We start from the raw sequence: 110254 nt of genomic DNA on the forward strand, positions 1-110254 counted from the left end.
GGTCTTCGTGGTGATAAGCGTCGATCACTGGCTGATCGTTCATCGCCGAGTGAATCGTGGTGATCGACACGTAATCGAGGCCGATGGCCTTGTCGAGCAGGCGCAACAGCGGCACGCCGCAGTTGGTGGTGCAGGAGGCGTTGGACACCAGCAGTTCGTCGCCGGTCAGGCAATCCTGATTGACGCCGTAAACGATGGTGGCGTCGACATCCGCCTCGCTGGCCATCGGCTGCGAGAACAATACGCGTGGCGCGCCAGCGTCGAGAAAGCGCTGGCCGTCTTCGCGGGTGTTGTAGGCACCGGAACACTCAAGCACCAGATCGACGCCAAGCGACGCCCAATCAATACCTTCGGGGGTGGCACTGCGCAGAACCTTCACGCAGTCGCCATTAATGTAGAGACAATCGCCTTCTACTCGCACTTCGCCGGGAAAACGGCCGTGGGTGGAGTCGAAGCGTGTCAGGTATTCGATGCTGGCCATGTCCGCCAGATCGTTGATCGCGACAATTTCAAACCCGGCTTTCTCGCCTCGCTCAAACAACGCACGCAAGACGCAACGACCAATCCGGCCGTAGCCGTTGAGTGCAACTTTGTAAGGACGCGGTTGAGGCATGGGGTTCTCGATTACCGTTTGAATCCGTTATTGCAGTGGTGTCTGAACCACCGATTTCGCGAGCAAGCCCGCTCCCACATTGGATCAGGGTTGTGAACACTGTTTGTGTCACACAACAAATCCCCCTGTGGGAGCGGGCTTGCTCGCGAAGGCGTCCGTCCAGACGACGCGACTCCTGGATCAGTCTTCCAGCAGTTCTTCAGCCTGACCCAGGATGTTTTCCAGGGTGAAGCCGAACTCTTCGAACAGTGCCGAAGCCGGAGCCGATTCGCCGTAAGTGGTCATGCCGATCACGCGACCTTCCAGACCCACGTACTTGAACCAGAAGTCGGCGTGCGCCGCTTCGATCGCGATCCGTGCTCCAACCTGCAACGGCAGCACGTCCTGCTTGTAGCCAGCGTCCTGAGCGTCGAACACGCTGGTGCACGGCATCGAAACAACGCGCACTTTGCGGCCCTGCTCGGTCAGCTTGTCGTAAGCCTGAACCGCCAGACCCACTTCCGAACCGGTCGAAATCAGGATCAGCTCAGGCTCGCCTGCGCAGTCCTTCAATACATAACCGCCACGGTTGATGTCGGCAATCTGGCCGGCATCGCGTTCCTGGTGTTGCAGGTTCTGACGCGAGAAGATCAGCGCCGAAGGGCCGTCCTTGCGCTCCAGCGCATTTTTCCAGGCCACGGCCGATTCAACGGCATCGGCTGGACGCCAGGTGTCGAGGTTCGGTGTGGTACGCAGGCTGGTCAGTTGCTCGATCGGCTGGTGCGTCGGGCCGTCTTCGCCCAGACCGATGGAGTCGTGGGTGTAGACGTGGATGACTTGCTTCTTCATCAGCGCGGACATGCGCACGGCGTTGCGGGCGTATTCCATGAACATCAGGAAGGTCGCGCCGTAAGGCACCAGGCCGCCGTGCAGGGTCACGCCGTTCATGATTGCGGTCATGCCGAATTCGCGCACGCCGTAGTACATGTAGTTGCCGCTGGCATCTTCAGCGCTGACGCCCTTGCAACCTTTCCACAGGGTCAGATTGGAACCGGCGAGGTCAGCGGAGCCGCCAAGCAGTTCCGGCAGCAGCGGGCCGAAGGCGTTCAAGGTGTTCTGGCTGGCTTTACGGCTGGCGATGGTTTCGCCTTTGGCCGCGACTTCAGCGATGTAGGCCGAGGCTTTTTCGGAGAAGTCAGCCGGCAGCTCACCGCTCAAGCGGCGGATCAGTTCGTTGGCTTCGGTCGGGAACGCGGCGGAGTAAGCAGCGAAACGCTGATCCCACTCGGCTTCGGCCGCGCGACCTTTTTCCTTGGCATCCCACTCGGCATAGATGTCGGCCGGGATTTCGAACGGGCCGTAGTTCCAGTTCAGCGCCTTGCGGGTCAGAGCGATTTCCGCGTCACCCAATGGGGCGCCGTGGCAGTCTTCTTTGCCCTGCTTGTTCGGCGAACCGAAACCGATGGTGGTCTTGCAGCAGATCAGGGTCGGCTGCGCGCTCTTGCGCGCGGTTTCGATGGCAGTCTTGATCTCTTCCGGGTCGTGACCGTCAACGTTGCGGATCACCTGCCAGTTGTAGGCTTCGAAACGCTTCGGGGTGTCATCGGTGAACCAGCCTTCGACTTCGCCGTCGATGGAGATGCCGTTGTCATCGTAGAAAGCGATCAGCTTGCCCAGACCCAACGTACCGGCCAGGGAAGCGACTTCGTGGGAAATGCCTTCCATCATGCAGCCATCACCCAGGAACACATAGGTGTGGTGGTCGACGATGTCGTGGCCAGGGCGGTTGAACTGCGCGCCCAAAACTTTTTCTGCCAGGGCGAAGCCCACAGCGTTGGCCAGACCCTGACCCAACGGGCCAGTGGTGGTTTCAACGCCCGGGGTGTAACCGAATTCCGGGTGGCCCGGGGTGCGGCTGTGCAATTGACGGAACTGCTTGAGGTCGTCGATCGACAGGTCGTAACCGGTCAGGTGCAGCAGCGAGTAGATCAACATCGAGCCGTGGCCGTTGGACAGCACGAAGCGGTCACGGTCGGCGAACGATGGATTGCTCGGGTTGTGCTTGAGGTAGTCGCGCCAAAGCACTTCGGCGATATCTGCCATACCCATAGGTGCACCGGGATGGCCGCTGTTGGCTTTTTGCACGGCATCCATGCTGAGGGCACGAATGGCGTTGGCACGCTCACGACGGCTAGGCATCGCTGATCTCCTGGGGTTCTGAAACTAAGGGTGAATAATCGGAACGGAAAAAAGGCGAGCATTTTCCCTCACCGGGACGCCTCGGGGCAATGATAGATAGTCATCGGCAGGCGTTTTTCCCATGCTTAACGGCGGTTTCGGCTGGTGAAACCTTTCCGCTGTTGGTTTGTAGAGTGAACCGCTTGGTTAGAAGTGCAATAAAAAGCGCCATTGATCGAGCAATATCAAAACTTTTTGATATTGCCCTTGCGAGGAATTCTCACCGTCACTAGACTGCGCCCCTATGAATTTACGCGTGCCTTCCATTCGCCATGACGATTGCGACGAGCTGGCGGCCCTGTGCAAGGCCGGCGGCGATCCGTTGCGGCTGAATGTATTGCGCGCGCTGGCCAACGACTCGTTTGGTGTATTGGAGCTGGCGCAGATTTTCGGCATCGGTCAGTCCGGCATGAGTCATCACCTTAAAGTGTTGGCGCAGGCTGATCTGGTGGCAACGCGCCGCGAAGGCAACGCGATTTTTTATCGCCGCGCCCTGCCCCACACCGAATTGCTTGGCGGCAAATTGCACGCGGCATTGTTAGAAGAAGTCGACAACCTCGACCTGCCTGACGACGTGCAAGCGCGCATCGAACAGGTTCACGGCCAACGTGCCGCCGCCAGTCAGGACTTTTTCGCTCGGGTCGCGGAGAAATTTCGCGCCCAGCAAGACTTGATCGCCGGCCTGCCGCAGTACCGCGACAGCGTGCTGGCCCTGCTCGACAAACTGAACTTCAATGGTGCGGCCACGGCCATTGAAGTCGGCCCCGGCGATGGTGCTTTTCTGCCGGAACTGGCGCGTCGCTTCGGCACTGTAACCGCGCTGGACAACAGCCCGGCGATGCTCGAACTGGCGCGTCAGGTTTGCGAACGTGAAAAGCTGGCTAACGTCAGCCTGCAATTGGCCGATGCATTGAACGGCACAAGCCTTCAAGCCGATTGCGTTGTACTGAATATGGTCTTGCACCATTTCGCCGCGCCGGCCGATGCGCTCAAGCACATGGCCGACCTGCTGCAACCGGGCGGTAGTCTGCTCGTGACAGAGTTATGTAGCCACAACCAGAGTTGGGCCAGGGAGGCCTGCGGTGATCTATGGTTGGGGTTTGAACAGGACGATTTGGCCCGTTGGGCCACCGCTGCGGGAATCGTTCCCGGGGTAATCCTCTATTTTGGCTTACGTAATGGTTTCAAGATCCAGGTTCGCCATTTTCAGCGACCGGCTGGCGACACTCACCATCGGTAAATTCAGGAAAACATCGAGATGAGCGAATACTCCCTCTTCACCTCCGAGTCCGTGTCTGAAGGACATCCGGACAAAATCGCCGACCAGATTTCCGATGCGGTGCTGGACGCCATCATTACCCAGGACAAACACGCACGCGTTGCCGTGGAAACTCTGGTCAAGACTGGCGTGGCCATCGTTGCTGGTGAAGTGACCACCAGCGCCTGGGTCGATCTGGAAGAGATCGTGCGTAACGTGATTCTCGACATCGGCTATGACAGCTCCGACGTCGGCTTCGACGGCGCGACCTGCGGCGTGATGAACATCATCGGCAAGCAGTCCCCAGACATCAACCAGGGTGTTGACCGTGCCAAGCCTGAAGATCAGGGTGCCGGCGACCAGGGCCTGATGTTCGGCTACGCCAGCAACGAAACCGACGTTTTGATGCCAGCACCGATCACCTTCTCGCACCAGTTGGTACAGCGCCAGGCTGAAGCCCGTAAATCGGGTCTGCTGCCTTGGCTGCGCCCGGACGCCAAGTCGCAAGTGACTTGCCGTTACGAAGGCGGCAAGGTTGTCGGTATCGACGCGGTTGTTCTGTCGACCCAGCATAACCCTGAAGTGTCGTACAAAGACCTGCGCGAAGGCGTGATGGAGCTGATCGTCAAGCACGTGCTGCCTGCCGAACTGCTGAGCAAAGACACCCAGTTCCACATCAACCCGACCGGCCAGTTCATCATTGGCGGCCCGGTAGGTGACTGCGGTCTGACCGGTCGCTAGATCATCGTAGACAGCTACGGCGGCATGGCCCGTCACGGCGGCGGCGCGTTCTCCGGTAAAGATCCATCGAAGGTTGACCGTTCGGCTGCCTACGCTGGCCGTTACGTTGCCAAGAACATCGTCGCTGCCGGCCTGGCCGAGCGTTGCGAGATTCAGGTGTCCTACGCGATCGGCGTGGCTCAGCCTACTTCGATCTCGCTGAACACCTTCGGTACCGGCAAGATCAGCGACGACAAGATCGTCAAACTGGTGCGTGAAGTGTTCGACCTGCGTCCATACGCAATCACCACCATGCTCGACCTGCTGCACCCGATGTACCAGGAAACTGCAGCGTACGGCCACTTCGGTCGCACGCCAGAGACCAAGACCGTTGGCGAAGACACCTTCACCACGTTCACCTGGGAAAAAACCGACCGCGCCGACGCCCTGCGCGCTGCTGCTGGTCTGTAAGACTTTCCCCGGCGGCACAAAAGCCCCGCACGGTTCGCGCCGTGCGGGGCTTTTTTATGGCTGCAAGATCAAAAGATCGCAGCCTTCGGCAGCTCCTACCCTGATCAATGTAGGAGCTGCCGAAGGCTGCGATCTGTTGATTTTCCACTGTTGAAACACCCCGATAAACACCCGCCCGACCTTGCTCAAAATCCTGACTAATCTTCAGAAACCCCCATGAGCAAGGACGCTAACGATGCATTGGTTTTTGTTTGTTTTGCTGCAGCTCATAGGCCTGACTGGCTACGCGTCTCAATGCCCGGACTGGGCGCCTACCCAAGCTCAACGCGAAATCACCACCCTGCAAAAACAGATCAACCAATGGGACGACGCCTACCACCGCGAAGGCCGTTCACTGATTGCCGACGAACTCTACGACCAATCCGTTGCGCAACTGAACGAATGGCGGGCGTGTTTCAACCTGCCCTCGCCGCCCGATCCCTTGCGCACAGCCTCAGGCTCGGTTGCACACCCCATCGCCCATACCGGTCTGGATAAAATCCACAAAGATGAGGGCGTGGGTGCGTGGCTACATGATCGCAAGGATGTCTGGGTTCAACCCAAAGTCGACGGTGTCGCCGTGACGCTGATTTATCGCGCGGGCGTTTTGCAACAAGCCATCAGCCGTGGCGACGGGATTACCGGGCAGGACTGGACAGCCTCAGCACAAAAAATCGACGCCATCCCACAACGCCTGTCACAACCTTTGGATTTGCTGGTGCAGGGCGAACTCTACTGGCGCTTGAACGAACACGTGCAAGCTCGATCCGGCAGCGTTAACGCGCGCGCCACCGTCGCCGGCCTGATGGGGCGAAAATCTTTGGATGCCGAGCAAGCTTCCGGGATTGGATTGTTCGTTTGGGACTGGCCCCAAGGCCCAGCGCAATTGCCCGAGCGAATCGCCACGTTGGCGACGCTGGGTTTCGCCACAATTGAACCGTACAGCCACCCCGTCACCGATTTTGCTGCAGCGCAGAAATGGCGCGATCACTGGTATCGCTCGCCCCTGCCCTTTGCCACTGACGGCGTGGTATTGCGCCAGAGCCAACGACCACCCGCCGAGCGCTGGCAGGTGCGCGCTCCCTATTGGGCAATTGCCTGGAAGTATCCTTTTGCTCAAGCGCTGGCCGAAGTACGCAAGGTCAACTTCAAGATCGGGCGCACCGGGCGCATCACGCCGGTGCTCGAACTCAAACCCGTCATGCTCGATGACCGCGAAATCAAACGGGTCAGCGCCAGCTCGTTCAAACGCTGGCAAGACCTGGACATTCGCCCCGGCGATCAAGTGGCAATCAGCCTCGCCGGCCTGACCATTCCACGGCTCGATAGCGTTGTGCTGCGCGCCACCGAACGCACAGCCCTCAACATCCCCAACGCCGACGACTTCCACGCGCTGAGCTGCTGGCAGCCCACCCCCGGTTGCGAGAGCCAGTTTCTTGCGCGCTTGACCTGGCTCAGTGGCAAGCAAGGATTGGCGATGCAGAATGTCGGGCGCGGCACTTGGGAGAAACTTCTCGAAACACGCCGCGTGAACAACCTGCTGGATTGGTTAACCCTCGACGCGCCAGAGCTTGCTAACATTACCGGCTTCGGCGAGCGCAGCAGCGCGCGTTTGCTCAACAGTTTTAACAGCGCGCGCCAACGGCCGTTCACTCAATGGCTGAAAGCTTTGGGCATGCCGCCAACCGGTCAGGCACAACTGCCTGACTCGTGGCAGGCGCTGGCACAACGTGACACCGAACAATGGCAGGCAGAAGCCGGTATCGGCCCGGGACGCGCGGCGCAATTGAGCGCATTCTTTCGCGACCCGCAAGTGCTGGCTCTGAGTAAAACCTTACAGGCCGCCGCAATCGACGGTTTCTGAACACGCAACCCCCGCAAGCCGGGAACCCAACGGCCGGCAAAGCGCTCCAACAGCGCAGTGCCCTACCGACCCGATTGCCTTTGCACATGGAGCTTTTATGAAATTTCTCGCACCGCTCGCCCTGCTGACCCTTTGCGGCGTAATGGCCGCCCCCGTGATGGCTGACGAAGACGCCCCGGGCCTGACCGGTTGCGCTGCTAAAAAGCAGGGCATCATGAACCAGATCGAACAAGCCAAATCCCGTGGCAATGCCGATCAACAGGCTGGTCTGGAAACTGCACTGAATGAAGTGACCAAGAACTGCACCGACGCTGGCCTGAAAAAAGAGCGCGAAAATAAAGTGCTCGAAGCCAAACACGAAGTGAGCCAGCGCCAGGCTGATCTCGACAAGGCGATGAAGAAAGGCGATCCGGAAAAGATCAACAAGCGCAAAGACAAACTCGCCGAGTCGCGCAAAGAACTGCAAGACGCGCTGGATGAAATCGATAAGTAATTGATGGCCTTGTGGCGAGGGGATTTATCCCCGTTCGGCGGCGAAGCCGTCGCAAATCCGGCTGGCCGGGTCTGCCTGAAAAAACTCGGCTGTATGGTTTTGGGGCTGCTTCGCAGCCCAACGGGGATAAATCCCCTCGCCACAAAAGTATTCAGCGGCCTCAGGAATCAATGATCCCGAAACTGTTTATGGCAAGCGCTGCAGGCGTCTTCAACCTTCTGCACCGCAGGCCCGAGGTTGCTGGCCTTATACGGCTGAACCTGGCTGGCGATCACCAATTCACCGGTGGCCGCTTCCAGCTTGCGGGCCATGTCCTGAAACTGCGCCTGTTTTTGCCAGACATCGTCCTTGGCGCTGGTGTGATCTTCTTCGCGCACCTGCGGGAAATGCTTCCACGGCTCATGGGACAGCGCATCGAGTTTGACCGCGCCTTCGGCAAATTTCGGCCCGTCGAACGGAATGCGTCCGCGCAACATGCCACCGAGGTCTTCGCCGGTTTTGAGCATTTGTTTGAAGATTGCCTTGCGTTGACCCAGTGGAGAGTTCGGATCGACACCGCCACAGGCGGACAAGGTCAGACAGGCCAGCAATACAACAGAAAGTCTTTTAAGAGTCATGGTGGCTTCAGGTCACGGAATCGGCGGCCAGTATCCCCGCGTCACCGACAAACACCAATAGCCCTATTAAAATTAAGGGTTGTCTGAACGCATGGAGCATTCGGGCAACCGGCACAGGAATTACTCCATGAACAGCCGCTTCAAGGCCTGGCGTCACCCACTGATCGCAACCCTTCCGCTGCTGGCGATCCTCGCCGGCTGCACTGGTGGCGAGACTGCCAAGCCGAAAACCCACGCACTGGCCACTTACTCCAGCGCCACGTGGGAAGCACTGCCGGTTGTGTCCGACAGCGATCTGGTGGCAGGTTTCGGTTCGTGGCGCAGCGCCTGCACCCGACTCAAGGCTGATACGGTCTGGGGCCCGACCTGCGCAGCAGCGGCCACTGTGCCGCAGAGCGCCGACGAGATTCGCGCCTTTCTCAAACAGAACCTCGATGTCTTCGGCCTGCGTGCTGAAAACGACAATCCCAACGGCTTGATCACCGGTTACTACGAACCGGTCTACCCCGGCAGCCTGACTCCAACCGACGTAGCGAATGTCCCGGTGTACGGCGTGCCCGAAGACATGATCATCGTCTCGCTCGACAGCATCTATCCGGAATTGAAGGGCAAACGCCTGCGCGGTCGTCTCGAAGGTCGCGTGCTCAAACCTTACGACGACGCCGCGACCATCGAAGCCAAAGGTGTGAAAGCCCCAGTGGTGGCTTACCTGACCGATCCGATGAACCTGCAATTCCTGCAAATTCAGGGTTCCGGGCGCATCCAGACTCAGGACGGCAAACAGCTGCGCATTGCTTACGCCGATCAGAACGGTCATCCGTACCGGCCAATTGGTCGTTGGCTGGTCGAGCAAGGCGAGTTGAAGAAAGAAGACGTGACCATGAGCGCGATCAGCAATTGGGCCAAGGCCAACCCGTCGCGCATCCCGGAACTGCTGGGCAGCAACCCGAGCTATGTGTTTTTCACGCGCAACCCGGACAGCAACGAAGGCCCGCGCGGTTCGCTGAACGTACCGCTGACGGCTGGCTATAGCGCGGCGGTGGATCGCAAGGTGATTCCATTGGGCAGTCTGTTGTGGCTGTCGACCACGCGCCCGGATGGCACCGCATTGATTCGCCCGGTCGCGGCGCAGGACACCGGCGGCGCGATTGCTGGCGAGGTGCGTGCGGATTTGTTCTGGGGCACAGGCGATGCGGCCGGGCAACTGGCCGGGGACATGAAACAGCAGGGGCAAATCTGGATGCTCTGGCCAAAAGGCGCGCCGCTGCCGCAAGTGCCGCAGGTGGCGGACAAACCTTAAAAGCAAAAGATCGCAGCCTTCGGCAGCTCCTACAGGGCTAAACACATAACCTGTGTAGGAGCTGCCGCAGGCTCGGGCCGCGTTCGGACGATCCTTTGATCTTGCTTTGACTAAACCGACACAAAGAAGAACGAAGCAATCAACCCCATCCCCACAAACCACACCAGCGAACGCAAGATCGCCCAGTCGGCCAGATAGCAAATGATGTACAGCAGGCGACTGGTGATAAACATCACCGCCAGCACATTCACCGTCACCAACTGCGCCGTCCCCACCAGATGCGCGACGAGCACCGCCGCGGCAAACGCCGGCATCACTTCAAAGCTGTTCAATTGCGCCGCATGCGCCCGCCGAGCCACACCATTCAGGCTTTCGAGAAAGTCGCGCGGATCATGATTGTCACTCAGCCGATAGCCGCCAACAGCCTTGGCCACACCGGTGCAGACATACGGCAAAAATATCGCGATCAACACACACCACAGAGCCACCGTCATAACGCCGTCCTTTTTTCGAGTTATAGAATTCGCGGGCTGTCAGAACTTCATGATCAGCATGCCAATCAGCACCAGCCCACAGGCTAAGAGCCGCGGTCGGCCGAAAGGTTCTTTGAGGTAGCGCATACCGAACAGCACCACCAGGATCACGCTGATCTCACGCAACGCCGCCGCTTCGGCAATCGAGCCCAATTGCATTGCCCACAGCACCAGAGCGTAGCTGGCCAACACGCAGAAGCCCACCGCCAGACCGAGCTTCCATTGCTCGCGCCAGAACAGCATGAACGCCGGACGCTTGGCGACCCACGCCAGCAACGGAAACGGCCAGGCGCTGAGCAACGTGACCCAGACCAGATAATCCAGCGGATGCGACCAGCGCCGCAGCGCCTGGCCATCGATGTAGGTGTAGCAACCGATGCACAGGCCGATCAGCGCCACCACGGGCAGCATCGACCACGGCAAGTGCTTGCCACCACCGCCCTGCCAAAGCAGGCAGGCCATGCCCACCGGAATCAGCATGATCCCGAAGATCTGCTGGGTGGTGAGCACCTCACCGGCGAAGATCAGGGTCAGCGCCAGCACCACCAGCGGCGACAGTCCGCGCATCAGTGGATAGACCAGCCCCAGATCCCCCACCCGATACGCTTGAATCAACAAATAGCGATAGAGCAGTTCAAACGCCGCCGACGCCAGAATCCATGGCCAGATTTCCATGGGCGGCAGGCTCACAAACGGAAACGCGATGGCGACGACCAGCAGCGCCACGGTGTCCATGCACGCCACCACCAGCAGCCGCTCGGCGCTGAATTTGATCAACGTATTCCACGTCGCATGCAACAGCGCCGCCATCAATACCAAACCCGTCGCCAGCACCTTTCACCTCTTATTTTTATGAATCCCCGTGTAGGAGCTGCCGCAGGCTGCGATCTTTTGATCCTGATTTTTAAGAGCAAGATCAAAAGATCGCAGCCTTCGGCAGCTCCTACAGTGAAAATCGATAATTCGAATAGTCAGATTATTGATTCGCGATGTGTCAGCAGCTGTTTATACTGCAAGCGACCACGCCGCACTCAGTTGCGCACAGAAAAATTCCAATAATTCCCGCCTGCACCGCCTCTCTCCGAGAACGGTCGATGGCCTGCGTACGCCTGATCACAGCGTCAAGACTACCGACAGAGACCTTGCGCATGCCACTCGCTTTGCTTGCCCTCGCTGTTGCCGCATTCGGCATCGGCACCACTGAATTCGTCATCATGGGCCTGCTGCCCGACGTCGCCCGCGACCTCGCCGTGAGCATTCCCCACGCTGGTTTGTTGATCACCGGGTACGCGCTGGGCGTGGTTTTCGGCGCGCCGATCCTGGCGATCGGCACCGCCAACATGCCGCGCAAAGCGACGCTGCTGGGCATGACACTGATGTTCATCCTCGGCAACATCCTCTGCGCCCTCGCCCCGAACTACGCGACGCTGATGGCTGCACGCGTGGTCACGGCGCTGTGCCACGGTGCGTTTTTCGGCATCGGCTCGGTGGTTGCCGCCGGGCTCGTTGCGCCGAACAAACGTGCGCAAGCGATTGCGATGATGTTCACCGGCCTGACTTTGGCCAACGTCCTCGGCGTGCCATTGGGCACAGCGCTCGGCCAGTACGCCGGGTGGCGATCGACGTTCTGGGCGGTGTCGGTAATCGGCGTCATCGCCGCCCTCGCGCAGTGGTTCTGGCTGCCGAAACACATCCCGATGGACAAGGCCAACCTCGCCAGCGAGTTCAAAGTGCTGGGCAAGGTCAATGTGCTGCTGGCGCTGGGCATGAGCGTGCTGGCGTCGACCAGTCTGTTCAGCGTGTTCACCTACATCGCGCCGATCCTGCAGGACATCACCGGCGTCAGCCCGCACGGCGTGACCGTGATGTTGCTGCTGTTTGGCGTGGGATTGACCGGCGGCAGCATGCTCGGTGGACGTCTGGCGGACAGCCGTTTGCTGCCTTCACTGGTCGGTGTGGCGCTGGCGGTTGTGGTGATTCTGGCGGCGTTCAGTCAGACCAGCCGTTCGGTGGTACCCGCCGCAATCACGCTGGTGCTGTGGGGGATTTTTGCCTTTGCGCTGTGCCCGATTTTGCAGTTGCTGATTATTGATCAGACGCATGAAGCACCGAATCTGGGTTCGACGCTGAACCAGAGTGCTTTCAACCTGGGTAACGCAGCGGGCGCGTGGATCGGCGGGCTGGTGGTTGCCAGCGGTGCGGATCTGGCGGATCTGCCGTGGACGGGGGCGCTGGTCGGCGGGCTGACGGTGCTGACGGCGCTTTTGTTTATTTATCTGCAACGTCGGGGGGCGGTTGCGGTCAATGTGTCCGGCTAGCCCTCACCCTGACCCTCTCCCAGAGAGAGAGGGGACTGACCGACGTGAATGTGCGAGCTACGCCGACCTGAAACTTCGAGTCGAACTCAGGAGTTGAACTCGACCAAGATCGGCTCCCTCTCCCTCCGAGAGAGGGCTGGGGTGAGGGAAGCTTGTGCCCTCAGCCTCTGTCACCCCATCAAACCCTTGCGCCCAAGCATGGCCGCACCTCAAAAACCCCTCCATCCAAAGGACCCCGGATGCTTGAACTTGTCGCCGCTTTCATCTGCCTCACCACCCTCCTCACCTTCGTCAACTTCCGCTTCATCGGACTGCCGCCGACCATCGGCGTGATGGTCACCGCGCTGCTGTTCTCGCTGATCCTCCAGGGCCTGAGCGTACTCGGCTACCCCGGTCTTGAAGAACGCGTGCAGCAACTGATCGGCCAGATCGACTTCGGCGATCTGCTGATGAACTGGATGCTCTCGTTCCTGCTGTTCGCCGGCGCCTTGCACGTCAACCTCAACGACTTGCGCAGCTACCGCTGGCCGATTGGCCTGCTGGCGACCTTCGGTGTGTTGATCGCCACCACGGTGATCGGCAGCCTCGCCTTTTACATCTTTGCCCTGTTCGGCTGGCACGTGAGTTTTCTTTACTGCCTGCTGTTCGGCGCGCTGATTTCGCCGACCGACCCGATCGCGGTGCTCGGCGTGTTGCGTACTGCCAACGCCTCGAAACCACTGAAAACCACCATCGTCGGCGAGTCGCTGTTCAACGACGGCACGGCGGTTGTGGTGTTCACCGTGTTGCTCGGCATCGCCCAACTCGGCGAAACCCCGACCGTCAGCGCCACGGCCATGCTGTTCGTTCACGAAGCGATTGGCGGTGTGCTGTTCGGCGGGCTGATCGGTTACCTGGTCTATCGGATGATCAAAAGCATCGAGCAGCATCAGATCACTGTGATGCTGACGCTGGCGCTGGTCATCGGCGGTTCGGCGATGGCCACCGAGATTCATGTGTCAGCGCCGATCGCGATGGTGGTCGCCGGTCTGATCATCGGCAACGTCGGGCGCAATCTGGCGATGAACGAAATGACTCGTCGTTACCTCGACGGTTTCTGGGAATTGCTCGATGACATGCTCAACGCGCTGCTGTTCGCGCTGATCGGCATGGAGCTGTTGCTGCTGCCGTTCAACTGGCTGCACATGGCCGCGGCCGGTGTGTTGGCAGTGGCGATTCTGTTGTCGCGTCTGCTCACCGTCGCTCCGGCGATTCTGCTGCTACGGCGCTGGCGCACAGTGCCCGCCGGCACCATCCGCATTCTGACCTGGGGTGGTTTGCGCGGCGGTGTTTCGGTGGCACTGGCGCTGGCCCTGCCGCTGGGGCCGGAGCGCGATTTGCTGCTGAGCATCACCTACATCGTGGTGCTGTCGTCGATCCTGCTGCAGGGCCTGACCATCGGCAAACTGGTCAAGCATGCGACGCGCAATGAGCCGAAAGCCGCGACTGAATCTGCGCACTGACGCATCACTGTGGCGCCGTCTCGCGGGCAGTGCTCAGCACCGCCTCAACCTGCCCGGCAGCGTGTAACAGATGACTGTCAGCTCTGAACGCGCCAATCATTTGCAGGCCAATGGGCAACGCCCCGGTCTTGCGGACGAGCGGAAGGTTGATTTGCGGCAAGCCAAACGCCATCCAGAACTTGCTGAAATCGGATGGCCCCGTCGCGCCAAGCCCCAACGGCGCGACGATACCGCAGCTCGCACCCAGCACGGCGTCAAAAGGTTGGAATATCGGCTCCAGCACCGCGGCTAACGTTGCCAGGCGCTTCTTCGCCGCTGACTCTTGCGCCCACGTCGTCAGACGGGCGCGCTCGATCATCGCCAGTAATTCCTCACTGAGTTGGTCAGGGTGCGCTCGCAGCTCTTTGGCCAGTGATCGGGCGCCCTCGCAATCGTTGATCAATAGATGATCATCGAATACCGACGCAAACGCCTCAGGCAGCACTACCTCAATGACTTGATGGCCCGCCAGTCGCAAATCCTCAAGCGCGGCTTCCAATGCTGTGGCTACCTCTTTATCAACCTGATCCCAACGCGCCGTACGACAGAAGCCGAACGTGCAAACGCTCTGTTGATGAGCAAGCGTCGGGAGACCGGGGATCAAGACTTGCGCCATCAGCTCGAGATCGCGCACCGAGCGGCCATACCAACCCACCGTGTCGAAACTCGGCGCCAATGGCTTTACCCCTTCCAGCGAAACCAGCCCGTACGAAGGTTTGAACGCATACAAACCGCAGTAGGATGCCGGCTTGATCAACGACCCGGCGGTCTGCGTGCCCAACGCGAGCGGAAAAAATCCGGCCGCCATCCCCGCTGCCGAGCCGGCACTGGAGCTTCCGGGCGTTCTGTAAAGATCATGCGGATTGAGAGTTGGCCCGGTGTGCATGTAAGCGAATTCGGTGGTGTGGGTCTTGCCCATGATCACCGCCCCGGCCTGGCGCAGCAGCGCGACGACATGGGCATCACGCGAAGGACGATTGTGCTCGTAGATCGGCGAGTAAAAACGGGTCGGATGATCCACGGTGTCATAGATGTCCTTGACCCCCACCGGCACACCCGCCAGCAAGCCTTTCGCGTGACCGTTCTGCAGTTGAGCCTGGCGGCGTACCTCTTCCGGGTCGAACGAAACAAACGCTTTTATGATGGGCTCGCGCGTATCGACGCATTCAAGAAAATGCTCGGCAACGGTCTCCGCATTCACAACAGCGCAGCGCACGCTTTCGGCAATGGCGGTGGCATCAGCCTGATCAAAATTGCGCATAAACACCCTGCAAGTCAGTGAAGCCCTTTATCTCAATCGGATTTCCGGCAGGATCCAGAAAAAACATCGTGGCTTGCTCGCCGGGCTCTCCGGGAAAGCGAATGTGTGGACGAAGCACAAATTGCACCTGGCCTTCGATCAAGCGCTCCTTCAACGCAACCCAGTCCGCCATTTCGAGGATCACGCCAAGATGGGGCATCGGCACGTCATGCTCGCCGACTTTCCCGGTGTTGCTGACCGCAAAGGGTTCGCCCAAGTGCAACGACAATTGATGGCCAAAAAAATCGAAATCGACCCACGTCTCGGTACTGCGACCTTCTTTACACCCCAGCAAGCCTCCATAAAAATCGCGGGAAACCTGCAAATCGCGGACGTGCATAGCGAGATGAAAAATCGACTGCATATAGAACTCCTGACGATCACCGGACGATGGAAACAGCGGAATGCTTGAAGACTGTGCGGTTTGGATCAAAAGAGATAGCCTGTAATTCTTACTGCCATCGAAAGCATTTCTTATGGATACGCGATATTTAAAGAGCCTGATCACCGTCGTCGAATGCGGCTCGATCGCCCATGCTGCGCGAATTGAAGGACTGACGGCCGCCGCAATCAGTCAGCGCATTCTCGCGCTCGAACGGCAGCTCGGCTTTGAGTTGTTATCCCGCGTCGGGCATGCCGCCAAACCGAGTCAGGCCTGTCTCGGTCTGTTGCCCAGAGCCAGACGTATCGTTCGTGAAGTGGCCTTATTGGCGGGAGACGCTGACGGCGCGGGGCTGACCGGACAGTTGCGAATCGGCGCGATTTCCACGGTTCTGACCGGGCTGATGCCGGAAGCATTGCGCGCGCTGACCGTGTCGGCGCCGGGTTTGACGCCGGTGATCGTGCCGGGAACATCGCGATCGCTGTATCAGGCACTTCTTTCAGGCGAGGTGGACGCGGCGATCCTCGTCGCTCCGCCGTTCGAATTGCCCAAAGCCCTGCAAGCGGTGTCCCTGCGCAAGGAACCGCTGGTGTTTCTGTCGAAAGAAAAGTCCTCGATCAGCATTCCTGCGCAACTCATGAGCCAGCCTTACATCCGCTACGACCCGGACGCTTGGGGCGGACGCTACGCCGAGCAATATCTGGCGGATCAAGGATTGAAGCCGACACCGATGGTCGATCTGGATGCACTGGAGACCATTGCCATGCTGGTGACGGGCGGCATGGGTGTGAGCCTCGTGCCCTATTGGTCCGGTTTTGAGCAATGGGGCCATCAATGCGCAGTGAGCCAGATTGGCAATGATCGCTATGACCGCGAGATCGCGCTGATCAGCCCGGCCCAAACCGATCGGCCAAACATGATCAGCGCTTTGTGCGCGGCACTTTCAACGAACACGCCTCATCGCTCGGAATCCTCTTTCGAGTCGCCTTGATCCTCATCAGGGCCGCTGGATTTCGGCGTCCCGCTCTCACTGCGAATCTGCGCGTGGCTGATCAACGCAAAGATAAAACTGCCGCCGATGATATTCCCCGCCAGCGTCGGCCCGGCGAAGACCATCCAGAAATCACTCCACGGCAACTCGCCGGCAAACACCAGGTACGAAACCTCCGCCGAACCGACGACGATGTGGGTGAAGTCGCCGAGCGCCATCAGGTAGGTGATGAGGATGATGATCCACATCTTCGCGCTCTCCATGGACGGGATCATCCAGACCATGGTGGCGATCATCCAGCCGGAGACGATGCCTTTGGCGAACATTTGGCTGGCGTGGTTTTCCATGACCTTGCGGCCGATTTCGAGGAAAGCGTGATCGGTCTTGGTGTCGAAGATCGGCAGTTCGAGCATCACGTACGCCACCAGAATCGTGCCGCAGAGGTTGCCGACCAGCACCACCGTCCACAGACGAATCAGCCGGCCGAAGTTTTGAAGGGTCGGTTTGGTCATGACCGGCAGCACGGCGGTCAGGGTATTTTCGGTGAACAGTTGCTGGCGGGCGAGGATCACCGCGAGGAAACCGGCGCAGTAGCCGAAACTGGCGATCACTTTGAATTCGTCACCGTCGGGCAGGCGCGAGTTGAGCAGGCCCATGCCCATCAGCGACAGGCCCATGGTCAACCCGGCCGCCAGCGCCGACCACCAGAGTGCGGCGATGCTGCGCTCCAGTTCCTGATCGCCTTGCGAGCGGATGATTTCATGCAGAACGGCCGCGCGGGGCGGCTGGTTTTTCTCGACTTCGTGCTGTTCTTTGGCCGAGAGATCGGGGGTCTTGCCGTCGGTAGGGGTGGTCATGGCGTGGGAACCGTGGGGGTGGTGTTTAGCTACGACCCTCGCGGCTTGGAATACGTTCTGTAGGCGCCACGCAAATCCTATGTCGGACATGTAGGAGCTACCGAAGGCTGCGATCTTTTGATTTTGATTTTTTAGAAACAAGATCAAAAGATCGCAGCCTTCGGCAGCTCCTACGGGGCGCGCATTACTCGCTGACTAATTCATCTTCCTGGAACTGGTCTTTCACATATTTGATTTCGGTGCGGCCATGCGGCGCCGGCAAGCCGTCTTCGCCGAGGTTCACAAACACCATCTTCTCAACCGTCAGAATGCTCTTGCGGGTGATCTTGTTGCGCACTTCACAGGTCAGGGTGATCGAGGTGCGGCCAAACTCGGTGGCGGTGATGCCCAGTTCGATGATGTCGCCCTGGCGCGAGGCGCTGACAAAGTTGATTTCGGAAATGTACTTGGTCACCACGCGCTGATTGCCCAACTGCACGATCGCGTAAATCGCCGCTTCTTCGTCGATCCAGCGTAACAGGCTGCCACCGAACAGGGTGCCGTTGGGGTTGAGGTCTTCGGGTTTTACCCATTTGCGGGTGTGGAAATTCATCTTCACTCCTGAGTGTCTTGCCGAATGATGGGCGGTATCTTGGCAGACTGAGCGGTCATGCTCCATGCGGCTTCGACTATGGTCGCCATTAGCGATCTTCATTTGGCCGACAGAAACCCTTTGGAAGATCAGTCTAGACGGCTATAATCGCCACCGTTTCAAAACGGTCATCTTCAATTGATACCGTTTTCCCGCCACCTGTCCGAGGGGCGCTGCAGCAGGTTCAACCTGTCAGGCTCGGATGGGGCGTTGACCGGCCTGAGGCTGGACACTAAACGCACAACGGCGCCCATTCGCATACATTACGAATGGAGGCTCTTCATGAGCGCTGTTATCACGCCTGCAGATTTTAACGATTACAAAGTTGCCGACATGTCCCTGGCTGCCTGGGGCCGTCGCGAAACCATCATCGCCGAATCGGAAATGCCGGCTCTGATGGGTCTGCGTCGCAAGTACTCCGGCGAACAGCCGTTGAAAGGCGCCAAGATCCTCGGCTGCATCCACATGACCATTCAGACTGCCGTGCTGATCGAAACCCTGGTTGCCCTGGGTGCCGAAGTACGCTGGTCGTCGTGCAACATTTTCTCGACTCAGGATCAGGCTGCTGCCGCTATCGCTGCTGCCGGCATCCCGGTTTTCGCCTGGAAAGGCGAAACTGAAGAAGAGTACGAGTGGTGCCTGGAACAAACCATCCTGAAGGATGGCGCGCCATGGGACGCCAACATGATCCTCGACGACGGCGGCGACCTGACTCAGCTGCTGCACGACAAGTACCCACAAGTACTGGATCGCGTACACGGCGTGACCGAAGAAACCACCACCGGCGTACACCGTCTGCTGGACATGCTGGCCAAGGGCGAACTACGCATCCCGGCCATCAACGTCAACGACTCGGTAACCAAGTCCAAGAACGACAACAAGTACGGCTGCCGTCACAGCCTGAACGACGCGATCAAGCGTGGTACTGACCACCTGCTGTCCGGCAAGCAAGCGCTGGTCATCGGTTACGGTGACGTGGGCAAGGGCTCCGCGCAGTCCCTGCGTCAGGAAGGCATGATCGTCAAGGTTTCCGAAGTTGACCCGATCTGCGCCATGCAAGCGTGCATGGACGGTTTCGAACTGGTTTCGCCGTTCATCGACGGTATCAACGACGGTTCCGAAGCGAGCATCGACAAAGCACTGCTGGGCAAGATCGACCTGATCGTGACCACCACCGGTAACGTCAATGTTTGCGACTCGAACATGCTCAAGGCTCTGAAAAAGCGCGCCGTTGTCTGCAACATCGGTCACTTCGACAACGAAATCGACACCGCTTTCATGCGCAAGAACTGGGCATGGGAAGAAGTGAAGCCACAGGTACACAAGATCCACCGTACCGGCCCGGGCGCTTTCGACGCGCAGAACGACGACTACCTGATCCTGCTGGCCGAAGGCCGTCTGGTTAACCTGGGTAACGCCACTGGCCACCCAAGCCGCATCATGGACGGTTCGTTCGCCAACCAGGTGCTGGCGCAGATCTTCCTGTTCGACCAGAAGTACGCCGACCTGTCGCCAGCCCAGAAAGCCGAGCGTCTGACCGTTGAAGTACTGCCGAAGAAACTCGACGAAGAAGTGGCCCTGGAAATGGTTCGCGGCTTCGGCGGCGTGGTTACTCAACTGACCAAGCAACAGGCTGACTACATCGGCGTGACCGTCGAAGGCCCGTTCAAGCCGCACGCTTACCGCTACTAATTGGCTGAGCGTCGACGCGGTGTGCCTGGCGCACCGCGTTGCCTGACTGGCGCTGCTGACCGCTCTGTGTAGGAGCTGCCGCAGGCTGCGATCTTTTGATCTGCAAAGATCGCAGCCTGCGGCAGCTCCTACAGGGTGCAGCGTCCGGCTTACGTGTTTTCAAGGTAATGACCATGTCCCAAGACCGTCGCTACAGCTTCGAGTTCTTCCCGACCAAGACCGATGCTGGGCATGAAAAACTGCTCGCCACTGCCCGTCAGTTGGCCACTTACAACCCTGATTTCTTTTCCTGCACCTATGGCGCTGGTGGTTCGACCCGTGATCGCACCCTCAACACCGTTCTGCAACTGGAAAGCGAAGTCAAAGTACCGGCCGCACCGCACCTGTCGTGCGTCGGCGACAGCAAGGACGACCTGCGCGGCCTGCTGAACGAGTACAAGGCTGCCGGCATCAAGCGCATCGTTGCCCTGCGCGGTGACCTGCCGTCCGGCATGGGCATGACCAGCGGTGAGCTGCGTCACGCCAATGAACTGGTGGAATTCATTCGTGAAGATACCGGCGATCATTTCCACATCGAAGTCGCCGCTTACCCGGAGATGCATCCGCAAGCGCGCAACTACGAAGACGATCTGGCCAACTTCGTGCGCAAAGCCAAGGCTGGCGCCGACAGCGCGATCACCCAGTACTTCTTCAACGCCGACAGCTACTTCTACTTTGTCGACCGTTTGCAGGCGCAGGGTGTCGATCTGCCAATCGTGCCGGGGATCATGCCGATCACCAACTACAGCAAACTCGCGCGCTTCTCCGATGCCTGCGGTGCGGAAATTCCGCGCTGGATCCGCAAGCAACTGGAAGCCTACGGCGATGACACGCAAAGCATTCAGCGCTTTGGTGAGCAAGTCGTCAGCGAGATGTGCGAACGCCTGTTGCAGGGCGGCGCACCGGGGCTGCACTTCTATTCCATGAACCAGGCTGAACCGAGTCTGGCGATCTGGAATAACCTGAAGTTGCCTCGTTGAAGCAGCTGCAAGCTTCAAGCTGAAAGCGACAAGCAAGATCAAAAGATCGCAGCCTTCGGCAGCTCCTACATTGAGATTTCGTATCCCGTGTAGGAGCTGCCGCAGGCTGCGATCTTTTGCTTTTAAAGCCCCGAAACAGAGCATCTGCTGCCACCTTCTGGCTCTTTCGCGTTTCTCGTCGTAATCTCAAGCCATGCCCTTGATCACACAGTTATTCGCCGTGCTGGTTTTTGCTTGCCTGAGCTTCGCTGCTCGAGGCGAGAAGTTGCGTATTGTCACCGAGCCGTGGGCGCCTTACGTCTACGAAGAGAACGGCAAAAACCTCGGGCTCGACTACGAAACCACCGCCATTGTCTTCAAACGGCTGGGCATCGAAGTCGAATGGCAGTTCCTGCCGTGGAAGCGTTGCCTGTCGATGCTCGAAACCGGTCAGGCCGACGGTGCGCTGGATATCTTTCACAGCGATGAGCGCGACGCCACCCTGCTCTACCCGAGCGAACCGTTGTCGGACGTCGAGTTCGTGATGTTCTACGCCAACGATCGACCGCACCCGTTCAGCACACTCGAAGAACTCAAAGGCCTGACCATCGGCACCTCGCCGGGCTATCTATATAGCCCCGACTTCAGTAATTCGACTCTGTTTACTCGCGAACCGGCACCGACCCACGAAGCCAATTTCGGCAAACTGGTGCGTGGTCGTATCGACTTGCTGATCACCGATCGCCGCGTCGGCCAGCACTTGCTCGATGAACTGGATATCCGCAATCAAATCACTGAAAACCCCACCGTGATTAGCCGCCAGAGCCAGTTTTTGGCGGTTCGGCGCAATGCTGGCATGGATTTACTGGTGCAGCGTTTCGGTGCCGAGCTCAAGCGTTTCAAGCGCGAACCGGCCTACGCCGAGCTAAGCGCGCGCTATGGCGCGGCCCCGTCCGATGTCGCGCCGCTGGGCAATGCCTCGGCCAGCCGCAAAACCGTTGAGCAGCAGGAAAGCAGCGCGCAGTGATTGCTCTGTTATACTCCGGCGTTCCCGCCAGGCTCACGCCCGGACGCCCGGAACCGTAAAAGGCCTCTCGACCCGCTACAGCGCAGCTTCCCAGCCCGCGCGAGCACTCCAGACGTGCCTTCGGAACCGCAGCAGGACCGGACGGGATTGCGTCCTCTTAAACGTGATTCGCGCCAGGCAAGACTCCCATTGGGCCAAGCCCTAACTAAAACAGGATTACTCATGTCCTTTGCTTCCCTCGGTCTCTCCGAGGCTTTAGTCCGCGCCATCGAAGATGCGGGCTATACCGAGCCTACTCCGGTGCAACAGCGGGCCATTCCCGCCGTGTTGCAAGGTCGCGACCTGATGGTGGCGGCTCAGACAGGTACCGGTAAAACCGGCGGTTTCGCCCTTCCGATCCTGGAGCGGTTGTTCCCCAACGGTCACCCGGACAAATCCCAGCGTCATGGCCCGCGCCAACCGCGCGTACTGGTCCTGACCCCGACCCGCGAACTCGCGGCCCAGGTACACGAGAGCTTCAAGATCTACGCCCGTGACCTGAAATTCGTCAGCGCCTGCATCTTCGGCGGCGTCGGCATGAACCCACAGGTTCAGGCCATGTCCCGTGGCGTTGACGTGCTCGTCGCCTGCCCGGGTCGTTTGCTCGACCTCTGCGGCCAAGGCAGCGTTGACCTGTCCCACGTGGAAATCCTCGTCCTCGACGAAGCCGACCGCATGCTCGACATGGGCTTCGTGCACGACGTGAAGAAAGTCCTCGCGCGTCTGCCGTCCAAGCGTCAGAACCTGCTGTTCTCGGCGACGTTCTCCAAGGACATCACCGACCTCGCCGGCAAGCTGCTGCACAACCCGGAACGCATCGAAGTGACGCCGCCGAACACCACGGTCGAGCGCATCGAACAACGCGTCTTCCGTCTGCCGGCCAGCCACAAGCGTGCGCTGCTGGCGCACCTGATCACCGCCGGCGCGTGGGAACAGGTGCTGGTCTTCACCCGCACCAAACACGGCGCCAACCGTCTGGCCGAATACCTGGACAAACACGGCCTGCCGGCTGTGGCGATCCACGGTAACAAGAGCCAGAACGCGCGCACCAAAGCGCTGGCCGACTTCAAGGCCAACCAGGTACGCATTCTGGTAGCCACCGACATCGCCGCACGCGGTCTGGACATCGATCAGTTGCCACACGTGGTCAACTTCGAACTGCCGAACGTCGATGAAGATTACGTTCACCGTATCGGCCGTACTGGCCGTGCCGGTCGTTCGGGCGAGGCGATTTCGCTGGTCGCGCCGGACGAAGAAAAACTGCTGAAAAGCATCGAACGCATGACCAAGCAGAAAATCGCCGACGGCGACCTGATGGGCTTCGATTCGAGCACCATTGAAGCCGAGAAGCCGGAAGTGCGTGAGCGTCCGGACGTGCGTAACCCGCGCAATCCACGTGGCCCACGCGGCGACGGGCCGAATGGCGGCGGCGGTGGCGGCGGTCGTAAAGACAAAGGCAAAGACAAGGGCAAAGAGAAGCCGGCCGGTGAACGTGGCGAGCGTCCTGCCCGCCAGCAGAAACCGCGCGAAGGCACCCCGGCCCGCGAACAGCGTCCAAGCCAGCCGCCGCGTGCGGCAGCTGATCGTGCACCGGACGAGTTCCTCGATGACGATGTGGATAACTTCGGTAACCGCGTTGACTACGTGCCAAAGCCTGCTCCGGCTGGCGGTCGCGGCCGTCGTCCAGGCGCACCGGCTCAAGGTGCAGGCGCAGGTTCGGGCGCACCTCGTGGCGGTCAGCCACAAGGTCGCCAGAACGGCCCGCGCAACAGCAACGGTTCGAGCACCGGCACCCCGCCAGCCAAACGCAGCGGCCCGCGTAACGGCGCACCGCGTGATGGTCAGCCGGCGCGTCGCGATGACGCTTCGTCCTCGCGCAACCGCCGTCCGGCCCGTGACGATCAGCCACGCAGCGAGCCAGCCGTGCAAAACCCGCGCAGCACTGGCCCGAAGATCATGCACAAGGAATCGAAAGCCGACCGCTTCCCGACACCTGAGCAGCTCGATCAACTGCCAAGCCGCCCACGTGGCGAAAAACCAGCCTTGCTGACCCGCAATCGCTGAGTTAACGCTGCACTGAAAAATGCCCCGCCTCGAAAGAGCCGGGGCATTTTTTATGGACGACCCAAACCCGCTTTCTGTAGGAGCTGCCGAAGGCTGCGATCTTTTGATCTTGATCTGCAAAAAAGCCAGGATCAAAAGATCGCAGCCTTCGGCAGCTCCTACAGGGGGGAATTGTGTTTTGACGGGCAATAAAAAAAGCCCCCGGCCTTTCAACCGGGGGCGTTTTTGTGTGGCGGGGGAAAGTTACTTAACTTTCACGCCTTCCAGCGAGATGTCCAGATCCGCAGTTTGCGAGGTAGGACCTGGGCCCTTGATCCCGAAATCGTTCAGGTTCAGGGTGGTGGTGGCGTTGAAACCAGCACGCTCGCCGCCCCATGGATCCTTGCCTTCGCCGTTGAACGTGGCCTTGAAGGTCACAGGCTTGGTCACGCCGTGCAGGGTCAGGTCGCCAGTCACGTCAGCGGTCTTTTCACCGGTCGATTTAACGGCGGTGGAGACGAACTTGGCATCAGCAAACTTGCCAACATCCAGGAAGTCTTTGCTGGCGATGTGCTTGTCACGCTCAGCGTGGTTCGACCACAGGCTGGCGGTTTTCACATCAACGGAGATCTTGCTGGCTTCAGGCTTGGCCGAATCCCACGAGAAGGTACCGTCGAAATCTTTGAAGGTACCGTGGATGAAGCTGTAACCCAGGTGGCTGATTTTCCAGTCAACGAAGGCGTGCTGGCCTTCCTTGTCGATTTTGTAGTCCGCTGCCATGGCCTGAGCCGAGAGCAGTGCAGAACCGATTGCCAGAGCGGCCAGAGTCTTTTTCAACATGCTTTCTTTTCCTTTGAGTCGAGGTTGAATTTCAGGCTTTGCGACCGAGCATTCGCGTCAGGGTCACATCACGATCGATAAAGTGGTGCTTCAAAGCTGCCAACGCATGGAGACCGGAAAAAATTACCAGTATCCACGCCAGCCACAGGTGAATCACCCCAGCGGTATCTGCCTGATCCGGTAGCCCGGAAAGCAGTGCAGGAACTTCAAACAGGCCAAACACCGGGATCCCGACACCGTCTGCGGTGGAAATCAGGTAACCGGCAATCATCACAGCGAACAGCGCGAGATACAGAAACCCGTGGCCGAACTTGGCGCCGAGACGGGTCATGCGGCTGTAGCTTTGCAGCGTCGGCGGCGGTGGGCTGATAAAGCGCCACAGCACCCGTAACACCATCACGGCCAGCAACACCAGGCCGATGCTCTTGTGCAGATCCGGCGCCTCTTTGCGCCAGCTGCTGTAGTAATCCAGCCCGACCATCCACAGACCCAGCGCAAACAATCCGAAGACCACCAGCGCCACGCCCCAGTGCATGAAGATGCTGACCCAACCGTAGCGCGAAGAAGAGTTACGTAGCTGCATTGCCCAAATCCTGTGAGAACTGCGAACCAAGACTAGCGAGTTATCTATCGAATTAAAGCGGAAAATTTCGCTTTGAAATATCGAGAAATACGATCAAGAGTCTGTAAGTGGCGTGTTAAGGAAAGATTAACGGGGAAAGTGTGGCGGGATGTTGTTTCTAAGCAATGGATTTGTGTTGGCAGAGCTGGCCCTATCGCGAGCAGGCTCACTCCTACAGTTGGCCGTATTCCAACTGAAGGAATGCGATCCCCTGTAGGAGTGAGCCTGCTCGCGAAAGCGGTCTTTCAGGCAAAAAAAAAGCGCGGCATAAACGCCGCGCTTCTTCATTCACCGCAAGGCTTACTGCGCCTTGGTCTCGGTCGTTGCAGCAGGCTTGGCCGCTGGCTTCTTCGCCGGTTCAGCCTTCTTCGCTGCCGGTTTCGCCGCAGGCTTTTTCGCTTCGGTTTTAGCCGCCGGCTTCTTCGCCGCAGGCTTGGCCGCCGCTTTCTTCGCTGGCTCAGCCTTCACCGGTGCCGCAGGCTTCGGTGCTTCCACCGGAGCTGGCGCAACTGCAGGAGTCGGCGCAGGTGCTGGTGCGACCGGAGCAGGAGCCGGCTCTGGCGCCTTCACTGGCTCAGGCTTCTTCTCGTCATCCGAACCACCAAACAGGTTGCTGAAGAAGTTGCCCTTCTTCGCCGCCACGGCACCCGCCGCCGCTGCTGCAGCCGGCACCACTTTCACCGGTTCAAACGATTTGCCCGCCGCCAGATCTTCAACCTGACTGGCCGCACGCTGACCGGTGCGCAGTGCGCCTTCCAGCGTGCCCGGGTACAAGGTGTCGGTGTGTTCGCCAGCGAACGCTACGCGTTGCAGCGGACGTTCCCACAGACGCCAGAACTTGCTGATCTGGCCCGGGCCGTAAGCCAGATAAGCGCCGCCCATCGACGGGTCGGTGCTGTAGCGGCGGATTTCATAACCGGTGAACGAGCCACGGGCCTGTGGATAGAACGCGTGCAGACGGATCAGCACCTGATCGACCATCTGCTTGTCGCCGAACGCCTGCATCACGCGGGCATTGTCGCCGGACAGGTTGATCACCACGTTGGCGCCGCCCTTCAGCGCAGGCTCGATCCAGAGCATGCCAAGACCGGTGTTGCTGTAGATCTCGCCGGACATGCGCGCCTTCGGTTCCCATACTGGCGTCTTGAACTTCAGCATGATCTGGTCGCGCCAGCCGTAGTTGGTGCCTTTGATCGCGGCCAGGTGCTGGGCGTCCAGCGACGGCGTCAGGGCAATCTTGTTCAGCGCACGCAGCGGCACGGCCAACACGACGTAGTCAGCCTGATAACCAACGCTGCCGACTTTGACGGTCACGCCGTCCTTGTCCTGAACGATCGCCGATACCGGCGAGTTGGTCTTGATGGTTTTGATCTGTTTGACGAACGCCTGCGCCAGCACCTGGCTGCCGCCGACCAGACGCGAAGCACGCAGGTCACGGTCGGAAACGCCGCGATAAACGCGATTCTGCTGCGCGAAGTACAGCAGCGACAGACGCGAAGGTTCGTCGTAGTGAGTGCGGATGTCCTGGTTGATCAACTGCCGCGCAGTGGCCGGCAGGTTCTGCCGGTCGAGCCAGCTTGCCACGGTGATCTGATCCAGCGCGTGCAGGGTGTTGGTCGCGGCCGGGTTCTGCGGATCATCGATCGAACGCGCCAGGTCATCGACGGTTTTTTCGTAACGCTTGATCGCTTCAGCGGTGGCCGGTTGCTTGGTCGCCAGATCAGCAGCGGAGAAATACTCGCCGTCGATCAGATAACTCGGCGTACGCACGAATTCCGGCGCCGGCGTGGTGCCCAGCTTGAACGTCGACACGTACTTGTTCAGCACCGGCTGCGTCTTGTCGTTGCCGATCCACTCGCTGGTGGCCATGCCCGAGCGCCCGCCCATGCTCGGTTTGGCTTCCAGCAGCGTGACCTGCCAGCCCTTGTTTTGCAGTTCGTAAGCGGCGGTCAGGCCCGACAGGCCGCCGCCGATCACGATTGCAGTTTTATCCTTGGCCAGCGCCGTAACGCTGAACAGCCCCAACATCACCAGCGCACAGGCGCGCAGCCAACCGACAGACATTCAGCGAACTCCGGAAATACCACAGAAAAAAGCAGTTGTGCGGGTCAGACGACCCAAAGAACCGCGAAGAATACGTTAGCCATCAAAACGCCGCCAGCGACGTCTATCGGCTCATACAAAGTAGCTCAATCGACACAATGGGTTGTTCCCGCGCGACGCATTGCATAGGCTTGCGCGATTGTTTGCCCGCGCCTGACGCGAGCCGCCTCGAGGAGACTGTAAATGGGCCTGAATAACCAGTGGATGCAACGCGACCTCGCGGTGTTGTGGCATCCCTGCACCCAGATGAAAGACCACGAACAGCTGCCGCTGATCCCGATCAAGCGCGGTGAAGGCGTGTGGCTCGAAGACTTCGAAGGCAAGCGCTACCTCGATGCTGTCAGCTCGTGGTGGGTCAACGTATTCGGCCACGCCAACCCGCGGATCAACCAGCGCATCAAGGATCAGGTCGATCAACTGGAGCACGTGATTCTCGCCGGCTTCAGCCATCAACCGGTGATCGAGCTGTCCGAGCGTCTGGTGAAGATGACGCCGGAAGGCCTGAACCGGGTGTTCTACGCCGATAACGGTTCGTCCTGCATCGAAGTCGCGCTGAAAATGAGCTTTCACTACTGGCTCAATCGCGGCCAGCCGAACAAAAAGCGCTTCGTCACCCTGACCAACAGCTACCACGGCGAAACCATGGCAGCGATGGCGGTCGGCGACGTGCCGCTGTTCACCGAAACCTACAAAGCGCTGCTGATGGACACCATCAAAGTGCCGAGCCCGGATTGCTATGGGCGTCCCGACGGCATGAGCTGGGAAGAACATTCGCGCAACATGTTTGCGGCCATGGAACAGACCCTGGCAGAAAATCATGACAGCGTCGCGGCAGTGATCGTCGAGCCGTTGATTCAGGGCGCTGGCGGCATGCGCATGTATCACCCGGTGTATCTCAAGCTACTGCGTGAATCCTGCGATCGCTACGGCGTGCATTTGATTCTCGACGAAATCGCCGTTGGTTTCGGTCGCACCGGGACGATGTTTGCCTGCGAGCAGGCCGGCATTCGCCCGGACTTCCTCTGCCTGTCGAAAGCGCTGACCGGCGGCTATCTGCCGCTGGCGGCGTGCCTGACCACCGATGAGGTCTACAGCGCGTTTTACGACGACTATCCAACCTTGCGCGCCTTCCTCCATTCGCACAGCTACACCGGCAACCCGCTGGCGTGCGCGGCGGCACTGGCGACGCTGGATATCTTCGAGCACGACAACGTCATCGAGAACAACAAGGCCCTCGCGCAGCGCATGGCCTCGGCCACGGCGCATCTGGTCGATCACCCGAACGTCTCCGAAGTGCGCCAGACCGGCATGGTGCTGGCCATCGAGATGGTCAAGGATAAAGCCACGAAAGAGGCCTACCCTTGGCAGGAGCGTCGTGGTTTGAAGGTGTTCCAGCATGCGCTGGAGCGTGGCGCGTTGCTGCGTCCGCTGGGCAGCGTGGTGTATTTCCTGCCGCCGTACGTGATCACCCCGGAGCAGATCGACTTCCTCGCCGAAGTCGCCAGCGAAGGCATCGACATTGCCACGCGTGACAGCGTCAGCGTGGCCGTGCCAAAAGACTTCCACCCCGGCTTCCGCGATCCGGGTTGATTGCCATCTAAAGATTTGAAAAGAACCCTGTGGCGAGGGGATTTATCCCCGTTCGGCTGCGCAGCAGTCGTGAAATCAGCACACCCGGTACTCCTGACTCACCGCGTGAGCAGATTTTGGGGCGGCTTCGCCACCCAACGGGGATAAATCCCCTCGCCACAAAAGCTCTTCACTACAGTGACTACGCGTTAATTTTTTAGAGACCCGAAATGAGACTGTCCCGCTTCTTTATCGACGCCCCCCTGAGCACCGGCGAACACGAATTGCCGGAGGCCCAGGCGCATTACATCAGCCGCGTGCTGCGCATGGCCGAGGGCGATGCGGTGCAGATGTTCGACGGTTCCGGCCATGAGTTTCACGGCGTCCTGCTGGACGTCGGCAAGAAGCGCGTGACCGTGCAGATCAACGAGCAGTTCGCCGGTCAGGTTGAATCGCCGCTGCACATCCACCTCGGTCAGGGTCTGTCCCGTGGCGAGCGCATGGATTGGGCGATTCAGAAAGCCACCGAGCTGGGCGTGAATGAAATCACGCCGATCTTCAGCGACCGCTGCGAAGTCCGCCTCAAGGACGAACGCGCCGATAAACGCCTGCTGCACTGGCGTCAGGTGGCGATCAGTGCGTGTGAACAATGTGGTCGTTCGCGAGTGCCGGTGATTCATCCGCCGGTGTTGCTGGCAGACTGGATCAAGCAGACCGAAGCCGAGTTGAAACTGGTGCTGCACCCGGTGGCGGAGCCGTTGGTGAGTCATGCCAAACCGGCGACGCTGGCGTTTCTGATCGGGCCTGAGGGCGGGTTGACGGATGCTGAGGTTGAGCAGGCCAAGGGCAACGGTTTCCATGCGGCCCGGCTTGGGCCGCGGGTATTGCGCACCGAGACTGCGCCGGTGGTTGCATTGGCGGTGGCTCAACAGCTTTGGGGTGATTTTTAGGGCCCCTTCGCGAGCAAGCCCGCTCCCACATGGGTACTTGGGTGGACACATATTTTGTGTTCACTGAAGATCCAATGTGGGAGCGGGCTTGCTCGCGAATGGCCGCACCTCGATCTGAAATTTACTGAACCGGATCACTCACCGGCTTGGCAATAATCGCCTTCAACTCGCTGGTCATCGGAAACTCCAGGTTCAACCCCTTCGGCGGGATCGGCTGTTCAAACCAGCGCTGATAAATCCCGTTGATCTCCCCCGAACGATACAGATCCGCCAACGCGCCATTCACCAGCGCCAGAAACTGCGGATCATCCTTGCGCACCATGCAGCTGTAGATTTCCCGCGACTGCTCCTCCCCCACCACCACCCAGTTATGCGGGTCGCGCGCCTTGGCCCGCTCGCCGTAGAGCAGCGCGTCGTCCATGTAAAACGCCACTGCGCGTCCCGATTCGAGCATCTGGAAGGCCTCACCATGATCCTTGGCGCTGATCACTGACATATCGAGTTTGTGATCGTGGTTGTAGCTCTTCAGGTAGCGCTCGTTGGTCGTGCCCGCCGTGGTCACCACGTTCTTGCCGCGCAGGTCGTCGAAGCTTTTGATACCGCTGTCCTTGGCCGTCAGCAACTGGCCTTTGACGTAGATGAACCCATAGGAAAACGACACCTGTTTCTGCCGCTCGGCGGTGACGCCGGTGGAGCCGCACTCAAGGTCGACCGTGCCGTTCTGCACCAGCGGAATCCGTGTCTGCGAAGTGACAAGGTTGTACTTCACTTTCAAATCCGGCCGCGCCAGTTGCTGCTGAATGCGCTCGACAATCTTGCCCGCCAGATCCACCGAATAACCCATCGGTTTGCCAGTGTTGTCGCCCACGTAAGAGAACGGCACCGAGGCGTCGCGATAGCCCAGGGTGATGCTGTTGGCGCTGGCGATCTTGCCGAGCGTGCCGGTCAGCGGCGCCTCATTGGCGTGGGCCTGACTGCCGATCAGCAGTCCCAACGTACAGGCAAGCAACGTGATTTTTTGCATTGTTATTCTCCGTTGTCGGTGTGGTTGTTTGAACGGTAAAGCGTTGATCAATCAAGCCGCACGGGGATTGAAACCGAGCAGATCAATCGACGTGTGTTGTTGGCCGATCAGCTCGCGGAGCAACTGCCCGCTGCCGCACGCAAGGGTAAAACCGAGCGCACCGTGACCGAGATTCAGCCATAGATTGCGATAGGCCGAGGCGCCCAAAAGAGGCACACCGGTTGGCGTCGCCGGGCGCATACCAGCCCACTCGACAGCGGCGTCGTAGTTTCCGGCCTCGGGAAAAGTGTCGCGGGCCTGACGTTTGATCAGCGCCAATCGCTGCGGATCAACTGCCGGATCGAAGCCGACAATATCCACCATCGCCGCCACGCGCAGCTGTTCGCCGATGCGCGCGTAAACGATTTTGCGGTCGTAGTCGGTGATGCTCACGTCCGGCGCGCGGTGCTCGCTGCCGATCGGCACGGTCAGGCTGTAGCCCTTCAACGGATACAGCGGCAAACGCAAACCGGGCAGCGCCAGCAATGAACTGCGATGGCCGGCGGCGATCACCAGTTGCTCGACGGGCAGCGTTTCACCGCCCAACTCGATAGCGGTGACCGCGCCGTTACTGTGCCGAATCGCGGTCACCGCTTGGCCGAGGCGAAACTCGCAACGCCCGGACGCCTTCAATCGCGCCGCCAGTTGCTGACAAAAACCGTGGCAATCGCCGACCTCTTCGTCCGGCGTATAGATCGCACCCACGAACGGCGTATCGGCCAGCGCCGGTTCCAGTTGCGCGCATTCGCTGGCGGACATCACCTGCTGTTGCTGCGGATCGGCCAGGCCTTTGCGTGCATGCTCAAAACTGCCGGCGTTGCGGAAGGTCACGAGTTTGCCGTTGCGCCGCCAGTAGAATCCGTCCAGCCCATCGTCCTCGCGCCAGCGCTTCAGCGTGCTCTGACTGAACAGCGCCAGACGCAGCAGATGCGCGGCATTTTCACGGTTGACCGAAGTGCGACAGGCGGCAAGAAACGCCGCCATCCAGCGCCACTGCGCCGGATCCAGACGCGGACGCAGCTTGAGCGGTGAGTCGCCGCGCAGCATCCAGCCAATCGCCTGCACCGGCACCCCGGCATCGGCCAGCGGCGCGACGTAGCGATAGGACAACTGGCCGCCGTTGGCAAAACTGGTCTCGCTGCCGAGGGAATCACGCGCCTCGATCACCGTCACCTCAAAACCGTCGCGCACCAGCGCATAGGCCGTTGCCAGACCGATCACGCCACCGCCGATGATGCACACACGCTGAGCCATTGCTGCCTCTGAATCCTGCTAAAGACGGATCCGAGGTTAGAGCCAGGTGACAGCTGCCGGACAATGAATAAAGATGCCTTAACCATAAACAAAGGTTATGGACTCGCCATGCGTCTACGTCACATCGAGATTTTCCAGGCCATTCGTCAGACCGGCTCGGTCAGCGGCGCCGCGCAGTTGCTGCACGTCTCGCAACCGGCGGTGAGCAAAGTGTTGCAGCACGCCGAGCAGCAACTGGGGTTTCCGTTGTTTCTGCGCGTGCGTGGCAAGTTGCAGGCGACCCCGGAAGCGCTGGAGCTGGAGCGCGAAGTCGACAAGGTCACGGAAAGCCTGCAAGGCGTGCGGCGTCTGGCGCAGAGCCTGCGCCGCGAGCCGGGACACAGTTTGCGCATCGGCGCGACGCCGGCGCTGGCCTTGTCGCTGCTGCCGCCGGCGATTCATCAGTGGACAACGCGCTACCCGGACATCGCTTGCGAACTGTCCAGCGCGCACAGCCGCGAGCTGATGCAGAATTTGTTGATGCGTGAAGTGGATGTCGCGCTGACCTTGCAGTTGCCCGATCACCCGGGATTGAAGGCGCAAGCGCTGGCGTCAGGGGTGTTGGTGGCATTGGCGCCGAAAGATTTCTGGCCGGTTGAAGAGGCAGGAAAACCTCTGCCGTTGATGGCGCTGGCGGGGGCGTCGTTGATTGGTTTGTCGAGTGCCGATCCGTTGGCGGCGCGGCTCGACAGTTACCTGGAAGCGGTCGAACCACCGCCGTTGGTGCGGATTGCCGTGCAGACGTATTCACTGGCGCGGGCGATGGTGGAATCGGGTGCGGGGGTGGCGGTGATTGATCCGTTTACTGCGCTGGGGGCTTCATCGGCAACTACCACGATTCGCCCGCTGGCCCCGCCGCTGCCGATCACGCTGTACGCCGTGACCCGCGCCAGCGAACCACCGTCGCATACCCTCAACGATCTGCTGAAAATTTTCAGCGATCGCGCGCAAAAGCAACTGGATGAACTCGTTCCCCTGTAGGAGTGAGCCTGCTCGCGATGGCGGTGGATCAGCCTAAAACTCTGTCGCCTGACCTGACGCTATCGCGAGCAGGCTCACTCCTACAGGGGGATGGTGGCGTGCCTAAAGGACATAAAACATAATCGCCACAAAGTGCAGCAGACTCCCGGCGATCACGAACAAATGCCAAATCCCGTGCGCATGCCGCAAGCGATGATCAAGGGCAAAAAAGATAATCCCCACCGTATACAAAACCCCGCCCGACGCCAGCCAGGCAAACCCGGTCGTGCCCAGCGCCGCAATCAAAGGCTTCACCGCTACCAACACAATCCAGCCCATCACCGCGTAAATCACGATCGACAGAATCCGCGCTTCCGAACGCGGTTTGATCTCTTGCAGAATACCGATCAGCGCCAGCCCCCAGACAATCCCGAACAACGTCCAGCCCCACGGCCCGCGCAGGGTTACCAGGCAGAATGGCGTGTAACTGCCGGCGATCAACAGGTAGATCGAAAAGTGATCGACCTTCTTCATGATCGCTTTCTTGCGACCGCGCACGCTGTGGTAAACCGTCGAGGCGCTGTAGAGCACCAGCAAGGTGAACGCGTAAATCGCCACACTGACAATCTTCCACGGGCTGCCGTCGAGGCAGGCGATCACCAACATCCACACGCCACCCACAAATGCTGCCACCGCCCCGACCAGATGGGTCCAGGCGTTCAATCGTTCTCCGTGATACATGTATTGCTCACCTCACATTCATTACCGCAGCGCGCAAGGCTCGGGCCTTGAGCGTAAAAGCGCAATGTTTCTGTTCAAAGCCAAGATCAAAAGATCGCAGCCTTCGGCAGCTCCTACAGGTGATCGCATTCCAATGTAGGAGCTGCCGAAGGCTGCGATCTTTTGATCTTCCGTGCACAATCGGCCGATACCAAAAAGAGTCCGCGCCATGCTGATCGACGAAGAGTTGACCCTGAAAAAACTCGAGGTGTTCCTCGCTTTCATGCGCACCGGCAACCTCGCCCGTGCTGCGGCCGAGTTGCAGACCAGCAACGTCAGCGTGCACCGCGCGATTCATTCGCTGGAAAGTGCCTTGCGCTGCCCGTTGTTCAAACACGAAGGCCGCAACCTGACGCCGCTGGAAAGCGCTTACGTCCTCGAAGAACGCGCGCAGAAGTTAATCAATGACGTCGTCGAAAGCGTGCGCCTGACCCGCGAAGCTGCCGGGTTCTCTGCCGAACGCTTCAAACTCGGATCCTTGTATTCGCTGACGGTAAAAACCGTACCGCAACTGATCATGGGCCTGAAGATCCGTCGCAGCGAACTCAACATCGACCTGATCCTCGGCTCCAACATCGACCTGCTCTACAAGCTGAAAAACATGGAAGTCGACGCGATTCTGGTGTCGCTGGACGACAGCATCAACGACCCGGACTGCGAGCAGATTGCGCTGTTCTCCGACGACATCTTCCTCGCCACCCCGGCGGATTCAAAGTTTGCTCAGCGCAGTGAAGTCGATCTGGCGGAAGTGCGTGATGAAACGTTCATCACCTTGACCCAGGGCTTTGCCACGCATCAGGACGGTAACCGGGTGTTCAAGCAGGCGGGGTTCGAGCCGAAAGTGGCAATGCAGGTGAATGACATTTTCACGCTGTTAAGCATGGTCAGTTCGGGGGTGGGTTATGCGTTGCTGCCGGGGCGGATTGCGGCGGTGTATGAGAACCGGGTGAAGCTGATTCCGTTGCAGGCGAAGTACCGGTTGCAGCAGCACATCGGGGTGGTGTTTTTGAAGGCCAAGGAGCGCGATCCGAATTTGCTGGCGTTGTTGGCGGAGTGTCGGATGTATGCGAATCGGCAGATCACCCCATGATCGTTCCCATGCTCCGCGTGGGAATGCCTCAATGGACGCTCCGCGTCCGCTTTGGGACGCAGAGCGTCCCGGGCTGCATTCCCACGCAGAGCGTGGGAACGATCAGTTAGAGACTCAGCCCACAATCCCGCGAACAATGAAGAACAACAACGATGGCCCCAGCAAGCACCCCAGCCCGGTATGGAACGTCGCCGTCAACGCGCCATAAGGCACCAACCGCCGATCCGTCGCCGCCAGCCCAGCTGTAACGCCGCTGACAGTCCCGGCCAAGCCACCAAACACCATCGCCGAACGCGGGTTATCCAACCCCATCCAGCGCGCCGCCACCGGCGTACCGACCATCACCAGAATCGCCTTGATCAACCCGGTCGCAATCGACAACGCCATCACATCCGACGTCGCACCAATCGCCGCGCCCGTCACCGGCCCGACAATATAAGTCACCGCGCCCGCACCAATGGTGGTCATGCTCACCGCATCACGATATCCAAATACCCAAGCCATACACGCGCCAACAATGAACGGCAGAATCGTGCCCAGCAACAGCGCGACCACACCGATCAACCCAGCCTTTTTCGCCTCGGTCGCCTGCACTTCAAACGCTGTGGCCACAATCGCAAAATCACGCAGCATTGCCCCGCCCATCAGGCCGATGCCAGAGAACAACGTCAGGTCCGCCAGGCCTTTCTGCCCGCCAGTCATGGTGCCGCCGACCCACGCCAATACCAGGCCGATAACGATGGCAATCGCCGAGCCGTGAATGCGTCCGAACGTCAGGCGTTTGGAGAGCACCACCGACACCCACATGATCACGCCGACGAAGGCGAATGCAGTGACCAGACCGTTGTGTTCCAGACCTTTTTCGATGAGATCCCACATATCAGCGACCCCCTACTGGCGTGCCGACCGGGGAGATTTCCAGCGGTTCGTCAGGCAACGGTTCACCTTTGTGGGTGCGGCTGATCAAGGCAATCGTGCAGCCGCAGACCACCACCGAACCAATCGCCGCCAGTACCGCCACCGTGCCGCCATGCAGCGCAGTGACGACGTTCTGTTGCGCGGCCATCGCCACCACCACCGGAATGTACATGGCGCCCCAGAAGCCGACGCCCATCTCGCAATCCTTGGTCATGCCGCCGCGTTTCTGCATCCACAACCGCGCGCAAATCAGCAGGATCATGGCGATGCCGACCCCGCCGACGTTGGATTTGACGCCCAACAACGCGCCGAGCATGTCACCCATGATCACCCCTGCCAGCGTACAGATCGCGAGCAGCGCCACACCGTAAATAATCATTGTTGTAGTCCTCAAAGTGCATCGTCGAATGTTGTTTTTGTTGTTCGAAGCTTGAGTCGCGGCGGTTTAGGGTTGGCGGCTACCCTCCTCACGCAGCAGCGCTTGCAGGGTGTCGAGACGAGCGCTGTCGAAGGCCGTCACGGTGCCTTGTTCGAACACGCGGCGCGCAAGGCCGGTGAGTACCGCGCCAGGTGGTAATTCGATCTGTAGCCGTACGCCGCGCTCGAAAGCGCTTTGCACGGTGCCGCGCCAATCCACCACGCGGCACATGTTGAAGGCGAGGTCGTCGCGCAGCGCTTCTACTTTGCTCACGGGGCGTGCGCGACTGCCGCTCAGGTAAGCGATCTGCGGTGTCTTCAACTCGACTTTGGCGAAGGCCTCAGCGAGGGTTTGCGCCGGTTTCTCCAGCAGCGGACAGTGCGACGGCACGCTCACCGCCAAACGTTTTGCCAGACCGGCGCCGCGACTGCGCGCCAGATCCGCTACCGTTTTCATCGCCTCGTCACTGCCAGCAATCACCACTTGGTTGTCGGCGTTGATGTTGGCCAGATACACCGGCGAATCCTCGCTGTGCACCTGCGCCAGCAGCGTTTCGACTGTGGATAATTGCAGGCCGATGATCGCGGTCATGCCGTAGCCCTGTGGATAAGCCTGTTGCATCAACTCACCGCGCAGGCTGACCAGGTGCAACGCATCGCTGAAGCTCAAAGAACCGGCAACCACCGCTGCCGGGTAAGCGCCGATGGACAGACCGGCGACGTAATCCGCCGTGAGTCCGTCCTGCAACAACTGCCGTGAAGCCGCGACACCAGCGATCAGCAGGCAGAGTTGAACCGCTCTTGTCGTGCGCAGTGCCTGAGCAGAATCGAGCAGCAAAACATCTTCACCAAGCACATCACTGGCCTCGACCAGCGTTCCCCGAGGGAAGCGCTGAAGCATGCCTGCCTGCTGCGCACCCTGACCGGGAAACACCAGCAGACTGCTCACGCTGCCTGCTCCTGCGGGTTCCACGGATCAATCACCAGACAGGCCTGATGAGCGTTTTTCAGCAGCACGCGCGCCGAGCCGCCGGCCCACTCACGCAACGCCACAGCACCGAATGGCGTCTGCAATTGCATGTCGATCCGGCACGCGGCTTGATCGAAAAGCTCAACGAACTTGCTTGCCTGATTACGCGTGATCATCTGCGGTGTCCGCAAAATCAAATCGAGATCGCTGGCCGCGTGCATCGCGGTAAAACCACTGGCCAATTCAAACCCGACACTGCCGCTGACACCCCAGACCCAACCGCAATCATCGAGCATCGGCCGCAGTTGTTTGAGCGCCTGCATGACTGGCAGATCGCGCTCACTGTCGACCTGACACAGCGCTTCCGGGCTGACCCGACAGGCAATCGAATCGACCGCCATAAACGCCGCCAAGCGCTGCTCGCGTAATACGCCGCGCACGCCGACCGCAACAAAACCGTCAGCGCTCAACGCCCGCCGCACGACCACCGGTTGCCCGGCGGCCAGCGACTCGACGGCCCACAACGGCGCATCCGCCGGCAGCTGCGCCGGGGTCATGCCCCAGAGCAGATCGTGGGCCAGAGGGCTGCTCACCACTGCGCCCTCAACAGTTCGCGCACACGGCTGGAGGCAGCACGATTTTTTGCGCCGAGACGATTGCTCAAGTCAGTACCGGTGATATCACCGATGGCTTGTTTAAGGCACTCGTTGACCCTTGATAGATCCTCCGCCGTCGGCTGTTCAATCTGCTGCACCGACAAGGTTTCCCAGAGCAATCCGAGGCTCGCGTAACTGTCGATGTCATAAGCCATCGGCGGCACACTGGCGGCCAGCGCTTCCAGTTCTTCAACACTGCGCAAGGTCACCCGCGCCGCCGACGCCTTGCCCATCGCATGCACCATCACGCCCGGATCACGCAGCGCAATCAAACGATTGGCCTGATAACCGTGAGCGAGAAACGCCCCGGACATCGCTTTCCCCACCAACAACGCAATCACCGGATGCCCGGCCAAACGCGCACGGGCATAACTGTCCGCCGCACCGGCCAGCGCCTGATGAATGCCGAGCGCTTCTTCGCGGCGACCATAAGCCTGGCTCGGCACATCGACGATGGCGATGATCGGGCGCTTCTGCGCTTTATCGCGGTCAGCCGTGATCGCGTCATCCACAGCCTTGGCCAGACCCCAGCCTTCGAGCAAGCCGACTTCGCCATTGCGAGCACGCGGAAAACGATTGTCCGGATCAGCGACCACAGCGATAAAACGCCCCAATTCACCGTCAGCAACCCTCAACGATGGCGGCAGTCCTTCAACCGCCACAGCGCCCGCGCTCAAGGCGTTGAACCAGTTCAAACCGCGCAGTGAATAGCCGCTCATGAGCGCTCTCCTTGATACAGATCGCGAACCACCGACGGTTCGATTTGCGGGTCAGTGTTCAGACTGCTCAGGCGTTGCAGGAACCATTCGGCGCGCTGGCTGCGTGACTGTGCCGGCAAACCCTGCTGCAGTAATTCACCGACCTGCTGACGAATCTTCGCCACGTCATCGGCGACATAACGATCGACCAGACCACTGGCGAAACGCTGCTCGCCACCGGTCAGGCTCCAAATGAACGGCCGGTCGCGCGAGTCGTATTCCTCGATCCCCGCTTCCTGCTCAATCACTTGCGGGCCGTTCAAACCGAGGCGCGCTTCCTGAGTCACCAACAAATAGCTGCACAATGCCGCCGCTATCGACATACCACCGAAGCAACCGACGCTGCCGGCGACCACACCGACCACCGGTTGGTACTGCTGCAAATCGACAATCGCCGCATGAATATCAGCAATCGCCGCCAGCCCGAGATTGGCTTCCTGCAAGCGCACGCCACCGGTTTCCAGCAGCAACACCGCGCGCGTCGGAATGCCTTTGCGGTTGTCATCAGCCGCCAGTTCCAGCGCGCCGGCAATCTTCGCCCCGCCGACTTCGCCGAGGCTGCCGCCCTGAAACGCGCCTTCAATCGCGGCAATCACCACCGGCAACCCGTCGAGGCTGCCCTTGGCGATGACCACGCCGTCATCGGCCTGCGGCACCACGCCCTGACGTTCAAGCCACGGCGACATCACCCGTTGAAACGGATCAAGCAACTCACGAAAGCTGCCAGCATCGAGCAAGGCCTTGGCCCGTTGCCGCGCGCCGAGCTCGACGAAGCTGTGTTTGTTGAGCAACGCGGCGCTGTCAGTCATGGCCGATCTCCTCGAAACCTTGTTCCAGACGCAAACGCACCACCCCCGGCGTCGCGCCGAAATCGTGGATATCGATGGCCATCGCCGGCGGCGTGGTGCCGTCGAACATCCGCGCAAACAGATGCTGCCAGCGCAGTTGCGCGCCGTTGACCGAAGTCTGCACATTGATCGTCAGCTTGCCGGCCAGGCCCGGTTCGATCAGCACTTCCAGATCACCCGAACCGACACAACCGACCAGCGCGCGACCGCGTGGCGGCTGCCCGGCGGGGAATTCAAACGATAGGGTTTCCATCAAAACGCTCCCTGAAGGATGCCGTTGTGCTCGATACGGTCGAGCAGCAGCGTGGCGGCGAGCAAGTCGGCGGCGCCACCGGGCGAGGCATTCAATGCGATGAGTTGTTGATCCAGTTCGTGCAAGCGACGACGACCGCTGAGGCTGGCGCTGCCACCGGCGTCGAGCACCGCTTGCGCGCCGAGTTGCATGGCCTGCAAACCCTCTTCGCCGGCGCGGTAGAGCACGCAGGTGTCGGCCAGATTGGTCATGATTGCGAGCAAGGCGTCGAGCCGGGCGTTCTGTTCGCCGCTGGCTTGGGCACGGCTGCGTTTGAGTTGTGGCAGGCCGCGTTGCAGCACCGAAGGGAAGCCGAGTTGCGCTTCTTCACGGGCACCGCGTGCGCCGTAACGCAGAGCGACTTGGGCGCCGTGGCTTAGGGGTTTGGGTGCGTGGCGATCGTCCAGCAAGGCCAGACGTGCGGCGCGTAGGGTCACCGCATTGGCGCTGGAGGATTGCGGTTCCAGCGCAGCAGCCGTCACCAACAATCCCAGCGCCCAAATAGCCCCACGATGCGTGTTCACGCCGTTGGTGGTGGTGAGCATCGCTTGTTCGCCTTCGCGCCCGATACGGCCAATCGCTACGCGCAACGTTGAATCGACTTCACCGATTGCAACCGCCGCTTCAGCCATTTCCTTGAACGCCGGCCACAACGACAGTGCCGAAGCGTGCATCAGGCCCAAGTGCAGATCGGTGTGCGCGCCGTTGCCGCGACGGTCGACCAGTGCCGGTTTCGGCGACAGATCGGCTTCGTCGATCAGCGCGTCCACCGCCAGATCGGCCAATCGATCAGCCAGGGACAGCGGTTTCGCTTGCAGGTTAAATGCGTGCATTACCAGCTCCTGAATTTCGCGGGCGGGTTGTACAGACCGCCAGACCACTCGACCAGATCGGCCACGCTTTTCGCTGCGAGCAATTCGCGGGTGGCGTCGGTGCGGCGGATGCCGAGGTCTTCGGGCAAGGCGATAAGGCCTTCGCGGCGCATACGTTCGGTGTCTTTCGGGTTGTGGCGCAGGCCGATGGCGGTGACGCCGGCGACCGCGGCGATCATCGACTGGCGCTCTTCCAGCGAACGCGCCTTGTACAGGTAGGCGATGCCTTCTTCGGTGAGCAGGTGGGTGACGTCGTCGCCGTAGATCATGATCGGCGCCAGCGGCATGCCGCTTTTCTTCGCCACTTCGACCGCGTCGAGGGTTTCGACGAAGGTCGGTTTGCCGCCCTCCTGGAACGTCTCGACCATTTGCACCACGAGTTTCTTGCCGCGTTCGAGCATCGGTTGCTGCGAGTCGTCGTGGCGCATGTCCAGCCACGCCGGGGTGCCGTGACGGCGACCGCGCGGGTCGTGGCCCATGTTCGGCGCGCCACCGAAACCGGCGAGGCGGCCACGGGTGACGGTCGAGGAATGGCCATCGCCATCGACCTGCAACGTCGCGCCGATAAACAGATCCACCGCGTATTGCCCGGCGAGTTGGCAGAACATCCGGTTGGAACGCAGCGAGCCGTCGCGACCGGTGAAGAACACGTCGGGGCGCGCGGCGATGTAGTTTTCCATGCCCAGTTCGGTGCCGAAGCAATGCACGCTTTCGACCCAGCCGCTTTCAATCGCCGGGATCAATGTTGGGTGCGGATTGAGCGTCCAGTTGCGGCAGATCTTGCCTTTAAGGCCGAGGGATTCGCCGTAGGTCGGCAGGATCAATTCGATGGCGGCGGTGTTGAAACCGATGCCATGGTTGAGCGACTGCACGTTGTGTTTTTCGTAGATCCCACGAATCGCCATCATCGCCATCAACACATGCACAGGCTTGATGTGACGTGGATCGCGGGTGAACAACGGTTCGATGTAGAACGGCTTGTCGGCCACCACGACGAAATCGACCCATGAAGCGGGGATATCCACGCGCGGCAGTTCGCTGACATCGTCGACCAATTGGTTGACCTGAACGATGACAATGCCGTCGCTGAACGCGGCCGGTTCGATCAGCGCCGGGGTGTCTTCGGTGCTCGGGCCGGTGTAGATGTTGCCGGCGCGGTCGGCCATGAACCCGGCGGAGAGCACGACGTTGGGGATCAGATCCACCACCAGGCGGGCGTAGAGTTCGATGTAGGTGTGAATCGCGCCGACTTCCAACAAGCCGTCTTCGAGCAACTGGCTGATGCGCAGGCTCTGGGTGCCGGCGAAGGAGAAATCGAGCTTGCGGGCAATGCCGCGTTCGAACAGATCCAGATGCTCAGAGCGACCGACGCTGGGCATGATCATGTGCAGATCGTGGAGCTTTTCCGGGTCGGCTTTAGCCAGCGAACGGGAGAGGAAATCCGCCTGCTTCTGGTTGTTGCCCTCCAGCACCACACGGTCGCCGGGATGAATCAGCGCTTCAAGCGCGGCGACGATCTTGTCGGTGGGCAACACCACACCGTCGGCCAGCCCGCGCACCTTGTCGAGGCGGCGCTGCTTCTCATCGCGCCGCCGCGTCCAGCGCGAGTCGGGGGAAATTGTTGTTGTCATGCTCACTCCACGGGGTTCGCTGTCGTGGAGCTAAGGTAGGCGCGTGGGGTGGGGGCATCAATCAAGCACGGTGGTGAATCATTACGCTCAGAGTAATGGTTGAGAAACGCCCTGTAGGAGCTGTCGAGTGAAACGAGGCTGCGATCTTTTGATCTTCAACATCAAAAGATCGCAGCGTGCCGCAGCTCCTACAGGGGAACGTATTCCCAATCCAGAAATTCATTCGGTTTGCCGAATCCATGCCGGAGAGGGCTGGGGTGAGGGTCAGGCCGTTAAACCAGATCAGCCTCAACCAACAATCGCTCCAACCCCAACAAATCCGGCACCTTCGCCACTTGCTCCCCCACCTGCACCGCCGCCTGCTCCAGCGCACACAACGGCACGTCGACATAACTCAACTGGCTATCAAGTTTGTACGACCGCGGAATCCCCTGCACCAGCAGCGCAATGAACTTCAACTCCGGCAACCCGCCCAGCGCATTCAAAATCACGATCCGAGCGCGCTCGCCAATCACAATTTTCTGCCCGCACGCCGATTCAAAACTCAGCAATGGAATCCGCCGCTCACGCCACGTCACCCGCCCCAGATACCACGGCGGCGTGTCCAGATCGAAGGCACTGGCCTGATAGTCGATCAGCTCAGCGACAGCGACGTTGGGCAGGATCAAATTGCGATCCGCCAACGGCAGCAGCAGCCCGGTCAGTTGGCTGCTGCGCTGATTGTGCCGGCGCTCATGCATGTTTCTTGCTCCATTGGGCAATGCTTTCGAGCAGCACCGATTCCTGGTACGGCTTGCCGAGGTAGTCGTTGACGCCAATCGCCATCGCACGATCACGGTGTTTTTGCCCGGTGCGCGAGGTGATCATGATGATCGGCAGGTGTTGCAGGCGCTCGTCGTTGCGCACCTGGGTGGCGACTTCGAAACCGTCCATGCGCGGCATTTCGATGTCGAGCAGCATCAGGTCGGGCATGTGTTCTTCGAGCAGCAGCATCGCATCGACTCCGTCCTTGGCGGTGAGCACGTTCATGCCGTGGCGTTCGAGCAAACGGCTGGTGACCTTGCGCACGGTGACCGAGTCGTCGACCACCATCACCAGCAGCGGTTTCTGTGGTTCGCTGTCGATCTCCGGCAGCGTCGGCGTCTGCGCAATACGTGCCTGCATCGCCCGAATCGGTGCGAGCAGATCGAGAATCAGCACCACCCGGCCATCGCCGAGAATCGTCGCCCCGGACACGCCCTGCAGCGCGGCGAATTGCGCGCCGAGGCTCTTCACGACGATCTCGCGAGTGCCCGCCATCACGTCCACTTGCACGGCAATGTGCCGGTCGTTGTAGTGCACCAGCAGCACCGGCAATGGCAGGTTCTGCCCGAGCAGTTTTGGCCGTGGCGCAGTTTTCAGCAGTTCGCCGAGGTAGCACAGTTCATAGGTCTGGCCGCCGTATTGATAGCGCGGCGGATCCTGACGGAAGTGCCCTTCGAGATCATTCGGCAACACGCGAACAATCCCCTCAATGGTGTTCAGCGGAATCGCGTATTGATCCTCGCCACACTGCACCATCAACGCGCGGTTGACCGACACGGTGAACGGCAGACGAATGCGAAAATGCACGCCCTGCCCCGGCACCGAGTCGATGCTCATGGTGCCGCCGAGTTGCCGAACCTCTTCGTGCACCACGTCCATGCCGACGCCACGCCCGGAAATCTGCGTAATTTTTTCCGCTGTGGAAAAGCCCGGCTGAAGGATGAACTGCAACACATCGCGGTCGCTGATCTCGGCATTCGGCGCGAGCAAACCACGCTTGATCGCCTTGTTGCGCACCGCTTCCAGCGGCACACCGGCGCCGTCATCACGGATGTCGAAAACGATGTCGCCGCCCTCACGAGACAGGTCGAGGCTGATCTGCCCTTGCGCCGGTTTACCCGCCGCCAGCCGCACTTCGGCGGACTCCAGACCATGATCGACGGCGTTGCGCAGCATGTGTTCCAACGGCGCGGCCATGCGTTCGAGCACGTTGCGATCCATCTCGCCTTCAGCGTTGCCGACGACAAACGCGACGTCTTTGTTCAGCTCTTCGGCGACCTGACGGACGATGCGTTTCAGGCGCGGCAACATGCGCTCGAACGGCACCATGCGCGTGCGCATCAGGCCTTCCTGCAATTCGGTGTTGATGCGGCCCTGTTGCTGCAACAGGTTCTCCGCGTCGTGGTTGCGGCGGTCGAGGGTTTCTTTCAGATCGAGCAAGTCAGAGGCCGATTCAAACAACGCCCGCGACAGTTGCTGCAACTGCGAATGGCGATCCATTTCCAGCGGATCGAATTCTTCGTAACCGAGGCGTTCGGCATCTGCTTGCTGGCGACTGAGAATCCGTCCTTGGGTTTCGGTGTCGAGACGGCGCAATTGATCGCGCATCCGTTCGATGGTGGTTTCCATCTCGTTCAGGGCAATCTGTGCGTCGTTGACCTGCTGCTCGATACGGCCCCGGAAGATCGAGGTTTCCCCGGCCAGATTGACCAGCTCATCGAGCAGTTCGGCGGAGACCTTGACCATGTCCGCGCCAACGTCGGCCGCCGGCGGTGCGGCCTCGGTTTTAGCCGCAACCGGCAGCAGCACCGGCTGCACTTCAAGGGTCGCCGGGTGACTGAAATTCTGGATCGCATTGATCAGCCGATCGGCCGGCGGGCACGGTTGCCCGGCACGCACCGCATCGAGCATCTGCGCCAGTCGGTCATGCCCGCGCTGCACCAGCGCAAACAGTTCGGTCGAGGCTTGCAGCGAACCGGCCGACAGACTTTCGTAAAGGTATTCCAGCTCATGGGCGAGGTCGCCGATCGGGCCGATCTCGACCATCCGCGCGCCACCCTTGAGGGTGTGCAGATCGCGCAGCAGGGTTTCGATTTCCTGTCGATTACCCGGCTCGGCCTGCCAGCGCAGCAGCGCGGCGCCGGAGTTTTCGATGATGTCGAAACCTTCTTCGAGGAAGATCTCCAGCAGCTCCGGATCGTGACTGGCGCTGTCATGATCGGCGGTGGCTGGCGGCGTTTCGGCGATGCCTGGCCCCTGCCGCACTTGGCGGATCGCTTCAATCAGATCGTGCGCCGGCGTCAGTGGCTGATGGTTTTGCAACTGATCAAGCAACAGCGCCAAGCGGTCGTGACTCTTGAGCAGCAAGCGGCCCAGGGTTTCGCTGTAGTTGTAGCGACGATCGCCCAGGCCTTCGTAGAGGCTTTCCAGCTCCTGAGCCAGATCGCCGATGGCCTCGACTTCAGCCATGCGCGCGCCGCCCTTGAGCGTGTGCAAATCGCGCTGCAAGGATGACAACGGCGCGCTGTTGTCCGGATCACTCAGCCAGCGCTGCAAGGCCTGGCCGGCGCTGTCGAGAATGTCTACGGCCTCTTCGAGGAAGATCTCGACGATCTCGTCGTCCGCTTCAAAAGCGCTGGCCGTTTGTTGCAGTTCGGCGGTGGCGCTGCCCAGTTCGCGGATGCTCAGGGTGCGGCTGCCGTCGCTGCGAATCAGGCCCATCGACGACGGGTCGAGGCTTTCATCGAGCAGATCATGCAGGGCGCGAATCCGCTCGGGCTGCGGGGTGACTTCCTGGCCGGCAGCCAGTTCGTCGAGCATGTTGATCAGCGCTTCGTGGGCATTTTGCGCTTCGTGAAAAAAACGCTCGCTGACCGCCAGACTGCTTTCTTCGACGGCGCCGTAAAGATCGAGCAAAGCCTCGCACAACACATCGACCGGCAGCAGATCGGCGAGGTGCGCGCCCTCGCCCAGCGTGGTCAATTCATCGAGCAGCGCGCTGAGTTCCTGACGTTCGCCGGGGTGTTGCTGCCAGCGCTGCAACAGGCTTTCGGCGTCGAGCAGGATGTCCATGCCTTGGGCGAGAAAGTTGTTGATCAGTTGCGGGTCGCGCTTGATCCGCAGGCCGGTGTTCGGCGCATCGAGGATCGACGCCAGCCGCTCGGCCAGCAGTTCATCGGTGCGCTTGATCAGCGACTGCGCGCCGACAATCGGCGCCAGCGGATCGTGTTTGAGCTGACGCAAACCGACGCGAAACAAGCCCTCGGCTTCAAGGAGCAATTCCACTTCATCCAGATCCAGCGGCAACTGGTGCGCCTTGAATTCGCGGGCCAGTTGATCGAGCGGCGCGGCCAGTTCGGCAATCGGCAACACGCCGGCCATCGACGCGCTGCCCTTGAGCGTGTGCAAGGCGCGCTGCAATTCGTCGCTGGCCTGCAGTGGTACATGCTCGGCGGCTTGATCGAGGAAACGGTTGAGGCTGGCGAGGTGGGTTTCCGCTTCGTTGCGGAAGATCTCCAGCAACAGTGGATCAAGCGCCGCGACATCGTCGACGTCTTCAGCGGACATCGGCTCGTCACCCTTGGCCAAGGCGTGCGCGCGGGCGGCGAGTTGATCGACATCGCTGCGCTGACGCTGGCGGTTGGTGGCGAACTCGCTGATCAGTTCCGGCAGTAACAGCACCGTGTCGGTCAGCAGTTGCTGCACCACCGAGCCGGGTTCGACGCTTTGTTCGAGCACGCGGTTGAGCAGGTTTTCCACCGACCAGGCCAGCTCACCGAGGATCAGCGCGCGCACCATGCGTCCGCTGCCCTTCAAGGTGTGGAAGGCGCGGCGCAGTTCAGTCAGGGCATCGCGATCCTGCGGATTGGCAGCCCAGCGCGGCAGGTATTCGTGGAGGACTTCGAGGACTTCATCGGTCTCTTCGAGGAACACTTCGCGCAGCTCATCGTCGACCGGTTCTTCATCGGCCGGCGGCGGCATCAGGCTGCCGGGGGTGATCAGCGCCGGCGGATTGAGCGCTGACACCGGGCTGGCCAACACGTCGGCCAGCGACTGCACGATGTCCGGATCGTCGAGTGCTTGCATGTCCTGCATCACCAGCGCTTCGCTGGGGGAGAGCACGTCCTCGAGCACGGGAACATGCGGCTCATTTGGAAAGAACCCCAGACTGGCGAGGGATTTCTGCGCGACATCCAGCAGTTGTTCGCCCGGTGCCTGCGGGTCGTCGCTCAAGCGTTCAAGGTAATACTCAAGGCTGCTGATGACATCGGCCAGATGATCGAGCTGCTCCCAACCCGGTTCGTGCGGATCAAGCAGCAAATGGTCGCGGATAAAACCGTTGCAAGCCTCGACCAGACTCGCCGCGCGGTTCAGTGGAATCATCGCCAATGCACCACGCACTTGAGTCAGCAGCGCCGGCAACGGTTGCAGGTGTTGGCGATCCCAATCGGCGTCGATGTAGTCGACGATCATGTCCTTGGCCTGTTGCAGGCAGATGCGCGCTTCCTTGATGACGATCTGATGAATCTGCGTCAGGTCGGTGGTCGGCAGGCGCGCGTCTTCCGGGCTTTCCGGCTCGACGGTGCCGACCATCCCGGCCAGCGTCGCCTCGACGTAGAGCAAGGCGCCGGCGACGTCCATCAGGATTGCGTCGTTCGGTTCGCGCTGGCCCTGGGCAAGGCTCAGCACCACCGCCAATTGATCGATGATGACTTTGCGCGGCTGACCGAATCCGAGCACGGCGAGGGTGTCGGCGATTTGCCTTAATGGCGCGAGCAGGCTTTCCAGATCCGAGGTGTGCTGACGGTCGCTGCGCACGAACAGGTCGAGGCGCTCCTTGACCCGCACCAGCTCTTCGCACAATGCCGCCAGCACTGAACGCATCGCATCGCGGTCGGGGCCAGCGAGGCGTGCGCGTTCTTCATCGACCATCGCACTGTCGGGCAACGCGTCGTCCAGGGAGTAGCGATCTTTCATGGTCAGCATCTGCCCGGTGGGATGTTCGGCTTTGGCAATATAGAACAACAGGCTTTTCAGCAGCTCCGGCGGTGGCGGCTGGTTGAGGCCGGCCATGCCTTGATCGAGCAGACGCTTGAGCTCTTTGTCGGCGTCCTTGAACAGGCTGCGCAGCGCCGGGCTGTTGGCGATCACGCCTTCGCGCATGCCTTCAACCAGCGCCGAGGCGACTTGCCACAACGGACTCAGCGGTGTGTCGCCACTTAACGCTTCGAGGCGAGTAAAGACTTTCGCCAGATAACCGAGGTGGGTCTGATCGTCCTGTTCACGCAGCAAGCCGACCAGGGCCATTTGCAGTGTCTGCCGGAGTTTGCGCAGCACGTTGGGCAACTCTGGCGGTTCCAGCAGCGCCAAAGCCTGTGCGCTCAGCGGCGGCAGCTCGGGCAGTTGCGGGCTGAACAGGCTGGTTTCCGACAACAGGCTTTCGCCACGGGCGCTGCGCAGATCGTTGATCAGCGGCAGCACCACCAGCGGTAAATCACGCCGGGCGCTTTGCACGCGGTCGAGGTAGATCGGCAATTGTCCGAGCGCTTGCAGCAACAAATGCAGCGCTTCGTCGCGATGGCTGACGCGCTCTTGCTGCAGGGCTTCGACCAGATGTTCCATCTCTTCGGCGAGCAAGGCTGCGCCGTAGAACTCGACCATCTGCAGGCTGCCGTGCACCTGATGGATGTAATCCAGACATTCGTCCAGACCGGGAAAAGCCTGTGGATCATCGAGCACGGCTTCAATCGCCTGATGCGCCTGTTTCAGCGTTTCGGCAATTTCGCCTTTGACCCATTCGAGGGCCACATAGTCGTGCCGATCACCCATAACCACTCCACTCACGCTTTGTCTTTCGCCGCCGGCAAGGTGAATCCGGACACCGAGCGCCGCAGCTGGCTGGCCATTTTCGTCAGGTTGCCGATGCTCTCAGCGGTGGCGGTGGAGCCGGACGAGGTCTGCGAGGTGATCTGCTGGATCACGTTCATCGTCAGGGAAATCTGCCCGGCCGACGTCGTCTGCTGCTGCGCCGCGTTGGAGATGCTTTGAATCAGCGCCGCGAGGGTTTTCGACACGCCTTCGATTTCTTCCAGGGCCACACCGGCATCCTGCGCCAGTCGCGCGCCGCGCACCACTTCGGTGGTGGTTTGCTCCATGGAAATAACGGCTTCATTGGTGTCGGTCTGAATCGCCCGCACCAGGGTTTCGATCTGCCGAGTGGCGGCGGACGAGCGCTCGGCCAACCGTTGCACTTCGTCGGCAACCACAGCAAAACCGCGCCCGGCATCACCGGCCATCGACGCCTGAATCGCCGCGTTGAGGGCGAGGATGTTGGTCTGGTCAGCGATATCATCGATCAGGCTGACGATGTCGCCGATTTCCTGCGACGACTCGCCGAGACGCTTGATGCGCTTGGCGGTGTCCTGAATCTGCTCGCGAATGTTGTCCATGCCGTGGATGGTGTTGTGCACCACCTCGTTGCCTTTGTTGGCGATCTCCACGGAACGCTCGGCTACCGCCGAAGACTCGGCGGCGTTGGCCGAGACCTGATCGATGGATTCAGCCATATCGCTGATCGCCGTCGAGGCTTCGGAAATCTGCTGGGCCTGATGCTCCGAGGCTTGCGCCAGGTGCATGGCGGTGGCCTGGGTTTCCTGCACGGCAGCGGCGACCTGGCCGGCGGTGAGGTTGATGGTCGCAACCAGGTCGCGCAGTTGGTCGACGGAATAGTTGATCGAGTCGGCGATGGTGCCGGTGAAGTCTTCGGTCACCGAGGCGGTGACGGTGAGGTCGCCGTCGGCAAGGTCTTCAATCTCGTCGAGCAGGCGCATGATCGCGTTCTGGTTGCGCTCATTCTTTTCGGCGGTTTCGCGCAGTTGCCGGTTGGTCTCGCGCACCATGACCATGCCGATCAGGATGATCGAGGCCAGTGCCAGCAAACCGAGGACGTAACCGCCGATGGTGTCGGTGTTGCGCCCGCCCGCGAGGTTTTCAAAACCGGTGGCCAGGTGCGAGGCTTCGTCGAGCAGGGTTTGCGAGAGGCTGAAGATGTTGCTCGCCGATTCGCGAACCTTGAACAGCTCGGGCGAGGTTTCGAGGATTTCATCGACGGAGCCGGAGACGAACTGGAACAGCTCGGAGATTTCGCTCAAACGCGCGCGGGCGTCGCGGTCTTCGACCTGAGTGATTTTAAGCGTCGGGTTGCCTTGCAGCATGCCATTGAGCACTTGGCCGAAACGGGTAGCGTCGCGGCCAAAGGCATCGGCGGCTTGCTGCGAGTTTTCGTCACCGGCGAGCACGGTGTTGACCGCGCCAAGAATGCGCTCAGCCAGCAACGACTGACGTTGGGCCATCGCCACTTGTGCAGCTGGGGCACCACGCTGGAGGAGGATTTCGACGACTTTTTCGTATTCGATCTGCAACTGCGGCACGGTTTCGGCCAGGGTCGCGGCGACTTGATGCAGCGACAATACGGTCTGTTCGCTGGAGAGAATCGCGTCGGTGTTTTTCAGCAGACGTTCCCAGTCCAGCTGCACGGCGCGCATTTCCGGGCGCACGGTGGCAGGGGCTGGCGGCAGGCCGGTGACCGGGTCGCCTTTCTTCAGGTAACCCCAGCGCAGGGCGAAATCGTTGCGCGCATCGCTGAGCAACTTGAACGCCGCAGCCTTGCCGGCGGCGGCTTCGGTGGCGTTTTTGGCGATGCGTTGCGAGAGCACGCGCAGCTCACCGGCGTGGCCGATGTACTGTTTGTCGTAGTTCGCCTGGGTGTTGAGGTAAGCGAAGTTGGCGAACAGCAGCATGATGAACACGATCAGTGCGATGAACAGCACGATGATCTGCGAGCGACTGCGCGATCCTTCCGCCGGCTTGCCTGTTTTTGCTTTTATCATCGGTCCTCGCCTATGAGACCTGCCACGATCCAATGTGGGAGCGGGCTTGCTCGCGAATGCGGTGGGTCAGCCAGCATCAATGTTGAATGTCAGACCGTATTCGCGAGCAAGCCCGCTCCCACATGGGTTCTCTGTTGTTTCGACTAGATTGCGACACTCATGAACACCGGGGATTTCGCCAAGGCAAACAGGCTGAACACCCGCCAGTTCTGCTCGCGCCGAAAATAGCCTTTGACGAACTCGGCCTTGGAGCCCTGGCGCTTGCTGATCGAGATCGGTTCGAAGCTGTCCTGTTCAAAGTGCTGCAAGCCAATAACCTCATCGACCATCAGCCCGGCAAACACGTCCCCATGCTCCACCACCAACACCCGCCGCTGTTTGCGCAACGGCGACAGTTCATGCCCGAAGAAACCACACAAATCCATGATCGGCAGCAACCGTCCGCGCAGATTAGCCACACCCTTGACCCACGGCTTGACCCCGGGCAATTGCGTGAAACGCGGTTCGTGCAGCACTTCGCTGACTTCGCCCATCGGCGCCACATACCAGTGTTCGCCGAGGCGAAAGCCGATGCCGCTCCAGCGATCCTGGCGCGCCGGTTGCGACGGCAAGTCCGCCGCCAGCAAGCGGCAGCGCTGATCGATCTGCCAGAGCAGTTCGAACGCGGTCAGCGATTCGCTCATGGTTGCGCGATCAGCCTTTGAGTACGTTGTTCAGGGTCTTGATCAGGGTGTCTTCGTCGACCGGTTTGGTCAGGTAGTCCTTGGCGCCCTGACGAGTGCCCCAGACCTTGTCGGTTTCCTGATCCTTGGTGGTGATGATGATCACCGGGATGTGCGTGGTGTCGGCATCCTTGGTCAACTGGCGGGTTGCCTGAAAACCGTTGAGGCCGGGCATGACGATGTCCATCAGTACCGCGTCAGGTTTTTCCTGCCGGGCCAGGGCCACGCCGTCCGCGCCGTTTTCGGCCTTCAACACTTCATGGCCGTGCTTTTCCAGCATGCCGGTGAGTTTGTACATTTCAGTCGGCGAATCATCGACGATCAGGATACGTGCCATGGTTTTCCCCATTTTTCTTGTCGACGCCCGGCCCGCTGACCGCGCGTCTCTGTACGTGTCTTACTGTGGCAAAACGGCGGCAAAGCCCGGAACATGGGCCTGAATCGCGTTGAGCAGTTCTTCCTTGCTGAAAGGCTTGGTCAAAAATTGATCAGAACCGACAATCCGCCCCTTGGCCTTGTCGAACAGCCCGTCGCGCGATGACAACATGATCACCGGTGTCGCCTTGAACGCGCTGTTGTTCTTGATTAAAGCGCAGGTCTGATAACCATCCAGACGCGGCATCATGATGTCGACAAAAATGATCCCGGGGTGGTTATCGGCGATCTTGGCCAGGGCGTCGAAACCGTCGATCGCCGTGATCACTTCGCAACCGACATTCTTCAACAATGTTTCGGCGGTGCGACGAATCGTTTTCGAGTCGTCGATCACCATGACCTTCAAGGCGCTGGACTGCTGTTCCATAAGAGGGCTCTACCGTCGCCTTTGCGAATCAAATTGTCCGTTTTGCTATGAGTAATGGCCGGAAACCCTTGATGCTTAAGGGCCAGCACGATATGCCAGCCTTTTTAGCACAGTCTCCAGATCCAATCTATCGACGGGTTTTCCCTTGACCGAAAACCCACCCGGCGCCACTCTGGCGGCACTTTTTCAATACCGATCCGGTAGCCAATTTTCGAGGAAAACCCAATGAGCGTTCGCGTCGGGATTGTCATGGACCCTATCGCCAGCATCTCCTATAAAAAGGATAGCTCGCTGGCCATGCTGCTGGCCGCGCAAAAGCGTGGCTGGGAACTGTTCTATATGGAACAGCGCGACCTGTATCAGGGCGAAGGTCAGGCACGTGCGCGCATGAAGCCGCTGAAAGTCTTCGCCAACCCGGAAAAATGGTTCGAACTGGACGCCGAGCAGGACAACCTGCTGAGCGATCTGGACGTGATCCTGATGCGCAAGGATCCGCCGTTCGACATGGAGTTCGTCTACTCCACCTACCTGCTTGAACAGGCTGAAACCGCCGGCGTACTGGTGGTGAACAAGCCGCAGAGCCTGCGCGACTGCAATGAAAAGCTGTTCGCCACGCTATTCCCGCAGTGCACGCCGCCAACCATTGTCAGCCGTCGCGCCGATGTGCTGCGCGAATTTGCCGCCAAACACGGCGACGTGATCCTCAAGCCGCTGGACGGCATGGGCGGCACTTCGATCTTCCGTCACCGCGCGGGCGACCCGAACCTGTCGGTGATTCTGGAAACCCTGACCGCCCTCGGTGGCCAGCAGATCATGGGCCAGGCCTACCTGCCAGCGATCAAGGACGGCGACAAACGCATCCTGATGATCGACGGCGAGCCGGTGGATTACTGCCTGGCGCGGATTCCGGCGCAGGGCGAAACCCGTGGCAACCTCGCCGCCGGTGGTCGTGGCGAAGCGCGTCCGCTGACCGAGAAAGATCGCTGGATCGCCGCCCAAGTCGGCCCGACCCTGCGTGAGAAAGGCCTGCTGTTCGTTGGTCTCGACGTGATCGGCGAGAGCCTCACCGAAATCAACGTGACCAGCCCGACCTGCATCCGTGAAATCGACAACGCGTTTGGCACTGATATCGGCGGCATGCTCATGGATGCCATTGAAAGCAAGCTGCAAGCCTCAAGCCGTAAGCCGCAAGCCTGACGGCCAGCTACAAGCCGCAAGCCATGAGCTACAAGCTTTTACTTGCAGCTTGCCGCTCGAAACTTGCAGCTGCCCTTATGTCGCTTGCCGCTTGAAGCTTGCAGCTAAAAACCAACATTGCGTTATCATGCCGAGCCCGTAAAAACGCGATGTTGGTTTTTCTGTCATGACCCTCCCGTCCGATCTGCCCGCTGAACTCGCCCATCGTGGCGTGCGCCCGGCCGATCGCCTCGGTTTTACCCTATTCCTTGCGGCGCTGATCCATTTGGCGTTGCTGCTTGGCGTCGGCTTCACGATGGTCGAGCCCAAGCAAATCAGCAAAACCCTGGAAATTACCCTCGCCACTTTCAAGAGCGAAAAGAAGCCGGAGAAGGCGGATTTTCTCGCTCAGGAAAATCAGGAAGGCAGCGGCACGCTGGACAAAAAGGCGATTCCGAAGACCACTGAGGTCGCGCCGTTCCAGGACAATCAGGTCAAAAAAGTCACGCCGCCACCGGCCGCCAAGCCGGAAGTGCAGGAAGCCGCGCCCAAAGCAGCGGTGACCACCGTGGCACCGAAGCAGAAAAAAGCGCCGACCAAGAAAGAAGAGACCAAGACTGAAGTGAAACCGTCGGTCGACGCGCCGACGTTCGACAGCTCGCAGCTGTCCAGCGACATCGCCAGCCTTGAAGCCGAACTGGCCAAAGAACAACAGCTGTACGCCAAACGCCCGCGCATTCATCGCTTGAGCGCTGCGTCGACCATGCGCGACAAGGGCGCCTGGTACAAAGACGAATGGCGCAAGAAGGTCGAGCGCATCGGTAACCTGAATTATCCCGACGAAGCGCGGCGCAAGCAGATCTACGGCAATTTGCGCCTGATGGTCTCGATCAATCGTGATGGTTCGCTGTATGAAGTGCTGGTGCTGGAATCGTCTGGCCAGCCACTGCTGGACCAAGCGGCGCAGCGCATCGTCCGCCTGGCGGCGCCGTTTGCACCGTTTACCGGCGATTTGTCGGATATCGATCGGCTGGAAATCATTCGCACCTGGAAATTCGCCCGCGGTGACCGCTTGTCCAGCAATTAGGGGCAAGATCAAAAGATCGCAGCCTTCGGCAGCTCCTACAGTTTGGCCTGTGCTCCCCTGTAGGAGCTGCCGAAGGCTGCGATCTTTTGGCGGCTTCAGCTTGTCAGTTTGCCCCCCGAACGCCACACTAGCGCACATGAAAAACGTCAGCCCCAGCTACCTCAAGCATCACTTCCTGATCGCCATGCCTCACATGGCCGACCCGAACTTTGCCCATACCTTGACCTACATCGTCGAGCACACGGCCAATGGCGCGATGGGGATTGTGGTCAATCGACCGCAAGAGCTGAATCTGGCCGACATTCTCGAGCAACTGCGCCCGGACATCGACCCGCCAGCACTGTGCCAGCACGTGCCGATCTTCATCGGCGGGCCGGTACAGACTGATCGCGGTTTTGTCCTGCATCCGGCGGGCAAAACCTTCCAGGCCACCGCACAGCTGGACGGCGACCTGTCGCTGTCGACCTCGCAAGACGTGCTGTTCGCCATCGCAGACGGCGTCGGCCCGGCGAAAAGCCTGATCGCCCTCGGCTATGCGGGTTGGGAAGCCGGGCAACTGGAAGCGGAAATGGCCGACAACGCCTGGCTGACCTGCCCGTACGACGCCGACATCCTCTTCAACACCAGCAGCGAACTGCGTCTCGAAGCGGCGGCCAAGCACCTGGGGATCAACCTCAGCCTGCTGACCAGCCAGGCAGGTCACGCCTGATGGCGCTGCGTCTGATTCTCGGCTTCGACTACGGCACCAAACAGATCGGCGTTGCCGTCGGTCAGGTAATCACTGGCCAGGCCCGCGAGCTGTGCACCTTGAAGGCACAGAACGGCGTTCCCGACTGGAACCAAGTCGAAGCGCTTATAAAAGAATGGAAACCTGACGCCGTGGTCGTCGGCCTGCCGCTGAACATGGACGGCACGCCGAGCGAAATGTGCCTGCGCGCGGAGAAATTCGCCCGCCGCCTCAACGGCCGCTTCAATGTGCCCTTCTATACCCACGACGAACGCCTGACCACCTTCGAGGCCAAAGGCGAGCGACTGGTACGCGGTGGCCAAAAAGGCAGTTACCGCGACAACCCGGTGGACGCCATCGCTGCCGCGCTGCTGTTGCAGGGCTGGCTCGATGAAAACACTGCATTGTTTGAATCCTGACAAGCGCTTCGGCGCTTTTCTTTTGAGTGAAAAACCGAGTCGTGTCCAAGGATCCGACTCGCCCCCAACAAGGAGCAACCATGAGCCTGCCAAATCCCGCCGATCTGATCAGTCAGATGGCGACCCGCCTCAAGGCGCACCTTGCCCAGCGTGACATCACTGAACCGCGCTACATCGGCATCCGCACCGGCGGCATCTGGGTCGCGCAGGCCTTGCTCAAGGAATTGGGCAGCGACGCGCCACTGGGCACGCTCGACGTGTCCTTCTACCGCGACGACTTCAGCCAGAACGGCCTGCACCCACAAGTGCGCCCGTCCGCCCTGCCCTTTGAGATCGAAGGCCAGCATCTGGTGCTGATCGACGACGTACTGATGAGCGGCCGCACCATCCGCGCCGCCCTCAATGAATTGTTCGACTACGGCCGCCCGGCCAGCGTGACCCTGGTCTGCCTGCTGGATCTGGACGCTGGTGAGCTGCCGATCCGCCCGAACGTGGTCGGCGCGACACTGTCGCTGGCCGCTCACGAACGGGTGAAGCTGTCCGGCCCCGAGCCGCTGACGCTCGAACTGCAAGACATGTCCCTTTAATCCGCCCTATTGAGAGTCCCCATCGCGATGACGCCTCTAGATACCAAGCGCCCGCTGCAGCTCAATGATCAGGGCCAGCTGCGCCACTTCCTCTCGCTCGACGGCCTGCGCCGCGAGTTGCTGACGGAAATCCTCGACACTGCCGACTCGTTCCTCGAAGTCGGTGCCCGGGCGGTAAAGAAAGTCCCGTTGCTGCGCGGCAAGACCGTGTGCAACGTGTTCTTCGAAAACTCCACGCGAACCCGCACCACCTTCGAACTGGCGGCCCAGCGGCTGTCGGCGGACGTGATCACCCTGAACGTGTCGACTTCCTCGGCAAGCAAGGGTGAAACGCTACTCGACACCCTGCGCAACCTCGAAGCCATGGCCGCCGACATGTTCGTCGTGCGCCACGGTGATTCCGGCGCTGCGCACTTCATCGCCGAACACGTTTGCCCGCAAGTGGCGATCATCAACGGCGGCGACGGCCGTCACGCGCACCCGACGCAGGGCATGCTCGACATGCTCACCATTCGTCGGCACAAGGGCGGCTTTGAAAACCTCTCGGTGGCCATCGTCGGCGACATCCTGCACTCGCGGGTCGCACGCTCGAACATGCTCGCCCTGAAAACTCTCGGTTGCCCGGACATCCGCGTGATCGCGCCGAAAACCCTGTTGCCAATCGGCATCGAGCAATACGGGGTGAAGGTCTACACCGACATGACCGAAGGCCTGAAAGACGTCGACGTGGTGATCATGTTGCGCCTGCAGCGTGAACGCATGACCGGCGGCCTGCTGCCGAGCGAAGGCGAGTTCTACCGTTTGTTCGGCCTGACCACCGCGCGTCTGGCCGGGGCCAAACCCGATTGCATCGTCATGCACCCGGGGCCGATCAACCGTGGCGTGGAAATCGAGTCCGCAGTGGCCGACGGCCCGCACTCGGTGATCCTCAATCAGGTCACCTACGGCATCGCAATTCGTATGGCTGTGCTGTCCATGGCCATGAGCGGACAAACCGCGCAGCGTCAATTCGAGCAGGAGAACGCCCAGTGAAGCTCAGCATTCTCGGCGCACGCGTCATCGATCCAAGCAGCGGCCTGGATCAAATCACCGACATCCACGTTGAAGCCTGCAAGATCGTCGCCCTCGGCGCCGCTCCAGCGGGTTTCACGGCAGTAGAAACCATCGACGCCCAAGGCCTCGTCGCCGCTCCGGGGTTGGTCGATCTAAACGTGGCCCTGCGCGAGCCGGGTTACAGCCGCAAAGGCTCGATCATCAGCGAAACCCGCGCCGCCGCTGCCGGTGGCGTAACCAGCCTGTGCTGCCCGCCGAAAACCAAACCGGTGCTCGACACCTCCGCCGTGGCCGAGCTGATCCTCGACCGCGCCCGCGAGGCCGGCAACACCAAGGTGTTCCCGATTGGCGCGCTGAGCAAAGGTCTGGACGGCGAGCAACTGGCTGAACTGGTGGCACTGCGCGACGCCGGTTGTGTGGCGTTCGGCAACGGTCTGGAGAGCTTCCGCAATACGCGCACGCTGTGCCGGGCGCTGGAATATGCGGCGACGTTTGATCTGACGGTGATTTTCAACTCGCAGGATCATGATCTGGCCGAAGGTGGTTTGGCTCACGAAGGCGCGGTGGCCAGCTTCCTCGGCCTGCCGGGGATTCCGGAAACCGCTGAAACGGTGGCATTGGCTCGGGATCTGCTGCTGGTCGAGCAATCCGGCGTGCGTGCGCACTTCAGCCAGTTGACCAGCGCGCGCGGCGTTGCCCTGATTGCTCAGGCCCAGGCCCGTGGTTTGAAGGTGACGGCGGATGTCGCGCTGTATCAACTGATTCTGACCGACGAAGCGTTGATCGACTTCAGCAGCCTCTATCACGTGCAACCGCCGCTGCGTACCCGCGCTGACCGCGACGGTCTGCGAGAGGCAGTGAAGTCCGGGGTGATCTCGGCGATTTCCAGCCATCACCAGCCACACGAACGTGACGCCAAACTGGCACCGTTCGGCGCGACCGAGCCGGGCATCAGCAGCGTTGAGTTGTTGCTGCCATTGGCGATGACGCTGGTGGAGGACGGTTTGCTCGATCTGCCGACCTTGCTCACGCGTCTGAGTGCTGGCCCGGCTGAGGCGTTGCGTTTGCCGGCGGGCAAGCTGGCGGTGGGTGGGGCGGCGGATATCGTGCTGTTCGACCCGCAGGCTTCGACGGTGGCCGGTGAGAACTGGCTGTCGAAGGGCGAGAACTGCCCGTTCCTGGGGCACAGCCTGCCGGGTGTGGTTCGCTATACGCTGGTGGATGGGCGGATTAGCCACCAGGCTTGATGCTGAGGGATATTGTGGCGAGGGGATTTATCCCCGTTCAGCTGCTAAGCAGTCGCGAAGCCATTGCACGCGGTGGATCATATCCACCGCGTTCTCAGATTCAGGGCCGCTTCGCAGCCCAACGGGGATAAATCCCCTCGCCACAGGTTACTGGAAAGCGCCGCGATTCTGTGCGTTGCGCACCGAGACCTGATCATTCAGCGTCCAGAAGTCATACAGCACGCCAATAAAGAACAACCCGCCCGTGAGCAGATACACCAGCCCGCTGATCCATTTCCCCTGATACATACGGTGTACGCCGAATACCCCGAGGAACGTCAGCAGAATCCACGCGACGTTGTATTCGATCGGCCCCGCGGTAAAACGCAGATCGGCCTCACGATCCATCGCCGGGATCAGGAACAGGTCGATCAGCCAGCCGATGCCGAGCAAACCGAAGGTGAAAAACCAGATCGTCCCGGTCACCGGTTTGCCGTAATAGAAGCGGTGAGCGCCGGTGAAGCCAAGAATCCACAGCAGATAACCGATCACCTTGCTGTGCGTGTCCTGCGGTTGAGCAACCTGCTGATAGCGGTTCATGAATGACCTCATTTGCCTCGATAGATAAATATTTTCTGCATCTTTGTGACTTTTTTGTGTCGAGCCGACAAGTGGCTCTTCACTGTTACACATTGCGCAAAGCCTTGTGGGGCTTGGGTTCTGTCCGACAATTGAGTCAATTTGCCGCTTGTTGAGCGAAATTGACCACCGGGTTGAATCGACCAACGGCCTCGGAAGGGACAAAAAAGCTGTTATAAAGTTGCGCGCTACCACTTAAGAGCCACGCCTAATGCGACCATTTTTCAAGACATGGCTAACCATCTGCCTATTAATGCCACTGGCCGCCCACGCCACCAATCGTGAGCAACGTCTTCCTAACGTTAACGGCTTTACCCCTAAATCCCATGCTTCGGCTCCTTCGAGCAAAAGCAGCAAAAGCAAAACCACCACGCTGAGCAGCAAGAACCACAGCAAGCTGGTGCCACCGATGGCGAGCAAGGAGAGCAGCAACGTGCTCAGCCGCGCTGTAAACGTCCTCGGTACACCTTATCGTTGGGGCGGCAGCAGCCCAAGTAAAGGCTTCGATTGCAGTGGTCTGGTGAAATACGCGTTTAACGACGCCACATTCGACCTGCCACGCACTTCCAACGCCATGGCCAGCGGTCATGGGGTGAAGGTCGAGCGCAATGATCTCAAGCCCGGCGACCTGATCTTTTTCAACATCAAGAGCCGACGAGTCAACCACGTTGCCATCTACCTGGGCAATGATCGCTTTATCCATGCGCCGCGTCGTGGCAAGTCGGTGAGCATCGATACGCTGAACAAGCCGTATTGGGAAAAGCATTACGTCGTCGCCAAGCGCGTATTGCCTAATGAACCGGCCAGCAAGCAATTGCGCGTCGTTCAGCGCTGATCTGATTCAGCTTTAAACGCGACATACAAAAACGCCCCGATCATTGCTGATCGGGGCGTTTTTTATTGCCTGTTCGCCGGTTACGCAGCGATCGACAACTTGAGCTTGTTCATCGCGCTCTTCTCGAGCTGACGGATACGCTCAGCCGACACGTTGTACTTCTGCGCCAGGTCGTGCAGCGTGGCTTTCTCTTCTGCCAGCCAGCGCTGATAGAGGATGTCACGGCTGCGTTCGTCCAGCACTTCGAGTGCTTCGTGCAGGTTGTTGTTGGAGTTGTCGCTCCAGTCGGCATCTTCCAGTTGACGCGCCGGGTCGTACCGGTGATCTTCCAGATAGTTGGCCGGCGACTGGAAAGCGCTGTCGTCGTCGGCTTCAGCAGCCGGGTCGAAGGCCATGTCATGGCCGGTCAGGCGACTTTCCATCTCGCGCACTTCACGCGGTTCCACACCGAGGCTTTCCGCCACACGGTGGACTTCCTCGTTGTTCAGCCACGCCAGACGTTTCTTCTGGCTGCGCAGGTTGAAGAACAGCTTGCGCTGGGCCTTGGTGGTCGCGACTTTCACAATGCGCCAGTTGCGCAGGATGAACTCGTGAATTTCCGCCTTGATCCAGTGCACGGCGAACGACACCAGACGCACACCCATTTCCGGGTTGAAGCGCTTGACCGCCTTCATCAGGCCGACGTTACCTTCCTGGATCAGGTCAGCCTGAGCCAGACCGTAGCCGGAATAGCTACGGGCAATGTGTACGACAAAACGCAGGTGGGCGAGCACCATCTGCCGAGCCGCCCCCAAATCCTGCTCATAGTAGAGACTCTCGGCCAGTTCACGCTCCTGCTCCGGCGTCAGCAATGGAATGCTGTTGACGGTGTGCACGTAAGCTTCCAGGTTCGCACCCGGAACCAACGCATACGCAGGTTGCAAAGAATTGGTCATACGAAAAAACCTCCGACTTACATACTCGTGCTTCTCAGCACTGCGAAAAATTGACCGGGAATTCAAACGAGAGTTCCCATAAAAACCGCGAGGTCAATCACGCGCAAAAAAGATTCTACTTCGGCGCCAGCTCCCTGAGATGACGTGCGACTGCAATCCATGCACCGATATAACCCAACAGCACCGCGCCAAGCAAGAGCGACAGACCGTCGGCAACTGGCACGCCGGCCAGTGCGAAATCACTGCCGTACAACCCGGCCAGCCCAACCACCGCATCGTTCAGCCAGTTCAGGCCGAACGCCAATACACCCCAGGACAACAGCCCCGCACCGAAGCCATACAACGCGCCCATATAGAGGAAGGGACGTCGCACATAACTGTCAGTGCCGCCGACGAGTTTAATCACTTCTATCTCTGTGCGGCGGTTTTCAATATGAAGACGAATGGTATTGCCTATCACCAAAAGTAATGCAGAAACCAACAGCACCGTCAGACCGAAGACAAAACGATCGCCAAGCTTGAGGATGGCGGCCAGACGCTCGACCCAGACTAGATCAAGTTGCGCCAGTTGTACCTTGGGCAGCTCGGAAAGTTTTTGTCTTAATGCTTCCAGCGTCGGCTTGTCGACTTCGTTCGGCGTCACCAGTACCACGCCCGGCAACGGGTTCTCAGGCAACTCGCGCAGGGCTTCGCCCAGTCCGGACTGTTGCTGGAATTCTTCCAGCGCCTGATCACGGCCGACATATTCCGCATCAGCAACGCCGGGCATGCCTTTGATCTGCTCGCGCAACGACTCGCCCTGCTCCGGGCTCGCGTCGAGTTGCAGATACAACGAGATCTGCGCCGCACGCTGCCACGAACCACCGAGACGCTCGACGTTGTTCAGCAGCAACGACAAGCCCATTGGCAGGCTCAAGGCCACGGCCATCACCATGCAGGTGAAGAAGCTGCCAATCGGCTGCTTGCCGAGACGACGCAGGCTGTCGAGCAGGCTGGCGCGATGGCTTTCGATCCACGCGCGGAACAGCGTGGCGAAGTCCGGGCCATCGTCATCGTCGTGCTTTTTCTTCTTTTGCGGCTGCGGATCGGCGGCTTTCGGCGCCACGCGCTCGGAAACCTTGGGGCTGCGTGTCGCACTCATACCCCGGCCTCCCCGTCGCCGATCAATCGGCCACGTTGCAGGGTCAGCATGCGGTGCCGCATGCGCGCGATCAATGCCAGGTCGTGACTGGCGATCAGCACGCTGGTGCCCAGCCGGTTGATGTCTTCGAACACGCCCATGATCTCGGCCGCGAGACGCGGGTCGAGGTTACCGGTCGGTTCGTCCGCCAGCAGCAAGGCCGGGCGGTGCACGATGGCGCGGGCGATGCCGACGCGCTGTTGCTGACCGGTCGACAGATCGCCCGGGTACAGATCGGTTTTATCCGACAGCGCCACACGCTCCAGCGCCGAATCGACACGCTTGGCGATTTCGGCCTTGGACAGCCCGAGAATCTGCAGCGGCAACGCGACGTTGTTGAACACCGTGCGATCAAACAGCAATTGGTGATTCTGGAACACCACGCCGATCTGCCGGCGCAGGAACGGAATCTGCGCGTTGCTGATGGTGCTCAAGTCTTGCCCGGCGAGCAGCAATTTGCCGCTGGTCGGACGTTCCATCGCCAGCAACAGGCGCAACAACGTGGATTTACCGGCACCGGAGTGGCCGGTGACAAACAAGAACTCGCCACGACGGACTCGAAAGCTCAGCTCATGCAAGCCGACGTGACCGTTCGGGTAGCGTTTACCGACCTGTTCGAAACGAATCATGAACGCTCCCGCTCGGCAAAGAGTGCCTGGACAAAGGGTTCTGCTTCAAAAGTACGCAAGTCGTCGATGCCTTCACCGACGCCGATGTAGCGGATCGGCAGGCCGAACTGCTTGGCCAGGGCGAAAATCACCCCGCCCTTGGCAGTACCGTCGAGCTTGGTCAACACCAGACCGGTCAGTTCGACGGTCTGGTTGAATTGTTTGGCCTGGTTGATGGCGTTCTGGCCAGTACCGGCGTCGAGCACCAGCAGCACTTCGTGCGGCGCATCGGCGTCGAGCTTGCCGATCACTCGACGAACCTTTTTCAGCTCTTCCATCAGGTTGTCTTTGGTGTGCAGACGACCGGCGGTATCAGCGATCAACACGTCGATGCCACGGGCCTTGGCGGCTTGCACGGCGTCGAAGATCACCGAGGCGGAGTCGGCGCCGGTGTGCTGAGCGATGACCGGAATCTTGTTGCGCTCGCCCCAGACCTGCAATTGCTCAACGGCAGCGGCGCGGAAGGTGTCACCGGCGGCGAGCATGACTTTCTTGCCTTCCAGTTGCAGCTTCTTCGCCAGTTTGCCGATAGTGGTGGTTTTGCCGGCGCCGTTGACGCCGACCACCAAAATCACGAATGGCTTGTTCTGCGAGGCGATTTTCAGCGGTTGTTCAACCGGTTTGAGCATCGCGGCCAGTTCGGCCTGCAGGGATTTGTACAGCGCGTCGGCGTCGGCCAGTTCTTTACGAGCGACCTTCTGGGTCAGGCGCTGGATGATCTGCGTGGTGGCTTCGACACCAACGTCGGCGGTGAGCAGACGGGTTTCGAGATCATCGAGCAGATCGTCGTCAATGGTTTTGCGGCCGAGGAACAGGCTGGCCATGCCCTCGCCGATGCTGGCGCTGGTTTTCGACAGGCCTTGCTTGAGGCGGGCGAAGAAACCGGCTTTGGTTTCTTCGGTACGCGGGGCTTCGACGGGGGCTTCAGCGACCACTTCAACTGGCGCAACTGGCGCAACTGGCTCAACGAATACCGGTGCAGGTAAAGGTGCAGGCTGTTGAACAACCGGCGCAACTGGCTCAACGAATACCGGGGCAACCGGCTCAGCAACCACCGGCACAGGCTCGACAATCGGCTCAACCACAGGCGCGGGAGCTACTTCCGGCTCAAACGCGACTGGCGCAGGAATCACCGGCGTAATGTGCGGCGCAGCCTCTTCAACCAACGCCACCGGCTCTTCCGCCACCGGCAAGGTCAGCCACGGTTCGGCCGCCGGGGTCAGCGGCAATTCCGCCGCCACTGGCACTTCCGGCTCGGGTTCCGGCTCAACCGGTTGCAACACCGGTTCGGCAATCGGCAGAACGATCGGTGCCGGCTCTTCTTCTATTACCGGCGCCGGCGCGGGAGCCGGCTCAGGAATCGCGGGCGGCTGTTCGACGACGGGTTCCTGCGGTTTCTTACGCAGCCATCCGAACAGGCTTTTCTTCTCGCCAGCCGCAGCTGGGGTCTTCTTGTCGTCGTTGGAACCAAACATGGAGGACGGCTATCTCACGGTAGCGACGCGCCATAAGGGCGCCCCGGCAAATAAATATTCGATGCAGAACAGACTGTGTTTCATCCAGCTTGTTCACGCGCAACATTTTGTCGAGGCGCCAGAGGCACCTCAAAGGTCGATTAATACGAAGGACTGGAACGGCATCTTCGGCGAAAACGCAGAGTTTAGCTGACAAACTCAAAGCTTCTGCCGGGAACCCATACAACCTATCTACCGATCAGTGGCTTGATAGGCGTGGCCGCCAGTAAAACGGATCAGTATCCTAGCACCCTCTCGCCCGCCGACGCTAAGACCAAGCGGGCAGCCCAACAGGTTAAAAAACGAATGAATGCTCTAGCCCGCCGCGCCGCAGGCCTGCTGCTCAGCACAGTCTGCCTGCCCTTTTCGGCCCTGGCGGCCGACCCGCAACCGACCCACGAATTCACCCTCGACAACGGCCTCAAGGTCGTCGTGCGCGAAGATCATCGCGCGCCAGTGGTGGTCTCGCAGGTCTGGTACAAGGTCGGCTCCAGCTACGAAACCCCGGGCCAGACCGGTCTGTCTCACGCGCTCGAACACATGATGTTCAAGGGCAGCGAGAAAGTCGGCCCCGGCGAAGCGTCGCTGATCCTTCGCGACCTCGGCGCCGAAGAGAACGCTTTCACCAGCGACGACTTCACCGCTTATTACCAGGTGCTGGCCCGCGACCGTCTGGGCGTAGCCTTTGAGCTGGAAGCCGACCGCATGGCCAACCTGCGCCTGCCGGCCGATGAGTTCGCCAAGGAAATCGAAGTCATCAAGGAAGAGCGCCGCTTGCGCACTGATGACAAGCCGATGTCCAAAGCCTACGAGCGCTACAAGGCCATGGCCTACCCGGCCAGCGGCTACCACACGCCGACCATCGGCTGGATGGCTGACCTCGACCGCATGAAGGTCGAAGAGCTGCGCCACTGGTACCAATCCTGGTACGTGCCGAACAACGCCACGTTGGTGGTAGTCGGCGACGTCACCCCGGACGAAGTGAAAACCCTCGCCCAACGCTATTTCGGCCCGATCGCCAAACGCGACGTGCCACCGGCGAAAAAACCACTGGAACTGGCCGAGCCAGGTGAACGCCAGATCACCCTGCACGTACAGACACAACTGCCTAGCCTGATGCTCGGTTTCAACGTGCCAAGCATCGCCACCGCTGAAGACAAGCGTTCGGTCAACGCCCTGCGCCTGATTTCGGCGTTGCTCGACGGCGGCTACAGCGGTCGCATCCCGACACAACTGGAACGCGGCGAAGAGCTGGTCTCCGGCGGTTCGTCGAACTACGACGCCTACACCCGTGGCGACAGCCTGTTCACCCTCTCGGCAACGCCGAACACGCAGAAGAAAAAGACTATGGCGCAAGCCGAGGCCGGTCTGTGGAAACTGCTGGAACAGCTGAAAACCACCGCACCGTCCGCCGAAGAGCTGGAGCGCGTGCGTGCCCAAGTGATCGCCGGTCTGGTCTTCGAACGTGATTCGATCACCAGCCAGGCCACTGCGATTGGTCAACTGGAAACCGTCGGTCTGTCGTGGAAACTGATGGACACCGAACTTGCCGATCTGGAAAGCGTGACCCCACAAGACATCCAGAACGCCGCCAAGCTGTATTTCACCCGCGAACGTCTCAGCGTCGCCCACGTCCTGCCACTGGAGACGACTCATGAGTGAGCGCAAAACCCCACGTTTGATGCTGCTCGGCCTGATCGCCGTGGCGGTGATCGGCTCTGCTGCTTTCTATCTGTCGCCAAGCGCTGACAGCAAGGCCAGCGAAGCCCTCGACAACGCCAAAACCAGCCAGAAGCTGCAATCGCTGGCCGAACTCGACGGCAAAGCCCCGGCCAGCCGCAAACTCGACGTGCAGACCTGGAACACCGCCGAAGGCGCCAAGGTGCTGTTCGTCGAAGCCCACGAGCTGCCAATGTTCGACATGCGCCTGATCTTCGCCGCCGGCAGCAGCCAGGACGGCAGCGCCTCGGGCCTGGCAGTGCTGACCAACGCGATGCTCAACGAAGGTGTGGCTGGCAAAGACGTCGGCGCCATCGCTCAAGGCTTTGAAGGTCTCGGTGCGGATTTCGGCAACGGTGCTTTCAAAGACATGGCGCTGGCCTCGCTGCGCAGCCTGAGTGCCGCCGACAAGCGCGAACCGGCCTTGAAGCTGTTCTCGGAAGTGGTCGGCAAACCGACCTTCCCGGCTGACTCCTTTGCCCGCATCAAAAACCAGATGCTCGCCGGTTTCGAATACCAGAAGCAGAACCCCGGCAAACTCGCCAGCCTCGAGCTGATGAAGCGTCTGTACGGCGATCACCCGTACGCGCACTCGAGCGACGGCAATCCGCAAAGCGTGCCGAAGATCACCCTCGCGCAATTGCGTGAGTTCCACGCCAAAGCCTACGCGGCTGGCAACGTGGTGATTGCATTGGTCGGCGATTTGTCTCGCGCGGAAGCCGAGGCGATTGCCAATCAGGTTTCCTCAGCCCTGCCGAAAGGCCCGGCGCTGGCGAAGATCGCGCAGCCGCAGGAACCGAAAGCCAGCGTTAATCACATCGAGTTCCCGTCGAAGCAGACCAACCTGTCGCTCGCGCAATTGGGCATCGACCGTGACGATCCGGATTACGCGGCGCTGTCGATGGGCAACCAGATCCTCGGCGGCGGCGGTTTCGGTACACGTCTGATGAGCGAAGTGCGCGAGAAGCGTGGCCTGACTTACGGCGTGTATTCGGGTTTCAGCCCGATGCAGGCGCGCGGCCCGTTCATGATCAACCTGCAGACCCGCGCGGAAATGAGTGAAGGCACCCTGAAACTGGTGCAAGACGTGCTCGCCGACTACCTGAAAACCGGGCCGACGCAGAAAGAACTCGACGACGCCAAACGCGAACTGGCCGGCAGTTTCCCGCTGTCCACCGCGAGCAATGCCGATATCGTCGGCCAACTCGGCGCGATGGGCTTCTATAATCTGCCGTTAAGCTATCTGGACGATTTCATGCGTCAGTCGCAAAGCCTGACCGTGGAACAAGTCCGCGACGCCCTGAACAAACACCTGAGCACGGACAAAATGGTCATCGTCACCGCTGGCCCGACCGTGCCGCAAAAGCCGTTACCGGCCCCATCTGATAAACCTGCCGAGCAACCGCTCGGGGTTCCGGAGCATTAATGGCAACTCGTTCCCCTAAAAAGCCTGCGCACAACGTTCACAACGGTGTGAACCAGTTGCGCATCATTGGCGGTCAATGGCGCAGCCGCAAGCTGAGCTTCCCCGATGCGCCGGGCCTGCGCCCGACGCCGGATCGCGTGCGTGAAACCCTGTTCAACTGGCTCGCGCCGTACGTTGAAGGGGCCAAGGTACTCGACCCGTTCGCCGGCAGCGGCGCGCTGTTTCTCGAAGCGCTGTCCCGTGGCGCGGCGATGGGCCAGGCGCTGGACGCGAGCAACATCGCGGTCTCGAGCCTGAAAGAACACCTCGGCACCCTGCGCTGCACCAACGGCCAGGTGCAGACGGCGGACGCGCTGCGTTATCTGGAAACCCAGACCGCCAGTGCATACGACCTGGTGTTCCTCGACCCGCCGTTCAACCAGAACCTGCTGCCTGCCGTGTGCACCTTGCTCGAAGAACGTCAGTGGCTGGCGCCCGACTCGTGGATCTACACTGAAAGTGAAACGGCGCCATCGACGCTGGGCCTGCCGGGCAACTGGCGCCTGCACCGCGAACAGAAATCCGGCCGGGTTTACTACGCGCTGTGGCAACGTACGGCAGAGATCGCCGGTTAATCGACCGGTCTGAATAAGCGGCGCCCTTCCCACAGGGTCGCCGCGCTGCATCGAGAACCATCGTGTCCGCCTCTTCAGAACGCTTCACCCCCGCCCTCGGCCTCGGCAATCCGCACCTGCAAACCTTGTGGGGGCCGCTGTGGCGCAAAACCGTGCATATCCAGCGTGAGCGCGAGCGCTTGTGGCTTGAGGATGGCGACTTTCTTGACCTCGACTGGCATGGCCCGCACACGGCCGATGCGCCATTGGTGCTGGTGCTGCATGGCCTGACCGGTTCTTCCAATTCGCCTTACGTCGCCGGCGTGCAAAAAGCCTTGGCCGATCAGGGCTGGGCCAGCGTTGCGCTGAACTGGCGCGGTTGTTCGGGCGAACCGAATCTGCTGCCACGCAGCTACCATTCCGGCGCCAGCGAAGACCTCGCCGAAACCATCAAACACCTGCGCGCGAAACGCCCGTTGGCGCCGTTGTACGCCGTCGGCTATTCGCTGGGCGGCAACGTGTTGCTCAAACATCTCGGCGAAACCGGCAGCGCCAGTGGCGTGGTCGGTGCGGTGGCGGTATCGGTGCCGTTCCGCCTCGATCAATGCGCCGACCGTATCGGCCAGGGATTTTCCAAGGTGTATCAGGCGCACTTCATGCGCGAGATGGTCGCATACATAAAGAACAAGCAACGGCAGTTTCAGCATGACGGGCGCGAGGATGGGCTGGCAGCTTTGGCAGCGCTCGGTTCGCTGGAGAACATGCGCACGTTCTGGGATTTCGATGGCCGGGTGACCGCACCGCTGCACGGCTTTACCGATGCCGAGGATTATTACCGTCGAGCGTCGAGCCGTTATTTCCTCGGCGAGATCCGCACACCGACGTTGATCATTCAGGCAGCGGACGATCCATTTGTGTTTCCGCACAGTCTGCCTTCGGAAAGCGAGCTGTCGGCCTCGACCGCTTTTGAATTGCAGGCGCGCGGCGGGCACGTTGGATTCGTCGAGGGCTCAGTGCGCCAGCCGGGCTACTACCTCGAACGCCGCATCCCGCAATGGCTGGCCAGCGTGCCCGTATGAGCGATCAGGGCGAGTCGATCCGATTCTGGCAAACCGCGCCACTGGCCGGAGTCGAGTTGTTGTCGGCGCGCTATATCGAGCAACGCTTCGCCCCGCATGTACACGACGGTTTTGTGATCGGCATGATCATGGCCGGCGCTCAGCGCTACCGCTATCGCGGCGCTGAACACCTGGCGGGCAGCGGCACATTGGTGCTGATCAATCCGGACGAATTGCACACCGGCCACAAAGGCACCGAGGACGGCTGGCTGTACCGGGCGTTTTATCCGGATACCGGCAAGATTGTTTCGCTGCTGGATGAGCTGGAGTTGTCGACCACCAGTCTGCCGGCTTTCGGCGCCACGCTGTATCGCGACCCGGATCTGGTCAACGGTTTCTGCCAGTTGCACCGTTTGCTGGAAAGCCCCGCGACCGCGCTGCAACAGCAAACGGTGTGGCGCGAGCTGATGTTGCTGCTGTTACAGCGTCACGCGGCCGTGCGCGAGGTTGCCGATCCCGGCAAAGAACACCGCGCGGTGCTGTTGGCCAAGGACGTGATGCACGCACAACTGGCGGCGCCGCCATCGCTGGAAGAACTGGCGGCGGCGGTCAATCTGTCGCCCTTCCATTTCGCCCGAGTGTTTCGCCGCGCGACCGGCATGCCGCCGCACACCTGGCTGATGCAGCAACGCATCGCCCAGGCCCGGGCACTGTTGCAGAGTGGTTGCTTGCCGCTGGAAGTCGCGACGCAGTTGGGCTTTGCCGATCAGAGCCATTTGAGCCGACAGTTCAAGCAGGCCTATGGCGTCGGGCCCGCGGCGTATCGCAGTGCCCGACTGAAAAGCTAAAAGATCGCAGCCTGCGGCAGCTCCTACAGGGAAATGCATTCCAATGTAGGAGCTGCCGAAGGCTGCGATCCTTTGATCTTATTCGCCGGTGGCGATGCCGCGCGCTGGCTCGTTGATCCACTCACTCCACGACCCGGCATACAACGAACCCAACGGATAACCTGCCAGACACAACGCAAACAAGTTGTGACACGCCGTCACCCCGGAGCCGCAATACGCGACCAGATCCGACGGCGAACGATCACCCAGCTTCGCGGCAAAACGCTGCTGCAACTGATCCGCCGGCAAAAACCGCCCGTCGCTGCCCAGGTTATCGGTGAACGCCGCACACTGCGCCCCCGGAATATGCCCGCCCACCGGATCAATCGGCTCAACCTCACCCTTGAATCGCGGCAAGGCCCGAGCATCGATCAAGGTCAACGCTGGTTGGCCGAGACGCTTTTGCAATTTCTCAGCACTGATCAACAAACCCATGTCCGGCTGACCACTGAAATCCCCACGAATGACCTCCGGCGCATCCAGACTCAACGGCAAACCCGCCGCATGCCACGCCTTCAGCCCGCCATCAAGAATAAACACGCCATCACGCTTGCCCAGCCACGCCAGCAACCACCATGCCCGCGCCGCATAAGCACCAGGGCCGTCGTCATACAAAACCACGTCACTGTCGTTGTTGATGCCCCACGCTTGCAGACGCTCGATCAACGCCGCCGGCTCGGGCAGCGGATGACGTCCGGTCACGCCTTTCACCACTTTGCCGCTGAGATCGCGCTCAAGATCGGCGAAGCGTGAGCCGGCAATGTGTCCTTCGGCGTAGCTGCGCTGCCCGTAATCCGGGTCTTCGAGGGCAAAACGACAATCGAGAATCACCAGCCCCGGCTGTTCCTTGCGGGCATCCAAGGCTTGCGGGCTGAGCAACTGCGCAATCGGCATAACGAGCTCCTGTGGAGTTTCAACGGAATGTTTACTTTACGTCTTCGAGGGCCTGGGCGAGCGGTACATAAAACTCGTCGAACAGTGCATTTACCGCATCCCGCGACTCATCAGTGACGAACCCGGCTTCCAGCACCAAGACCTGATACACGCCGCGTTTAACGGCTTGCTCGCTGAGGTGGTTGGAATTCTCGCGGGTGGTGCACAGAAAGCGCACCCACGAGGTCAGGATGATCCAGGCGTTGAGGGTCAGCGATTCGATCTGCACGCGATCCATCTTGAGGATCCCGGCGGCGACAAAGCCTTCGTAGATCGCCGCGCCCTGAATCACGCAGCGCTGGGAAAAGCGCCGGTAACGCGCGGCCAGTTCCGGGTCGCTGTCGAGCAAATGTTCAAGGTCGCGGTGCAGAAAGCGGTAACCCCACATCGCCGAGAGCAGCTCCTTGAGATAGAAACGCTTGTCCTCGACGGTCGCGGCACGCCCCTGCGGCGGGCGCAGAAAGCTGTCCACCAAGGCTTCGTACTCGCTGAACAGCACCGAGATAATCGCCTGCTTGTTGGGGAAGTGGTAGTACAGGTTGCCCGGAGAAATCTCCATATGGGCGGCAATGTGGTTGGTGCTGATGCTGCGCTCGCCCTGCTGATTGAACAGCTCGAGGCTGTTCTGCACGATGCGCTCGCTGGTTTTTATTCGTGGGGCCATGGCTTGAGCTTTAATTCAGAGTGCGGTGAGGGGCATCTTACGACCTATCCGGAAATGGATAAAACAAAGCTGCACACGGAAGTCATTTGACTTTATAGAGCATAGACTCTAAAAAGTTCATCACTACAATAAATCCGGAGCCTACGATGACTGCCGATATTGCCTACCTGCAAACGCTGCAACAGCCCCTGGAAGAGCTCGACCGGTTATTCGAGGCGCAACGGGCCGCATACGCCGCCAACCCGATGCCGCCCGCCGCGCAGCGCCAGCAATGGCTGAAGTCGTTGCGCGACCTGCTGAGCAATGAACGTCAGGCTTTGATCGAGGCGATCAGCGCGGATTTCAGTCATCGCAGTGCCGACGAAACCCTGCTCGCGGAACTGATGCCAAGCCTGCACGGCATTCATTACGCAAGCAGCCATCTCAAGGGCTGGATGAAGGATTCGCGGCGCAAGGTCGGCGTGGCATTCCAGCCGGCTTCGGCGAAAGTCGTGTACCAGCCGTTGGGCGTAGTCGGCGTCATCGTGCCGTGGAATTACCCGTTGTATCTGGCCATCGGCCCGTTGGTCGGCGCGCTGGCAGCGGGCAACCGGGTGATGCTCAAACTCAGCGAATCGACCCCGGCCACCGGGCAGTTGATGAAGGAATTGTTCGCGCGCATCTTCCCCGAAGATCTGGTCTGCGTGGTGCTCGGCGAGGCCGACATCGGCGTGGCATTTTCCCGCCTGCGCTTCGATCATTTGCTGTTCACCGGCGCCACCAGCATCGGCAAACATGTCATGCGCGCAGCCGCGGAAAACCTGACGCCGGTCACGCTGGAACTGGGCGGCAAGTCGCCGGCCATCGTCTCCCGCGACGTGCCGCTGAAGGACGCCGCCGAGCGCATCGCCTTCGGCAAAACCCTCAATGCCGGGCAAACCTGCGTCGCACCGGACTACGTTTTAGTGCCGGAAGACCGCGTCGGCGGCTTCGTCGAAGCCTATCGCCAAGCGGTGCAGAGCTTCTATCCAACCCTCGCCGATAACCCGGATTACACGGCGATCATCAACGAACGCCAATTGGCCCGGCTCAACAGTTACGTCAGCGATGCGACCAGCAAAGGCGCGCTGTTGATTCCATTGTTCGAACAAGGTCAGGGCCGACGCATGCCGCACAGCGTGCTGCTGAATGTCAGCGACGACATGACCGTGATGCAGGACGAAATCTTTGGCCCGTTGCTGCCGATCGTGCCCTACCGCGATCTGGAGCAGGCATTCGCTTACATCAATCAGCGCCCACGACCTCTGGCTCTTTACTACTTTGGCTACGACAAACGCGAACAAACCCGCGTGCTGCACGAAACCCATTCGGGCGGCGTGTGCCTGAACGACACACTGCTGCACGTCGCCCAGGACGATATGCCGTTTGGCGGCATCGGACCTTCCGGCATGGGCCATTACCACGGCCATGAAGGCTTTCTGACCTTCAGCAAGGCCAAAGGCGTGTTGATTAAACAGCGCTTCAACGCGGCCAAACTGATCTACCCGCCGTACGGCAAATCGATTCAGAAACTGATCCAGAAGCTGTTTATTCGCTAATCACTTGTCACCGCCGGGTAATAAAAACAATGCACCCAAGCCTGACCGAAACACCTGCCCTGTCGCGCCGTGGCCTGCTGAAATTCAGCCTTGGCGCCACGGCCTTCCTCGCCACCGCTGGCCTTGGTGCCAGCCTCAGTGGCTGTTCCTCCAGCGTCGCGGCCAACGGCTTCATCAGCTTGCGCGACGGCGATCTGCTGTTTCTGCGCGCGCTGATTCCAGTGATGCTCGACGGCGCCGTGGCTACTGAAAAGATGCCGAGCGCGGTGGATGGCACGCTGAAGACGCTGGATTACAGCCTCGATCACCTGTCGCCGGAAATGCTCAAACTCACTCGCCAGCTGTTCGACGTGCTCGGCATGGCCGTGACGCGCGGGCCGCTCACCGGGATCTGGGGCAGTTGGGAAAATGCCAGCGCCGAGGCGATGCGCAACTTCCTCGATCGCTGGGAAAACAGTTCGTTGAGTTTGTTGAAAATGGGGCATAGCTCGTTGCAGCAAATGGTCACGATGGCCTGGTACACCCGCGCGGAATCGTGGGGGCATTGCGGCTATCCCGGGCCGCCTACCGTCTGAATTCAGCGTCGCGCCTTTCGCGAGCAAGCCCGCTCCCACAATTTGAAATGCATTCCCCTGTGGGAGCGGGCTTGCTCGCGAAGGGGCCCGCCACAACAACAAAAACAAGAGAGCTTGACCGATGCCCGTACCCGACCCCTTCCGCGAAGGCCTCGCCCGAGGCTGGAAAACCTACAACGGCGCGCAACTCACCGATAACCTGACCCTCGAAGCCGACGTCGCGATCATCGGCAGCGGCGCCGGTGGTGGCACCACGGCGGAAATCCTCAGCGCCGCCGGCTACAAAGTCCTGCTGATCGAAGAAGGCCCGCTGAAAACCAGTTCCGACTTCAAAATGCTCGAAGACCAGGCCTACAGCAGCCTCTATCAGGAAGGCATCGGCCGCATGAGCAAGGACGGCGCGATCACCATCCTGCAGGGCCGCGCAGTCGGCGGCACAACGTTGATCAACTGGACATCAAGCTTCCGCACCCCGGAACCCACCCTCGAACACTGGGCCACCGAGCACAACGTCAAAGGCCACAGCGTTGCCGAGATGGCGCCGTGGTTCGAGAAAATGGAGCAGCGCCTCGGCGTCGCCCCGTGGTTGGTGCCGCCCAACGCCAACAACGACGTGATCCGCAAAGGCTGCGAGCAACTCGGCTACAGCTGGCACGTGATTCCGCGCAACGTGCGCGGTTGCTGGAACCTCGGTTACTGCGGCATGGGCTGCCCGACCAACGCCAAACAATCGATGATGGTCACCACCATTCCGGCAACGTTGGAAAAGGGTGGCGAGCTGCTTTATCTGGCCCGCGCGGAAAAACTGCTGATCAGCGGCGACAAGGTCACCGGCCTGCAATGCGTGGCGATGGATGAGCGCTGCGTCGCGCCGACTGGGCGCACCATCACGGTCAAGGCGCGGCATTACGTGCTGGCCGGTGGCGGCATTAACAGCCCGGCGTTGCTGCTGCGCTCCGATGCGCCGGATCCGCACAAGAATGTCGGTAAGCGTACATTTCTGCATCCGGTGAACATGTCGGCCGCGCGTTTCGACGAGGTGGTCAATCCGTTTTACGGGGCGCCGCAATCGATCTACTCCGACCATTTCCAGTGGAAGGACGGCACCACCGGGCCGATGGCGTTCAAACTTGAAGTGCCGCCGCTGCACCCGGCACTGGCGGCGACGTTGCTCGGTGGTTTCGGCCAGGAGAACGCGCAGCACATGGCCGACCTGCCGCACACCCACGCCATGCTCGCCCTGCTGCGCGATGGTTTTCACCCGGACAGCAGCGGCGGCGCCGTAGAATTACGCGGTGACGGCACGCCGGTGCTCGACTATCAGGTTTCGCCCTACGCCTGGGAAGGTTTGCGCAAAGCGTTCCACGTCATGGCCGAGATCCAGTTTGCTGGCGGCGCAAAATCGGTGATGCCGATGCACGCCGACGCGCGTTACGTGAAAACCCTGGCCGAAGCCCGAACGCTGATCGATGGCCTGAGCCTTGAGCTGTACCGCACACGATTGGGCAGCGCCCACGTCATGGGCGGTTGCGCGATGGGCGAAGAGGCGAAATCGGCGGTCACTGACAGCCTTGGCCGCCATCATCAACTGAGCAACCTGTCGATCCACGACGGCTCGTTGTTCCCCACCAGCATTGGCGCCAACCCGCAGTTGTCGGTGTATGGCCTCACTGCGCAACTGGCGACCGCCCTCGCCGATCGATTGAAAAACCCATGAAAAAACCGATTATTCCCGTCGTCTATAGTGCTTTCTTACCCAACAGGCGACTTTCCCGACCGGGGCGGCTGCGATACCATCCGACTCCCCAACGGACTCCCGCCAGGACGACGCGATGAACCGAGTGTTGTACCCAGGTACCTTCGACCCTATTACCAAGGGCCATGGCGATCTGGTCGAACGCGCCTCGCGCCTGTTCGATCACGTGATCATTGCGGTCGCCGCCAGCCCGAAGAAAAACCCGCTGTTCCCGCTGGAACAACGGGTTGAACTGGCTCGCGAGGTCACCAAACACCTGCCGAACGTGGAAGTGGTCGGTTTCTCGACGCTGCTCGCGCATTTCGCCAAAGAGCAGAACGCCAACGTGTTCCTGCGTGGTTTGCGCGCGGTGTCGGACTTCGAATACGAATTCCAGCTGGCCAACATGAACCGCCAGTTGGCGCCGGATGTGGAGAGCCTGTTTCTCACGCCGTCCGAGCGTTATTCGTTCATTTCTTCGACGCTGGTGCGGGAAATTGCTGCGCTGGGCGGCGACATCACCAAGTTCGTCCACCCTGCCGTGGCCGACGCCCTGACCCTACGCTTTAAAAAGTAGGAGCTGCCGAAGGCTGCGATCTTTTGATCTTGATCGCAGCCACGCACAGCAGTTGATCGCAGCAACGTGCACTGCGCTCGCCAATGCGGCACAATTGCGCGCATTGATTTATAGCGCCCGGGCCTGCCGCCCCGGCTGGAGTTAGCATGTCCCTGATCATCACCGACGATTGCATCAACTGCGACGTCTGCGAACCCGAGTGCCCGAACGCCGCCATCTCCCAAGGCGAAGAGATCTACGTGATCGACCCGAACCTGTGCACCCAGTGCGTCGGCCACTACGACGAACCGCAGTGCCAACAGGTCTGCCCGGTGGATTGCATCCCGCTGGACGAAGCGCATCCGGAGACTGAAGAACAGTTGATGGAGAAATATCGCATCATCACCGGCAAGGCCTGAATCGCTAAAAAGATCGCAGCCTTCGGCAGCTCCTACACAGGATCGCGTTCCCCTGTAGGAGCTGCCGCAGGCTGCGATCTTTTGATCTTGCCCTTCACTCACGCTGCTCAAACCCCTCCCCCGTACACCCCAGACACCTTACAAACGCCGCCCGCGCCGGATCCACCACCAGCGCCTGTCCCGCATCGCCGATCCCGCCACCCAGCGCGGTAAACGGCAACGACACCACAAACGCACCCGCACCAATCACCGTGGCCACCACCAATAACGGTCGGGCAATCAGCAAGTCGCCGATCATGGCGTAGGCAGGCGGGTTTTGAATGGTGTAACGCGGATCACCGCTGCCGCTTTCCGTGGCCTGAACCGCCAGGCTGGAACACAGCAGCAACGTGACAAAGAGGACTTGCAGGGATTTCATGGCACGATCCTTCGGGCTGAACAGTGAGTCACCTCACTATAGACCCCAGGACTTTTTCAGCTCTGGCAGCGTGGGCAAAACACACTGGCGCGCTGGCCGAGCTTCACTTCGCGCAGGCCGGTGCCGCAGACCTTGCAGTGCTCACCACCCCGGCCATAAACAAACAGTTCCTGCTGGAAATACCCCGGCTGACCGTCGCCACCAATGAAATCGCGCAGCGTCGTGCCGCCACGTTCGATCGCAGCAGCGAGGATGCGTTTGATCTCGATCGCCAGTTTCAGATAGCGCCCACGGGAGATGCCCCCGGCCTCGCGGCGCGGATCGATACCGGCGGCGAACAGCGCTTCCGTCGCATAAATATTGCCGACCCCGACCACGATTGCGTTGTCCATGATGAACGGCTTGACCGCCATCGAACGCCCGCGCGACAGCTGAAACAAACGCTCGCCGTCGAACAGATCGGTCAACGGCTCCGGCCCGAGGCGAATCAGCAATTCATGGTTGAGCGGATCGGTGCTCCACAGCATCGCTCCGAACCGGCGCGGATCGGTGTAGCGCAGCGCCAGCCCCGACTCGAGTTCGATGTCGACGTGCTCATGCTTGAGCGCCGGCAGCCCGGCTTCGACCAGACGCAAATTGCCCGACATGCCCAAATGGCTGATCAACGTGCCGACTTCAGCGTTGATCAACAAATATTTGGCCCGCCGCTCGACCAACACGATGCGCTGGCCGGACAGGCGCACATCGAGGTCTTCGGGGATCGGCCAGCGCAACCGCCGGTCACGCACGATCACCCGGCTGACACGCTGGCCTTCCAGATGCGGGGCAATCCCGCGACGGGTGGTTTCGACTTCCGGCAGTTCAGGCATGGTGTCCTCGAATCAATGCGCGCCGAGGTCGCGAATCGTTTGTTTGAGGGTTTCGAAATCGTAGTCCGACAGACCGACGTAATCGAGAATCAGCGGGCCGATGCTGTTCCACTCGTGGTCTTCGGTCTGGTTGCCCAGCACGCGATACGACGCACAAATGTGTTCGGCCATCTTCAACAGCGCCAACAGATTCTTCAACTGGCTGTTGCGCGACGACTCGTCGCTGAAGATCGCCAAGGCGTTGTGGTGATTGGCGATCGCGGCGCTGACATGCTCCGGCAGACGCCAGGACTTCGCTGTGTAATAGCCGACCACCGCATGGTTGGTGTTGAACGTACGGTTTTCGGTATCGACCACGCGGCAGGTCGGGCTGGCGTTGGCGTACGCCTCTTCCAGCACCGACATGTAATTGGGGAAACGCTGCAGCATCAACGGCACGCCGCAATCGTGGAACAGGCCCAGCGCGTAGGCTTCATCGCCGGCCTGAGTGCCGATGCGTTTGGCCAGCGTCAGGCAGGTCATCGCCACGTCTTGGGCGGTGTCCCAGAAACGGTTGAGCGTGACGATGGTGTCGTCGTTCATCTCGCCCTTGATCGACTGCGCGTTGATCAGATTGATGATCGAACGGCTGCCCAGCAGATTCACCGCGCGCTGGATCGAAGTGATCTTGTTGCTCAAGCCGTAATACGGCGAGTTGACGATTTTCAGCAACGAACCGGACAGGCCGGGATCCTGGGCGATCAGCTTGGCGATCACCTCCAGATCCGGGTCGGGCATGTACTGCTCCATTTGCAGATCCACCATGATCTGCGGTTGCGCCGGCACACTGATGCCTTGCAGCGATTGTTGAATCTGTTCGGTGGTCAGCTCTTGGGACATATGTACACACTCAGGGACAGGCGGCGATTCTAACCGCTGAGACCGCAGGGCGACACACCGACGGGCACATCGGAGGAACTTTCATTCAAGCTCAGGCTTCGGATTTGGTAAGGCGCGGCGAAAATTTTCTGGCCGCTGCGCCAACAAATTCCCACTGGCTCAGGAGCTTATCGATGGCCACTTCCCTCAACGGCAAGCGCGTCGCTTTTTTGGTAACCGACGGTTTCGAACAGGTTGAACTGACCGGCCCCAAGCAAGCGCTGGAACAGGCTGGCGCGCAGGTCGACATCCTCTCGGCCGAGGCCGGCACGGTCAAAGGCTGGAACCACGACAAACCGGCGGATGACTTCAAGGTCGATCAGACCTTCCAGGCTGCCAGCATTGAGCAGTACGACGCGGTGGTGTTGCCGGGCGGCGTGCAAAACTCCGACACCATTCGCATCGATCAGGACGCCCAGCATCTGGTCAAGACCGGCGCCTCGGCCGGCAAACCGATTGCGGTGATCTGCCATGGCAGCTGGCTGCTGATTTCGGCGGGGCTGGTGAATGGCAAAACCATGACCAGCTATAAAACCGTCAAGGATGATCTGGTCAACGCCGGCGCACATTGGGTGGATAAAGAAGTGGTCAAGGACGGCAACCTGATCAGCAGCCGCCAGCCGGATGATATTCCGGCGTTCAGCAAAGAGCTGATCGACACATTGTCTGCTTAGCGTTCAAGGCAGTTGCTCCCACATGGGAATGCATTTCTCCTTTCACACTGATCTATTGTGGCGAGGGGATTTATCCCCGTTCGGCTGCGCAGCAGACGCAAAACCTGACAGCGCGGTGTATCAGACATACCGTGTCAGATGGATTTGGGACGGCTGCGCCGTCCAACGGGGATAAATCCCCTCGCCGCAGATAAATCCCCTCGCCACAAGTAAATCCCATCGCCGCTGGAACGCACCACATGTCCATTTGCCGGCCAATCAGCCGGCCTGACGCGCTATACTCCCGCTCTTTTTTCCGGAGCGACGTCATGTCCCTGCCTAGCCTGCGCCTCAAAGCCAACGCCGACCGTCGCCTGCGCAACGGCCACTTGTGGGTCTACAGCAACGAAATCGATGTGGCCGCCACCCCGTTGCACGGCTTCAAGGCCGGCGATCAGGCGATCCTCGAAGCCGCCGGCGGCAAGACTTTGGGCATCGTTGCGATGAGCCCGAACAACCTGATCTGCGCCCGTCTGGTGTCCCGCGACATCAAGGTGCAACTGGACAAGTCGCTGCTGGTGCACCGCCTGAACGTGGCCCTGTCACTGCGCGATCGCCTGTTCGACAAACCGTTCTACCGTCTGGTCTACGGTGACTCCGACCTGCTGCCGGGTCTGGTGGTTGACCGTTTCGGCGACATCCTCGTAGTCCAGATCGCCTCGGCGACCATGGAAGCGCACAAAGATGACGTGATCGCAGCGCTGACCCAAGTGCTCAAGCCAAGCGGCATCCTCTTCAAGAACGACTCCGCCGCGCGTGACGCTGAAGGCCTCAATCGTTACGTCGAAACCGTGTTCGGCCTGGTGCCGGAGTGGGTGGCGCTGGAAGAGAACGGCGTGAAATTCGAAGCCCCGGTCATTCAGGGTCAGAAAACCGGCTGGTTCTACGACCACCGCATGAATCGCGCACGCATGGCGCCTTACGCCAAAGGCAAACGCGTTCTCGACCTTTATAGCTACATCGGTGGCTGGGGCGTGCAAGCTGCTGCCTTCGGCGCCAGCGAAGTGTTCTGCGTCGATGCCTCGGCCTTCGCCCTCGACGGCGTTGAGCGCAACGCCGCACTGAACGGCTTTGCCGACAAGATGACCTGCATCGAAGGCGACGTCTTCGAAGCGCTGAAAGAGCTGAAAGCCAGCGAAGAGCGTTTCGACGTGATCGTTGCCGATCCGCCGGCGTTCATCAAACGCAAGAAAGACATGAAGAACGGCGAAGGCGCCTACCGTCGTCTGAACGAGCAAGCCATGCGCCTGCTCAACAAGGACGGCATCCTGATCAGCGCTTCGTGCTCGATGCACCTGCCGGAAGACGATCTGCAGAACATTCTGCTGACCAGCGCCCGTCACCTGGATCGCAACATCCAGATGCTCGAGCGCGGCGGTCAGGGCCCGGATCACCCGGTGCACCCAGCCATCGCCGAAACCCGCTACATCAAAAGCATCACCTGCCGTCTGCTGCCAAACAGCTGATTGGTCAGTAAAAACGGGGGGCCCAAGGGCTCCCCGTTTGTTTTTGGGCGGTGCAAGGCCGTCTGTTTCACTTCAAATCCAGCCGACTCCTACAATTAACTTCCTACAGTCTTGCAGGAATTTTCCGCGCACCTGTTAATTAGCGAAAAACAACTGACAAGTTTGTACAAGGGGCGAGATCGCTCCGACAAAATTACTGGATTTTTCCTACTTAATCTCCACTTGCCATTAATCGATTACAAACTATTATTGAGTTGTCACCACGAGGTGGCATTCAATCTTAATGAACAAGGAGTTCATACTATGAAAGCAATTACTCTGGAAACCAACAAAATCGCAAACCTCGCTTTTCTGGTTGCGCCTAAAGCCCGCTAAGTAAGTCAGGACGCTGGGGAGTGCCGGCACCCCAGCGTCCATCAGCCCTTTCCAGAGTGAAGCATTGAACATGCACATCAATCCGTACTTATTTATATTGCCGCGCACGCCCGGACAAATCGTCTGGAACTATAAAGAACACACTCAACACGAACTTGATCTTGATTACGCTTCAAGACTGGCGAAACTTATCGACAACCCGAACGCATTCGACAGTCGCAACATAATAGACATACAACTATTAAGCGTGGGAATTTTAACCATTGCAAAAATAGACAACCCGCCTTGGGGCTGGGATGAGTTATCCAAGATATTTCATATAGGTACGCAGAACATTCCCTGCGAAGCGACACCCAAGAATATTAATGAATGGTCCAGACAATATCTGGATCATTGCAATGACGTACTGAGCAAACCACCGCCCGATAAAGAACGCCCCACACTGGAAGGCGCGCGACGCATCGCGCTGCCGGCGCCTGCCGTGCTAAGCAACGACCGCTTGGGAAACGTCCTGCGCCAGCGCAAAACCAGTCGTTCCTTTACCGGTGAAGCGGTCACGCTGAATGACGTTTCCACCCTGCTCTATCTTTCCCTCGGTTATCTGCACGAACGCCAGCAGGATCGTGACAGCAGTATCGCCCTCGGGCTTGATGCCCGTCGCAGCAGTCCTTCCGGCGGCGGTTTGAATGCGTGCGAAGGTTTTGCGCTGGTGCAGAACGTCAGCGGCCTGAAACCCGGCATCTACGCCTATAACCCGGTAGAGCACGCCTTGAGCCTTATAAACCCGCTGCCCGACTCGGCGCTGGGTCAACTGCTCGGCGGACAACACTTCATCAACAACCTGCCGCTGGGCCTGTTCATTACCGCGCGTTTCGACAAGCTCTGGTGGAAATATGAACACTCACGCGCCTATCGCATGGCGTTCGTGGAGGCTGGGCACTTGTCGCAATCCTTTCAGTTGGTTGCCACGGCCCTCGGTCTCGGCACTTGGCTGACCGGCGCGTTCTCTGATGATCAGGTTGAAGCCCTGCTGAAAATTACCGGCAGCGCGGAACAACCGTTGTTCTTCGTCGGTTGCGGCGCCAGCGACGGTCAAGCGATGTGTCAGGAAATGCAGGCGCTGTTGCTGGAGGTGCAAGCATGAACGCAATCACCTCCGACCAACTGGAAGCCTCAGTGTCATGGGCGCACAAGTTCACCCTCGATGACTGGAACGGCCGCGCATCGGTGCGCACTTCTCAACACACCTATCAATTGCCGGATGACCTGCAAGAACAGCTGAAAACCCGCCACTGGTTTCCTCCGGCCTTTTTGCCGTACCTCTCACATCCGGCCATTCGCGCTGCTGGCAGCGAGGTCATACAACGGCTGACGGCCAATCATCTGGTGCATTTCCTCGACTACACCACGCTGCTCGAGCACCGCATCGTCAACCGCGCCGTGGAAACCATCGTCCACGGCGAGTTGCCTGCCTTCGTGCCCTCGCGCATGAAAAACGCGGCGCTGCAGCTGTACACCGACGAAGGCTATCACGCGCTGTTCTCCAATCAACTGGCCGAGCAGATCGCCAGCCAGTACGGCATTACCGAGCGCCCGGTGATGCCCATGCGCATTACCCAGTTGAACACTGCGATTACCCGTGTGCCCGAGACGGATCGCCCACTCGCGTGGTTTCTGCTCGGTTTCGTCTCGGAGACGATCATTGCCCGGGAGTTGCTCGAGGTTTGCCGTGACACGCTGGTCTCCAGCGTCAGCGACATGCTGCGCGATCACCTCGCCGACGAGGCCCGTCACAGCCGCTATTTTTCAGAAGTGTTCCATTACCTGTGGCTGACCCTGAACAGCCGTCAGCGCACCTTCAGCGCCAGAATGCTCCTGGAGTTCCTGCGAATCTTTTTCGAAGTCGACGAGCGCTGGCTGAAACAGAGCCTGCGCAGTGTCGGGATTGCCGACGACGTCATTCGCAAAATCCTCGACGGATTGATCAGCCCCAGAGCCAGTCGTCAGCGCACCAGGGCCGGGGCGAAGGCAACGCTGGAGGCGATGACAAAAGCAGGATTTTTTGCCCTCATCAATAACCGCAAACTGTTCGCCAAGGCAGGCCTGGTCGATGAATAGAGGAAAAGCCGCAGTGACCGCCGGGCAACGCCGCGGCGCGGTCAGTCTGCTGATGGCGATGGTGCTGCTGGGAGTGTTTCCGCTGGATGTGCTGCTGCCATCGTTTCCGGCACTGGCCGAGCACTTCCGCACCACTCCGGCCAATATTGCGCTGTCGATCAGCCTGTTTGCGGTGGGCATCGCTTTTGCGCAACTGCTGATCGGGCCGCTGTCGGATGCCATCGGGCGCAAGGGTTTACTGCTTGTGGGCATGAGCATTTCGATGCTCGGTGCCCTCGGTTGCGTAAGCACCAGCGATTACACGCTGTTCCTGATATTCCGCGTGATGCAGGCCCTGGGCTGTGGCTGTTTCGTGTTGTCGCAAGCCTTGGTGCAGGATCTGTTCGAAGGCGAGCAAAGGGATCGCCTGCGAATCCTGATGGTCACCGCCTCTGGGATTTTCATCTCGGTATCACCGCTGGCCGGCACCTTCCTGCAGGCCACGCTTGGCTGGCGCGGCAGTTTCTGGGTGTTTATCGGGTTGGCCGCCGTGGTGCTGATCAAGGCGTGGCTGTTTCTGGACAGCAGCCGGCCGGCTCACAGCGGCGCTCGCCCCGGCTTCATTCGCTCTTATCGGCGAGTGCTGGGCGACTTCGAATTCGTCAGCTACTGGCTGATATCCGCCTTCGCCTTCGCCTGCCACTTTTCCTTCATCGTGATTTCACCGTTGATCTTCATGGATCAACTGCAAATGGCGCCTTATGACTTTTCACTGATTCTATTGATCTACGGCGCGGCCTACATTGTCGGAGGGCTCGTCGCCACAGTCCTCAGCCGGCGAATCAAACCCGGCCAGCAAATGCTGGTCGGGCTTGGCCTGATCCTGCTGTCGGGGCTGGCGATGCTGTACCTGTCGTCGAACTTCGCGTTGACGTCAGCGACCGTGCTGATTCCGATGCTGATCTGCACCGCCGGCACCACCATCGCGCGCCCGGCCGCCACGTCGAAAGCCATGGGCCTGTTTCCCGAGCTTGCCGGTACCTCGGCGGCGGCGGGCAGCACCCTCACTTTTATCTGCGGCGGCCTTATCAGCGCATTGATCAGCCTGAGCCCGGCCAACCTGCAAGCCACGCTGGGTTACAGCTTTGTCCTGCTCAGTGGCGTGGCGCTGGCGTTGAACAGTCGGATCAGCCGTCGCGCCAGAATCCATGAAAGCCATGCCATGACGCAGCCGGGCGGTGATTAAAGCTGCCGGTCGTCATGCCACACACGCCGTCGGCACTGGAACAACACTTTGCGCCATTCCCTCCAGACGCCAGCGGTGTAGAATCGGCAGATTCATCGCCATTCATCCCCGGCGGGTTTATGAGCTCAGGCTGAGACCAGCGGCGATCCCGCAACGTCATCGGCAACTTCCGGACACACGGCCATTTCTGAGTGTTCCAGAGGACAATAGAAGCTCACTCCCATTTAGTACCTGATTAGCCGCCCGGAGTGCTCCATGCCAGATTATCGCTCGAAAACATCCACCCACGGCCGCAACATGGCCGGCGCCCGCGCACTGTGGCGCGCCACGGGGATGAAAGATGACGACTTCAAAAAGCCGATCATCGCCATTGCCAACTCGTTCACCCAGTTCGTACCGGGCCACGTGCATCTGAAGGATCTGGGCCAACTGGTCGCCCGCGAAATCGAACGCGCCGGTGGTGTAGCGAAAGAATTCAACACCATCGCCGTGGATGACGGCATCGCCATGGGTCACGACGGCATGCTGTACTCGCTGCCGAGCCGCGAGATCATCGCCGACTCCGTCGAATACATGGTCAACGCCCACTGCGCCGACGCCATCGTGTGCATTTCCAACTGCGACAAGATCACCCCGGGCATGTTGATGGCTGCCTTGCGCCTGAACATTCCGGTGATCTTCGTTTCCGGCGGCCCGATGGAAGCCGGCAAGACCAAACTCGCCTCCCACGGCCTCGACCTCGTCGATGCCATGGTGATCGCCGCCGACGAAAGCGCTTCTGACGAGAAAGTCGCCGAATACGAGCGCAGCGCCTGCCCGACGTGCGGTTCGTGCTCCGGCATGTTCACCGCCAACTCGATGAACTGCCTGACCGAGGCACTGGGTCTGGCATTGCCGGGCAACGGTTCGACCCTCGCCACCCACAGCGACCGCGAACAGTTGTTCCTGCAGGCTGGCCGCACCATCGTTGAGCTGTGCAAGCGTTACTACGGCGAGAACGACGAATCGGTACTGCCGCGCAACATTGCCAACTTCAAAGCGTTCGAGAACGCGATGACGCTCGACATCGCCATGGGCGGTTCGACCAACACCATCCTGCACTTGCTCGCTGCCGCCCAGGAAGCCGAGATCGATTTCGACTTGCGCGACATCGACCGTCTTTCGCGCAGCGTTCCGCAGCTGTGCAAAGTCGCGCCGAACATCCAGAAGTACCACATGGAAGACGTGCACCGTGCTGGCGGCATCTTCAGCATCCTCGGTTCGCTGGCCCGTGGCGGTCTGCTGCACACCGACCTGCCGACCGTGCACAGCCGCAGCATGGAAGAAGGCATCGCCAAGTGGGACATCACCCAGACTGACGATGAAGCCGTGCACCACTTCTTCAAGGCCGGCCCTGCCGGTATTCCGACGCAGACGGCGTTCAGCCAGTCGACCCGTTGGGAAACCCTCGATGACGACCGTGAAAACGGCTGCATCCGCAGCGTCGAACACGCCTATTCGCAAGAAGGTGGTTTGGCCGTGCTGTACGGCAACATTGCTCTCGATGGCTGCGTGGTGAAAACCGCCGGTGTCGACGAGTCGATCCACGTCTTCGAAGGCAACGCGAAGATCTTCGAAAGCCAGGACAGCGCCGTACGCGGCATCCTCGCTGACGAAGTGAAGGCTGGCGACATCGTCATCATTCGCTACGAAGGCCCGAAAGGCGGCCCGGGCATGCAGGAAATGCTCTACCCGACTTCGTACCTGAAATCCAAAGGTCTGGGCAAAGCGTGCGCCTTGCTCACCGACGGTCGTTTCTCCGGCGGTACGTCCGGCCTGTCCATCGGTCACGCTTCGCCAGAAGCAGCGGCCGGCGGCGCGATCGGTCTGGTGCAGGACGGCGACAAAGTGCTGATCGACATTCCGAATCGTTCGATCAACCTGTTGGTCAGCGACGAAGAACTGGCGGCACGCCGCGCCGAACAGGACAAGAAAGGCTGGAAACCAGTCGAGATTCGTCCACGCAAAGTGACCACCGCCCTCAAGGCCTACGCCCTGCTGGCGACCAGCGCCGACAAAGGTGCGGTGCGTAACAAAGCGATGCTTGACGGGCTGTAAGCCTTAAACGTCGAAAAGAAAATGCCCCGCCTGAGTGCGGGGCTGATCGTTCCCTGTAGGAGCTGCCGAAGGCTGCGATCTTTTGATCTTGCCCTTAAAACAAGATCAAAAGATCGCAGCCTTCGGCAGCTCCTACAGGGGATTACTGGATTTCTTCAGGCTTGACGATCACCCAGTTCTTGTCCGCCGTCACCGGCAACCCTTCCTTCGCCTGCGCCGCTGCGTGTTTGGCCATCATGCCGTTCAACTGCGTCATGTACTTGTCCTTGCGGTTGATCCACAGGTGAATCCCGCCCTTCGCCACATCAACATCGTGGAACAGCATGTAACCGTCGCTCGTCGGCGTATCGCCACCGACCAAGACCGGTTTTTTCCACTCGTCGATGTAAGTGAGGATCGCCGCGTGCTTGCCGGCCATCCACGTCGCCGGCGTCCACAAGTACGGCGTCAACTCCAGACCCAAATTGGCCTTCTCGTCATATTTACCGGCGGTGATCTGCTTGCGCGCGGTGGTCAGTTCGTTGGTCTCGCGGTTTTTCAGCAGCGTGGTCACACCGATAACGTTTTGCGGTTTAACGTTGTAGCCGTACTTCGGATCCGCCGCGACCATGCGCACCAGTTCCTCGGAAGCCGCGGTCATCACGTAAACCTCGATGCCGTTCTCCATCAGCTTGTTGTAAAGCTCAACCTGGCCGGTGAAGATTTTCGGCGGCTGCACGTCAAGTGTTTTGACCACATCGCCTTCGTAATAAGTCGCCGGCACCGGTTTGCCCGAAGCCATCAACTCATCGACGTAGCCTTTGAGTTCCTTGAGCGTAAAACCGGAGAACACCTGCGCCACCCACGGGTAGCAGACCATGTCGTCGACTTCACAGAGGCGGTAGTAGTAACTGAACAGGCTTTCCTTGTGGTCGGCGGTGTCCTTGAACGGCATCAACTTCAGGGAGGGGTCGAGTTTGTCGCGGGTGATCAGGCCCTTGTTTTCCATGAACGGCAGCAAGGATTCTTCGAGGTCGTAGCGGTAACTGGTGTTGTCCATGTCGAACACCGCGTAGTTACCCTTGTTGGCGTTGGCCGCGATCATCGCGTCCAGCGCTTTCGCCTGATCCGCCGGCCAGTGTTTCAGGTCGGTGGCGAAAGCCTGAGAGGCCAGGCCCATGCCCACAGCCAGTGCGACAGCCAGAAATTTCGGTGCGAATTTCATCGACGCTTTCTCCCTGATGTAAAAGCATCGACGCTAACAAATGTGTATGACAGTCCTCGTCTGTCAGCGACCGCCCACGCCGCTATTTGCGCCAGATGCATTGCCGAGAGCGACAAGCGCTTATTCCAAAAACGACGGACGCCCGAAGATTTCGGTATTAAATCATTGCAAATCAAGCTGTTAGGCTTGCCGGTTCGCAGCAGCCCCGGAAGGCTGTTGGCAAAGTCTTTCTGGAGTTCTCATGAACCTACCGTTGATTCTCAACCTGCTGGTGTTCCTCGCCCTGCTGTTCGGTCTGGCACAAACCCGCCACACCACGTGGAGCCTGGCGAAAAAAGTCCTGCTCGCACTCGCTTTGGGCGTGGCTTTCGGCGTGGCGCTGCACACCGTTTACGGTGCCGGCAACCCGATTCTGAAAACCTCGATCGGCTGGTTCGATCTGGTCGGCAACGGCTACGTGCAGTTGCTGCAAATGATCGTTATCCCGCTGGTGTTCGCCTCGATCCTCAGCGCCGTGGCGCGTCTGCACAATGCGTCGTCGCTGGGCAAGATCAGCTTCCTGACCATCGGCACGTTGCTGTTCACCACCGCGATTGCGGCGCTGATTGGCATCGGCCTGACCAACCTGTTCGGCCTCACCGCCGAGGGTCTGGTCGCCGGCACCCAGGAAATGGCCCGTCTGCAAACCATTCAGACTGACTACGCCGGCAAGGTCGCCGACCTGAATGTGCCGCAACTGCTGCTGTCGTTCATCCCGCAAAACCCGTTCGCCGACCTGGCCCGGGCCAAACCGACGTCGATCATCAGCGTGGTGATTTTCGCCGCATTCCTAGGGGTTGCCGCGCTGCAACTGCTCAAGGATGACGTCGAAAAAGGTCAGAAAGTGATCAACGCCATCGACACCCTGCAAGCCTGGGTGATGCGTCTGGTGCGTCTGGTGATGAAGCTGACCCCGTACGGCGTGCTGGCGCTGATGACCAAAGTGGTCGCCGGTTCCAACCTGCAGGACATCATCAAGCTCGGCAGTTTTGTCGTGGTGTCGTACCTCGGTCTCGGCCTGATGTTCGTCGTACACGGTTTGCTGGTGTCGGCGGCCGGGATCAACCCGCTGCGTTTCTTCCGCAAGATCTGGCCAGTGCTGACGTTCGCATTTACCAGCCGTTCGAGCGCGGCGAGCATTCCGCTGAGCATTGAAGCGCAGACCCGTCGTCTGGGGATTCCGCAGTCGGTGGCGAGTTTTGCTGCGTCGTTCGGTGCGACCATCGGCCAGAACGGTTGCGCCGGTCTGTACCCGGCGATGTTGGCGGTGATGGTGGCGCCGACCGTTGGCATCACCCCGCTGGATCCGCTGTGGATCGCGACGTTGGTGGCGATTGTGACGCTGAGTTCGGCCGGTGTGGCCGGTGTCGGTGGCGGCGCGACGTTCGCGGCGCTGATCGTGCTGCCGGCGATGGGTTTGCCGGTGTCACTGGTGGCATTGCTGATTTCGGTTGAACCACTGATTGATATGGGGCGTACGGCGTTGAACGTGAGTGGCTCGATCACGGCGGGTGCGATTACCAGTCAGGTGATGCAGCAGACTGATAAAGAACTGCTGGATGCCGATGAGCATGCGGAGCTTGCTCAGGCCTGATGTAAAGCAAGATCAAAGGATCGCAGCCTTCGGCAGCTCCTACAGGGGGAACACGGATACCGTGTAGGAGCTGCCGCAGGCTGCGATCTTTTAAGTCTTCTCCCAGACTTCGAAGTTGTACGCGGGTTTGTCGCCTTCAGCCGGATTCGGCACATTCGACACCAGCTTCCACTGCTCCAAATCAAACTCCGGAAACCACGCATCCCCTTCCGGGCTCAACGCCACGCGCGTCAGATACAGACGATCCGCCTGCGCCAGCCCTTGCGCGTACAACTGCGCGCCACCAATCAGCATCAGCTCATCAACGCCCTGCTCTTTCGCCCATTCTTCGGCGCGAACCACCGCTGCTTCCAGCGACGGATACACCTCGGCACCTTCCAACACCAGATCGGCCTGACGGCTAACGACGATGTTCAAGCGCCCCGGCAACGGGCGGCCGAGCGAATCCCAGGTCTTGCGACCCATGATGATCGGCTTGCCCAAGGTCGTGGCCTTGAAGTATTTGAAGTCCCCCGGCAGGTGCCAGGGCATGCTGTTGTCGACGCCGATCACGCGGTTTTCACCGAGGGCTGCGATCAGGCTGAGGGGGAGTGATTTAGTCATGCCGGCGAGGATACCAGAGCCGCGCTTACCCCGATAAGCGCCACAGCGGTTATGCTCAGCGCTGGATTAAGCGACGGGATGCCGCGTGACTGAACTGACTCCACTGCAAAACCTCTGGCTCACCGAAACCGTGCGCCTGCGCGAAGAACACGCAGGCCCGCTGGAAGATCTGGAAGCCAATCGACTGGCGCGCGCGGCCGGCGGCGATCTGCCGAGCCGCATTCAACGCCGCGCGTTATGGCTGGCAGAACGTGACGGGCTGACGGCAGCACTTAAACACTGGCTGCAAGGCGCGCGTCTGGCGCTGGTGTTGCTGATGATCTTCGCGGTGCTGAGCGGCGCCGGTCTGGCCTTCGCCGCACTCGGCCAGACGCCGGTCAATGTGTTCTGGGCCTTGGGCAGTCTGCTCGGGCTGAACCTGATTTTGCTGCTGAGCTGGTTGCTGGGCTTGATCTTTGCCGGCGAACACGGCGCCACGCTCGGACGATTGTGGTTATGGCTCAGCGAGAAAATGGCCCGCGACGCCAAAGCCGCGCAACTGGCGCCCGCCCTGCTGCTGATGCTGCAACGCAAGAAACTCAATCGCTGGGCGCTCGGTACGCTGGTCAACGGTTTGTGGTTGCTGGCGATGCTCAGCGCGCTGATTCTGCTGCTGACGCTGATGGCGACCCGGCGCTACGGCTTCGTCTGGGAAACCACGATTCTCAGCGCCGACACCTTTATCCATGTCACCCACGCGCTGGGGTATCTACCGTCGCTGCTCGGCTTCAACGTGCCGACGGTGGAGATGATCCGCGCCAGCGGCGACGGTGCGCTCGACATCGAAAGCGCCCGTCAGGCCTGGGCGACCTGGCTGGTTGGCGTTTTGGTGGTGTACGGCGTGCTGCCGCGTCTGCTGCTGACGCTGTTGTGTTTCTGGCGCTGGAACAGCGGCAAAACCGCGCTGCGTCTGGACTTGAACCTGCCCGGCTACGCGCAATTGCGCGAACGTCTGATGCCGACCAGCGAACGCCTCGGCGTCAATGATCCGGAGCCTGCGCATTTGCATCGCGTCGAAAGCAGCGTCGGCGAACTCGCCAGCGAAGGTGCGCTGCTGGTCGCCATCGAACTCGACGAACAACGCCCATGGCCGCCCGCGCTGCCGAAAAATGTCAGCAATGCTGGCATCCTCGACAGCCGCGAATCACGCCATAAACTTCTCGAACAACTCAGTCGCTTCCCGCCGGCACGTCTGGCGATTGCCTGCGACCCACGGCGCTCACCGGATCGTGGCAGCCTCGCCTTGATCGCCGAACTGGCGCGCAACGCCGGAGAAACCCGCGTCTGGCTGCTGCAAGCGCCGCCCGGTGAAGCGCTGGATGCTGAACGCCTCGGCGACTGGCACATCGCGCTGCAACAGCTTGATCTGCAGTTTGCCGATTGCGCGCCGTTGAACTGGCTGGAGACTGGCCATGACTGATGCCTGGAAAGCGCCGCTGAAACTCGCCGTGGTCGGCCACACCAACGTCGGCAAGACCTCACTGTTGCGCACGCTGACCCGCGATGTCGGTTTCGGCGAAGTCTCCCATCGCCCGAGCACCACACGGCATGTCGAAGGCGCGCGGTTGTCGGTGGACGGCGAGCCGTTGCTCGACCTCTACGACACGCCGGGGCTGGAAGATGCCATCGCCCTGCTGGATTTTCTCGAACGTCTGGAACGCCCAGGCGAACGCCTCGATGGCCCGGCGCGGCTGGCGCGGTTTCTCGACGGCAGCGAGGCGCGCCAGCGTTTCGAGCAGGAGGCGAAAGTGCTGCGGCAACTGCTCGCCTCCGACGCCGGTTTGTATGTGATCGACGCGCGCGAACCGGTGCTGGCCAAGTACCGTGATGAACTGGAAGTGCTCGCCAGTTGCGGTAAACCGCTGCTGCCGGTGCTGAATTTTGTCAGCAGCGCCAACCATCGCGAGCCGGATTGGCGCGAGGCGCTGGCGCGGCTGGGGCTGCATGCGTTGGTGCGTTTCGACAGCGTGGCGCCGCCTGAAGATGGCGAGCGGCGGCTCTATGAAAGCCTTGCGCTGCTGCTGGAAAATGCTCGTCCGCAACTGGAACGGTTGATTGCTGATCAACAGGCTCAGCGCCTGGCGCGTCAGCAAAGTGCGGCGCGGTTGATTGCTGAATTGTTGATCGACTGTGCGGCGTGCCGGCGCAGTGTGGTCAGCGAAGCTGCGCAGGAACAGCAAGCCATCAGCGAACTGCGCAAGGCTGTCCGTCAGCGCGAGCAGAAGTGTGTTGAGGCGTTGCTCAAGCTGTATGCGTTTCGTCCGCAGGATGCGGCGGCGAGTGATTTGCCGTTGCTCGATGGGCGTTGGGGTGATGACCTGTTCAACCCGGAAACCTTGAAGCAACTCGGGGTGCGCGTGGGCGGCGGGATTGCTGCGGGTGCGGCGGCGGGGGCTGGGGTGGATTTGCTGGTTGGCGGGATTACCCTTGGCGCAGCGGCGTTGGCGGGGGCGATTGCCGGGGGTGCGCTGCAAACGGCGCGCAGTTATGGCAGTCGGTTGCTCGGCAAGATCAAAGGGCAGCGTGAGCTGACGGTGGATGACGGGGTGTTGCGACTGTTGGCGCTGCGCCAGCGGCAGTTGGTGTTGGCGCTGGATCAGCGTGGGCATGCGGCGATGGATGCGGTTCAGGTGGCGACACCGCAGGATAAGACCTGGCGCGAGGGCAAGTTGCCGGAGGCGCTGAACAAGGCGCGGGCGCATCCGCAGTGGTCGTCGTTGAATCCCCAGGCGAAGTTGAATCAGGCCGAGCGGCAGGAGCAGATCGAGTCTTTAGCCAAAGAGTTGTAGCGGCTGATCTGGCGCTATCGCGAGCAGGCTCACTCCTACAGTGGATCGCGTTCACCTTGTAGGAGTGAGCCTGCTCGCGAATGCAGCACCTCGGTTCAAGCGATTACGCAGCCAGCAGCCGCGCCGCTTTCTCTTTCAGCACACCCAGATCCATCACCGGCACCGCCATCTCCTTGGCCAACTCATCCCACTGCCGCATCCGCAAACTGACCGCACACAACGGATCCCGCTCAAACACATCCGCCTCCGCCTCGGTCATCACCCCACCCTGATACTCCAGCGTCCGCCGGCTCGCCTCACTCAACCGCTCAAAATACCCCGGCTCACGCAACGTCAGATACCGCTTGGCCTGCACGTGATATTCCACCAGCCGCGCCAGCCGCTCACTGAAACCGGCCTCGCGCAAATAATCCGCACCCAGCCGTTCATGGCTGACCACGCCATAGCCGCCCATGTTCTCCGCGCCTTCGCCACACAAATGACCGATGTCATGGAAGAACGCCGCCAGCACCACTTCATCATCAAAACCCTCGGCGATCGCCAGTTCAGCGGCCTGGGACATGTGCTCGATCTGCGACACCGGCTCGCCGATGTAATCGCTGGAGCCAAAACGCTCATACAGCGCGAATACCGTGGCGACGGTTTGTTCGTGACCTGTCATCAAATTTCCTCCAACAACTGTGCAACGTTGCGTTCGGCCATCGCCGGGCCGACGCTCATGCCGACGCCGGTGTGCATCAGCGCCACACTCAACCCCGGTGCCGGGCGCAGCAACGAAAACGGCCCCGGCCCCCGAGAACCATAGACGCCCTGCCAGCGCTCGACCACTTGCACCTTGCAGCCCAGCGTCTGCTCGGCCAGCTCGATCATCCAGTTGTCCACTTGCTCGGCATTGAACGGTGAAGCGTCGCTGCCGTAATGGTGCGAGTCGCCGATGATCAGTTCGCCGTAGGGCGTCGGGCTGATCAGCAGGTGGATGCCGTTGTCGTGCAGGTGCGGTTGCTCACGGAGGATTTGCGCCTGCACCGCCGCCGCTTCCGGCAGATCGGCGAAGGCGCCGTAGTGCACGCAGCTCAGGCCGGTGAGCAAGGCGTGTTGCAGATTCAGATTGATCTGCGGTTTGGCGCGGAGCATTTGTAGACGGCAGATTTGCGGGTCGAGCGCGGCGATTGGTTCGGCCAGCAGGGTTTGATAATCGTGGCCGGAGCAGACAATGATCTGCTTCGCGGTAAACGTGCCGGCAGTGCTGTGCAGGTGACCGGGTTCGACGTCGCGCACCAGCGTCGAGAAGTGGAACTCTACGCCGAGGTCGCGGCGCAGGTATTCGATCAGTGCAGGAATCGCTTCGCGAGAGTAAAGCTGTTGATCGTCGAGGCCATGAAGCGCGGCGCGGTGATGGCGGAACTGGCCGTTGTAGAGATCGCGCAGCGCGGCGCCGCGTAGCAGGTCGACGTTGTAGTTGTGTTCAATGGCGCGAGTGGCGCAGAAGGTTTCGAGCAGGTGTTCTTCGGCTTCGGTTCTGGCGAATAGATACGAGCCGTTGCGCTTGGTTTGCAGGCCGGCGAGTTGCGCCCAATCGCCCCAGATCTCGCGGCTGGCCTTGGCCAGTTCGAGCATCGGGCCGGGGGGCTGGCCGGTGACTAGGGCCTGGCCGAAGTTGCGCACCGAGGCGCCGAGGGGCGTGGCGGTGCGTTCAAAAACGGCGACCTTGAGGCCGCGTTTGGCGGCGGCGTAGGCGTGCGATAAGCCGAGAATGCCGGCGCCGACGATGAGCAGGTCTTTGTGGTGTTTCATGAGGCTACCTCGATGATCGTTCCCACGCTCCGCGTGGGAATGCAGCCAAGGACGCTCTGCGTCCATAGTGACGCGGAGCGTCACGGGATTCATTCCCACGCGGAGCATGGGAACGATCAGTGTGGGAGCGAGCTTGCTCGCGAAGGGGCCCTGTCAGTCGATAAAGATCTTACTTGGCAGCCACTTTCTCGGACTTGCCGTCATAACGCTTGCGCCACTCGGTCAGGATCTCGTCGCGATTTTTCGAGGCCCAGGCAAAGTCGTTCTTGATCAGACGCTGCTCATAATCCGCCGGCAATTCGGTCTGCGGCTTGGCGATCCCCGGCTGCGCTAGAACCGCGAAGTTCTCTTTGTACAGATCCATCGCCTCAGCACTCGCCGAGAAGTCAGCCAGTTTCTTCGCCGCTTCTTCATGCGGCGTGCCTTTGATCACCGCAGTCGCTTCGATCTCCCAGCCCAGACCTTCTTTCGGCAGGATGATGTCCAGCGGCGCGCCCTGACGCTTCAGCTGTACCGCCGGGTATTCAAAGGAAATCCCGATCGGGAACTCGCCCGCCGCTGCCAGTTTGCAAGGCTTGGAACCGGAGTGAACATACTGGCCAATGTTCTGATGCAGGCCATCCATGTACGCCCAACCCTGCTTCTCGCCGAAGGTTTGCAGCCAGGCGCTGACGTCGAGGAAACCGGTGCCGGACGACGCCGGGTTCGGCATAACAATCTTGCCCTTGTACTCAGGCTTGGTCAGATCCTGCCAGCTCACTGGCTTGGTCAAACCCTGCTTCTCGGCTTCGACGGTGTTGAAGCAGATGGTCGCGGCCCAGACGTCCATGCCGACCCACGCTGGCGGGTTGGCGGCGTCGCGGTAGTTCGCGCCGATCTTGCCGAGATCCTTCGGCGCGTAGCTTTGCAGCATGCCTTGCTGATCAAGAATCGCCAGACTGGAAGCCGCCAGGCCCCACACCGCGTCAGCCTGCGGACGGGCCTTTTCGGCGAGCAATTTGGCGGTGATGATCCCGGTGGAATCGCGTACCCATTTGATCTCGACGTCCGGGTTGGCTTTTTCGAAGGCTTCTTTGTAGGACTTCAGTTGCTCGGCTTCGAGGGCGGTGTACACCGTCAACTCGGTTTTTGCCGCGAAGGCATTCAGGCTGAAAGTAGCGAGCACAGCAGCGGCCAGGGCCAAAGGCTTGAACATGATCGGTATCCTGTCTTTTGAGTTGAGGGTGTGAATCAGTGACCGGGCGCGGTTTGCCGCCAGGCTTGAGAACGGCGCAGCAAGCCGCGCGACGCCCACGCCAGCAGCAAGGACACGCCCGCCGAGGTGAACAGAATCAGGGTCGACATCGCCGCCGCGCCGCCAACGTTGCCGGCGTCATCCATGTTCAGCACTGCGACCGCCGCGAGGATGGTGTCGGGGCTGTAGAGGAAGATCGCGGCAGAAACCGTGGTCATCGCCGAGACGAACAGGTAGCGCACGATGTCGAGCAGCGCCGGCAGGCAGATCGGTACGGTGACGCGCAGGTAATGCCGATACAGCGGCGCCTTCAGCGACAACGCGGCGGCTTCGAACTCGGCGTCGAGTTGGCGCAGCGCGGTGGTCGCGGTCATTTGTGCGGTGGTCAGGTAGTGCGCAATGGTGCAGACGATCAGCAGCGTCATCGTCCCGTACAGCACATGCAGCGGGTTACCCGTGAGGTTGAAGAAGAAGACGTAGCCGAGACCGAGCACCAGCCCCGGCACCGCCATCGGCACAAAACTGAGCATGCGCAGCGCCAGGTTGAGGCCGCGCTGATCGCGGGTTTTCTCCATCAGATAAGCGCCGGTGAAGATCAGCACGCTGCCGATCAACGCCGTGCCCAGCGCCATTTTCAAACTGTTGCTGTAAGCCAGCCAGCCACCGCCAGCGGTTTCGTTGAACTGGTAATGATTGAGCGACAGCGACAGGTTGTACGGCCAGAACTTAACCAGCGACGAAAACACTGCCATGCCGAACACCAGAATCAACGCCGCGCTGATCAACAAGACAATCGCCAGATAACAGCCATCGCGCAGTTTCGACGGCGCCGGTTTGAACACCTGCGCCCGACCGCTCATGGAGTCACCGTGACGCCGACGCAGCCAGGCATCGACACCGAAGCTGAACAGCGCCGGCAGCAACAGCACCATGCCAATCAACGCGCCGCGGCCGAATTGTTGTTGGCCGACCACGGCTTTGTAGGCCTCCAGCGCCAGCACTTGATAGTCGCCACCGACCACTACTGGCACACCGAAATCGGTGATGGTCAGGGTGAACACCAGACAGAACGCGGCGAACACAGCCTGGCGAGTCGCCGGCCAGGTGATGCTACGAAACGCCTTGGCCGGACTTGCACCCATGCTCGACGCGGCATCGAAAAGGCGCGCATCGGCCAGCGACAATGCCGATAGCAAAATCATCAGCGCATGGGGGAAGGTGTAAATCACCTCGCCCAGCACAATCCCCCAGAACCCGTAGATGTTGTCCGAGAGCAGCCCGCGCAACATGCCTTGGTTGCCGAACAGATAGACCAGCGCAATGCCCGGCAGCATCGACGGCGCCATCAGCGGCAACAACGAAATCCCGCGCCAGATGCCCTTCGCCGGAATCATCGTGCGTTGCAGCGCGTAGGCAAACAGGTAGGCCAGCGGTACGACGATGGCCGCAACGCTGAGGGACACTTTCAGACTGTTGCCGAGCAGCCAGTGGAAATTCTCGCTGCTCACCATCTCCTTCGCCGCGAGCCAGCCACCGCCCTGCCCGGCCTCATTGCTGAAGCCACGCCAGAAGATCGCCAGCAACGGCAGCAGCACCGCAATACCGAGCAACACCAGCAGGAGGACTTTGCCGCCGACGACAAAAATTCGGTCGCCGATCTCGGCTTTCGAGGACTGTCGCACCTGCTTGTGCGGTAGCGGCAGCGCGAGGTTGCTGTTCATCAGGCAAACACCTGCAGGCTGCGCGGCGGCAAGGCGACCATGATTTGCTGGGCGCCGAGACGCGGCATGGCTTCCGGCGCGAGTTCGGCGAGCAAGGCGTGGCCCGGCAGCTGATCGAGTTCGAAGCTCATGCGGCAGCGGTTGCCGAGGAAGGTGATTTCGCGGACTTTGGCCGGGAACAGGTTCTCTTCGTGCACCGGCGGGTTGACGTTGATCGCTTCCGGGCGGCAGAACAAACGGCCCGAGGCGCGCTGGACGCTGCCGTCGCTGAGGCGCAGGTTCATCCCGCCAACTTGCGCATGGCTGTCGCTGCTGCGCTGGAACGGCAGCCAGTTACCCTGCCCGACAAACTCGGCCACGAACGGCGTGGCCGGGCGGTTGTAGATTTCCTGCGGGGTGGCGTACTGCTCGACGCGGCCGTTATTCATCACGGCGATGCGGTCGGCCATCAGCATGGCTTCGTCCTGATTGTGCGTGACCATCAGCGTGGTGATGCCGAGGTTGCGTTGCAGTTGGCGCAGTTCGGTGCACAGATGCTCGCGGACGCGGGCGTCGAGGGCGGACATCGGTTCATCGAGCAACAGCAGCGAGGGAGCTGGTGCCAGAGCACGGGCCAGTGCGACACGCTGCTGTTGGCCGCCGGACAATTGGCCGGGGTATTTTTTCTCGCTGCCGATGAGGCCGACCAGTTCCAGCATCTGGCCGACGCGACGGCGCACTTCGTCGCGACCGCTGCCGGCGAGGCCGTAGGCAATGTTCGCTTCGACGGTCAGATTGGGGAACAGCGCGTAGGACTGGAACAGAATCCCGTAGTCGCGAGCCTGCGGGGCGAGGTGCGAAACGTCGCGATCGCCGAGGTACAGCTCGCCGCTGTCCTGTTTCTCCAGACCGGCGATGCAGCGCAGCAACGTGGTTTTGCCGCAGCCCGACGGGCCGAGCAGGCACACCAGTTCACCGGCGGCGACGTCGAGGGAGACGTTATCCAGCGCAGTGAACGCGCCGAAGCGTTTCTGCACGCCGCGCACTTTCATCGGCGCACCGGAGTTGGTCAGGGCAGTTGCGATGGCAGGATTCATGGACAGACCTCATCAAGCAGATGGGGCCAATCCTAGAGTTGTAATGCGTCCGTCATGTGGCAGTGAGGCAAAAACTGCTGATAGTGGTATTCAGGGATTTTGGTTCAGAAGAGATCGTTCCCACGCTCCGCGTGGGAATGCAGCCCGGGACGCTCTGCGTCCCAAAGCCGAACGCGGAGCGTCCGTAGAGGCATTCCCACGCAGAGCGTGGGAACGATCATCTGCTAGGCCGGGGACATTTCTTGGGCCAGGCCTAGGAACGCCGCAGGCAACCGCGCGCCCTTGCGCTCTTTCAGGCAATAAAGGTACTCAGGAATCTGCGGCGCATTCTCGATCGTCAGCACGCGCAATTGCGGATCATGCGGCACTTCCTGCCGGGCAATGATGCTGATGCCGATATTGCGCAACACCGCCTCCCGAATCGACTCCCGGCTGCCAATCTCCAGCAACGGCCCGTAACTCACCCCGGCAGTCGCCAGCAACTCTTCGGTCAACCGCCGCGTGGTCGAACCCGACTCGCGCATCAACAACGTATGCCCGGCCAACGCGCTCAACGCCACATGCTCCTGCACAGCCAGCGGATGATTGCGATGCACCGCCAGCACCAGCGGATCAGTACCGAGTACCCGACGAATCAACCGCGCGTCATCCAGCAATTGCGATGACGCAGCGATATCCACCCGATAGTCCTCCAGCGCTTCCAGCACCTGCTGCGAATTGCCGATTTCCACCGACACTTCCACCTGCGGCAAGCGCTCGCGAAAGGTCTTCACCAGATCGAGGATGTAATACGGCGCCGTGGCGGCGATGCGCAACGTGCCCTGCACCTGACCGCTGTTGCGCAGGAAAAACTCGATGTCGGCTTCCTGCTGCAACAGCGTCTTGACCATCGGCAGCAACCGCGCGCCTTCATCACTGACGCTCAGGCGCCGGCCGCCACGGTAGAACAGTTCCACCGAATACTGACTTTCCAGATTACGTATCTGGGTGGTCACGGTCGGTTGGCTGAGGCCGAGTTTTTTCGCCGCCAGCGTGATGCTGCCCAGGCGGGCGACCATGTAAAACGCTTTCAGCTCGGCACTCAGCACAACCTTTCCTCACTCTATTTGCGCAGCAGGCGCAAACCGTTGAACACCACCAACAGGCTCACGCCCATGTCGGCGAACACCGCCATCCACATGGTGGCGAGTCCGGCGAAGGTTACCGCAAGAAAGATCGCTTTGATCACCAGCGCCAGCGCGATGTTCTGTTTCAGGATGCTGGCGGTGTTGCGCGACAGGCTGATGAAGGCCGGAATCTTGCGCAGATCGTCATCCATCAGGGCGACATCGGCGGTTTCGATCGCCGTGTCGGTGCCAGCCGCGGCCATGGCGAAACCGATCTCGGCGCGGGCCAGTGCTGGCGCGTCGTTGATGCCGTCGCCGACCATACCCACACGATGGCCCTGCTTGTACAGATCTTCAATGGCTTGCAGTTTGTCGGTTGGCAGCAAATCACCGCGAGCCTCGTCGATGCCGACCTGCGCGGCAATCGCCTGAGCGGTGTGGACGTTGTCGCCAGTGAGCATCAGGGTTTTCACCCCGAGTTCATGCAACTGACGGATTGCTTCGCGGCTGGTTTCCTTGACGGTATCGGCCACGGCGAACAGCGCCAGCGGGCCGGAGCTGTCGAGCAGCAGCACCACGGATTTACCCTGTTTCTCCAGCGCGAAGAGTTTTTCTTCCAGCGCTGGCGAGCACAGGCCGAGTTCTTCGACCAAGCGATGGTTGCCCAAGTGGTAGGTCTGGCCGTTGATGTCGCCTTTGACGCCACGCCCGCCCAGCGCTTCGAAGTTATCCACAATCAGCGCGGCAAAGTTTTTATCCACAGCGGCGTTGGCGATGGCCAGCGACACCGGATGGTCGGAACGTCCGGCCAAGGCAGCGGCGATTGCCGGTGCCGTGGCATCGGCGGTCGCGTCGAGGGACAGGTAATCGGTCTGCACTGGTTTGCCGTGGGTGATCGTGCCGGTTTTATCCAGCGCCAGATAATCGAGCTTGAAACCGCCCTCCAGGTACACGCCGCCCTTGACCAGAATGCCTTTGCGCGCCGCTGCGGCGAGGCCGCTGACGATGGTCACCGGGGTGGAAATCACCAGTGCGCATGGGCACGCAACCACGAGCAAAACCAGCGCGCGGTAGATCCAGTCGAACCACACGGCGCCCATGAACAACGGCGGAATGATCGCCACGGCCAAGGCAAACACGAACACCACAGGCGTGTAGATTTTCGAGAATTGATCGACGAATCGTTGGGTCGGTGCGCGCGCCCCTTGGGCCTGTTCGACGGCGTGGATGATTCGCGCCAGCGTCGAGTTGTTCGCCGCAGCGGTGACCGCGTATTCCAGCGAACCGGCCTGGTTGATGGTGCCGGCGAAGACTTTGTCGCCGACGGTTTTTTCCACCGGCAGGCTTTCACCGGTGATCGGCGCCTGGTCGATGGTCGAGTTGCCGCTGAGCACTTCACCGTCCAGCGCAATACGCTCGCCCGGTTTCACTCGCACGCGGGCGCCGAGTTCGACGCTTTTCACATCCTGTTCGATCCAGTTCCCGTCAATCTGTAACACCGTGGCTTGCTCCGGTGTCATCTGCATCAGGCCGCTGATCGCATTGCGCGCACGGTCAAGCGAACGCGCTTCGATCAGCTCGGCGACGGTGAACAGGAACATCACCATCGCCGCTTCCGGCCACTGGCCGATGAGGATGGCACCGGTCACGGCGATGCTCATCAGCGCGTTGATGTTGAGGTTGCGGTTCTTCAGGGCGATCCAGCCCTTTTTGTAGGTGGTCAGGCCACCGCTGAGGATCGACACCAGCGCGATGATCGCCACCACCCAAGTGGGTGCGGCGTTGGTGAAGTGGATGACTTCAGCGGCGAGCGCACCAATGCCGGACAACGCCAGCGGCCACCAGTGTTTTTTCACTGGCGCCGGGGCTGGCGAATCGACGCCCGCCTCCAGCGGCTCGGCGTGCATGCCGAGGGATTTGATCGCTTCGGTGATAGGCTCGGTGCCCGGCAGATTGTGGGTCACGCCGAGTACGCGGTTGATCAGATTGAATTCCAGTTGCTGCACGCCGGCGAGTTTGCCGAGCTTGTTCTGGATCAGCGTCTGCTCGGTCGGGCAGTCCATCGCCTCGATGCGGAAACTGCTCAGCCGCGCATCGGCACTGGTTTTCTCGCTCAGTTGCACCAACGCCGGCGCGGCGGCTGTCGACGAGCAGCAAGAGTCTTCGTGCGCATGAACCGGTGCCGGCGCTGCAACTTTCGACCCGCAGCAAGAATCGCCGCCCTGTGAATGCTTATGCACAGGCTGCAATTTATGACTGTGATCGTGGCCGTCGCCGGGCTTGTGGGTGTGCTGGGAATCGCTCATTGGTCGCGTCCATGAAGGTGCCTGTTGCCAAGTAAAGACCCTGTAGCCACTATAGGGTCAAGCACCCTTTTGGAGATTGCCGTCATGAAGATCGGAGAACTGGCCAAACTCACCGACTGCGCCGTGGAAACCATCCGCTACTACGAGCGTGAAAACCTCCTGCCGGAACCGGCCCGCAGCGACGGCAACTACCGCGTCTACACCCAGGCCCACGCCGAACGCCTGACCTTCATCCGCAACTGCCGCACCCTCGACATGACCCTCGAAGAAATCCGCAGCCTGCTGGCCATGCGTGACAGCCCGCAGGATCAGTGTGAAAGCGTGAATACGCTGATCGACGAGCACATTCAGCATGTGAAGGCGCGGATTGATGGGTTGTTGGCGTTGCAGACACAACTGCTCGACCTGCGCCAACGCTGTGGCGAAGGGCCGGGCGCGGATCAATGCGGGATTTTGCAGCGCTTGGAGGTCAGCGGCGGAGTGGTCGCCACCGAAGTCGAACACTCCCACGTAGGCCGCAGCCACGGCCACTAAAGAACACCACAAAACCCCTGTAGGAGCTGCCGAAGGCTGCGATCTTTTGATTTTGCTGTTTATAAGATCAAAAGATCGCAGCCTTCGGCAGCTCCTACAGGGGTTCAGATCACCTCAAAACTCACTTCCGTGACGACGCCCGGGTTCCAGTAAAAATTCGGACTCAGCCGCGCCCCCAGATAAATCACGTATCGCACCGTCACCCTGCGCCCGACATGCGCCTGATAAACCTCAGGCGCGATGTGAAACGCCATCGTCTGCTTTGGATTAACCGCCAATCGACGCTGACGCTCGACCCAATGATCCGGCGATTGCGTCCAGAGTATTTCGATGCCGTAACAGGCGCGCAGGTTTTCAATCGGCTGCAGGCTTACGGTAACGCCATCCGGGAACGCGGCGGCTTCCAGCACGTCATTGGCCACGCCTTCCACCTCAAGCGCAGGCTTGCGGCCCAGCTCTGGGGCGACAAAGACTTTCTGCGCAGGTGAAGGTTTTGCACCTCCGGCTTGCGGAAGGTGAAAGAAAACCACCTCGACTTCGAGGCCTTCCAGGCGCTTGAGCTCGTTGTCCGGGATAGCAATCGGAATCCAATAATCCTTGCTGTTCACCACAACGTCTGCCGATTGAAACGACGGAGTACCGTCCAATGCCAGCCACTCCGCGCGAAGCGTGTCGCCAATGAGGATCTGCGGCGAGGAAGGATCCACCAGCGCGTACGTTGAAGCGATAAACGGCGAGCCCGGGCCAATGATTTCCAGCGGAATGACAGCGCCTTCGGGCTCGGATTTGCCGAACTCGAAATAGCGGTTTTCCTTTAAGTAGAAGTAGGCGATCAGCGGCGCCTGCAATGCCGTTGCTTTCGCTGTCAGTGGCGCCTCGGTCGAAATGCCAGAGCCCGCATTGCCGCCATCGAAAAACCCGCCTGTGTCTGCCATGACTGTTACCTCGCTTAGGAGGCCGTCAGCTAATCACGGGACGCGGCAGGTCGGCTACTGTCAGAAATGACAGTGGAAAAAGCACATCAGCAGAGTTTGAACGCTATCCCCTGTAGGAGCTGCCGCAGGCTGCGATCTTTTGATCTTATAAACAGCAAAATCAAAAGATCGCAGCCTTCGGCAGCTCCTACACAGGGATATTGCGTATTGTTTTTTAGACCGCCATTGGCGCGGTCATTGGCGCGTGGTGTTCGTAGCCTTCCAGCGAGAAATCGCTCGGCTCGACCAGTTCCAGCCATTCCGGCTGGTACACGCCAGTCTTGGCAAACTCCGGCACACGATCGGAGATTTTCAGTTTCGGCATGGCGAACGGCTCGCGCTTGAGCTGTTCGTTGAGCATGTCCAGGTGGTTCTCGTAGACGTGCGCATCACCGATGAAATAGGTGAACCAGCGCGGCGTGTAGCCGGTCAGGCGACCGATCAGGCTCAGCAGCGCGGCGCCTTCGGTAAGGTTGAACGGCGTACCCAGGCCCAGATCGTTGGAGCGGATGTAGAGGGTCAGGGAGATTTCCTTGGTCTCGACATTCGGGTGGAACTGGTACAGCAGGTGGCACGGCGGCAGGGCCATTTCATCCAGCTGAGCGACGTTCCAGCCGTGGAACAGAATCCGGCGGCTGCCCGGATCCTTGATGATCGTGTCGACGCACTGACGCACCTGGTCGATGGCTTTGTACAGCACCACGTAGGCCTGGCCGTCTTCTTCGCCCTGAGCGATCTGCTTGTAGCCGTTGCTCAAGGTTTGTTCGATGGCGGCGCTGTTGCTCAGCGGGATCTGCTTGTACGCCGGCCATTTGCGCCATTGCACGCCGTAGATTTCGCCGAGGTCGTCGTCGCCCTGACGGAACGGGTTGGCCAGCCACTGCGCGTTTTCGTTGGCGTTCTGATCCCAGACCTTGCAGCCCAGCGCGCGGAATTCAGCGGCGTTGTTCACGCCACGAAGAAACCCGCACATCTCGCCGATGGCCGATTTGAAGGCCATTTTGCGCGTGGTGATCGCCGGAAAACCTTCCTGCAGATCGAAACGCAGCATCGCACCCGGGAAACTGATGGTGTTGATGCCGGTGCGGTTGGCCTGTTTGCTGCCGTTCTTAATGACGTGCGAGACCAGTTCGAGATATTGCTTCATGAGTTACCTGTGTCCTTTGAGCCCCGACGTCGCGCGCCGGGGTTCGTAGTTTAAGCCGTCGGCGCGAGCGGTGCTGCCGGTGCGCGACGATAGGCCAGCCAGATCAGGAACAGCCCGCCGACGATCATCGGCACGCAGAGCACCTGGCCCATGGTCAGCCAGTTCCAGGCCAAGTAGCCGAGTTGCGCATCCGGCACGCGGACGAATTCGACGATGAACCGGAAGATGCCGTAGAACAACGCGAACATGCCGGAAACGGCCATGGTCGGACGCGGCTTGCGCGAGAAAATCCACAGGATCAGGAACAGCGCCACGCCTTCAAGCGCGAACTGATACAGCTGCGACGGGTGACGCGGCAGTTGCGCCGGATCGCTGAATGGCGGGAAGACCATGGCCCACGGCACGTCGGTGGCTTTGCCCCACAATTCGGCGTTGATGAAGTTACCGATGCGCCCGGCGCCCAGACCGATCGGCACCATTGGCGCGACGAAGTCCATCAACTGGAAGAACGACTTGCCGTTGCGCTTGCCGAACCACAACGCGGCCAGCATCACCCCGATAAAACCGCCGTGGAACGACATGCCGCCCTTCCACACTTCGAAAATCAGCGTCGGGTTGGCCAGATAAGCGCTCAGATCGTAGAACAGCACATAGCCCAGACGTCCGCCGACGATCACGCCCATCGACATCCAGAAGACCATGTCGGAGAGTTTCTCCTTGGTCCAGGTCGGGTCGAAACGGTTGAGCCGGCGCGACGCCAGCAGCCACGCACCGCCGATGCCGATCAGGTACATCAGACCGTACCAGTGGATTTTCAGCGGACCGATGGCCAGGGCCACCGGGTCGATCTGCGGGTAAGGCAGCATTGCGACTCCTCGTTAGAGTTGAAACCAAAATTCCCGGGCGACGCTGCCACCTCAGGATTAAGCCAGGATTGCGACGCGGTTAAAGCAGGAAGCTCAAACCCACGCTGAACAGCAAAGCGGCGAACAGCCGTTTCAGCAAGCGCGGCGACAATCGGTGCGCCAATCGCGCGCCGATGCGGGCGAAAACCATGCTGGTCAGGGCGATGCCCAACAACGCCGGCAAATACACAAAACCGAGACTATGCGGTGGCAACAACGGATCGTGCCACCCCAGAATCATGAAACTTAAAGCACTAACCAGCGCGATCGGCAGACCGCAGGCCGAGGACGTCGCCACCGCTTGCTGCATCGGCACACTGCGCCAGGTCAGGAACGGCACGGTCAGCGATCCGCCGCCAACGCCAAAAATCGCCGAGGCCCAACCGATCACACCGCCGGCCACGGTCAGACCGAATTTGCCCGGCACGGTTCGACTGGCCTTGGGTTTGACGTCCAGCGCCAACTGCACCGAGATCACCAACGCGAACACGCCGATGATCTTTTGCAGGTGCGGCCCGGAAATCGCCTCGGCCGTCACTGCACCAAAACCGGCGCCAAGCAGGATACCCACGGCCATCCACATGAAGATCGGCCAGCGCACTGCGCCTCGACGATGATGCTCACGCACGGCGTTGACCGAGGTGAAAATAATCGTCGCCAGCGAAGTGCCGACTGCCAGATGCGTGAGGATCGACTGGTCGAAGCCCTGCAAGGTAAAACTGAACACCAGCACCGGGACAATAATGATCCCGCCGCCTACCCCGAACAGCCCGGCCAACACGCCAGCACAGGCGCCCAGCGCCAGATAGAGCAGAAATTCCATGTCCCTCTCCCAGACGCATCCCGAAAACCGGAGCGGCATGGTAACGGATGCATGGCCTTCGGCTCCACTTACGATGGATGCACGGGCGCTGGATGCGTAGAGTGAGCAAAAAACACACAAGGATCACCTTATGTGCCTGATTGTTTTCGCCTGGCGCCCGGGCCATGCCCAGCCGCTGATCGTCGCGGCCAACCGTGACGAATTCTACGCCCGACCAAGCCTGCCGCTGGCGCCATGGCCCGAAGCGCCGCACGTGCACGCGGGGCGCGATCTTGAGGCTGGGGGCACCTGGCTGGGGATTGGCGCTAATGGGCGCTTTGCGGCGTTGACCAATATTCGTGATCCGCAGCAGCCGCCGGCGCGTAAATCGCGAGGGGAACTGGTGGCGCGGTTTCTGACCGGTGATCTGTCGATTGATGATTATTTGATCGATGTGGTTGGGCGTTCGGCGGAATACGCCGGGTTTAACCTGCTGCTCGGCAACAGCCATGAGTTGTGGCATTTCAATGCAAGGTTGTCGGAGCCGGTGATGTTGGCGGCTGGCGTTTACGGGTTATCCAATGCGGGGCTGGATACGCCGTGGCCGAAGTTGCTCAGGGCCAAGGCTGCGTTGAGTGCAGTGCTGGATGATCCGCAACCAGAGCTTTTGCTGGGGTTGTTGAGTGATGCGCAGGTTGCGCCGTCGGCTGAGCTGCCGGATACCGGTGTGGGGATGGCGACGGAGACTTTGTTGTCGAGTGTGTTTATTGCCAGCCAGAGTTATGGGACGCGGGCGAGTACGGCGTTGGTGGTGCAGGCGGATGGGACGCGGCGGATGGTCGAGCGGAGTTTTGGGCCGTATGGCGGGCATTTGGGCGAGGTGGAGATTGTTGTTTAGCGGTGTTTGAACTGACGCCTTCGCGAGCAAGCCCGCTCCCACATTCGACCACATTCCAAGATTAGAACGCGGTCAAATGTGGGAGCGGGCTTGCTCGCGAAGAGGCCCTCAAGGTTTTAGAGAGCCTTGACGACCGCCGGCGGATTCATCTTCGACAACCCAAGGTTTTTCAGCGCCAATTGCAGCGAGCTGTGGATAACTTGCGGGTTGTCGATGGTCATCAGTTCAGCCAGCAAATCCTTGGCCTTGCTCAAATTCACCTGACGCAACATCCACTTCACCTTCGGCAAGTTGGTGGCGTTCATCGACAAACTATCGAAGCCCATCGCCATCAACAGCACCGCCGCCGCCGGATCACCGGCCATCTCGCCGCAGATACTTACCGGTTTGCCTTCCGCATGCGCATCACGCACCACGGTTTGCAGGGCTTGCAACACCGCCGGATGCAGGTAGTCGTAGAGATCGGCCACACGCGGGTTGTTGCGGTCAACCGCCAGCAAATACTGGGTCAAGTCGTTGGAGCCGACCGAGAGGAAGTCGACCATCCGCGCCAGTTCCTTGGTCTGGTACACCGCGGCCGGGATCTCGATCATCACGCCAATCGGCGGCATCGGCACGTCGGTGCCTTCGTCGCGCACTTCGCCCCAGGCCCGATGGATCAGGTGCAGGGCTTCTTCGAGTTCATGGGTGCCGGAGATCATCGGCAGCAGAATCCGCAGGTTGTTCAAGCCTTCGCTGGCCTTGAGCATCGCGCGGGTCTGCACCAGGAAGATTTCCGGGTGGTCGAGGGTGACGCGGATGCCGCGCCAGCCGAGGAACGGGTTGTCTTCCTTGATCGGGAAATACGACAGCGACTTGTCACCGCCGATGTCGAGGCTGCGCATGGTCACCGGTTGCGGGTGGAACGCGGCGAGTTGCTCGCGGTAGATCGCCAGTTGTTCCTTCTCGCTCGGGAAGCGCTGGTTGATCATGAACGGCACTTCGGTGCGGTACAGGCCGACACCTTCGGCGCCACGCTTCTGCGCCCGCGCCACATCGGCGAGCAGACCGGTGTTGACCCACAGCGGCATGCGGTGGCCGTCGAGGGTCACGCACGGCAGGTCGCGCAGGGTATCGAGGCCCAGCGCCAGTTGTTTCTCTTCTTCGACGACTTCGGCGAACTGCTTGCGCAGCACTTCGCTCGGGTTGGTGTAAACCTCGCCGCGTGTGCCGTCGACGATCATTTCGATGCCGTCGACCTTGGCGTACGGCAGGTCGACCAGACCCATCACCGTCGGAATGCCCATCGCCCGGGCAAGGATCGCCACGTGCGAGTTACCCGAACCGAGTACCGAAACCAGACCGACCAGCGTGCCTTCCGGCACCTCGCCGAGCATCGCCGGCGTCAGTTCTTCGCTGACCAGAATGGTTTTTTCCGGGTAGACCAAGTTCTGCTGACGCTCTTCCTGCAAATAGGCGAGCAGACGGCGACCGAGGTCTTTGACGTCCGAGGCACGCTCACGCAGGTAGGCGTCGTCCATCAATTCGAAACGGTTGACGTGCTCAGTGACCACCTGACGCAGCGCGCCCTGAGCCCATTGACCGGTCTTGATTACGGTGGTGATTTCGCTGCCCAGCGAGGCATCGTCGAGCATCATCAGGTAGACGTCGAACAGCGCGCGCTCTTCCGGGCGCAACTGCGTCGCGAGTTTGGCGGACAACGCGCGCATGTCGGCGCGCACGCCTTCGATGGCGGTCTTGAACAGCGCCAGCTCGGCGTCGATGTCAGTAATGTTTTTATCGGGCACCACGTCGAGATCGGCCGGCGGCAGCATGACCACCGCCGTACCAACCGCCGCACCCGGTGAACCCGGCACGCCGACGAACTTGGCTTCCTGAATGCCCTTGCCCTGACGGCCCAAACCACGGATCGAACCGGTGGCCTCAGCGTGGGCGATAACGCCGGCGAGCTGCGCGCTCATGGTCACGAGGAAAGCTTCTTCACCTTCGTCGAACTGGCGGCGTTCTTTTTGCTGGATGACCAACACGCCGACGACGCGGCGGTGGTGAATGATCGGTGCACCGAGGAACGAGGCGTAACGCTCTTCACCGGTTTCGGCGAAGTAGCGGTAGCGCGGGTGAACAGACGCGTTTTCGAGGTTCAGGGGTTCTTCACGCGTGCCGACCAGACCGACCAGACCTTCGTTGGGTGCCATGCTGACCTTGCCGATCGAGCGCTTGTTCAAGCCCTCGGTGGCCATCAGGACGAAGCGGTTGGTCTCGGGATCAAGCAGGTAGACCGAGCAGACCTGGCTGCCCATGGCCTCTTT

The 110254-nt window shown here is 60.4% G+C and carries 99 protein-coding genes, 1 pseudogene and 1 riboswitch (1 of these 101 cut by a window edge); of the genes and pseudogenes, 46 read left to right on the top strand and 54 right to left on the bottom strand.

The window, feature by feature from the left end; translation table 11 throughout:
• Together epd and tkt are read right to left on the bottom strand one after the other, a co-directional pair.
• Positions 1-613: the 5' portion of an erythrose-4-phosphate dehydrogenase gene (gene epd / locus ACIOMO_RS09380; protein ID WP_401240154.1), read on the bottom strand. Its footprint begins 440 nt before the window's first position; only the first 613 of its 1053 coding nucleotides appear in the window; the start codon lies at positions 611-613; its stop codon lies off the left edge, out of view.
• A 180-nt stretch (positions 614-793) separates the two neighbouring features.
• Positions 794-2791 carry a transketolase gene (gene tkt, locus ACIOMO_RS09385; protein WP_401240156.1) on the bottom strand — a complete coding sequence of 666 codons (1998 nt, stop codon included), beginning with the start codon at positions 2789-2791 and terminating at the stop codon, positions 794-796.
• 283 nt (positions 2792-3074) lie between these two features.
• On the opposite strand from tkt, the gene ACIOMO_RS09390 reads away from it, so the two are divergent.
• The 4 genes and pseudogenes from ACIOMO_RS09390 (at position 3075) to ACIOMO_RS09405 (ending at position 7675) form a co-directional block, all read left to right on the top strand.
• Complete coding sequence (locus ACIOMO_RS09390; protein ID WP_401240159.1) at positions 3075-4070, top strand: ArsR/SmtB family transcription factor; 996 nt, start codon at positions 3075-3077, stop codon at positions 4068-4070.
• Positions 4071-4088: 18 nt separating this feature from the next.
• Positions 4089-5279 (top strand): annotated as a pseudogene (gene metK, locus ACIOMO_RS09395) (methionine adenosyltransferase).
• A gap of 235 nt (positions 5280-5514) precedes the next feature.
• Positions 5515-7182, top strand: a complete 1668-nt coding sequence (gene ligB / locus ACIOMO_RS09400) for an NAD-dependent DNA ligase LigB (RefSeq protein WP_401240162.1) — start codon at positions 5515-5517, stop codon at positions 7180-7182.
• Between the two features lie 97 nt (positions 7183-7279).
• Positions 7280-7675, top strand: coding sequence for a DUF1090 domain-containing protein (locus tag ACIOMO_RS09405; RefSeq protein ID WP_159811855.1), 396 nt, complete (start codon positions 7280-7282; stop codon positions 7673-7675).
• A 167-nt stretch (positions 7676-7842) separates the two neighbouring features.
• Here ACIOMO_RS09405 and ACIOMO_RS09410 read toward each other — a convergent pair whose 3' ends face one another.
• On the bottom strand, positions 7843-8292 hold the full coding sequence (locus ACIOMO_RS09410; protein WP_212545058.1) for a cytochrome c: 450 nt from the start codon (positions 8290-8292) through the stop codon (positions 7843-7845).
• Between the two features lie 127 nt (positions 8293-8419).
• On the opposite strand from ACIOMO_RS09410, the gene ACIOMO_RS09415 reads away from it, so the two are divergent.
• Positions 8420-9592, top strand: a complete 1173-nt coding sequence (locus ACIOMO_RS09415) for a murein transglycosylase A (protein WP_401240165.1) — start codon at positions 8420-8422, stop codon at positions 9590-9592.
• A 110-nt stretch (positions 9593-9702) separates the two neighbouring features.
• Here ACIOMO_RS09415 and ACIOMO_RS09420 read toward each other — a convergent pair whose 3' ends face one another.
• Together ACIOMO_RS09420 and ACIOMO_RS09425 are read right to left on the bottom strand one after the other, a co-directional pair.
• Positions 9703-10086: an MAPEG family protein gene (locus ACIOMO_RS09420; protein ID WP_053124636.1), complete on the bottom strand. Its 384-nt coding sequence runs from the start codon at positions 10084-10086 to the stop codon at positions 9703-9705.
• A gap of 39 nt (positions 10087-10125) precedes the next feature.
• The gene (locus ACIOMO_RS09425) at positions 10126-10959 is read right to left on the bottom strand and encodes an EamA family transporter (protein ID WP_212550135.1); all 834 of its coding nucleotides are present in this window, start codon (positions 10957-10959) and stop codon (positions 10126-10128) included.
• A gap of 314 nt (positions 10960-11273) precedes the next feature.
• On the opposite strand from ACIOMO_RS09425, the gene ACIOMO_RS09430 reads away from it, so the two are divergent.
• Positions 11274-12443, top strand: coding sequence for an MFS transporter (locus ACIOMO_RS09430; protein ID WP_401240167.1), 1170 nt, complete (start codon positions 11274-11276; stop codon positions 12441-12443).
• Between the two features lie 239 nt (positions 12444-12682).
• The gene (locus ACIOMO_RS09435; RefSeq protein ID WP_159811860.1) at positions 12683-13945 is read left to right on the top strand and encodes a sodium:proton antiporter; all 1263 of its coding nucleotides are present in this window, start codon (positions 12683-12685) and stop codon (positions 13943-13945) included.
• Positions 13946-13949: 4 nt separating this feature from the next.
• Here ACIOMO_RS09435 and ACIOMO_RS09440 read toward each other — a convergent pair whose 3' ends face one another.
• Positions 13950-15245 (bottom strand): amidase, encoded by a 1296-nt coding sequence (locus tag ACIOMO_RS09440; RefSeq protein ID WP_401240171.1) that lies wholly within the window; start codon positions 15243-15245, stop codon positions 13950-13952.
• On the bottom strand, positions 15232-15648 hold the full coding sequence (locus ACIOMO_RS09445; protein WP_401240173.1) for a VOC family protein: 417 nt from the start codon (positions 15646-15648) through the stop codon (positions 15232-15234). Before ACIOMO_RS09445 ends, ACIOMO_RS09440 begins: the two co-directional genes overlap by 14 nt.
• A gap of 112 nt (positions 15649-15760) precedes the next feature.
• Between ACIOMO_RS09445 and ACIOMO_RS09450 the strand changes: the two genes are divergently transcribed.
• Complete coding sequence (locus ACIOMO_RS09450; RefSeq protein WP_401240175.1) at positions 15761-16657, top strand: LysR substrate-binding domain-containing protein; 897 nt, start codon at positions 15761-15763, stop codon at positions 16655-16657.
• Here ACIOMO_RS09450 and ACIOMO_RS09455 read toward each other — a convergent pair.
• Positions 16624-17514 (bottom strand): formate/nitrite transporter family protein, encoded by an 891-nt coding sequence (locus ACIOMO_RS09455; RefSeq protein ID WP_159811864.1) that lies wholly within the window; start codon positions 17512-17514, stop codon positions 16624-16626. The two genes, ACIOMO_RS09450 and ACIOMO_RS09455, sit on opposite strands and share 34 nt — an antisense overlap.
• A gap of 184 nt (positions 17515-17698) precedes the next feature.
• On the bottom strand, positions 17699-18106 hold the full coding sequence (locus tag ACIOMO_RS09460; protein ID WP_007913723.1) for an acyl-CoA thioesterase: 408 nt from the start codon (positions 18104-18106) through the stop codon (positions 17699-17701).
• A 198-nt stretch (positions 18107-18304) separates the two neighbouring features.
• A riboswitch (S-adenosyl-L-homocysteine riboswitch) is annotated at positions 18305-18404 on the top strand.
• Positions 18405-18427: 23 nt separating this feature from the next.
• Between ACIOMO_RS09460 and ahcY the strand changes: the two genes are divergently transcribed.
• The 4 genes from ahcY (at position 18428) to ACIOMO_RS09480 (ending at position 23965) form a co-directional block, all read left to right on the top strand.
• Entirely contained in the window at positions 18428-19837 is a 1410-nt protein-coding gene (gene ahcY / locus ACIOMO_RS09465; protein ID WP_159811865.1) for an adenosylhomocysteinase, read from the top strand.
• Positions 19838-20010: 173 nt separating this feature from the next.
• Positions 20011-20856: a methylenetetrahydrofolate reductase [NAD(P)H] gene (metF, locus tag ACIOMO_RS09470; protein WP_401240179.1), complete on the top strand. Its 846-nt coding sequence runs from the start codon at positions 20011-20013 to the stop codon at positions 20854-20856.
• Positions 20857-21049: 193 nt separating this feature from the next.
• Positions 21050-21862 (top strand): ABC transporter substrate-binding protein, encoded by an 813-nt coding sequence (locus tag ACIOMO_RS09475; RefSeq protein WP_212545066.1) that lies wholly within the window; start codon positions 21050-21052, stop codon positions 21860-21862.
• A 222-nt stretch (positions 21863-22084) separates the two neighbouring features.
• Positions 22085-23965 (top strand): DEAD/DEAH box helicase, encoded by a 1881-nt coding sequence (locus ACIOMO_RS09480; RefSeq protein WP_053124657.1) that lies wholly within the window; start codon positions 22085-22087, stop codon positions 23963-23965.
• 243 nt (positions 23966-24208) lie between these two features.
• Here ACIOMO_RS09480 and ACIOMO_RS09485 read toward each other — a convergent pair whose 3' ends face one another.
• From ACIOMO_RS09485 to ACIOMO_RS09495, 3 genes are all read right to left on the bottom strand, one after another.
• The gene (locus ACIOMO_RS09485) at positions 24209-24784 is read right to left on the bottom strand and encodes a YceI family protein (RefSeq protein ID WP_159811867.1); all 576 of its coding nucleotides are present in this window, start codon (positions 24782-24784) and stop codon (positions 24209-24211) included.
• Positions 24785-24815: 31 nt separating this feature from the next.
• Positions 24816-25367 (bottom strand): cytochrome b, encoded by a 552-nt coding sequence (locus ACIOMO_RS09490; protein ID WP_053124660.1) that lies wholly within the window; start codon positions 25365-25367, stop codon positions 24816-24818.
• Between the two features lie 339 nt (positions 25368-25706).
• Entirely contained in the window at positions 25707-27470 is a 1764-nt protein-coding gene (locus ACIOMO_RS09495; protein ID WP_401240184.1) for a flavin monoamine oxidase family protein, read from the bottom strand.
• A gap of 222 nt (positions 27471-27692) precedes the next feature.
• On the opposite strand from ACIOMO_RS09495, the gene ACIOMO_RS09500 reads away from it, so the two are divergent.
• Entirely contained in the window at positions 27693-29099 is a 1407-nt protein-coding gene (locus ACIOMO_RS09500) for an adenosylmethionine--8-amino-7-oxononanoate transaminase (protein ID WP_212550140.1), read from the top strand.
• Positions 29100-29308: 209 nt separating this feature from the next.
• Complete coding sequence (locus tag ACIOMO_RS09505) at positions 29309-30028, top strand: 16S rRNA (uracil(1498)-N(3))-methyltransferase (protein WP_401240186.1); 720 nt, start codon at positions 29309-29311, stop codon at positions 30026-30028.
• A 121-nt stretch (positions 30029-30149) separates the two neighbouring features.
• Here ACIOMO_RS09505 and ACIOMO_RS09510 read toward each other — a convergent pair whose 3' ends face one another.
• Together ACIOMO_RS09510 and ACIOMO_RS09515 are read right to left on the bottom strand one after the other, a co-directional pair.
• A complete protein-coding gene (locus ACIOMO_RS09510; protein WP_401240189.1) occupies positions 30150-31052 on the bottom strand; it encodes a transporter substrate-binding domain-containing protein in 903 nt (300 codons plus the stop codon).
• A 51-nt stretch (positions 31053-31103) separates the two neighbouring features.
• The gene (locus ACIOMO_RS09515; protein ID WP_401240192.1) at positions 31104-32345 is read right to left on the bottom strand and encodes a D-amino acid dehydrogenase; all 1242 of its coding nucleotides are present in this window, start codon (positions 32343-32345) and stop codon (positions 31104-31106) included.
• A 108-nt stretch (positions 32346-32453) separates the two neighbouring features.
• Here ACIOMO_RS09515 and ACIOMO_RS09520 point away from each other — a divergent pair, with 108 nt between their 5' ends.
• Positions 32454-33365 carry a LysR family transcriptional regulator gene (locus ACIOMO_RS09520; protein WP_401240194.1) on the top strand — a complete coding sequence of 304 codons (912 nt, stop codon included), beginning with the start codon at positions 32454-32456 and terminating at the stop codon, positions 33363-33365.
• 102 nt (positions 33366-33467) lie between these two features.
• Here the strand turns inward: ACIOMO_RS09520 and ACIOMO_RS09525 are convergent, their stop codons facing one another.
• The gene (locus ACIOMO_RS09525) at positions 33468-34085 is read right to left on the bottom strand and encodes a hemolysin III family protein (protein WP_053124673.1); all 618 of its coding nucleotides are present in this window, start codon (positions 34083-34085) and stop codon (positions 33468-33470) included.
• Between the two features lie 208 nt (positions 34086-34293).
• Between ACIOMO_RS09525 and ACIOMO_RS09530 the strand changes: the two genes are divergently transcribed.
• The gene (locus ACIOMO_RS09530; protein WP_053124675.1) at positions 34294-35214 is read left to right on the top strand and encodes a LysR substrate-binding domain-containing protein; all 921 of its coding nucleotides are present in this window, start codon (positions 34294-34296) and stop codon (positions 35212-35214) included.
• Between the two features lie 114 nt (positions 35215-35328).
• Here ACIOMO_RS09530 and madM read toward each other — a convergent pair whose 3' ends face one another.
• From madM to pilG, 15 genes are all read right to left on the bottom strand, one after another.
• Positions 35329-36093, bottom strand: a complete 765-nt coding sequence (gene madM / locus ACIOMO_RS09535) for a malonate transporter subunit MadM (protein ID WP_053124677.1) — start codon at positions 36091-36093, stop codon at positions 35329-35331.
• A 1-nt stretch (position 36094) separates the two neighbouring features.
• Positions 36095-36511, bottom strand: coding sequence for a malonate transporter subunit MadL (gene madL / locus ACIOMO_RS09540; RefSeq protein ID WP_053124679.1), 417 nt, complete (start codon positions 36509-36511; stop codon positions 36095-36097).
• 66 nt (positions 36512-36577) lie between these two features.
• Positions 36578-37498, bottom strand: coding sequence for a malonate decarboxylase subunit epsilon (gene mdcH / locus ACIOMO_RS09545; protein ID WP_401240198.1), 921 nt, complete (start codon positions 37496-37498; stop codon positions 36578-36580).
• Positions 37495-38115, bottom strand: coding sequence for a malonate decarboxylase holo-ACP synthase (locus ACIOMO_RS09550; RefSeq protein ID WP_401240201.1), 621 nt, complete (start codon positions 38113-38115; stop codon positions 37495-37497). The genes mdcH and ACIOMO_RS09550 overlap by 4 nt, the downstream gene beginning before the upstream one ends.
• Positions 38109-38894, bottom strand: coding sequence for a biotin-independent malonate decarboxylase subunit gamma (mdcE, locus tag ACIOMO_RS09555; RefSeq protein ID WP_212545074.1), 786 nt, complete (start codon positions 38892-38894; stop codon positions 38109-38111). The genes ACIOMO_RS09550 and mdcE overlap by 7 nt, the downstream gene beginning before the upstream one ends.
• A complete protein-coding gene (locus tag ACIOMO_RS09560) occupies positions 38891-39742 on the bottom strand; it encodes a biotin-independent malonate decarboxylase subunit beta (protein WP_401240203.1) in 852 nt (283 codons plus the stop codon). The genes mdcE and ACIOMO_RS09560 overlap by 4 nt, the downstream gene beginning before the upstream one ends.
• On the bottom strand, positions 39735-40034 hold the full coding sequence (locus tag ACIOMO_RS09565; RefSeq protein WP_007913697.1) for a malonate decarboxylase subunit delta: 300 nt from the start codon (positions 40032-40034) through the stop codon (positions 39735-39737). The genes ACIOMO_RS09560 and ACIOMO_RS09565 overlap by 8 nt, the downstream gene beginning before the upstream one ends.
• Positions 40034-40906 carry a triphosphoribosyl-dephospho-CoA synthase gene (locus ACIOMO_RS09570; RefSeq protein ID WP_401240205.1) on the bottom strand — a complete coding sequence of 291 codons (873 nt, stop codon included), beginning with the start codon at positions 40904-40906 and terminating at the stop codon, positions 40034-40036. Before ACIOMO_RS09570 ends, ACIOMO_RS09565 begins: the two co-directional genes overlap by 1 nt.
• Positions 40906-42576, bottom strand: coding sequence for a malonate decarboxylase subunit alpha (mdcA, locus tag ACIOMO_RS09575; RefSeq protein ID WP_401240208.1), 1671 nt, complete (start codon positions 42574-42576; stop codon positions 40906-40908). Before mdcA ends, ACIOMO_RS09570 begins: the two co-directional genes overlap by 1 nt.
• A 272-nt stretch (positions 42577-42848) precedes the next feature.
• Positions 42849-43316 carry a chemotaxis protein CheW gene (locus ACIOMO_RS09580; RefSeq protein WP_053124693.1) on the bottom strand — a complete coding sequence of 156 codons (468 nt, stop codon included), beginning with the start codon at positions 43314-43316 and terminating at the stop codon, positions 42849-42851.
• Entirely contained in the window at positions 43309-49209 is a 5901-nt protein-coding gene (locus ACIOMO_RS09585) for an Hpt domain-containing protein (RefSeq protein WP_401240211.1), read from the bottom strand. The genes ACIOMO_RS09580 and ACIOMO_RS09585 overlap by 8 nt, the downstream gene beginning before the upstream one ends.
• Before the next feature lie 11 nt (positions 49210-49220).
• Entirely contained in the window at positions 49221-51269 is a 2049-nt protein-coding gene (locus tag ACIOMO_RS09590) for a methyl-accepting chemotaxis protein (protein WP_053124698.1), read from the bottom strand.
• 143 nt (positions 51270-51412) lie between these two features.
• Complete coding sequence (locus ACIOMO_RS09595; protein WP_007913675.1) at positions 51413-51952, bottom strand: chemotaxis protein CheW; 540 nt, start codon at positions 51950-51952, stop codon at positions 51413-51415.
• 10 nt (positions 51953-51962) lie between these two features.
• Entirely contained in the window at positions 51963-52328 is a 366-nt protein-coding gene (gene pilH, locus ACIOMO_RS09600) for a twitching motility response regulator PilH (RefSeq protein WP_053124759.1), read from the bottom strand.
• A gap of 60 nt (positions 52329-52388) precedes the next feature.
• On the bottom strand, positions 52389-52793 hold the full coding sequence (gene pilG, locus ACIOMO_RS09605; RefSeq protein WP_007913673.1) for a twitching motility response regulator PilG: 405 nt from the start codon (positions 52791-52793) through the stop codon (positions 52389-52391).
• 225 nt (positions 52794-53018) lie between these two features.
• Between pilG and gshB the strand changes: the two genes are divergently transcribed.
• The 7 genes from gshB (at position 53019) to ACIOMO_RS09640 (ending at position 59089) form a co-directional block, all read left to right on the top strand.
• The gene (gshB, locus tag ACIOMO_RS09610) at positions 53019-53990 is read left to right on the top strand and encodes a glutathione synthase (RefSeq protein WP_212550152.1); all 972 of its coding nucleotides are present in this window, start codon (positions 53019-53021) and stop codon (positions 53988-53990) included.
• Positions 53991-54156: 166 nt separating this feature from the next.
• Positions 54157-55056 (top strand): TonB family protein, encoded by a 900-nt coding sequence (locus ACIOMO_RS09615; RefSeq protein ID WP_401240215.1) that lies wholly within the window; start codon positions 54157-54159, stop codon positions 55054-55056.
• Between the two features lie 136 nt (positions 55057-55192).
• Positions 55193-55765, top strand: coding sequence for a YqgE/AlgH family protein (locus ACIOMO_RS09620; protein WP_053124707.1), 573 nt, complete (start codon positions 55193-55195; stop codon positions 55763-55765).
• On the top strand, positions 55765-56202 hold the full coding sequence (ruvX, locus tag ACIOMO_RS09625) for a Holliday junction resolvase RuvX (protein ID WP_008077844.1): 438 nt from the start codon (positions 55765-55767) through the stop codon (positions 56200-56202). Before ACIOMO_RS09620 ends, ruvX begins: the two co-directional genes overlap by 1 nt.
• Before the next feature lie 80 nt (positions 56203-56282).
• A complete protein-coding gene (gene pyrR, locus ACIOMO_RS09630; RefSeq protein ID WP_212545080.1) occupies positions 56283-56789 on the top strand; it encodes a bifunctional pyr operon transcriptional regulator/uracil phosphoribosyltransferase PyrR in 507 nt (168 codons plus the stop codon).
• Between the two features lie 27 nt (positions 56790-56816).
• Positions 56817-57821, top strand: coding sequence for an aspartate carbamoyltransferase catalytic subunit (locus ACIOMO_RS09635; RefSeq protein WP_007913665.1), 1005 nt, complete (start codon positions 56817-56819; stop codon positions 57819-57821).
• Positions 57818-59089 (top strand): dihydroorotase, encoded by a 1272-nt coding sequence (locus tag ACIOMO_RS09640; protein WP_401240219.1) that lies wholly within the window; start codon positions 57818-57820, stop codon positions 59087-59089. The genes ACIOMO_RS09635 and ACIOMO_RS09640 overlap by 4 nt, the downstream gene beginning before the upstream one ends.
• A 147-nt stretch (positions 59090-59236) precedes the next feature.
• Here the strand turns inward: ACIOMO_RS09640 and ACIOMO_RS09645 are convergent, their stop codons facing one another.
• Positions 59237-59668 carry a TM2 domain-containing protein gene (locus ACIOMO_RS09645; RefSeq protein ID WP_053124713.1) on the bottom strand — a complete coding sequence of 144 codons (432 nt, stop codon included), beginning with the start codon at positions 59666-59668 and terminating at the stop codon, positions 59237-59239.
• A 250-nt stretch (positions 59669-59918) separates the two neighbouring features.
• On the opposite strand from ACIOMO_RS09645, the gene ACIOMO_RS09650 reads away from it, so the two are divergent.
• A complete protein-coding gene (locus ACIOMO_RS09650; RefSeq protein WP_053124715.1) occupies positions 59919-60542 on the top strand; it encodes a C40 family peptidase in 624 nt (207 codons plus the stop codon).
• A gap of 80 nt (positions 60543-60622) precedes the next feature.
• On the opposite strand, the gene rpoH is transcribed toward ACIOMO_RS09650, so the two are convergent.
• From rpoH to ftsY, 4 genes are all read right to left on the bottom strand, one after another.
• Positions 60623-61477: an RNA polymerase sigma factor RpoH gene (gene rpoH / locus ACIOMO_RS09655; RefSeq protein ID WP_042561557.1), complete on the bottom strand. Its 855-nt coding sequence runs from the start codon at positions 61475-61477 to the stop codon at positions 60623-60625.
• Positions 61478-61592: 115 nt separating this feature from the next.
• Positions 61593-62618 (bottom strand): permease-like cell division protein FtsX, encoded by a 1026-nt coding sequence (gene ftsX, locus ACIOMO_RS09660; RefSeq protein WP_401240223.1) that lies wholly within the window; start codon positions 62616-62618, stop codon positions 61593-61595.
• The gene (gene ftsE / locus ACIOMO_RS09665) at positions 62615-63286 is read right to left on the bottom strand and encodes a cell division ATP-binding protein FtsE (protein ID WP_003229148.1); all 672 of its coding nucleotides are present in this window, start codon (positions 63284-63286) and stop codon (positions 62615-62617) included. Before ftsE ends, ftsX begins: the two co-directional genes overlap by 4 nt.
• Positions 63283-64800, bottom strand: coding sequence for a signal recognition particle-docking protein FtsY (gene ftsY, locus ACIOMO_RS09670; protein ID WP_401240225.1), 1518 nt, complete (start codon positions 64798-64800; stop codon positions 63283-63285). Before ftsY ends, ftsE begins: the two co-directional genes overlap by 4 nt.
• Here ftsY and ACIOMO_RS09675 point away from each other — a divergent pair.
• The 6 genes from ACIOMO_RS09675 to ACIOMO_RS09700 all read left to right on the top strand — a co-directional run bounded on the left by ACIOMO_RS09675 (position 64799) and on the right by ACIOMO_RS09700 (position 70483).
• The gene (locus tag ACIOMO_RS09675) at positions 64799-64993 is read left to right on the top strand and encodes a hypothetical protein (protein WP_053124721.1); all 195 of its coding nucleotides are present in this window, start codon (positions 64799-64801) and stop codon (positions 64991-64993) included. The genes ftsY and ACIOMO_RS09675 overlap by 2 nt on opposite strands.
• Positions 64994-65145: 152 nt before the next feature.
• Positions 65146-66501, top strand: coding sequence for a M16 family metallopeptidase (locus ACIOMO_RS09680; protein WP_401240228.1), 1356 nt, complete (start codon positions 65146-65148; stop codon positions 66499-66501).
• On the top strand, positions 66494-67984 hold the full coding sequence (locus ACIOMO_RS09685; RefSeq protein ID WP_401240231.1) for a M16 family metallopeptidase: 1491 nt from the start codon (positions 66494-66496) through the stop codon (positions 67982-67984). The genes ACIOMO_RS09680 and ACIOMO_RS09685 overlap by 8 nt, the downstream gene beginning before the upstream one ends.
• A complete protein-coding gene (rsmD, locus tag ACIOMO_RS09690; protein ID WP_007913608.1) occupies positions 67984-68598 on the top strand; it encodes a 16S rRNA (guanine(966)-N(2))-methyltransferase RsmD in 615 nt (204 codons plus the stop codon). Before ACIOMO_RS09685 ends, rsmD begins: the two co-directional genes overlap by 1 nt.
• Before the next feature lie 62 nt (positions 68599-68660).
• A complete protein-coding gene (locus tag ACIOMO_RS09695; RefSeq protein ID WP_401240234.1) occupies positions 68661-69656 on the top strand; it encodes a hydrolase in 996 nt (331 codons plus the stop codon).
• Positions 69653-70483: an AraC family ligand binding domain-containing protein gene (locus ACIOMO_RS09700; protein ID WP_401240291.1), complete on the top strand. Its 831-nt coding sequence runs from the start codon at positions 69653-69655 to the stop codon at positions 70481-70483. The genes ACIOMO_RS09695 and ACIOMO_RS09700 overlap by 4 nt, the downstream gene beginning before the upstream one ends.
• Before the next feature lie 78 nt (positions 70484-70561).
• Here ACIOMO_RS09700 and ACIOMO_RS09705 read toward each other — a convergent pair whose 3' ends face one another.
• Entirely contained in the window at positions 70562-71416 is an 855-nt protein-coding gene (locus tag ACIOMO_RS09705) for a sulfurtransferase (protein ID WP_401240236.1), read from the bottom strand.
• A gap of 31 nt (positions 71417-71447) precedes the next feature.
• The gene (locus ACIOMO_RS09710; protein WP_053124733.1) at positions 71448-72119 is read right to left on the bottom strand and encodes a TetR/AcrR family transcriptional regulator; all 672 of its coding nucleotides are present in this window, start codon (positions 72117-72119) and stop codon (positions 71448-71450) included.
• A 128-nt stretch (positions 72120-72247) separates the two neighbouring features.
• Between ACIOMO_RS09710 and ACIOMO_RS09715 the strand changes: the two genes are divergently transcribed.
• From ACIOMO_RS09715 to ACIOMO_RS09735, 5 genes are all read left to right on the top strand, one after another.
• A complete protein-coding gene (locus ACIOMO_RS09715; RefSeq protein WP_305728908.1) occupies positions 72248-73696 on the top strand; it encodes a coniferyl aldehyde dehydrogenase in 1449 nt (482 codons plus the stop codon).
• A 29-nt stretch (positions 73697-73725) separates the two neighbouring features.
• Positions 73726-74271, top strand: coding sequence for a hypothetical protein (locus tag ACIOMO_RS09720; protein ID WP_053124736.1), 546 nt, complete (start codon positions 73726-73728; stop codon positions 74269-74271).
• Between the two features lie 121 nt (positions 74272-74392).
• Positions 74393-75988 carry a GMC family oxidoreductase N-terminal domain-containing protein gene (locus ACIOMO_RS09725; RefSeq protein WP_053124738.1) on the top strand — a complete coding sequence of 532 codons (1596 nt, stop codon included), beginning with the start codon at positions 74393-74395 and terminating at the stop codon, positions 75986-75988.
• Positions 75989-76103: 115 nt separating this feature from the next.
• Entirely contained in the window at positions 76104-76583 is a 480-nt protein-coding gene (gene coaD / locus ACIOMO_RS09730) for a pantetheine-phosphate adenylyltransferase (protein ID WP_003176711.1), read from the top strand.
• Between the two features lie 146 nt (positions 76584-76729).
• Positions 76730-76981 carry a YfhL family 4Fe-4S dicluster ferredoxin gene (locus ACIOMO_RS09735; protein WP_038358877.1) on the top strand — a complete coding sequence of 84 codons (252 nt, stop codon included), beginning with the start codon at positions 76730-76732 and terminating at the stop codon, positions 76979-76981.
• Between the two features lie 94 nt (positions 76982-77075).
• Here the strand turns inward: ACIOMO_RS09735 and ACIOMO_RS09740 are convergent, their stop codons facing one another.
• From ACIOMO_RS09740 to ACIOMO_RS09750, 3 genes are read right to left on the bottom strand one after another with little or no spacing between them, the layout of a single operon-like run.
• Positions 77076-77399, bottom strand: a complete 324-nt coding sequence (locus tag ACIOMO_RS09740; protein ID WP_053124741.1) for a hypothetical protein — start codon at positions 77397-77399, stop codon at positions 77076-77078.
• Positions 77400-77455: 56 nt separating this feature from the next.
• Positions 77456-78268, bottom strand: coding sequence for a bifunctional DNA-formamidopyrimidine glycosylase/DNA-(apurinic or apyrimidinic site) lyase (gene mutM, locus ACIOMO_RS09745; protein ID WP_053124742.1), 813 nt, complete (start codon positions 78266-78268; stop codon positions 77456-77458).
• A gap of 12 nt (positions 78269-78280) precedes the next feature.
• On the bottom strand, positions 78281-79093 hold the full coding sequence (locus ACIOMO_RS09750; protein ID WP_172680168.1) for an HDOD domain-containing protein: 813 nt from the start codon (positions 79091-79093) through the stop codon (positions 78281-78283).
• A gap of 227 nt (positions 79094-79320) precedes the next feature.
• Here ACIOMO_RS09750 and ACIOMO_RS09755 point away from each other — a divergent pair, with 227 nt between their 5' ends.
• The 6 genes from ACIOMO_RS09755 to ilvD all read left to right on the top strand — a co-directional run bounded on the left by ACIOMO_RS09755 (position 79321) and on the right by ilvD (position 87180).
• Positions 79321-79860, top strand: coding sequence for a type 1 glutamine amidotransferase domain-containing protein (locus tag ACIOMO_RS09755; RefSeq protein ID WP_159811894.1), 540 nt, complete (start codon positions 79321-79323; stop codon positions 79858-79860).
• Between the two features lie 308 nt (positions 79861-80168).
• Positions 80169-81365: a class I SAM-dependent rRNA methyltransferase gene (locus ACIOMO_RS09760; protein ID WP_212545090.1), complete on the top strand. Its 1197-nt coding sequence runs from the start codon at positions 80169-80171 to the stop codon at positions 81363-81365.
• A gap of 445 nt (positions 81366-81810) precedes the next feature.
• A complete protein-coding gene (locus tag ACIOMO_RS09765; RefSeq protein ID WP_401240242.1) occupies positions 81811-82884 on the top strand; it encodes a SagB family peptide dehydrogenase in 1074 nt (357 codons plus the stop codon).
• Complete coding sequence (locus ACIOMO_RS09770; protein ID WP_401240244.1) at positions 82881-83858, top strand: diiron oxygenase; 978 nt, start codon at positions 82881-82883, stop codon at positions 83856-83858. Before ACIOMO_RS09765 ends, ACIOMO_RS09770 begins: the two co-directional genes overlap by 4 nt.
• The gene (locus ACIOMO_RS09775) at positions 83851-85083 is read left to right on the top strand and encodes an MFS transporter (protein ID WP_401240246.1); all 1233 of its coding nucleotides are present in this window, start codon (positions 83851-83853) and stop codon (positions 85081-85083) included. Before ACIOMO_RS09770 ends, ACIOMO_RS09775 begins: the two co-directional genes overlap by 8 nt.
• A gap of 255 nt (positions 85084-85338) precedes the next feature.
• Positions 85339-87180 carry a dihydroxy-acid dehydratase gene (ilvD, locus tag ACIOMO_RS09780; protein WP_212545094.1) on the top strand — a complete coding sequence of 614 codons (1842 nt, stop codon included), beginning with the start codon at positions 85339-85341 and terminating at the stop codon, positions 87178-87180.
• Between the two features lie 142 nt (positions 87181-87322).
• Here the strand turns inward: ilvD and ACIOMO_RS09785 are convergent, their stop codons facing one another.
• On the bottom strand, positions 87323-88384 hold the full coding sequence (locus ACIOMO_RS09785) for a haloacid dehalogenase-like hydrolase (protein WP_141126275.1): 1062 nt from the start codon (positions 88382-88384) through the stop codon (positions 87323-87325).
• Positions 88385-88625: 241 nt separating this feature from the next.
• Here ACIOMO_RS09785 and ACIOMO_RS09790 point away from each other — a divergent pair, with 241 nt between their 5' ends.
• Complete coding sequence (locus ACIOMO_RS09790) at positions 88626-90017, top strand: L-cystine transporter (RefSeq protein ID WP_401240250.1); 1392 nt, start codon at positions 88626-88628, stop codon at positions 90015-90017.
• 90 nt (positions 90018-90107) lie between these two features.
• On the opposite strand, the gene ACIOMO_RS09795 is transcribed toward ACIOMO_RS09790, so the two are convergent.
• A complete protein-coding gene (locus ACIOMO_RS09795) occupies positions 90108-90620 on the bottom strand; it encodes a dihydrofolate reductase (RefSeq protein WP_401240252.1) in 513 nt (170 codons plus the stop codon).
• 85 nt (positions 90621-90705) lie between these two features.
• Between ACIOMO_RS09795 and ACIOMO_RS09800 the strand changes: the two genes are divergently transcribed.
• Together ACIOMO_RS09800 and ACIOMO_RS09805 are read left to right on the top strand one after the other, a co-directional pair.
• Positions 90706-92079 carry a DUF2868 domain-containing protein gene (locus ACIOMO_RS09800; protein WP_401240254.1) on the top strand — a complete coding sequence of 458 codons (1374 nt, stop codon included), beginning with the start codon at positions 90706-90708 and terminating at the stop codon, positions 92077-92079.
• Positions 92072-93448 carry a GTPase/DUF3482 domain-containing protein gene (locus ACIOMO_RS09805; protein WP_401240257.1) on the top strand — a complete coding sequence of 459 codons (1377 nt, stop codon included), beginning with the start codon at positions 92072-92074 and terminating at the stop codon, positions 93446-93448. The genes ACIOMO_RS09800 and ACIOMO_RS09805 overlap by 8 nt, the downstream gene beginning before the upstream one ends.
• A 103-nt stretch (positions 93449-93551) precedes the next feature.
• Here the strand turns inward: ACIOMO_RS09805 and ACIOMO_RS09810 are convergent, their stop codons facing one another.
• The 7 genes from ACIOMO_RS09810 to ACIOMO_RS09840 form a co-directional block, all read right to left on the bottom strand.
• Entirely contained in the window at positions 93552-94109 is a 558-nt protein-coding gene (locus tag ACIOMO_RS09810; RefSeq protein ID WP_401240260.1) for a phosphonate degradation HD-domain oxygenase, read from the bottom strand.
• Complete coding sequence (locus tag ACIOMO_RS09815; protein ID WP_401240263.1) at positions 94109-95242, bottom strand: TIGR03364 family FAD-dependent oxidoreductase; 1134 nt, start codon at positions 95240-95242, stop codon at positions 94109-94111. Before ACIOMO_RS09815 ends, ACIOMO_RS09810 begins: the two co-directional genes overlap by 1 nt.
• 169 nt (positions 95243-95411) lie before the next feature.
• Positions 95412-96437, bottom strand: coding sequence for a putative 2-aminoethylphosphonate ABC transporter substrate-binding protein (locus ACIOMO_RS09820; RefSeq protein WP_053124777.1), 1026 nt, complete (start codon positions 96435-96437; stop codon positions 95412-95414).
• A gap of 35 nt (positions 96438-96472) precedes the next feature.
• Positions 96473-98197 carry a putative 2-aminoethylphosphonate ABC transporter permease subunit gene (locus ACIOMO_RS09825; RefSeq protein ID WP_401240266.1) on the bottom strand — a complete coding sequence of 575 codons (1725 nt, stop codon included), beginning with the start codon at positions 98195-98197 and terminating at the stop codon, positions 96473-96475.
• Complete coding sequence (locus ACIOMO_RS09830) at positions 98197-99273, bottom strand: putative 2-aminoethylphosphonate ABC transporter ATP-binding protein (protein ID WP_401240269.1); 1077 nt, start codon at positions 99271-99273, stop codon at positions 98197-98199. The genes ACIOMO_RS09825 and ACIOMO_RS09830 overlap by 1 nt, the downstream gene beginning before the upstream one ends.
• 224 nt (positions 99274-99497) lie before the next feature.
• Complete coding sequence (locus ACIOMO_RS09835) at positions 99498-100361, bottom strand: LysR family transcriptional regulator (protein ID WP_401240272.1); 864 nt, start codon at positions 100359-100361, stop codon at positions 99498-99500.
• A gap of 14 nt (positions 100362-100375) precedes the next feature.
• Positions 100376-102685: a heavy metal translocating P-type ATPase gene (locus ACIOMO_RS09840; protein ID WP_401240275.1), complete on the bottom strand. Its 2310-nt coding sequence runs from the start codon at positions 102683-102685 to the stop codon at positions 100376-100378.
• An 84-nt stretch (positions 102686-102769) separates the two neighbouring features.
• On the opposite strand from ACIOMO_RS09840, the gene cadR reads away from it, so the two are divergent.
• Entirely contained in the window at positions 102770-103219 is a 450-nt protein-coding gene (gene cadR, locus ACIOMO_RS09845) for a Cd(II)/Pb(II)-responsive transcriptional regulator (protein WP_008088440.1), read from the top strand.
• A 104-nt stretch (positions 103220-103323) separates the two neighbouring features.
• Here the strand turns inward: cadR and ACIOMO_RS09850 are convergent, their stop codons facing one another.
• The 4 genes from ACIOMO_RS09850 to ACIOMO_RS09865 form a co-directional block, all read right to left on the bottom strand.
• Positions 103324-104154, bottom strand: a complete 831-nt coding sequence (locus ACIOMO_RS09850) for a hypothetical protein (protein ID WP_401240278.1) — start codon at positions 104152-104154, stop codon at positions 103324-103326.
• Between the two features lie 214 nt (positions 104155-104368).
• Positions 104369-105340, bottom strand: coding sequence for a thymidylate synthase (locus ACIOMO_RS09855; RefSeq protein ID WP_159811908.1), 972 nt, complete (start codon positions 105338-105340; stop codon positions 104369-104371).
• 50 nt (positions 105341-105390) lie between these two features.
• Positions 105391-106206, bottom strand: coding sequence for a prolipoprotein diacylglyceryl transferase (gene lgt, locus ACIOMO_RS09860; RefSeq protein WP_007913003.1), 816 nt, complete (start codon positions 106204-106206; stop codon positions 105391-105393).
• A 79-nt stretch (positions 106207-106285) separates the two neighbouring features.
• Positions 106286-107068, bottom strand: coding sequence for a sulfite exporter TauE/SafE family protein (locus tag ACIOMO_RS09865; RefSeq protein WP_400651906.1), 783 nt, complete (start codon positions 107066-107068; stop codon positions 106286-106288).
• Positions 107069-107198: 130 nt separating this feature from the next.
• Between ACIOMO_RS09865 and ACIOMO_RS09870 the strand changes: the two genes are divergently transcribed.
• Entirely contained in the window at positions 107199-107945 is a 747-nt protein-coding gene (locus ACIOMO_RS09870; RefSeq protein ID WP_401240282.1) for an NRDE family protein, read from the top strand.
• Positions 107946-108061: 116 nt separating this feature from the next.
• Here the strand turns inward: ACIOMO_RS09870 and ptsP are convergent.
• The coding region (gene ptsP / locus ACIOMO_RS09875) for a phosphoenolpyruvate--protein phosphotransferase (RefSeq protein WP_401240285.1) at positions 108062-110254 on the bottom strand (2193 nt) is incomplete at its 5' end.

The organism is Pseudomonas sp. NPDC087804 (genome assembly GCF_044742965.1).
GTDB classification, from domain to species: domain Bacteria; phylum Pseudomonadota; class Gammaproteobacteria; order Pseudomonadales; family Pseudomonadaceae; genus Aquipseudomonas; species Aquipseudomonas rustica.

Excerpts from the sequence above, each read along its gene's own strand:
- tkt (WP_401240156.1), bottom strand. The coding sequence starts at position 2,791 with ATGCCTAGCCGTCGTGAGCGTGCCAACGCCATTCGTGCCCTCAGCATG.
- ACIOMO_RS09390 (WP_401240159.1), top strand. The coding sequence starts at position 3,075 with ATGAATTTACGCGTGCCTTCCATTCGCCATGACGATTGCGACGAGCTG.
- ligB (WP_401240162.1), top strand. The coding sequence starts at position 5,515 with ATGCATTGGTTTTTGTTTGTTTTGCTGCAGCTCATAGGCCTGACTGGC.
- ACIOMO_RS09405 (WP_159811855.1), top strand. The coding sequence starts at position 7,280 with ATGAAATTTCTCGCACCGCTCGCCCTGCTGACCCTTTGCGGCGTAATG.
- ACIOMO_RS09410 (WP_212545058.1), bottom strand. The coding sequence starts at position 8,292 with ATGACTCTTAAAAGACTTTCTGTTGTATTGCTGGCCTGTCTGACCTTG.
- ACIOMO_RS09415 (WP_401240165.1), top strand. The coding sequence starts at position 8,420 with ATGAACAGCCGCTTCAAGGCCTGGCGTCACCCACTGATCGCAACCCTT.
- ACIOMO_RS09420 (WP_053124636.1), bottom strand. The coding sequence starts at position 10,086 with ATGACGGTGGCTCTGTGGTGTGTGTTGATCGCGATATTTTTGCCGTAT.
- ACIOMO_RS09430 (WP_401240167.1), top strand. The coding sequence starts at position 11,274 with ATGCCACTCGCTTTGCTTGCCCTCGCTGTTGCCGCATTCGGCATCGGC.
- ACIOMO_RS09435 (WP_159811860.1), top strand. The coding sequence starts at position 12,683 with ATGCTTGAACTTGTCGCCGCTTTCATCTGCCTCACCACCCTCCTCACC.
- ACIOMO_RS09440 (WP_401240171.1), bottom strand. The coding sequence starts at position 15,245 with ATGCGCAATTTTGATCAGGCTGATGCCACCGCCATTGCCGAAAGCGTG.
- ACIOMO_RS09445 (WP_401240173.1), bottom strand. The coding sequence starts at position 15,648 with ATGCAGTCGATTTTTCATCTCGCTATGCACGTCCGCGATTTGCAGGTT.
- ACIOMO_RS09450 (WP_401240175.1), top strand. The coding sequence starts at position 15,761 with ATGGATACGCGATATTTAAAGAGCCTGATCACCGTCGTCGAATGCGGC.
- ACIOMO_RS09455 (WP_159811864.1), bottom strand. The coding sequence starts at position 17,514 with ATGACCACCCCTACCGACGGCAAGACCCCCGATCTCTCGGCCAAAGAA.
- ACIOMO_RS09460 (WP_007913723.1), bottom strand. The coding sequence starts at position 18,106 with ATGAATTTCCACACCCGCAAATGGGTAAAACCCGAAGACCTCAACCCC.
- ahcY (WP_159811865.1), top strand. The coding sequence starts at position 18,428 with ATGAGCGCTGTTATCACGCCTGCAGATTTTAACGATTACAAAGTTGCC.
- metF (WP_401240179.1), top strand. The coding sequence starts at position 20,011 with ATGTCCCAAGACCGTCGCTACAGCTTCGAGTTCTTCCCGACCAAGACC.
- ACIOMO_RS09475 (WP_212545066.1), top strand. The coding sequence starts at position 21,050 with ATGCCCTTGATCACACAGTTATTCGCCGTGCTGGTTTTTGCTTGCCTG.
- ACIOMO_RS09480 (WP_053124657.1), top strand. The coding sequence starts at position 22,085 with ATGTCCTTTGCTTCCCTCGGTCTCTCCGAGGCTTTAGTCCGCGCCATC.
- ACIOMO_RS09485 (WP_159811867.1), bottom strand. The coding sequence starts at position 24,784 with ATGTTGAAAAAGACTCTGGCCGCTCTGGCAATCGGTTCTGCACTGCTC.
- ACIOMO_RS09490 (WP_053124660.1), bottom strand. The coding sequence starts at position 25,367 with ATGCAGCTACGTAACTCTTCTTCGCGCTACGGTTGGGTCAGCATCTTC.
- ACIOMO_RS09495 (WP_401240184.1), bottom strand. The coding sequence starts at position 27,470 with ATGTCTGTCGGTTGGCTGCGCGCCTGTGCGCTGGTGATGTTGGGGCTG.
- ACIOMO_RS09500 (WP_212550140.1), top strand. The coding sequence starts at position 27,693 with ATGGGCCTGAATAACCAGTGGATGCAACGCGACCTCGCGGTGTTGTGG.
- ACIOMO_RS09505 (WP_401240186.1), top strand. The coding sequence starts at position 29,309 with ATGAGACTGTCCCGCTTCTTTATCGACGCCCCCCTGAGCACCGGCGAA.
- ACIOMO_RS09510 (WP_401240189.1), bottom strand. The coding sequence starts at position 31,052 with ATGCAAAAAATCACGTTGCTTGCCTGTACGTTGGGACTGCTGATCGGC.
- ACIOMO_RS09515 (WP_401240192.1), bottom strand. The coding sequence starts at position 32,345 with ATGGCTCAGCGTGTGTGCATCATCGGCGGTGGCGTGATCGGTCTGGCA.
- ACIOMO_RS09520 (WP_401240194.1), top strand. The coding sequence starts at position 32,454 with ATGCGTCTACGTCACATCGAGATTTTCCAGGCCATTCGTCAGACCGGC.
- ACIOMO_RS09525 (WP_053124673.1), bottom strand. The coding sequence starts at position 34,085 with ATGTATCACGGAGAACGATTGAACGCCTGGACCCATCTGGTCGGGGCG.
- ACIOMO_RS09530 (WP_053124675.1), top strand. The coding sequence starts at position 34,294 with ATGCTGATCGACGAAGAGTTGACCCTGAAAAAACTCGAGGTGTTCCTC.
- madM (WP_053124677.1), bottom strand. The coding sequence starts at position 36,093 with ATGTGGGATCTCATCGAAAAAGGTCTGGAACACAACGGTCTGGTCACT.
- madL (WP_053124679.1), bottom strand. The coding sequence starts at position 36,511 with ATGATTATTTACGGTGTGGCGCTGCTCGCGATCTGTACGCTGGCAGGG.
- mdcE (WP_212545074.1), bottom strand. The coding sequence starts at position 38,894 with ATGAGCGGCTATTCACTGCGCGGTTTGAACTGGTTCAACGCCTTGAGC.
- ACIOMO_RS09560 (WP_401240203.1), bottom strand. The coding sequence starts at position 39,742 with ATGACTGACAGCGCCGCGTTGCTCAACAAACACAGCTTCGTCGAGCTC.
- ACIOMO_RS09565 (WP_007913697.1), bottom strand. The coding sequence starts at position 40,034 with ATGGAAACCCTATCGTTTGAATTCCCCGCCGGGCAGCCGCCACGCGGT.
- ACIOMO_RS09570 (WP_401240205.1), bottom strand. The coding sequence starts at position 40,906 with ATGCACGCATTTAACCTGCAAGCGAAACCGCTGTCCCTGGCTGATCGA.
- mdcA (WP_401240208.1), bottom strand. The coding sequence starts at position 42,576 with ATGACAACAACAATTTCCCCCGACTCGCGCTGGACGCGGCGGCGCGAT.
- ACIOMO_RS09580 (WP_053124693.1), bottom strand. The coding sequence starts at position 43,316 with ATGCATGAGCGCCGGCACAATCAGCGCAGCAGCCAACTGACCGGGCTG.
- ACIOMO_RS09585 (WP_401240211.1), bottom strand. The coding sequence starts at position 49,209 with ATGGGTGATCGGCACGACTATGTGGCCCTCGAATGGGTCAAAGGCGAA.
- ACIOMO_RS09590 (WP_053124698.1), bottom strand. The coding sequence starts at position 51,269 with ATGATAAAAGCAAAAACAGGCAAGCCGGCGGAAGGATCGCGCAGTCGC.
- ACIOMO_RS09595 (WP_007913675.1), bottom strand. The coding sequence starts at position 51,952 with ATGAGCGAATCGCTGACCGCGTTCGAACTGCTCTGGCAGATCGATCAG.
- pilH (WP_053124759.1), bottom strand. The coding sequence starts at position 52,328 with ATGGCACGTATCCTGATCGTCGATGATTCGCCGACTGAAATGTACAAA.
- pilG (WP_007913673.1), bottom strand. The coding sequence starts at position 52,793 with ATGGAACAGCAGTCCAGCGCCTTGAAGGTCATGGTGATCGACGACTCG.
- gshB (WP_212550152.1), top strand. The coding sequence starts at position 53,019 with ATGAGCGTTCGCGTCGGGATTGTCATGGACCCTATCGCCAGCATCTCC.
- ACIOMO_RS09615 (WP_401240215.1), top strand. The coding sequence starts at position 54,157 with ATGACCCTCCCGTCCGATCTGCCCGCTGAACTCGCCCATCGTGGCGTG.
- ACIOMO_RS09620 (WP_053124707.1), top strand. The coding sequence starts at position 55,193 with ATGAAAAACGTCAGCCCCAGCTACCTCAAGCATCACTTCCTGATCGCC.
- ruvX (WP_008077844.1), top strand. The coding sequence starts at position 55,765 with ATGGCGCTGCGTCTGATTCTCGGCTTCGACTACGGCACCAAACAGATC.
- pyrR (WP_212545080.1), top strand. The coding sequence starts at position 56,283 with ATGAGCCTGCCAAATCCCGCCGATCTGATCAGTCAGATGGCGACCCGC.
- ACIOMO_RS09635 (WP_007913665.1), top strand. The coding sequence starts at position 56,817 with ATGACGCCTCTAGATACCAAGCGCCCGCTGCAGCTCAATGATCAGGGC.
- ACIOMO_RS09645 (WP_053124713.1), bottom strand. The coding sequence starts at position 59,668 with ATGAACCGCTATCAGCAGGTTGCTCAACCGCAGGACACGCACAGCAAG.
- ACIOMO_RS09650 (WP_053124715.1), top strand. The coding sequence starts at position 59,919 with ATGCGACCATTTTTCAAGACATGGCTAACCATCTGCCTATTAATGCCA.
- rpoH (WP_042561557.1), bottom strand. The coding sequence starts at position 61,477 with ATGACCAATTCTTTGCAACCTGCGTATGCGTTGGTTCCGGGTGCGAAC.
- ftsX (WP_401240223.1), bottom strand. The coding sequence starts at position 62,618 with ATGAGTGCGACACGCAGCCCCAAGGTTTCCGAGCGCGTGGCGCCGAAA.
- ftsE (WP_003229148.1), bottom strand. The coding sequence starts at position 63,286 with ATGATTCGTTTCGAACAGGTCGGTAAACGCTACCCGAACGGTCACGTC.
- ACIOMO_RS09675 (WP_053124721.1), top strand. The coding sequence starts at position 64,799 with ATGGAGGACGGCTATCTCACGGTAGCGACGCGCCATAAGGGCGCCCCG.
- ftsY (WP_401240225.1), bottom strand. The coding sequence starts at position 64,800 with ATGTTTGGTTCCAACGACGACAAGAAGACCCCAGCTGCGGCTGGCGAG.
- ACIOMO_RS09680 (WP_401240228.1), top strand. The coding sequence starts at position 65,146 with ATGAATGCTCTAGCCCGCCGCGCCGCAGGCCTGCTGCTCAGCACAGTC.
- ACIOMO_RS09685 (WP_401240231.1), top strand. The coding sequence starts at position 66,494 with ATGAGTGAGCGCAAAACCCCACGTTTGATGCTGCTCGGCCTGATCGCC.
- rsmD (WP_007913608.1), top strand. The coding sequence starts at position 67,984 with ATGGCAACTCGTTCCCCTAAAAAGCCTGCGCACAACGTTCACAACGGT.
- ACIOMO_RS09700 (WP_401240291.1), top strand. The coding sequence starts at position 69,653 with ATGAGCGATCAGGGCGAGTCGATCCGATTCTGGCAAACCGCGCCACTG.
- ACIOMO_RS09705 (WP_401240236.1), bottom strand. The coding sequence starts at position 71,416 with ATGCCGATTGCGCAGTTGCTCAGCCCGCAAGCCTTGGATGCCCGCAAG.
- ACIOMO_RS09710 (WP_053124733.1), bottom strand. The coding sequence starts at position 72,119 with ATGGCCCCACGAATAAAAACCAGCGAGCGCATCGTGCAGAACAGCCTC.
- ACIOMO_RS09720 (WP_053124736.1), top strand. The coding sequence starts at position 73,726 with ATGCACCCAAGCCTGACCGAAACACCTGCCCTGTCGCGCCGTGGCCTG.
- ACIOMO_RS09725 (WP_053124738.1), top strand. The coding sequence starts at position 74,393 with ATGCCCGTACCCGACCCCTTCCGCGAAGGCCTCGCCCGAGGCTGGAAA.
- coaD (WP_003176711.1), top strand. The coding sequence starts at position 76,104 with ATGAACCGAGTGTTGTACCCAGGTACCTTCGACCCTATTACCAAGGGC.
- ACIOMO_RS09735 (WP_038358877.1), top strand. The coding sequence starts at position 76,730 with ATGTCCCTGATCATCACCGACGATTGCATCAACTGCGACGTCTGCGAA.
- ACIOMO_RS09740 (WP_053124741.1), bottom strand. The coding sequence starts at position 77,399 with ATGAAATCCCTGCAAGTCCTCTTTGTCACGTTGCTGCTGTGTTCCAGC.
- mutM (WP_053124742.1), bottom strand. The coding sequence starts at position 78,268 with ATGCCTGAACTGCCGGAAGTCGAAACCACCCGTCGCGGGATTGCCCCG.
- ACIOMO_RS09755 (WP_159811894.1), top strand. The coding sequence starts at position 79,321 with ATGGCCACTTCCCTCAACGGCAAGCGCGTCGCTTTTTTGGTAACCGAC.
- ACIOMO_RS09760 (WP_212545090.1), top strand. The coding sequence starts at position 80,169 with ATGTCCCTGCCTAGCCTGCGCCTCAAAGCCAACGCCGACCGTCGCCTG.
- ACIOMO_RS09765 (WP_401240242.1), top strand. The coding sequence starts at position 81,811 with ATGCACATCAATCCGTACTTATTTATATTGCCGCGCACGCCCGGACAA.
- ACIOMO_RS09770 (WP_401240244.1), top strand. The coding sequence starts at position 82,881 with ATGAACGCAATCACCTCCGACCAACTGGAAGCCTCAGTGTCATGGGCG.
- ACIOMO_RS09775 (WP_401240246.1), top strand. The coding sequence starts at position 83,851 with ATGAATAGAGGAAAAGCCGCAGTGACCGCCGGGCAACGCCGCGGCGCG.
- ilvD (WP_212545094.1), top strand. The coding sequence starts at position 85,339 with ATGCCAGATTATCGCTCGAAAACATCCACCCACGGCCGCAACATGGCC.
- ACIOMO_RS09785 (WP_141126275.1), bottom strand. The coding sequence starts at position 88,384 with ATGAAATTCGCACCGAAATTTCTGGCTGTCGCACTGGCTGTGGGCATG.
- ACIOMO_RS09790 (WP_401240250.1), top strand. The coding sequence starts at position 88,626 with ATGAACCTACCGTTGATTCTCAACCTGCTGGTGTTCCTCGCCCTGCTG.
- ACIOMO_RS09795 (WP_401240252.1), bottom strand. The coding sequence starts at position 90,620 with ATGACTAAATCACTCCCCCTCAGCCTGATCGCAGCCCTCGGTGAAAAC.
- ACIOMO_RS09805 (WP_401240257.1), top strand. The coding sequence starts at position 92,072 with ATGACTGATGCCTGGAAAGCGCCGCTGAAACTCGCCGTGGTCGGCCAC.
- ACIOMO_RS09810 (WP_401240260.1), bottom strand. The coding sequence starts at position 94,109 with ATGACAGGTCACGAACAAACCGTCGCCACGGTATTCGCGCTGTATGAG.
- ACIOMO_RS09815 (WP_401240263.1), bottom strand. The coding sequence starts at position 95,242 with ATGAAACACCACAAAGACCTGCTCATCGTCGGCGCCGGCATTCTCGGC.
- ACIOMO_RS09820 (WP_053124777.1), bottom strand. The coding sequence starts at position 96,437 with ATGTTCAAGCCTTTGGCCCTGGCCGCTGCTGTGCTCGCTACTTTCAGC.
- ACIOMO_RS09825 (WP_401240266.1), bottom strand. The coding sequence starts at position 98,197 with ATGAACAGCAACCTCGCGCTGCCGCTACCGCACAAGCAGGTGCGACAG.
- ACIOMO_RS09830 (WP_401240269.1), bottom strand. The coding sequence starts at position 99,273 with ATGAATCCTGCCATCGCAACTGCCCTGACCAACTCCGGTGCGCCGATG.
- ACIOMO_RS09840 (WP_401240275.1), bottom strand. The coding sequence starts at position 102,685 with ATGAGCGATTCCCAGCACACCCACAAGCCCGGCGACGGCCACGATCAC.
- cadR (WP_008088440.1), top strand. The coding sequence starts at position 102,770 with ATGAAGATCGGAGAACTGGCCAAACTCACCGACTGCGCCGTGGAAACC.
- ACIOMO_RS09850 (WP_401240278.1), bottom strand. The coding sequence starts at position 104,154 with ATGGCAGACACAGGCGGGTTTTTCGATGGCGGCAATGCGGGCTCTGGC.
- ACIOMO_RS09855 (WP_159811908.1), bottom strand. The coding sequence starts at position 105,340 with ATGAAGCAATATCTCGAACTGGTCTCGCACGTCATTAAGAACGGCAGC.
- lgt (WP_007913003.1), bottom strand. The coding sequence starts at position 106,206 with ATGCTGCCTTACCCGCAGATCGACCCGGTGGCCCTGGCCATCGGTCCG.
- ACIOMO_RS09865 (WP_400651906.1), bottom strand. The coding sequence starts at position 107,068 with ATGGAATTTCTGCTCTATCTGGCGCTGGGCGCCTGTGCTGGCGTGTTG.
- ACIOMO_RS09870 (WP_401240282.1), top strand. The coding sequence starts at position 107,199 with ATGTGCCTGATTGTTTTCGCCTGGCGCCCGGGCCATGCCCAGCCGCTG.